Below are 115343 nucleotides of genomic sequence, written 5' to 3'. Positions count from 1 at the left end.
CATCCTCGCATTTTTATTTTCGGTGCCCTTGAGGCACGACTGCAAAGCGTCGACACTGTCGTGATCGGCGGTCTCAATGAAGGGCTTTGGCCGGGCCAGACGGCAAACAACCCGTTTCTGTCCCGCAACATGAAGACAGCCATCGGTCTGGAACCGCCGGAGCGGCGCATCGGCCAGCTGGCGCACGATTTCGAGATGGCGAACGGGACACGGCAGATTTTCTACAGCCGCGCGCTCAGACAGGGCTCGACACCCGCAGTCGCATCACGCTGGCTGCAACGGTTGCTGGCACTCGGCGGCGAGGATTTTGCCGACCAGCTGAAGAAGCGCGGCGAGACCTATCGCCACTGGGCAGCCCTGATGGATGCGAGCATCGACCAGGAAGCAGCAAAGCGCCCTGCCCCCAAACCGCCGGCCGACTTGCAGCCGAAGAGCTATTCCTTCAGCGAAGTGGGCAGGCTGCGCCGTGACCCCTATTCGATCTACGCGCGGCGTATCCTGAAGCTCAACCCGCTTGATGGCTTCAACCGCGATCCCAATGCCGCCGACCGTGGCACGCTCTATCATGCAATCATCGAGCGCTATTCCCGCGAGGGGCATATTCCCGGCACACCGGCATCGCTCGAGGCCATGCAGCGTATTCTGGATGAAAGTTTCGACGCGGAAGATCTTCCTGCACATGTCGATGTCATCTGGCGCCCGCGATTCGAGGCGGTGGCACGCGCCTTCATCGACTGGGAGAAAGAACGACATCCATCCATCCGCCGCAGCTTTTTCGAGGCGCGTGCCGGACAGGAAATCCCCGAGGCAGGAATAAGGCTGACCGGCATCGCCGACCGCATAGATATCAAGACCGGCGGTCAGGCGGATATTATCGACTACAAAACGGGGCTTGCGCCTTCAGTCAATCAGGCGCGCGCGCTGCTCGACCCCCAGCTCGCGCTGGAAGCGGCAGCACTGATGCGGGGCGCCTTCCGCGAGGCGGGTTCGCAGACACCTGAAAACCTTATCTATGTGCGCCTGCGGCCGGGTACCCGTTTTTTTGCCGACCAGGTTAACAACGAACACTCCAACCGGGGTGGCAAAAAAGCACCGAAATCGGCAATTGAGCTGGCAACCGAATCAATCGATCAGCTGGCCAAGTTCGTGCGTTCGCTGCGTGATGGCGAAAACGGCTTTGCCTCGCGGCTGGTGCCGGAGGAGCAACAATCCTACGGTGGGGAATATGACCACCTCGCCCGCGTTTCGGAATGGTCGACGGCAGAACCGGGAGACGGCGATGATGATTGACCCTATCGATCACGGGCCTGCCACGGACACCCCGCAAAGCTGGATAGACTGGACGAGCGACCGACAGCGGCTCGCCTCCGATCCGGCAAGTTCCGCCTGGGTTTCGGCCAATGCCGGCTCCGGCAAGACCCATGTGCTGACCCAGCGCGTCATCCGTCTACTTCTGGCCGGGTGCCGACCCTCCGCAATTCTGTGCCTCACCTATACCAAGGCAGCGGCGTCCGAAATGTCGAGCCGCGTTTTCGACCGTCTGGCGGAATGGGCTACGTTGCCGGATAACGATCTTGGGGATCGCGTCGCTGCCATCGAAGGAAAGATGCCGGATCGCATCAAGCTGGCCGAAGCGCGGCGGCTGTTCGCCAAGGCGCTGGAAACGCCCGGTGGGCTGAAGATCCAGACGATCCACGCCTTCTGCGAAGCCTTGTTGCATCAGTTCCCGCTGGAGGCCAATGTCGCCGGCCACTTCTCCGTGCTTGATGACCGCGCCGCAACAACCCTGCTGGCTGAGGCACGTCGGTCGCTTTTAACGGCGGTTTCGACGGAGGGAGACACCGATCTCGCGCAGTCTCTCGCTTATGTGCTTGATTTGGCGGACGAAAGCGGGCTCGAATCGCTACTCACCGCCATCATCGCCAATCGCAGCGCCCTTCGTGCCTTTTTGATCGATGCAAAACAGGCTGATGGCATCGATGCCCAATTGCGGCAGGCAATGCAGATAGACGCGGGTGAAACCGAAGAAACGGCAGCGGCGGCATTCTGGCCCTTGCCCGGTCTCTCGGGGCTTTCCCTCGATACCTATCTGACGCTTGCCGATGAAGTGGGCGGATCGCGCGTCATAGATGTCGCTTATGCCCTGCGGGAAGCGAAACGGCAGACGGATTCCGTGCGGCGCATGGAATTCATCGAAGCTGCGCTGTTGACAGCCAAGGGCGAGAAAAAATCCGATGCCTATGTCATCAACAAGGGCATGCAGAAATCCGCACCCGATCTCGTCGACGCGCTGACGCTTGCGCGGGACCATGTCGTGGCCTGTCGCAACCGCTATCGTCTGGTGCGAATGCTGGAGGCGACGAAATGCGCGCTTGTTCTGGCTGAGAGACTGATCGGCGATTTCGAGGATCTGAAAAAGCAGCGAAGCCAGCTCGATTTTGAGGATCTGATCGAGCGCGCCGCCAATCTCCTCAACCGCGATACGGCGGGCGCCTGGGTGCATTACAAGCTAGATCAGGGTATCGACCATATTCTCGTCGATGAGGCGCAGGATACCAGCCCTGTGCAATGGTCGATCATCCAGTCGCTGGCGGCGGACTTCTTCAGCGGCGAGAGCGCCCGCATGGGGCGGCGCACGCTTTTTGCCGTGGGTGATGAAAAGCAATCGATCTATTCGTTCCAGGGCGCACGACCGGAGCGGTTTTCGCAGGAGCGCGACGAGACCAAAAGGCGTGTCGATTCGGTGGAGCAGGCATTTCACCGCATCCGCCTGCCGCTGTCCTTCCGTTCCACGGAAGATGTGCTGGCCGCCGTCGATCAGGTCTTTTCGGACCCTAAAAATGCCAGCGGCCTCAGCGCCGATAACGAGCCAGTCGAACACCGCTCCAACCGCGCCGGCCACCCCGGCACCGTGGAAGTCTGGGATATGGTGGCGCCGGAAACCGCCGAGGACGAAGAAGACTGGACGGCACCTTTCGATGCACTTCGGGAAAGCGCGCCGGCCACCATCGTTGCCCGCCGGATCGCCGCGCGCATTGCCGGCATGATCGGCAACCAGACAATCATCGAAAAGGGCGTGGAACGCGCTATTGAGCCCGGCGATATTCTTGTGTTGGTCAGAAAACGCCATGCTTTCGTCAATGCGCTGACCCGTGAGCTGAAACGGCGCAAGAATATTCCAGTCGCCGGTGCCGACCGTCTTCGCCTGACCGATCACATCGCCGTGCAGGACCTTCTGGCGCTTGGCCGTTTTGTCGTGCTGCCTGAGGATGACCTTTCTCTGGCCGCGCTGTTGAAAAGCCCGCTTTTCAATCTCTCCGAAGACGATGTTTTCGATGTCGCTGCCACGCGATCCGATACGGAGAGCGTGTGGCAAAGATTGCAGACGCTTTCGCAAGACGAGAACAGCCGCTTCTTCGCAATCGCCAACAAGCTTAAGAACTTTATCGGGCTTTCGAAAACGGCAACGGTGCATGATTTCTTCGCTGCGGTTCTGACCCTGCATGACGGGCGCAAAAAATTCCTGGGTCGTCTCGGCAACGAGGCGAGCGATGTTCTGGACGAGTTCCTGTCCTTTGCGCTTGACCATGAAAGGACCGGCTTGCCCGGCCTGCAAGCCTTCCTATCCGTTCTGGAAACGGATTCGCCGGAGGTGAAACGCGAACAGGACAAGGATCGCGGTGAAGTGCGGATCATGACCGTGCACGCCTCCAAGGGTCTTGAAGCGCCGGTCGTTTTTGTGGTCGATGGCGGTTCGAAGGCCTTCAACCACAGCCATGTCCCTAAACTGCGCTTCGTCGAAGCAGACGGGGACGCCTTCCCCGTCTGGCTGCCTGGCAGCGGTTTTTCCAATCATCTCATTCGCGCCGATGAGGAACGCCTGAAGACGGCCGCGGAAGACGAATATCGCCGGCTGCTTTATGTGGCGATGACACGTGCCGCCGATCATCTGGTCGTTTGCGGTTATCGCGGCCAGAAGGAAAATCCCGAATGCTGGCACGCCATCGTCAAGGCAGCACTCGCCGACAATGAAAAGCACTGCCAACCGCAACAGTTTATGGCCGATGGTGAAGAGTGGCAGGGGCTTGTCTGGCGCAAGTCCGATGCTCGTTCGACCCCCGCTCCGCAAAGGCTGCCTGAACCACAGACGCAAGAAGAATATGCTCTTCCGGCGGGGCTTCTTACCCCCTTGCCCGCCCTGCCATCATTGCCGAGGCCACTCAGCCCTTCCGGCGCGGGCACCATCATTGATGACGGTGCGGACGATCTTGCTGTGCGTTCGCCGCTTTTCGGCGAAAAAGCCGATGTCTCCTCACTGGCATTGCAACGCGGTCGGTTGGTGCATCGCATGCTGCAGGCCCTGCCGGATTTTGCCGAGAGTGAGCGGGAAGAGGCAGCCCGCCGCTATGCCGAACGCGCCGCACGGTTCTGGCCGACTGCCGAGCGCGAACATCTGATACGGGCGGTTTTGCGGGTCATGTCCGAACCAGCGGTGCAGCCGGCATTTTCGCCCAATAGCCGCGCAGAAGTTTCCACTATGGGGACCATGACGATCGGCAGGCAGCATTATGCGGTTTCCGGCCGTATCGACCGGCTGGCAGTGGATGGCGACCGCGTCATTCTGGTCGATTACAAGACGAACCGAGTTCCGCCGCGCGACGCGCACGAGATACCCTTCTCCCACACGGCACAGCTTGCCATCTATCGCGAAATTCTGTCACCGCTTTATCCCGGCAAGGAATTTGTCTGCGCGCTGATTTATACGGAAAATGCCGCTTTTATGACGGTTGGTGACGATGCCATGATGCAAGCCCTTGCCGCAATAAAGACAAAGTGAGATACCGGGGCATTGAAATTTCGACGCGCCCGCATCACATCGATAGTGGAAAAGATTCACTGAAAGGAGAGCCAGATATGGCTACCGTAAAAGTCGACGCCGCCAACTTCCAGTCCGAAGTCCTCGAATCCTCCGAACCCGTCGTGGTGGATTTCTGGGCCGAATGGTGCGGTCCGTGCAAAATGATCGCGCCGAGCCTTGAAGAAATTTCGTCCGAGCTTGCCGGCAAGGTCAAGGTCGCAAAGCTCAACATCGACGAAAACCCGGAACTGGCTGCCCAGTTCGGCGTTCGCTCCATCCCGACTCTTGCCATCTTCAAGAGCGGCGAAGTGGCTGACATCAAGGTCGGCGCTGCGCCCAAGACAGCGCTTTCGGCCTGGATTTCCGGCGCCGCGTAAGCAATTTTCCATGGAATAAAGAAAAGCCCGGCAGCGATGCCGGGCTTTTTTATTCGGGAGCCGTACCGTTCAATGCAAGCGCGTTTCCGGCAAGATAAAGCGAGCCGCCAATCAGGATGCGCGGCGGCGGCCCTTCGGGATCGAAGCGACGCGATAGCTCGTCCAGCGCCTCGGTCAGCGAAGATGTAGGTGCCGCAACCAGACCGGCATCAAAGGCCGCATGGGCAAGCACGACGGGATCGATCGCGGCATCTGTACCGCCGATTGGAACCGTGAAGACATACTCCGCGATATCGGCGAAAGCCTTGAAATAACCCACCGGATCCTTGGTGTTGATCATGCCGGCAATGATGAAGAGCGGGCGCGGTGTCTTTTCTTCAAACCCCGCCATTGCCTCGGCAATGACTTCGCCCGCGCCTGGGTTGTGACCACCATCGATCCAGATTTCCGCATCCTTCGGAGCGATTTCAGCGATTTTTCCGGTTAGGACACGCTGAAGACGGCCGGGCCATTCCACTGTTGTCATGGCCTTTTCGATCATCCGCTCCGTCACCTCAAAACCGGCAGCCTTGACGGCCCGGATCGCGGCAGCGGCATTGGCAAGCTGGTGGCGACCGGGAAGACGTGGCAGCGGCGCATCGGTCAGGCCGAATTCATCCTGGTAGACCATACGGCCGAATTCTTCATGGGCGGAAAAATCCTGCCCATAGACTGATGCCGGGCAACCAAGACGCTCAGCCGTGGAAACGAGGGTATCCAGCGCCGCATCATACTGCTGATGACCAATGACGACAGGGGAACCCGACTTCATGATGCCGGCCTTTTCAGCGGCAATCAATTCCACCCGGTCGCCGAGATAGGCCTGATGATCGAGCGATATCGGCATGATAACGGAAACGGCCGGGTTGTTGATCACATTGGTCGCATCGAAGCGCCCACCGAGTCCAACCTCGACCACGGCAGCATCTGCCGGATGCTCCGCGAAGAGCAGAAACATCGCGGCGGTCAGAATTTCGAAAACCGTTATCATCTGGCCGCCGTTGGCAGCTTCGATGCGGCGCAGCGCATCCGCAAAGACGGCATCATCGACATAACGGCCTTTTTCGCCGGAAACGCCGATGCGATAACGTTCATGCCAGTTCACGAGATGCGGAGAGGTGTGAACGTGCACGGAAAGTCCTGCCGCCTCCAGTAATGCGCGGCAAAAGGCCGTAACCGAACCCTTGCCGTTGGTGCCTGCGACATGAATAACCGGCGGCAACCTTTTCTGAGGGCTGCCTAGTTTTTCCAGAAGACGGGAAATTCTGTCCAGTGAAAGATCAAAACCCTTGGGGTGAAGCTGCATCAGCTTTTCGATGATCTGTTCGGCCTCGCCGATTGCGGGCTTCGTCATATCTTCTGTTCGCCTTTCAGGCGTTGTATTGGCCATTTGTCCGCCGCACCCGAGATGAAATCATGCAACGTGTAACGTCATCCCGAAGGCGCTTCCCGCCTCCGGGCGACATATTTTTCCGTCAGGCCGAAGCCGCAAGCGGAATGACCGCGTTTGCTTCTGCCGGAGCCTTCGTCATGATCTTGAGAAGGCTTGCCAGCGTATCGGGAATTTCGCGGCGATCGATCACCATATCCACCATGCCGTGCTCCAGCAGGTATTCCGATGTCTGGAAGCCTTCAGGCAGCTTTTCGCGAATGGTCTGTTCGATCACGCGCTTGCCCGCAAAGCAGATTTCGGCGCCCGGCTCGGCAATATGCACGTCGCCCAGCATGGCGTAGGAAGCAGTGACACCACCCGTCGTCGGGTTCGTCAGAACCACGATGTAGGGCATGCCTGCTTCTTTCAGCATATTGACAGCAACCGTGGTGCGCGGCAGCTGCATCAGTGACAGAATGCCTTCCTGCATGCGGGCCCCACCGGAGGCCGGGAACATGACCAGCGGGCAACGCTCGGAAATGGCGCGCTCGAACGCCTTGACGATGGCTTCGCCGGCCGCGATGCCGAGAGAACCGCCCATGAACTGGAATTCATGCACAACGGCAACGATCTTCAGGCCTTTCAGGAGGCCAACGCCGGCAAGGATAGTATCTTCCTGCTCGGTCTTCGTGCGGCTGTCGCGCAGACGGTCGGTGTATTTCTTGGAATCGCGGAACTTCAGCGGATCCTGCGCTACCTTCGGCTGCGGCAAGGCCTCATAGACGCCACCATCGAAAAGATCGACGAGACGCGCCTTTGCCGGCATCTTCATGTGGTAACCGGAAGCGGGAATGACCCACTTGTTATCTTCCAGATCCTTGTGGAAGACCATCTCGCCCGTTTCCGGGCACTTGATCCACAGGTTCTCAGGAACCTCCGGGCGGCGGCCAAGCATGGAATTGATCCGGGGCCGTACGTAATTGGTGATCCAGTTCAACTGACTACTCCTGACTGGGCCGCGCGCTTATTCCGCAGCGGCAAGGCGCGACGCACGCACGCCCGTTGAAAGTCCTTTTACCAGCGTCGTGACGGATGGCACGGTATCGGCGGTTGCCTGCCCGTCCTTCGTCAGACTGCCGGCAATCTGGTTGACGATGGCCGAACCGACCACCACGCCATCCGCCACGGCACCGATCGCTTTGGCATGATCGGCCGTCTTGACACCAAAACCGACGCAAACCGGCAGTTCCGTATGCGCCTTGATACGACCGACCGCGCCTGAGATCAACGAGGGATCGGGCAGTGCGGAACCGGTAATACCGTTCATCGATACGTAATAGACGAAACCTGAGGTATTTTTAAGAACGGTCGGCAAGCGCTTGCCATCCGTCGTCGGCGTGGCGAGACGGATGAAATTCACGCCGCGCGCCAAGGCGGGCACGCAAAGCTCATCATCCATTTCAGGCGGCAGATCGACCACGATCAGACCATCGACGCCAGCCGCCAACGCATCGTCCAGAAATTTGTCGACGCCGTAGATGTAGATCGGATTGTAATATCCCATCATCACGATCGGGGTCGCGTCGTCTTCCTTGCGGAACTCGCGGGCGAGATCGAGCGTGGTTTTCAGCGTCTGGCCGCCTTTCAGCGCGCGCTGTCCTGCCAGCTGGATCGCCGGGCCATCCGCCATCGGGTCGGAAAACGGCATGCCGAGCTCGATAACGTCGGCGCCTGCTTCCGGCAGGGCCTTCATGATGCCGAGCGAGGTTTCGAAATCCGGGTCGCCGCCCATGAAATAGGTAATCAGAGCCGGGCGGTTTTCAGCGCGCAGATCGGCAAAGCGCTTGTCCATACGTGCAGTCATGGTCTTACATTTCCATTCCGAGGAACTTGCTGACGGTGTGGACATCCTTGTCCCCACGACCCGAGAGATTCATCAGGATGATCTCATCCTTGCCCATCTTCGGTGCGCGCTTGATGACTTCCGCCAGCGCGTGGCTTGGCTCCAGAGCGGGAATGATGCCTTCGAGGCGGGTGAGCATCTGGAAGGCGTCCAGCGCCTCGTGGTCCATGATCGGTACATATTCCACGCGGCCGATATCGTTCAGCCAGGAATGCTCAGGGCCGATGCCGGGATAATCGAGACCTGCGGAGATGGAATGGCCTTCCTTGATCTGGCCATCCGCATCCTGAAGAAGGTAGGTGCGGTTTCCGTGCAGAACCCCCGGCGAACCGGCCGTGATCGAAGCGCAATGCTCCTCACCCGAAAGACCCCTGCCGCCAGCCTCGACGCCGACGATACGGACACTCTTGTCATCAAGGAAAGGATGGAAGATGCCGATGGCATTCGAGCCACCGCCGACAGCCGCAATGACCATATCCGGAAGACGGCCCTCCGCCTCCAGCATCTGTGCCTTTGCTTCCTCACCGATGACGGCCTGGAAATCGCGAACCATTTCCGGATAGGGATGCGGGCCGGCAGCTGTGCCGATCAGGTAATAGGTGTCGTCGACATTGGTGACCCAGTCGCGCAGCGCCTCGTTCATGGCATCTTTCAGAGTGCCGTGGCCGGCCGTTACCGGCTTTACCTCAGCGCCCAGAAGCTTCATGCGGAAAACATTCGGCGCCTGACGGGCAACATCCGTCGCGCCCATATAAACGACGCAGGGCAGGCCGAAGCGTGCGGCGACGGTCGCCGAGGCAACGCCGTGCTGGCCGGCACCGGTTTCGGCAATGATACGGGTCTTGCCCATGCGCTTGGCAAGCAGGATCTGGCCAAGGCAATTATTGATCTTGTGCGAGCCGGTGTGATTCAGCTCTTCGCGCTTGAAATAGATCTTGGCGCCGCCCAGTTCGGCCGTCAGGCGTTCCGCGAAATAAAGCGGGCTCGGGCGGCCAGTGTAATGAGCGCCGAGATATTTGAGTTCTGCCTGAAATTCGGGATCGGTCTTTGCCTTGTCCCACTCCGCCTGCAAATCCAGAATGAGCGGCATCAGCGTTTCGGCAACGAAGCGGCCTCCGTAAATGCCAAAACGGCCGTCCTCATCGGGACCGGCGCGGAAAGAATTGGGTGTTGGCGCGTCGTTCACTTCAAGCTCCCTTTGGGCCTTTCGACCAATCATTCACCACATCGAAGAATGCATCAATCATCGCAAGATCCTTGACGCCCGGCGCGCTCTCCACACCGGACGACAAATCCAGTCCGCCAGCTCCGGTTTCGGCCAGAGCCTCCGCGACATTGTCCTTGTTCAATCCCCCGGAAAGCATGTAATCGATACTTCCGTCAAGAGAGCGCAGGATGGTCCAGTCGAAGGATACTCCGTTGCCGCCCGGCAAATCGGAACCCGCAGGCGCCTTGGCATCCAGCAGGAAACGGTCGGCTATGCCTATATAGGGATCAATCTTGGCAAGATCAGCGGCGTCGCGAACGGAAAGCGCCTTCATTACCGGAAGGCCGTAGAGTGCTTTGATGTTCAGCACCCTCTCCGGGCTTTCACTGCCGTGCAATTGCAGAATATCCGGTCTCAGCAGATCAACGATCTCGTCCAGATCATCATTGTCGGCATTGACGGTAACGGCGACAACCTTTGCGGCGCCACGGGCGGCTTCCGCCAGCCTGCCGGCGATATCGGGCTCGATGTTGCGGGGGCTCTTTTCAAAGAAAATAAAGCCGACATGGGAGGCGCCGCGCCTGACGGCACGCTCCAGCGCTTCCGGTGTCTTCAATCCGCAAATCTTGATATCCGGTTTCATACCCGCGACCTGACACGAAATGCGACAAGAGTCGAGCCAAATCGCACCCGTTTTCCATGGAATGTTTCACGTGAATCCAGATGGCGATGCACGCCTCCACTTTCAATCAAAATCGATGGCGTGGAGTTTAGAGCCGTGACGCTTCAGCCATTCCTTGGCTTCCTGCGTATGCGGGCAGAGTTTTTCGCACAGGGCCCAGAATTTCGGGCCGTGGTTCATTTCCCGCAGATGCGCAACCTCGTGGGCTGCGAGATAATCGATGACCTTTTCCGGAGCCATGACGATACGCCACGAGAAACTCAGATTTCCATCATGGGAACACGAACCCCAGCGGCTGCGGGTGTCCTTCATGCTGATGGATCGCACTGGCTTTCCGGCCGCGCTCGCGTGAACCGCAACAAGCCTCTCCAGATCAGCCTTCGCTTCCTTTTTCAAAAACATGGCCACCCGTCTGCGCAGGTGTTCGGGCGCTCCGCTGACTTTCAATACCGCCGTGCCGTCCTCGTCTTTGGAGATATGAGTCAGGCCACGCAGGCTGCCAGTGTGATGGATACGATGGGATACGCCGCGAATATCAACCGACGCACCATGACACAAACCGTCATCTGGGGTGATTTTCGAAAGCTTGCCTTCAATCCAACCCTGATGCCTTTCGAGAAAATCATCCACCTGGCCATGGTGAAGCCCCATCGGGATCGTCAGCTTCATGGCCCGGCCGCCGGGTTCGATGCGCAAGGTGATGCGCGTGGCGCGCGGATTTTCCTTCACCGTAATGGGCACATGACGGCCAGCCACCTCGACGGTGCGTTGGCTGGGCGCTACCTTTTTCGGCGCCGGCGACTTCACGGATTTTCTGAGGAACGAAAACATGGACTGTTCATAGCCGATTCGACACCGGCTTGGCCACGCAAATGCGCGGCATCGCCTGGCTTCCAGCGCTAGACAGTTTGGTTCTTGCGGATGAATTCCACCATGCGCGGCACAATCTCCTTGCGGAAACGCGACCCGTTGAAAACGCCGTAGTGCCCGACGTCGGGCTGCATGTAGTGCCCACGCTTTTCATCGGGGATGTTCCGGCAAAGATCGTGTGCGGCTTTGGTCTGGCCCACACCGGAAATATCGTCGTTTTCGCCTTCCACGGTGAACAGCGCGACGTTACGAATGGCAGCGGGATCGACCGCCCTGCCCCTATGCTGCATGTTTCCCTTGGGAAGCGCGTGTTCGATGAAGACGGTTTCAACTGTCTGCAGGTAGAACTCCGCCGTCAAATCCATCACGGCCAGATATTCATCGTAAAAATCGCGATGCTTCTCAGCGGAATCGCCGTCGTTCTTGACGAGGTTCAGGTAGAAATCCTTGTGTGCGGTCATGTGCTTGTCGAGGTTCATGGACATGAAGCCGGATAATTGCAGGAAGCCGGGATAGACATTCCGGCCAAAAGCCGGCTGCGGCCACGGTACCTGCATGACGACATTGTCGCGGAACCATTCGATTGGCTTGGCCGTGGCCAGACCGTTGACGGCTGTGGGATTGATGCGCGTATCGATCGGACCGCCCATCAGCGTCATGGATGCAGGCGCGAAACCGTCACCATCGGCTTCCATCAGGGACACTGCGGCCAGAACCGGAACCGAGGGCTGACAAACAGCGACCACATGGGCGCCGGGCCCGATCTCGCGCAGCATATCGATGACGTAGCTAATGTAATCGTCGAGATCGAATGTCCCTTCGGTGACTGGCACCATGCGGGCATCGATCCAATCGGTGATATAGATATCCGCGGATGGCAGCAGCGCCTCGACCGTTCCCCGCAGCAATGTGGCGTAGTGGCCAGACATAGGCGCCACCAGCAGCATCTTAGGATCTGGTTTGCGGGCCGCATCGAGTTCTTTTTTGAAATGAACGAGATTACAGAAGGGACGCGACCAGATGATCTCTTCAGTGACGGCAACGGTCCGGTCATCGACGGTGGTAGTCGCCAAACCGAACTCCGGCTTGATGTAACGGCGCGTCAGCCGCTCGAATACCTCAAAGCCTGCGTCGAGGCTTCGCCCGAAGGCGGTGCTGGAAAGCGGGTTCAAAGGATTGCTGCATGCCTGGCGCATCATATCGGCACCGGCGCGCAGTGGCGCCATCGCCGCATGGTTCATTTCATAGAGGTGGTAGAACACTGATTACGCCTCCTCGCGGATCAAGCTCTTTTTTTGACCATAGCAGCTTTTCGCAACTGCACAAAATCGAAGGCGCCGGTGGTTTCCCTCCGGCGCCTCAATTTCAGTTGAACGTTTGTTGATAATCAGATGTCGGCAACGAAGGTCTGTTTCTGGGAACCGAGGCCTTCAATGCCGAGTTCAACGACATCGCCGGTCTTGAGGTAACGCGGGGGCTTCTGGCCCATGCCGACGCCCGGAGGCGTGCCGGTGGAAATGACGTCGCCGGGATGCAGAGACATGAACTGGCTGAGATAGGAAACGACATGCGCGACGCCGTAAACCATGGTCTTGCTGGAGCCGTCCTGCATTGTCTGGCCGTTGACCTTCAGCCACATTCCGAGGTTCTGCGGATCGGTGATTTCGTCCTTCGTGACCAGCCAGGGGCCGATCGGACCGAAGGTGTCGCAGGATTTACCCTTGGTCCACTGTCCGGCACGCTCGGTCTGGAACGCGCGCTCAGAAACATCGTGCGAAACGCAATAACCGGCGACGTAGTCGAGAGCATCAGCCTCAGATACATATTTCGCGGTCTTGCCGATGACGACGCCGAGTTCGACTTCCCAGTCGGTCTTCTCAGAACCGCGCGGAATGACAACGTTATCGTTCGGACCGACGATTGCCGAGGTCGCCTTCATGAAAATGACCGGTTCCGGCGGTACGGTCGCACCGGTTTCAGCGGCGTGGTCAGAGAAATTAAGGCCGATGCAGATGAATTTTCCGGTTCCGGCAACACAAGCGCCAATGCGCTCTTCAGAGATTACGGGAAGAGTGCCGAGGTCGATGGCGGCAATCTTCTTCAGGCCTTCCGGAGAAATGGCTTCACCGCCGATGTCTTTGACATGAGCAGACAAATCGCGGACTTTTCCTTCCGCGTCGAGGATCGCAGGTTTTTCCTGGCCAGGCTGGCCAACGCGCATCAATTTCATGGAACTCTCTCCCGGTTGTCAGACAAGGTGATGCATATATGAACGATACATTCATACTTGTCACCCCTTGACTGCTTCGACTTTCGAAAAATACCTTTTCCCTCCCGACAATCAAAAGGACACGCCCGTGACGAACAGCAATTCCCGGCAATCCGAATATCCAGTCGATCCACTCTTCCTCGATCGGTGGTCTCCGCGCGCATTCGATGGAGATGCGATGCCAAACGAGCATCTGCTGACCATTCTCGATGCCGCGCATTGGGCGCCATCGGCATCCAACCAGCAACCGTGGCGGTTTGTCTACGCGCACAAGGATAGCGAGGATTGGCCGCTCTTCGTGGAACTGCTGATGGAAGGAAACCAGCGCTGGGCAAAAAATGCCTCGGTCCTACTCTTCATCCTTTCCCGCGACCACAATATTTCACGAGAGGGTGAGAAAAAGCCTTCAGCGACCCATTCCTTCGATGCCGGTGCGGCATGGTTTTCACTCGCCATGCAGGCACATCTGCTCGGTTACCACGCCCATGGCATGGCAGGCATATTTAAAGACCAGATCGTGGAAAAGCTTGATGTTCCGGATGGATATAAGGTGGAGGCCGCAGTTGCCATCGGCACATTGACCGACAAGGCTGTTCTTCCTGACGATCTGGCAGAACGGGAAGTGCCCAGCAAACGCCTCCCCCTTTCGGACGTAGCTTTCAAGGGGCGGTTCACCGGCAAGGCCGATTGATATCCGACAACACAGATGACAAAAGGCCCGGCGGAAATTGACCGCCGGGCCTTTCGTTAAAGTTTCGTTTCACGTGAATCGTCACGCGAGACGTCCCACAGGATTAAATGTCGAGATTGGCAACGCTGAGCGCATTTTCCTGAATGAAGTCGCGGCGCGGTTCCACCTCATCACCCATCAGGCGCGAAAACAGGCCGTCGGCATCCGTAGCATCGTTGACCTTGACCTGCAGCAGCGAACGTACATTGGCGTCGAGTGTGGTTTCCCACAGCTGCTCGGCGTTCATTTCACCGAGACCCTTGTAACGTTGCATGGAAAGACCCTTGCGGCCAGCGGCGAAAATAGCATCCAGAAGCGCACGCGGTCCGGCCAGTTCCATAGTGCCGTCCTTGCGTTGCAGAACCGGCGGAGTGACGTAAATATCGCGCGTGCGGGCCGCGAGCTGATCGATATGACGGGCATCGACCGAACCGATCAGGCCCATATCGAGCGTCGAGATTTCCTTGACACCGCGTACCATGCGCTCGAAGCGCAAGCCGCCATCTTCCAGCACCATGCCGGACCAGCCGCGTTCGGTTTCTTCCGCGATCATGTCCAGACGCCGGGCTACTTCGGCAACGGTTTCCTGGGCACGGGCAGCATCGGCCGAAAGCTCGGGGTTCAGGGCGCCGGCAATAGCGGCCTGTTCCACGATGGAGCGGCTGTAGCGGGAATGCAGACCGTCGATCAGCGTGCGCATGCGCACCGCATCGAGAATGACCTCACGAAGGTCAGCGCCGATGCGTACTTCGCCGGAGCCGAGCGTCAGCGACGTATCCTCGATGCCCATCGAGATCAGATATTCTTCCAGCGCCTTCTCGTCCTTGAGGTACTGCACGGATTTGCCGCGCGTCACCTTATAAAGCGGCGGCTGCGCGATATAGAGATGGCCACGCTCGATCAGTTCCGGCATCTGGCGGAAGAAGAAGGTCAACAGCAGGGTACGAATGTGGGCGCCGTCGACATCAGCATCCGTCATGATGATGATCTTGTGGTAGCGCAGCTTGTCTGCGTTGAATTCGTCCTTGCCGATCGACGTGCCGAGCGCGGTGATCAGCGTGCCGATTTCCTGGCTGGACAGCATCTTGTCGAAACGGGCGCGCTCAACGTTCAGGATCTTACCGCGTAGCGGCAGGATGGCCTGCGTTTCGCGCGAGCGGCCCTGCTTGGCCGAACCGCCTGCGGAGTCACCCTCGACGAGGAAGAGTTCGGATTTCGCCGGATCGCGTTCGGAACAATCGGCGAGCTTGCCGGGCAGAGAGGCGATATCGAGCGCACCCTTGCGGCGCGTCAGTTCGCGCGCCTTGCGGGCGGCTTCACGGGCAATGGCCGCTTCCACCACCTTGCCGACAAGGATCTTGGCGTCGGACGGATGTTCCTCGAGCCAGGTGGACAGGGCCTCGTTGACGAGACTTTCCACGACAGGGCGCACTTCAGACGAAACAAGCTTGTCCTTCGTCTGCGAAGAAAACTTGGGGTCGGGAACCTTGACGGAAAGAATTGCCGTCAGTCCTTCGCGGCAGTCCTCACCCTGCAAGCTGACCTTTTCCCTTTTCATGATGCCGGAAGTCTCGGCATAGGATGTCATCTGACGCGTGAGCGCCGCGCGGAAGCCGGCCATATGGGTGCCGCCGTCGCGCTGCGGAATGTTGTTGGTGAAGCAGAGCACATTTTCATGGTAGCTGTCGTTCCACCAGAGCGCGACCTCAACCGTGATGCCGTCCTTTTCGCCATGAATGGCCACCGGCTTGTCCACCAGCGGTTTCTTGGCCCGGTCGAGATAACGCACGAAGGCTTCAAGACCACCATCGTAGAGCAACTCTTCCTGTTTGATATCAGAATGACGCTTGTCGGTGAGCACGATACGAACACCGGAATTCAAAAACGCCAGTTCGCGCAGGCGATGCTCCAGCGTACCAAAATCATAATCCGTCATGGTGAAGGTGTCGGGGCTCGCCAGGAAGGTGACTTCCGTGCCAGAGCGGCCTTCATATTCGCCAATGACCGAGAGCGGAGCATCGGCAACCCCATGGGTGAAGCCGATTTCGTGCAGCTTGCCATTGCGGCGGATTCTGAGCTTCAGCCAAACCGAGAGCGCATTTACGACCGAAACGCCCACGCCATGCAGACCGCCGGAAACCTTGTAGGAGTTCTGGTCGAATTTTCCACCCGCATGAAGCTGGGTCATGATGACTTCCGCGGCGGAAACGCCTTCGGAAGAATGGATATCAGTCGGAATGCCGCGTCCGTTGTCCGTTACCGTCACCGAACCATCGGCGTTGAGCGTTACCGTCACCAGATCGGCATGACCCGCAAGAGCCTCGTCGATGGCGTTGTCGACCACCTCGTAGACCATGTGATGAAGACCGGAGCCGTCATCGGTATCGCCGATATACATGCCGGGCCGTTTGCGCACAGCATCAAGACCCTTCAGGACCTTGATCGAATCGGCTCCGTATTCAGTGTTGGCGCCGACTTCGCTTGACGATGTTTCGGTCATAAGTACTCTTTCCAAAATTTCCTGGCCAAGTTTTCAGTGAGAAGGCCTGAAGCCCGCGAATCACTCAAATCCGACATACGACTATAGAAATTCTACACTCAATCCCAAAGGCCACATGCCTCAGAACGCTGCATAAAGCAGGGGATAGAGGGGTTTCAATCGCAAGAACGGCTTTTTTGTAGCACCGCTGACAGTTCCTCTATCACACTCAGCGGCAGCTTGCGAATATCCCGCGCCAGCCGATTGGCAAAAGCCGTATATTGCGGCGGCAGACCGACCGTGTCGATCGCCACCTTGGGGTCGGAGGAGCCGGCGAGAAAGAACAATTCCTCCGCCTCATCCCAGATGATGTTGAAATATCCGGCGATGCGCTGGAGGAGATCGAAGCTCGGTTTGCCGCGTTTGCCGTGCTCCAGTGCCGAGAGATAAGCGGGGGAAACGCCGATTGCCGCTGCCATCTCCTTCTGAGTCACGCCCTTGCGCTCACGAAGCAGCCGCACGGCTTCTGCAAAGGGCGTCATGATTTTTCACCCTTGCGGCGCGCCAAACGGACATAGAGAGCGCCATCGCCGCCGTGATTGGCGGATGCATCCTCATAGGATGAAATCAAGTAACGATATTCCGGTTTGGCGAACCACATGGGCACGGCCCTTTTCAGCGCACCATCGCTGCCGATGGAGCGACCCTTACCGGTGATGACGAGCACGTGCCGGAGGCCCCGTTCGTGCGCCCGCAATAAAAAATCGAGCAGAACCGCATGGGCTTCGCTCTGAAACATGCCATGCAGATCGATACGGCCTTCCAGCGGCAACCGCCCGCGCGTCAACTTGCGCTTAACCGGCTTTTCCATCGGTTGATGAATTTTTGGCTTCTTGTCCGGCGTAAAGGTCGAAACGTCCACCGGCTCCGCGAGCATCCTAGGGAAGACGGCGTTTGCCGTTTGCGGGACGACAGGTTCCGCCGCGGCTTCCTCGATATCGTCGAAAGCCAGCAAATCTTCCAGCCTGCCGGAGATGGGTCTGGCTGTTCTTGCGACCTTACCCCACAGAATGCGTTCTTCCTTGCCAAGCTTTCGACTGCCCTTCATCGCCGATACCTTTTCGCAGCAACATGCGGCAGCAGCATATAGAAATCGGCGTCGTTGCGCACTGTGCCTGCAAGTTCCCCGGCTTCGAAACCCGAGCCGGTGAAAATGTCGCCGCGTGCCGGGCCAACGATGGCCGAGCCGGTATCGAGCGCCAGCATCAACCGCGCGAAGGGCTTGCCATTATCCAGGTGGGTCAATGACGGCGCATGGATAAAGACGGGAAAACCGAAGGTGTGGATGAGCCTGTCCACCGCAAGCGCCCGCCCCGCGACCAGCGGCACCTTGGCGGCGGCGATCGGTCCCATATCCAGACCGGCAACATCAGCCTCCCGGAAAAAAATATAGGAGCGATTATGCCATAGCACCCCATCCACCTCATCCGGATGGTCGGCGAGCCATTTGCGAATTGTCTGCATCGAGATCGTTTTCGGATCCAGTTCCCCACGATCCAGAAGCAACCGACCGATCGGCGAGAACGGATGCCCGGCCTTGGCGGCATAGGTGATGCGTTTCACCTCTCCATCAGGAAACAGAAGACGGGCAGCACCCTGAACGTGGACGAAAAACAGATCGACCTTCGATCTCGCCCAGGCAATCTCAAGCCCCCTGCCCTGCAGATATCCTTCGTCGATCGCGCGGCGATCGGGAAAATAGGAAATGCCGTCCTCGCCCTCTCTGCCAAAAGCATAGGACGGATCAAAACCGCTCGGGCGATTTTCGTCATCGATATCCACCAGCTCCGGTGGGCGGCGGTAGAGCGGATACTTCCAGACATCGTCGCGGACTGACGATACCTCAAGCTCCGGTTCATAAAAGGCAGTTACAAAACCGCGTTTTCCGCCGGGTGGTGAAATTTTGAAAGGTACACAATTCGTCTCGAAAAACCGGCGGGCCTGCTGGGGACTATCCGCTTGTTCCTCATCGGCCAGTTCCAGAAGCGAGGCCAGTTCGCCGGCGGTGAGACCCAGCGCGCCGGTCCTGTAGGGTTTTGAATTCCGAAGATGTGACAGGATCGTCCGCATCGCCGGAAACAGCTTACGCGGATCATCCTCCTGCCATCCCGGCAGATCACCGAAAGAAACTTCTTCGAACGAAAAGGGCGTATTCATTGCTCGGATTCAGTGGCGATCAGCTTCCAGTTGGGATCGCGCGAGCGGACATCACGCGAGAAGGTCCAGATGTCGTCCACTTCCGCAACCGCATCGGGATCGCCGTCCACCAGCTTGCCATCCTTGTCATAGGTGGCCGAAATCAGCTGGCTGACTATTCTGAGCGTGATCTGCTCTTCGGAATCGCGGATACCGGCCTGGGTGATATCGGCCTTCTCTATTCCCACGAAAGTGGACTTGACCACCTCGCCGCGACTTTCCCGCTCGGAAATGGCCGCCTCGAACCCGTCGAAAACTTCCTTCGACAGAAGGTTCTTCAACGTCTTGCGGTCACCATCGGCAAAACCCATGACGATCATCTCATAGGCCATGCGGGCGCCGTTCAGGAATTCCTTGGGGCGGAAGGTCGGGTCCTTGGTCATCAGCTCGCGCAGGGATGTATTCAAGGCAGTATCGACGGGTGCCAGAGCATCCGCCTCGGCAAAGCGGTTTTCGTCCTCCGCCTCAGAGCGTTTGGGCAGGGTCACGACCTTGTTATCGTCCGTGACGGGGCCTTTCGCGACATCGCGCGGCGTGTAAGGGTCGAATGGCGGCTTCTCATTGCCGGTTCGGCGACCAAGAACGCTGCGCAGCTGAAGAAAGATCAGCACCGCTGCAACGAGAAAAAACAATGTGATAAAGTCGCTAAAGCCCATCTTTTACCAAAACCGCCATTTAAATTCAAAAACCTGAACATCATATAGTCTGCATCTTATCATCATTCAAATGTGCAGATTCAATCATCGGTGTTCTCGGGAACCGGCAATCTGCCAGAGATGCACACGCAAGGCTAGAAGATGCGTTTTTCCTTTCTCCCCATCGTCATCCTGATGATGCCAATCCTGGAAATTGCCGGTTTCATCATCGTCGGCAAGACAATCGGTCTGTGGCTGACATTGGCGCTCGTCCTGTTCACGTCGTTTCTGGGGTTGCTGATCCTGCGGCTCGGCGGCATCGGCATGGTGAGAAATCTTCAGGCCGCAGGTCGTACCGGCGCCCAGCCTGCCGATGAGCTGGTCAATGGCGCCATGCGCGTCGTGGCGGGCATCCTGCTGTTCATCCCGGGTTTCATCACCGATATACTCGGTCTCCTGCTTCTGTCGAAAACGGTGAGACGTTTTTTCTGGAAGATCCTCGGACCCCGCGTCGTCGTGGCCGGTTCTTTTCGCCAGTCGGGTCAACCCGGCGGCCAGACCGGGCCGCAACCCGGTGACTTTTCCGGGTTCAGCAATGGTCAGGGAAATAAGGGTAGCTCCAAGGTCGTGGACCTCGACGAACAGGAGTTTCACCGCGAAGGGCCCAAGGATTCTCCCTGGTCCCAAAAGCCGGATGATCGCAACCTGCCCAAACCCTGAAGCACGGCAAAGGGTTAGGGAGCCGAGAGCACGAGGGTTGTAAGGCTCAAGTCGAAATGATAGACCGCCTTCCACGAAATCACGCCGCGAGGAAACGTAATGACCGCTGAAAATGGCGCACAGGGCGCAGTTAGTCCTTCCCTCAACATTCTTACCCAGTACATCAAGGATCTTTCTTTCGAAAATCCGGGTGCTCCTCGTTCGCTTCAGGCTCGTGACAATGCGCCGTCGATCAACATCAATGTCAATGTCAACGCAAACCCGATTTCGGGTTCGGATTTCGACGTTGTGCTGACGCTGAATGCCGAAGCCAAGGATGGCGACAAGGTTCTGTTTGCAGCCGAGCTGGTTTATGGCGGCGTGTTCCGCATTGCCGGTTTCCCGCAGGAACATATGCTGCCGGTGCTGTTCATTGAGTGCCCGCGCCTGCTGTTCCCCTTCGCACGCCAGATCATCGCCGATGTCACCCGCAATGGTGGCTTCCCGCCGCTGATGATCGATCCGATCGATTTCGCGCAGATGTTTTCGCAGCGCGTTGCCGAGGAACAGGCCAGAGCCAAGGTTCAGGCCGTACCGAACTGAATTGTACGTGACGCCGCTCTTTTTAGAGTTCACACAAAACAAAACCCGGGTTCATCGCCCGGGTTTTTTATTTGACGCTTCTCGTCATTTTTCAACGGCGCATCTAAGCGCCAGGCGCACTTAATTCTGGTAACGGTTCCAGATCGCCTTGTCGCCCATGCCGAGAACGAGCTTGCCGTGCGCCGCGATGGTCTCCGCATCCAGTCTTGATGGTAGAGGATGGGGCCTTTGCAACGGCTCATTCGGGACATCATCATCCTCGATAGTGACCGCTTGCTGTTTGGAGCCGGAACCGAAACCGAGCGCTGTCTGGCGCCCACCAATCATTTCTATGTAGACTTCGGCGAGCAGTTCGGAGTCGAGAAGCGCGCCGTGCTTGGTGCGGTGGGAGTTGTCGATCCCGTAACGTCGGCAAAGTGCATCGAGGGAATTCGGACCCATCGGGTGCTTGCGGCGTGCAAGCGAAAGCGTATCCGTCACCAATTCAGATGAGACCGGCGCAATGCCGAGGCGGGCAAATTCCGCATTGATGAAACCCATGTCGAATGTCGCATTATGCGCCACCCAGCGGGCACCTTCAAAAAATTCGCGGATTTCGTCGACGACTTCGGCGAATTTCGGCTTGTCTTTCAGGAAGTCGTCGGTGATGCCATGCACCGCAAGCGCGTCCGGGTGAACCTTGCGATCTTCCGGGTTGATATAAATATGCAATGTGCGGCCGGTCGGAAAATGGTTGTTGAGCTCGATGCCGCCGATTTCGATCACGCGGTCTAGTTTCGATTCAAGGCCTGTGGTTTCCGTATCGAAAATGATCTCACGCATTTTTCTCTCCGTTGCCCGAACCGGCACTTAGTCTCTGCAGAATTTCTCTTACCTGATCCCATGCCGCTTCGACACCATTTCCGCTATCGATGATAAAATCGGCGCGCCGGCGCTTTTCGGCATCGGGCATCTGCCGGGCCAATATCATTTCGAATTTCTCTTCCGTCATGCCGGGACGGGACAAAACCCGCTGGCGCTGTATTTCCGGCGCGCAACTAACAACGACTACTTTATCGACCCTCGTTTCCCCGCCGGTTTCAAACAGTAGCGGGATATCGAGAACGGCGAAATTTTGATTTTCCTCTCTCGCCTTACGGAGGAAAGCTTCCTGTCTTTCACGAACAAGCGGATGGACGATTGCTTCCAGCTTTCTAAAATTAGCCGGATTCTCCCTGAGGATGTTAGCGAGTTCAAGACGGTCGACCGTGCCGGAAATGGTCGTGCCCGGAAAGGCGGCTTCGATCATCGGCACGGCTTCTGCTGAATAGAGGTCGTGCACGACCGCATCAGAATCGAGAACCGGTATCCCTTCCGCGGCAAACAGTTTCGCCGTGGTCGTTTTTCCCATTCCGATCGAGCCGGTGAGACCGATGACGATCATCAATGTTTCTCCATATCCTCAATGATGAGGGAACGAAGAGTGTCATCAACTTCCGGCGTTTTGCCGAACCATTTTTTAAAGCCGGGTTTTGCCTGATGAAGGAGCATGCCAAGCCCATCGACCGTCGCAATACCCTGTGTCTGCGCCATCTGGAGGATGGGGGTTCTCAACGGCACATAGACGATATCGGTTACAACAGCACTTGCAGCGAGCGGCGAAAAATCAATCTCGGGCGCTTCCGTTCCGTCCATACCCAGCGATGTCGTGTTCACAAACAACCCGGCGTCCTGCATGACTTCATGAAGTGCGCCCTGAGGATGAGAAAAAACCCGTGCACCGAAACGGTCGGCCATTTCACGGGCACGTTCGACCGTGCGGTTCAGGACGTGGATTTCGGCAATGCCGCGGTCCCGCAGCGACTGAACGACGGCCCTGCTTGCACCGCCGGCTCCGAACACCACCGCCCGGTCGGTTTTCTCCCATCCGGGATGGCGCTCATCGAGATTGGAAACGAAGCCATAGCCATCCGTGTTGGTGGCATGCAGCCTGCCCTCTTCCATCCAGACGGTATTGGCTGCACCCAGTTCCTCCGCCAGCTCATCGGGACTGTCCGCCAACTTAAAGGCCGCTTCCTTGTGCGGAATGGTGACGTTGCCACCCACCGCTGCACCAGGTCCCTGTTCTTTTAGTGCCGAGATGAAATCGGGGAAGTCATCGGGGGCAACCTCAATGGCCTTATAGGAGCCGGGTATCCCGAATTTTTTCAGCCAGTAGGAATGGATGATCGGTGACCGGGAGTGCTTGATCGGATAACCGACAACGAAGGCGTTTATAGTTAATGTTTCACGTGAATCAGCCATCGATGACATCCATGTCGCGCAGTTTCATTAAGAGAGGCAGAAGCGGCAGGCCAAGAATGGTGAAATAATCCCCCTCTATCGAAGTAAATAGCTGGATTCCTTCGCCCTCGAGCTGATAGGCACCGACACTGGTCAAGGCCTTTTCACCCACGCGTTGCAGGTGGCGGGAGACGAATTCGGCGCTCAAAGTTCGCACCGAAAGCTCGGCACTGGAGATCGTCTGCCATACGACATCACCCCCGCGGGCAAGAACGGCTGCACTGTTCAATCGATGAACCTTGCCGGATAATGAGAGCAAATGTGCTTCGGCTTCGGCCATGGTTTTTGGCTTGTGGTACACCCGGGCACCGAGCGCCATCGTCTGGTCGCATCCAAGAACGAGTGCTTGCGGATGCAGGGCACTTACCGCGAGCGCCTTGGCCTTGGCCAGTTCCAGCGCAACCTCTTCCGGCTTTGCGCCATTTTTTTCCAGCTGCTCGTCGAGCGCGCGCTCGTCAATATCCGCCGGGATCGCCGAAAATGTCAGCCCCGCATTGCGCATCAACATCTGACGGGATGCGCTGGACGAGGCGAGGATCAACTCTTGTTTCATCGACTATCTGCTCCGAATGGTGCGATCCGGATTATCGTGTCCTCGGGCGAAGGGCAAGGATTGCCGCGGCCGTTTCCTCTATGGAGCGGCGTGTAACATCGATCAGCGGCCAATTGTTACGGGCACAGAGCGCACGCGCATATTTCAGCTCTTCCATGATGGTGGCGCGATCCGTGTAGCGTCCGCTGTCAAATCCGCCAGTCGCACCGAGTTCCCGGTTTTCACGAACCTGGGATATGCGGTCCGATGTCGCGACAAGACCAACGATCAGAGGACGGGTGGCGGCATAAAGGCTTTCCGGCAACGGCACGTTTGGAACGACCGGTATATTGGCGGTCTTTATGCCTCTGTTGGCGAGATAGATGCTTGTCGGTGTTTTCGACGTTCGACTGATCCCAATGATGACGATATCGGCTTCGTCATAGCTTTCCGGCATTTGCCCGTCATCATGGTCCATCGCAAAATTGAGCGCTTCGATCCGGGCGAAATAATCCGCGTTCAGCGCGTGCTGCGCCCCGACCCGCCGTCTCGAAGGTGCGCCTAGATAGGTCTGGAAAATGCCGATGATCGGCTCGAGGACGTTGACGCAGGGCACCCCGATCGCGTGGCAGCGCAAATCCAGGAACTCGGCCAGCTGCTGATCCACGATCGTATAAAGAACGATGCCCGGTTCCTTGTCGATCAGATCCACCACCTGGGCGAGCTGCTTCTGGTTCCTGATCATCGGATAAACATGTTCCACCGGCATCGAAGCGTGGAACTGCGCCGAGACGGCACGACCGGCCGACATGAGAGTCTCTCCTGTTGAGTCCGAAATCAGGTGCAAATGGAAGAAACTTTTTTTGTTCTCCACGCTGTTTTTCTCTCGCTGTTGATAAACCGGGACAAACTTCCGAATTGTTCCGCGGGCCGAGCCGCCTCGTGGATAAAGTGGGTTTTTTCCACAATCCGCAAGTGGCGTCCTTGCTATCAGGCATGCCTGTGAATTGTCTGGAAACTCTGAACTTGTTCAAAACTGTCCACAGATGATCCACAGGCAACGGCTTCAAAGGATATAACTTAAATATCTGAAAATATTATATAAATATCTATTATCCAATTTATTGCGATGAAGCGATGAAATGCCGTGTTCAGGTCTTGGCGCTTACACCCGACTGCGGCATATCGACTGGAAAGATTTTAATCCTTGCTACTCACCGACTCTAAGAAATAGAAAATCTTTTAAATCTCTTAGATTTTATTTTTTGGAAGTTGGGTGGCATGAGCGAGCGCAAGGTTTTAAAGGTGTTGAACGGGCAGACGGTCACACCTCCGCCCATATGGCTGATGCGGCAGGCAGGGCGTTACCTTCCGGAGTACAGGGAAACGCGAAAGAACGCCGGCAGTTTCCTCGATCTCTGTTATAATCCCGAACTGGCAACCGAAGTGACCCTTCAGCCCATTCGCCGGTTCGGTCTTGATGCAGCTATCCTCTTTTCCGATATTCTGGTGATACCGGATGGGTTTAATCGCAATGTTTCCTTCAGCGAGGGAAAGGGTCCGGCCATGGATCCGATCGATGTGGATGGCATCGACAGGCTGGATGCGAGCAATGTGATTGCGCATCTTTCACCCGTTTTCGAAACCGTCTCACGTTTGCGCCATACCTTGCCGGATGAGACGACGCTTCTCGGTTTTTGCGGTGCGCCCTGGACGGTCGCAACCTACATGATTGCCGGCCACGGAACGCCTGATCAGGCGCCGGCGCGGTTGTTCGGTTATCGGGAGCCGGCAGCTATGGAAAAGCTTCTTGCCTTGCTGGCTGAGGTTTCCGCCGACTACCTTGTGGCGCAGATTGATGCCGGCGCCGATGCGGTGCAGATTTTCGATTCCTGGGCCGGGGTGCTCGGCGAGAGGGAATTCGAGGAATATGCGGTAAAACCCGTCGCCCGTATCATCGCTTCGGTGCGCGCTCGCCGCCCCTCCGCGAAGATCATCGCCTTCGCCAAGGGGGCCGGTTATCTTTTGAAGGATTATCGCCGCAAAACAGGCGCAGACGCCATCGGCCTCGACTGGTCGGTGCCACTCGGTTTCGCAAGGGACTTGCAGAAGGAAGGCCCGGTACAGGGCAATCTGGACCCCATGCTGATGGTGGCGGGTGGCAAGGCTCTGGAGGACGGTATCGACGCTGTGCTGCAGGCTCTGGGACAGGGCCCGCTGATCTTCAATCTCGGCCATGGCATCACGCCGCAGGCCGATCCGGAAAACGTTGCAAGGCTGGTGCAGCGGGTGCGTGCCGGCGGAGCCGGGGCATGAGCGGCGAGAAGCAGACCTCCGCCCGCTCAGGAAACAGGGCTGCCCTTCGCGCAGGTATGGCGCTCGGTGTCTTTGCCGCTTTTGTCGCTTTGTTGTTTTACGCCGATCCGGCCGATCTCTATCTGTGGATCAAGGCGCTTCATATCATCGCGGTGATTTCCTGGATGGCGGCGATTTTTTACCTGCCGCGCCTGTTCATTTACCACACCGATGCACCCACCGGTTCGCAGCAATCCGAAACCTTCAAGGTGATGGAACAGCGGTTGATCAAGGTCATCATGAACCCGGCGATGATGATCAGCTGGATATTAGGGCTTTATCTCGCATGGTCGGTTTATGGTTTTTCCGGCGGCTGGCTACATGCGAAAATCGCACTGGTGGTGCTACTAACCATCGCCCACGTCTATTTCACCCGCAGTGCCAAACGGTTCGCCCGGGATGAAAATATCAGGCCTGCCCGTCACTGGCGGTTGATGAACGAGGTTCCGACGGTACTGATGATCCTCATAGTCATACTTGTGGTTGTGAAACCCTTCGGTTAAGAGGTCGCAACGATAAATTTCGCGGAATTCGTGCTTTCCTCTTGCAGTAGCCCTATTCAATCGCTATTTTCGGACCACTCATCTCGTGGCATGTGAATTATTCAGTCATCTGCGGCTTCTCCCTCAGCATCTGATTCGCGAACACGCCCTCCCCCGACATTACATTATCAAACGGTCTTTCCTTCATGGCTGAAATGAAGCTTCAGGAACTTAAGAGCAAATCGCCTACCGACTTGCTAACTTTTGCTGAATCCCTGGAAGTTGAAAATGCGAGCACCATGCGCAAGCAGGAGCTTATGTTCGCAATCCTCAAGGTTCTCGCGAGCCAGGACATCGAAATTATCGGCGAAGGCGTCGTTGAAGTCCTGCAGGACGGTTTCGGTTTTCTACGGTCCGCAAATGCAAATTATCTGCCGGGTCCGGACGATATCTACATTTCGCCCTCGCAAATTCGCCGTTTCTCTCTGAAGACCGGCGATACTGTCGAGGGGCCGATCCGTGGACCCAAGGAAGGCGAACGTTATTTCGCGCTTCTCAAGGTCAACACGATCAATTTTGACGATCCTGAAAAAATCCGTCACAAGGTTCACTTCGATAACCTGACGCCGCTTTATCCGAATGAGCGGTTCAAGATGGAGCTGGAGCTTCCGACATCGAAGGATCTGTCGTCGCGTGTGATCGATCTGGTCGCGCCACTTGGCAAGGGCCAGCGTGGATTGATCGTCGCGCCGCCGCGTACCGGTAAAACTGTTCTCTTGCAGAACATCGCGCATTCCATCACGGCTAACCATCCGGAATGTTACCTGATCGTTCTTCTGATCGACGAACGTCCTGAAGAAGTCACCGACATGCAGCGCTCGGTCAAGGGTGAGGTGGTGTCGTCAACCTTCGACGAACCGGCTGTACGCCACGTCCAGGTGGCCGAGATGGTCATCGAAAAGGCGAAGCGCCTTGTCGAACATGGCCGCGACGTCGTTATCCTGCTCGATTCCATCACCCGCCTCGGCCGAGCTTATAACACGGTCGTTCCGTCTTCCGGCAAGGTCCTGACCGGTGGTGTGGATGCCAACGCGCTGCAGCGGCCGAAGCGTTTCTTCGGTGCCGCACGTAACATCGAAGAAGGTGGTTCGCTGACGATTATCGCGACCGCGCTGATCGACACCGGCAGCCGCATGGACGAAGTCATCTTTGAAGAATTCAAGGGTACGGGTAACTCGGAAATCGTGCTTGACCGTAAGGTCGCTGACAAGCGTATCTTCCCGGCGCTCGATATTCTCAAGTCCGGTACACGTAAGGAAGACCTGCTCGTGCCGCGTCAGGATCTCCAGAAGATTTTCGTGCTTCGCCGAATTCTCGCGCCGATGGGAACGATGGATGCCATCGAGTTCCTGATCGACAAGTTGAAGCAGACCAAGACCAATTCGGATTTCTTCGAATCGATGAATACCTGATCCGGAGTTTTACCGGTCCCATCGACAAAGCTTTAAAGCCGCATCCGTTCATTCGGATGCGGCTTGACTGTTTTAACCGAGGTGAATGATGCCAGCTTCCGCCGATACCATTTATGCGCTCTCCAGTGGAGCATTGCCGGCCGGCGTCGCAATTATCAGGATCAGTGGGCCCGGCGCGTTCGAAGCCTTTGTCACTTTGACCGGTCGTGACCTTCCAGAACCGCGGCAGGCGGTTCTATGTTCGATTCGAAACCGAAACAATGAGATCATCGACCAGGCGCTGATGATCGTTTTCCCTGCACCAAATTCCTTTACGGGTGAGAACTGCATCGAAATCCACAGCCACGGAAGCCGCGCGGTTGTCGCATCAATTTTTGCCGAGCTCGAACTGCTCGAAGGATTTCGGCCGGCGGATGCCGGCGAGTTCTCCCGCCGAGCGTTTGAAAACGGAAAGATGGATCTTCTCGAGATCGAAGGTCTGGCGGATCTGCTGCAGGCTGAAACGGAGATGCAGCGGCGGCTAGCGGTTGAGCAGAGCACTGGTAAGCTGTCAGCGCTCTACGATGGCTGGGCAGGCCGGTTGACGCGTGCTCGCGCCCTGATCGAGGCAGAGCTGGATTTCGCCGACGAGGAAGATGTGCCGGATTCAGTTGCCGCGCAGGTGTGGGACGCGATGATGCAACTTCATAGTGAAATCACCAGCCATCTCCAGAACGGCGGAAGCAGCGAGATTATTCGTGACGGGTTCAAGGTGGCGCTGGTGGGAGAGCCTAACGCTGGCAAGTCCACGCTTCTTAACGCTCTGAGCGGCCGTGACGTTGCTATTGTCACTGACATTGCTGGCACGACCAGAGACGTGCTGAGCGTCGAGATTAATCTCGACGGTTACCTGGTCCGCATATTCGATACGGCCGGAATTCGGGAGACGCAGGATGTGGTCGAAAAGGAGGGTGTAAGGCGGGCCGTTCTGACAGCGGAAACCGCGGATCTTATTTTGATATTGCAAGATAACGATTCGACACCGAAACAATCCATCATTCCGCTGGAAAATGCTCGCCATTTGCATCTACGGACAAAAACCGCGATTTCCTCTTCTACAGTTGACGCTGTTTTTGATCTCGCCATCTCCGCCAGGGAAGGCGTTGGTCTCGACGAATTGCGTCTATTGATCAAGCGAGAGATTGAAAGCAGGGTTGGTGTTGCACAGACATTGGTCCCTGCCCGCGCCCGGCACAAAAAACGACTTGAAGAGACGCTGAACTATGTTAGTGATGCGCTCAATTCCGAGACCATGGACCTTGCGATAAGGTCGGAATACTTGAGACTCGCAGCAACATCGCTTGGACGCATTACTGGCCGCGTCGATGTGGAGGATTTGCTGGGCGTGATCTTCTCGGAATTCTGCATAGGAAAATGATTCACGTGAAACATTGGTGGCCAATACGGCAAAGCCGATGATTTGGGATAAGGCGCAGGGATATGCACCAGTCATTTGATGTCATTGTTATCGGTGGTGGACATGCCGGCAGCGAAGCTGCGGCGGCCGCTGCACGACATGGCGCTAAAACCGCTCTCGTTACCCATAAGCGAGAGACTATTGGGGTGATGTCCTGTAACCCGGCAATCGGTGGTCTCGGTAAAGGACACCTGGTCCGCGAAATTGATGCGCTGGACGGTTTGATGGGCCGGGTTGCTGATGCAGCGGGAATTCAATTCCGTATGCTCAATCGCAAAAAAGGCCCCGCCGTCCGCGGGCCGCGCACGCAGGCTGATCGGCGACTTTATCGCGGGGCCATGCAACGGGAAATCAATGCGATTGAAAACCTTAGCATTATTGAAGGTGATGCTTTCGATATTGAAATGGCGGATGATAAGGTCTGCGCCGTAATCATGGCAAACGGTAGCCGGATTCCTTGTGGTGCTGTTGTGTTGACGAGCGGCACTTTTCTACGCGGTCTTATTCATATCGGCTCCGAAAAGATTCCCGCAGGCCGGGTTGGTGAAAAACCGTCTCTTGGCCTTTCCGAAACGCTTGGCCGTCTGGGCCTCGCCATGGGCCGGCTGAAGACCGGCACCCCTGCCCGGCTTGATGGTCGCACGATCGATTGGAATGCTGTGGATCGGCAAGCGGCCGATGAAGATCCCGTTCCGTTCTCCTTTATGACGGATCGCATTGTCAATCCACAGATCGAATGCGGCGTAACCCGGACGACGCCGGCGGGACACAAGATCATTCAGGATAATATTCATCTGTCAGCGATGTATTCGGGACAGATCGAGGGTGTTGGTCCGCGCTATTGTCCGTCGATCGAAGACAAGATTACACGCTTCGGTGAACGGGACGGTCATCAGATATTTCTGGAACCAGAAGGCCTTGATGACCACACAATTTATCCAAATGGAATTTCGACGTCGCTTCCGGCCTCAGTTCAGGAGCAGTTTATCCGCACCATCCCCGGCCTTGAGCAAGTCAACATCATTCAGCCCGGCTACGCGATTGAATATGACTATGTCGATCCGCGTGAGCTCAAGCCTTCTCTGGAATGCCGGAAAATTCCGGGATTGTTCCTGGCAGGGCAGATCAATGGCACGACGGGTTATGAAGAGGCGGGCGCCCAGGGTCTGGTTGCCGGGTTGAATGCGTCGCTATATGCAGGCAATGCAGACCCCATTCATTTCAGTCGTACCGAATCCTATATCGGTGTGATGATCGACGATCTCACCTCCAAGGGTGTCAGCGAACCCTATCGCATGTTTACGTCGAGAGCGGAATATCGGCTTTCACTTCGCGTTGACAACGCTGATCTGCGACTTACACCTATTGGTCAGATGGCCGGCATTATCGGGCATGACCGCCAAAAACGCTTCGCAGATTTTATCTCCGATCTGGATCGGGGTCGCGAGCTGATGAAGAGCATTTCCATCAGTCCCTCCCAGGCTGCTAAACAGGGATTGAAACTCAACCAGGACGGTCAGCGTCGTTCGGTTTATGAAATGCTCGCCTACCCCGATATCACAATGGAAACTCTTGCCGCTCATTGGCCGGAGCTACGGGCGCTTAATACCAAGGTCGCTGAGGTTTTGGAAATCGAAGCGAGTTACGCTGTCTATATGCAGCGCCAAAGCGCGGATATTGTCGATATCAAGCGAGACGAAGACAGAAAAATTCCCAGTGATTTCGATTTTCAGTCTTTGTCCGGTCTCTCCAACGAACTGAAACAAAAGCTGGAAAAGGCACGTCCAGAGAACATTGCCCAGGCTGCGCGTGTTGACGGTATAACACCTGCTGCGATATCGCTGCTTCTCGCACTTCTGCGGAAAGGCTCCGCACCAGGAAGTGAAAAATTGCGCATGCACCAATAGCGAGTCGGACCATGAAGATAAACGGCCAGAGTGTTTCACGTGAAACACAGGAGAGGCTCGAGCATTTCGTCGAGCTTTTCAAGAAGTGGAACAAAACCACAAATCTGGTTGCGCCTTCGACTCTCACTGAGCTCTGGAGCCGGCATGTCGCGGACAGTGCACAGATATTTCAGCTCGCCCCTCAACCGCAGAAATGGATTGATCTGGGAAGCGGCGGCGGTTTTCCGGGCGTCATTACAGCGATTTTTCTCGCGGAACTGGGTGATGGTTGGGTCGATCTGGTAGAGAGCAACAATAAAAAGGCTGCGTTTTTGCGAATTGCGCTGAAGGAAACCGGCGCAAGAGGCGCGGTTCATCCAGTCAGAATTGAAAAAGCGCCTGAAACCGTTGAAAATTGCGATGCGGTTTCGGCAAGAGCCCTCGCCGAGATGAATTTACTTTTCGAATATATTCACCCGTGGGCGCAGAATAATCCAAATCTCAGGGCATATTTCAATAAAGGCAGGGATTATGAATCCGAACTGCAGAAAGCGCATGGCCGCTGGCAGTTTGATCTGATAAAACACCAGAGTGCCATTGAGGCAGATTCTGTTGTTCTTGAAATCAGTAACCTCACTAAGAGGCACTGACGAGCTTGTCAGGTGCGGTATGACTTCTGAAAAAAACCGGATTATCGCAGTCGCGAACCAGAAGGGTGGCGTTGGCAAAACAACGACGGCCATCAATCTGGCTACTGCATTGGCGGCTATTGGTGAGCGGGTGCTGATCATTGATCTCGATCCGCAGGGTAATGCTAGCACAGGTTTGGGAATTGACCGCAAAGAGCGCAAGCTGTCTTCCTATGATCTTCTGGTGGGTGATCATACCGTTTCCGAAGTTGCGGTTCCGACAGCAGTTCCGAACCTCGATATCGTGCCGTCGACGATGGATCTTCTGGGCTTTGAGATGCAGGTTGCGAATGTTGCTAACCGCGTTTTTCTTTTGCGTGCCGCCATGGAGACGCAGGAAGCCAGAGACTATTCCTATATTTTGGTAGATTGCCCGCCCTCTTTCAATCTTTTGACCATGAATGCCATGACCGCTGCTCATTCTGTGCTGGTACCGTTGCAGTGCGAGTTCTTTGCGCTGGAAGGTCTCAGCCAGTTGTTGGATACGGTCAGCCAGATACGTGGTTCGGTAAATCCGCAGCTTGATATTCAGGGTATCGTTCTCACGATGTTCGATGCGCGCAACAATCTTGCGCAGCAGGTGGTTTCCGATGTGCGGATGCATCTGGGAGAAAAGGTTTACCACACTCTCATTCCGCGCAATGTTCGGGTTTCCGAAGCGCCGTCTTATGGTAAACCGGCAATTCTTTATGATCTGAAATGCGCCGGCAGCCAGGCTTATTTGCAATTGGCTTCCGAAGTGATTCAGAGAGAGCGTCTGCGCAAGGCGGCCTGACGTTTTGCCGGACTATATGGAGTAATATCTTATGAGTGATGATCTTTCCAAGCGTCGACTCGGACGCGGTCTTGCGGCGTTGATCGGCGAAATGGATCAGCCTGTGCCGGTGGGTGAACCGCAGCGCGCCGTTAGTGCGGATCGCGCCATCCCGATCGAGTTCATCGCTCGCAGCCAGAGAAACCCACGTCGGCACTTTGACGAAAATGAGTTGCAGGATCTTGCCTCATCCATTCGTCAGCACGGGATTGTTCAGCCTGTGGTCGTGCGAACGATTGGCGTCAACCGTTACGAGATAATCGCTGGTGAACGGCGCTGGCGCGCGGCACAGCTGGCCGGTTTTACGGACGTTCCTGTCATCGTTCGGGATGTAGACGACCGCACGGCTCTGGAGCTGGCTATCGTCGAAAACGTCCAGCGTTCCGATCTCAATCCGCTTGAAGAAGCGATGGGCTATGAGCAGTTGATCGCCGAACATGGCTACACCCAGAACGACCTCGGTGAAATCATCGGCAAGAGCCGAAGCCATGTTGCAAACAGCCTTCGTCTTTTAAAACTTCCCGATCCGGTTCGGGACATGTTGGCGGATGGTTCGCTTTCCGCTGGCCATGCGCGCGCGCTTGTTTCCACTTCCGATCCGTCAGGTCTGGCTCGGACTATCGTTTCCAAGGGGCTTTCGGTGCGTGATGCCGAGCGCCTGGCGCAAAACGACATCAAGTCGCAGGGTGACGTCTTGGAGAAGCGGCCTTCGGCTGAGAAGGATTCCGATACGGTCGCGCTTGAACGCAGCCTCTCGGATGCTCTCGGTCTGGACGTGAAGATTAGCCACAAAGGCGGATCGGGACAAATCCGCATCGGATACCGCACGCTAGAGCAGCTGGAAGCCGTGTGCCGGCTTCTGGAGCAAAAATAAGCAAGTATCTGTTTTAATTGATAAAATACCCGCGTTTAGCGGGTATTTTTATGCCGTGGTGCTCAAAAGTCGATAGCGCGGCCGTTTATTTCGTAGTCACCGAAACGAACAGGTTCCGCGCCGCCGCGACCGCCGGTTTCCTGCGGCAATTGAAGATCCGCCTGTTGTTTGCGCCGTTCTTCCGCTTCCTTTAACGCACGTTCCGCCGCCGGCGAAAGCCGCTTGAGCATTTCTGCGCCGTTGTCATTATCCGCATCCTGCATGAGTAATCCTCCCTATGACGGGATATTGAAATATGTTTGCCGTTCACCAGATTATATAAACAGATGGGCTTTATAAACCCCGGAATATTTCCTGAGTGGTAACAAGGAGAATTTGACATATGAACATGATGCGCACGGCAATGCTTCTGGCCTTCATGACGGCATTGTTCATGGGTGTCGGTTTTCTGATCGGCGGTAAGGGCGGCATGATGATTGCCTTTCTTATTGCCGCTGGTATGAATCTTTTCTCCTACTGGAATTCGGACAAGATGGTCTTGTCGGCCTATCGTGCACGCGAGATCGATGAGGCGAATGCGCCTGAATTTTTCCACATGATCCGCGATCTCTCGCATAATGCCGATCTTCCGATGCCCAAGGTTTATATTTATGATAGCCCGCAGCCGAACGCCTTCGCGACGGGAAGAAACCCGCAGAATGCCGCTGTCGCCGCCTCGACGGGCCTGCTGGAGCGCCTCACCCCTGAAGAAGTGGCTGGTGTCATGGCGCATGAGCTGGCCCATGTGCAGAACCGCGATACGCTGACGATGACTGTGACCGCGACGCTGGCAGGCGCCATCTCCATGCTCGGCAACTTCGCATTTTTCTTTGGTGGCAATCGTGAAAACAACAATAATCCGCTGGGCTTTATCGGCGTACTGGTTGCGATGATCGTGGCGCCGCTTGCCGCGATGCTGGTGCAGATGGCGATCAGCCGTACCCGGGAATATTCTGCCGACCGGCGGGGAGCGGAAATTTGCGGCAATCCGCTCTGGCTTGCTTCCGCACTGCAGAAAATTTCGGGCATGGCGCAGAGCATTCATAATGAGGATGCGGAGCGTAACCCGGCGACGGCGCATATGTTCATCATCAATCCCCTGTCCGGTGAGCGCATGGACAACCTGTTTTCTACGCATCCGAATACGGAAAACCGGGTGGCGGCACTTCACGCTATGGCACAGGAGTTTTCCCCGCGAGGATCGACGCCAGCGCCATCGGGTGATAGACCTCAGCGCAAATCAGGCTCCGTTCCCAATACGGGCTGGGGACGAGGCAAAGAAAACGAGCGCAAGGGACCGTGGTCTTGACATCCGATACTCAAAATAAGCCGTCGCGGTCCAAAAAACCGGGACAGGACCATGCAAGGGGCCGCGAAGACGGCCCTTCGTCTTTCCAGGATAAACCCGGCCTTGCTGCACGCGTTGCCGCAACCCGCATTCTGGCGGCCGTTCTGGAAAAGAAAACCTCGCTGGACGGTATGCTGGACAGCGAAAACGGCAATCCCGTCTATCGCGCGCTATCCCTTGCGGACCGGGCGCTGGTGAGAGCGATCGTCAACAGCGCGCTTCGCCACCTTCCGCGTATCGAAGCCGCCTTGTCGATGCTGCTTGACGGACCGTTGCCGCAGGGCGCCCGGTCGCTTCATCACGTCCTTGTCGTTGGCGCAGCGCAAGTGCTTCACCTTGATGTCCCCGATCATTCTGCGGTCGATCTTGCCGTGGAACAGGCACACCGCGATCCGCGCAACAGGCGTTTTGCCAAGCTGGTGAATGCCGTCCTCAGGCGATTGGGCCGGGAAAAAGCAGAAATCGAAAAGGCGATCGCGGATGTGCCCGTGCTGCCGGACTGGTTCTACGCTCGGCTTGTTTCGGCTTACGGAGGTGAGGTTGCCAAACGGATTTCCGAAGCGCAGCTGACGCCCTCTTCCATCGATCTCACGGTGAAGACCGATCCGGCTGTCTGGGCGGAAAAGCTGGGCGGTACGGTTTTACCGAATGGCAGTGTCCGTCTCGGTGAATTTGAAGGCCAGATCCCCTCGCTTGAAGGCTTTGCCGAGGGTGCCTGGTGGGTTCAGGATCTCGCGGCCAGCATGCCTGTGAAGCTGATGGGCGATATTTCCGGAAAACGTGTTGCCGATCTCTGTGCAGCTCCTGGCGGCAAGACTGCCCAGCTCGCGCTTGCCGGCGCGAAGGTGATTGCCCTGGACCAGTCCGGCAATCGTCTTCGCCGCCTCAGGGAAAATCTCGACCGGCTTGGTCTTCACGCCGAAACCGTTGAAGCCAATATGCTGAAGTACCAGCCGGAACAGCTTTTCGACGCCGTTCTTCTGGATGCCCCCTGCTCGTCTACCGGCACGTTGCGTAAACATCCCGATGTCTGCTGGACGAAGGACGAGAATGATATTGCCAAGCTTGCCGCTCTTCAGGGCCAGATGTTGCGACACGCGCTCACGCTGGTGGGAGCCGGCGGCATTGTGGTGTTTTCCAATTGCTCGCTCGATCCCTCTGAAGGGGAAGCGATGATTGCACAGGTCCTGGCGGAAAACCCGGACTTCGAGCGTGTTGCCGTTCGCAAGGACGATTGGCCAGGAATGGAAGCCGCCGTCACTGCTGAAGGCGATCTTCGTACAACGCCGGATATGTTCGGCGGCATCGACGGGTTTTTTAGCAGTGTCTTGCGTAAGAAGTAGAAAAAAGCCAAGCTTCCGCGAATCATTGGATAATTGCCGATACGTTCCGATCATCACGGTTCACTCATAAAAACAAAACATGTGAAACGGGAAACACAGCTTGTCAGGGTCCTTTGCAGGCAGCATCAATGCCGCCGGTCTTCTCTCGCGGATGGCGTATCGTCATCTGTGTGTGGGCCTCGCTCCTTTGCGCCTTCGCATATCCCGGTTTGCCAATCGCGTTCCCGATGGTCTGGTGGCGGCGCCGACTGATCTGAGGGCAATCGATCCGTATTTTGCCGAGGAATTGCTGCGGGGCCGGATTGCGCTCGCCGGCCGCGTCGTCGAAACCGGCGGTCTATCGCCATTTCAGGTGGACTATCCCTCGGTGGTTTTTGAAGAGCGGCTGCATGCATTCGGCTGGCTGCGGCATATCCGTTCCGACAGATCGAGTGAGGCCAGCAAGCGGGCGCGCCGTATCGTTGCCGAATGGATGACTATTCACGGCAAGAGGGTTGCGGGGATCGCCTGGTCTCCGGAGATCGCGGCACAAAGGCTGATTGCCTGGCTGTCCCATTCTCCCGTCGTTTTACATGAGGCCGATGCGGGTTTTTATCGTCGTTTCCTGAAAAGTCTTGCGTTTCACGTGCGTTATCTCGACAGGATCGTCAAACATGCGCCGGATGGCGAAGCGAGGCTGCGGATCAGGATTGCGCTGGCCGTCGCGTCCATCGCCATGCCGACCCGCCTGTCCCATATTACTCGGCACGGAATGAAGCTGGCGCAGGAAATGGAACGCCAGATTCTTCCAGATGGCGGGCATGTTTCCCGCAATCCGAGGGTCATGCTGGATTTGCTGCTCGATCTTTTGCCGCTTAGGCAAAGCTACATCAATCTCGGTCACGATCTGCCCTCGGGGCTGGTGCCGGCGATTGACAGGATGTTTCCGGCCATCCGGTTTTTCCGCCACCAGGGCGGCGATCTGGCGCTGTTCAATGGCGCCACCGCCACGCTTGCCAATGAACTTGTGTCGGTACTTCGTTACGATGAGACAGCTGGCCGGCCGTCCAAAATGCTGCCGGATGTCAATTATCATCGTCTTGCAACCGATGAGACGGTCATCATCGTCGATACTGGTCATCCAGGCTCGGCGGAGCTTTCGCGTAACGCCCATTCGGGCTGCCTGTCCTTTGAGATGTCCTGTGGCAAGAGCCGGTTCATCGTCAATTCGGGCTTCCCGAAAAACGCAGCACCCGAATATCAGCGAGCGAGCCGCTCGACGGCGGCCCATTCAACGGTCACGCTCGCCGACACGTCTTCTTGCAGACTATCCCGCTCGAGACTGCTCGGGCCGATCATGGTTTCCGGTGTCAGTCAGGTGGAGAGCCGCCGCGGAACGGATGCAAATGGCAATGATGTCCTGTGGGCGTCGCATGACGGTTATTTGCAGAATTTCGGTTGCTATCACGATCGGGAAATTGAGCTGAATGTTGCCGGTACGAAGATAAAGGGCCGTGATCTGCTTCGGGCCGACGAGAATGTGGTGAAGGCGCAATTGCAATCGATATCGGCGGTATCGCGGTTCCATATCCACCCCCACATCCAGCTGTACCAACAGGACGAGGAGTCGGTTTATCTTGAGGCAGCGGATGGAACCACCTGGCTGTTTTCGGCGCCTGGACTGGAGCTTTTCGTGACCGAGGATGTTTTTATGGCGGATGCATCCGGCATGCGGCCTTCGCAGCAGATCGAGCTGCCATTCAATCTGGCGAATACTCGGGAAATCCGCTGGATCATCGAACGCAAGGCGTAGAGGGTTCCTGGCAAGTTTCAGGCAAAAACCGCCATAGTTTTCGCCGTTCCGCGTCCCCGCTGTTTATTAATATGGCAAGCTGTGTTAACGCGGCGGCAATTGCTGGATCAATCCCAGTCCAGCCTGTCCTCCCCGTTAAACGGAGTATGCCCGATGGCTGTCGTTTCCAAAAAAATCCCCGCTCCCGATAAAGTCAAAATCCGTACAGCCCTTCTTTCCGTTTCTGACAAGACGGACATTATCGAGCTGGCGACTGTCCTGTCCAAACTTGGCGTCAAGCTGCTGTCGACGGGTGGCACGGCAAAGGCCATCGCTGACGCGGGACTGCCGGTAACGGATGTTTCCGATGTGACCAATTTTCCGGAAATCATGGATGGTCGCGTCAAGACCCTGCATCCCAACGTGCATGGTGGACTTCTGGCTATCCGGGATGATGCTGATCACGTCGAGGCAATGAAGGCTCACGGTATCGAGGCGATCGATCTCTCCGTCATCAATCTCTATCCCTTCGAGGAAGTTCGCGCCAAGGGTGGCGACTACCCCACGACGGTCGAGAATATCGATATTGGCGGCCCGGCAATGATCCGCGCTTCGGCCAAGAACCACGCCTATGTCACTGTTGTCACCGATCCGTCCGACTATCCTGCGCTGGTGGAAGCCCTGCAGGCCGATGACGGTCAAACCTCCTACGCGCTGCGCCAGACCTTCGCCGCCAAGGCATATGCCCGCACTGCGGCTTATGATGCGGTGATTTCCAACTGGTTTGCTGAGGCGCTGGCTATCGAAACGCCGGATTACCGTGCCATCGGCGGTGCGCTGAAGGAAAAAATGCGTTACGGCGAGAACCCGCACCAGAGCGCCGGTTTTTACCTGACCGGCGAAAAGCGCCCCGGTGTTTCCACGGCGACGCTTCTTCAGGGCAAGCAGCTTTCCTATAACAACATCAATGATACGGATGCAGCCTACGAGCTGGTAGCGGAATTCCTGCCGGAAAATGCGCCGGCTGTAGCGATCATCAAACACGCCAACCCCTGTGGTGTTGCGACGGGTCCAACACTTGCAGAAGCCTACCGGCGCGCGCTGGCATGCGATTCCGTTTCGGCCTTCGGCGGCGTCATCGCCTTGAACCGCACGCTCGATGCGGAAACGGCAGAAGAGATCGTCAAGCTCTTTACCGAAGTCATCATTGCACCCGATGTGACGGAAGAGGCAAAATCCATTATCGCCCGCAAGCCCAATCTGCGACTGCTGGCAGCTGGTGGCCTGCCAGATCCGCGCGCTGCCGGCATTACGGCCAAGACGGTTTCCGGCGGTCTTCTGGTTCAGAGCCGTGACAACGGCATGGTGGAGGATCTGGAACTGAAGGTGGTCACCAAGCGTGTGCCGACACCTCAGGAACTTGAAGACATGAAGTTCGCCTTCAAGATTGCCAAGCACGTGAAGTCCAATGCGGTGATCTATGCCAAGGACGGCCAGACGGCAGGTATCGGCGCCGGACAGATGAGCCGGGTGGATTCCGCCCGTATCGCCGCCCAGAAGGCGGAAGATGCGGCCAAGGCACTCGGCCTTGCTGAGCCGCTGACGCGCGGCTCTGCTGTGGCTTCTGAAGCGTTTTATCCCTTCGCCGATGGTTTGCTTGCAGCTATTGCAGCAGGTGCCACCGCAGTCATTCAGCCTGGTGGTTCCATGCGCGACCAGGACGTGATCGATGCGGCCAATGAGCATAATGTGGCGATGGTCTTTACCGGCATGCGTCACTTCCGCCATTAAGCAGAAACGGCGCACAGAATTTAAAAGGCCCGGAAAGTGATTTCCGGGCCTTTTGTTTCACGTGGGACAGTCCGATGCACGTATTGGAAGCGGGTCAGGTAACCGCGCCCACCTGCCACGGCACAAATTCATTGTCGCCGTAGTCGTAAATCTCGCTGACGGTCTTGTCTCCCGAAGCGACTGCAAGAATGTGCTCGAAAATTCGTTTGCCGGATTCCTCGATGCTTTCCGCGCCGGTAACGATCTCGCCGCAGTTGAGGTCCATGTCTTCCTTCATGTGCTCGTACATTTCGGAATTGGTGGCGATCTTGATGCAGGGTGCCGGCTTGAATCCCGATACGGAGCCGCGGCCGGTGGTGAAACAGATGACGTTACAGCCGCCGGCGACCTGGCCGGTGACGGCAACAGGATCGTAACCGGGCGTATCCATGAAAACGAAGCCCTGTTCAGTAACGGTTTCCGCGAATTCGTAGACCGCCTTCAGTGGCATGGAGCCACCTTTGGCCACTGCGCCCAGCGATTTTTCAAGAATGGTGGTTAGTCCACCAAGCTTGTTGCCGTGGGATGGGTTGTTGTTCAGCTCATCGCCGTTGCGAGCGGTATAATCCCGCCACCAGTCGATGCGCTGCAACAGCTTTTCGGCAACAGCAGGCGTGACGGCACGCTTCGTCAGCAGGTGTTCAGCGCCGTAAATCTCCGGCGTTTCGGCAAGAACCGTTGTACCGCCGTTGCGGACGATGAGATCTGATGCATATCCCAGGGCCGGGTTTGCCGATATTCCGGAGTAACCATCCGAACCGCCGCATTCTAGCGCGACCTTCAGTTTTGAAAGCGGCTGTTCAGAGCGCTGGGCAGCATTGACCATTGGCAGCATCGCCTTGATCTCGGCAATGGCGGCATCGATCGTTTTGCGTGTGCCGCCGTGCTGCTGGATCGTCATGGTGCGCAGCCGTTCGCCCTCCTCCATCTTGTAATGTTCGAGGATAGGGGCGATCTGGTTGGTCTCACAGCCGAGGCCGATCAGCAGAATACCGCCGAAATTCGGGTGGCGGGCATAACCCTGAATGGTGCGGATCAGAAGACGATAACCTTCCGATTTCGTATTGAGCGCGCAGCCGCCGCCATGGGTCAGTGCCACAACGCCGTCGACATTGTCGAACCCTTCAAGGCCGCCCTGCTTGTTGAAATAATCGGCGATGTAACGCGACACGGTGGCGGAACAGTTCACGGATGCGATGACGCCGATGTAGTTGCGTGTGCCAACGCCACCGAGACCCCGGTCAAAACCCTTGAAGGTCCGGCGCTCGCCCTCGGGCAGCATGCCTTTTTCCTCGATATCGACACTGAACTGATGCGTGTGTTCGGAAGGCACCATGGCGAGATTGTGCAGATGCACATGCCGGCCAGGCTCGATATCCTGTGTCGCGATGCCGATCACCTGTCCGTATTTCAGGACCTCGTCTCCGGATCTGATAAACGTCAGGGCCACCTTGTGGCCGCGTCCGATCAGCTCCCGGGCTGTCAGATCGCCTCTGCCCGTCGCACCACCGGCCGGTATCGACCGGCGTGCCACCGCGACATTGTCGTTGGCGTTCAGCAAAATGGTTGCCTCGGAATTCTCACTCACGGGTTTTTCTCCTCCCCGGTACATTGCCTGCTATGTTTTGAATTCAGCCGTCTACCCAGCGTCTCTTGGAACCTTCCAGATGGGTATGCATGGCCGCCTGCGCCAGCAGCGGATCTTTCAACTCCAGGGCCGCCAAAATCGCCTCGTGCTCTTGAAGGGCGTGGGTCCAGGTATCGCGATCCTCAAATTTCACACGCAATTGTGCCGAAATCGGGCTGTGGCGCTCATCGAAGAGGTTTGCCACCAGCCGGGCCAGAACGCTGTTACCGGATTGTTCGGCAATGGTGACGTGGAAAAGCCGGTCCTGATCGAGAGGTTTGCGCGCGGCCTCGATTTCCTGCTGCATCGTGTTGAGAATCTGGCGAAGGTTTGCAATCGTTTCATCGGTCATGCGGCTCGCTGCCAGTACGATTGTCGCGCCTTCCAGCGCTGCGCGCGCCTGCATCAATTCGGAGGGGCTGTCGCCCAAGGATTTGGTGTTGTGGGTTGTCTGAAGGGCCTCGGTGGACACATAGACACCGGAACCCATGCGGATTTCGACTGTGTTGTCGATTTCAAGCGCAATCAGTGCCTCGCGCAGTGATGGTCTTGAAACCCCGAGCTTCTGTGCCAGTTCCCGTTCGGCGGGAAGTCGTGTTCCAGGCAGAAACTCTCCCAGATCGATCAGCTCGCGTATCTGGTCCGCAATCTGCTGATAAAGCCTGCGTGGTTCCGCTATTTTGGCCTGACCATTCATGTGTTTTCTGACGAACCTTGTCTGTTATCTGAATTTGGCCTTACCGTAGCGCCAAGCGCATCAATACGCAAGAAATTACTTAAATACGTGAATTTACGATATTATTTCAATAATTCTTTTGAGATGATTTTGCGTGTACCAGACGCGGGATTCAAATTTTGGGCTAATTGGCTTGACCATTTTAAAAAAGCGGCCTAACCATTTGGCTCATTATTTCCCCCGGTGGAGCGGGGAGCGCGGGTGGAGGTTTCTTGATGTCGCAGGGCGCATCGACAATTCGAGGCGATTTTTCGCCTGAGGAGACGGCGCACGGCCTTGGTTCAGGCCTCCTGCGTCTCGAAAACATCAGCAAGGAATTTCCGGGCGTCAAAGCGTTGTCGAATGTGCATTTCGACTTGCGCAGCGGCGAGGTTCACGCTGTCTGCGGCGAAAACGGTGCCGGAAAATCCACCCTGATGAAAATCATCAGCGGCGTTTACCAGCCAAGCGACGGAACCATCCTGCACAAGGGCGTCAAAGTGCAATATGCATCGCCGCTGGAATCCGAAGCCGCCGGCATCGCCATCATCCATCAGGAACTCAACCTCGTTCCGCATCTTTCCGTTGCCGAGAACATCTATCTCGCCCGCGAGCCGCGCCGTGGTTTCCTCGTTGACCGCAAGAAGCTGCGGCTTGATGCAAAGCGCTGTCTCGATCGGCTCGGCGTCGATATCGATCCTGACCAGATTGTCCGCGGCCTCTCGGTCGCTCAATGTCAGATGGTGGAAATTGCCAAGGCGCTTTCACTGGATGCTGAAGTCCTCATCATGGATGAGCCGACCTCCTCGCTGACCGAGCAGGAAACGCGGCTGTTGTTCAAGGTGATCCGCGATCTCAAGGCTTCTGGCGTCGGCATCGTCTATATTTCCCACCGGCTCGATGAAATGGCCGAAATCGTCGACCGCGTGACGGTTTTGCGGGACGGGCGTTATATTTCGACCGACGATTTTGCATCGATCACCGTTGACGATATCGTCACGCGCATGGTCGGGCGTTCGCTGGAGGAGAAGTTCCCGGAACGCACGTCGCGCCCTACGGATGATGTTATTTTCTCGGTGGAAGGGCTGACGCGCAAAGGTGTGTTCCACGATGTCGGTTTCTCGCTGCGGCGCGGTGAGATTCTCGGCTTTGCCGGACTGATGGGTGCTGGTCGCACGGAAGTCGCACGGGCGATTTTCGGTGCCGATCCTCTGGATGCTGGCAAGGTCGTTTTCAACGGGCGGGAGCTTTCCATCAGTTCCCCGCGAGATGCCATCGAAGAGGGTATCGCCTATCTGTCCGAAGACCGCAAAAGCGATGGTCTTGCGATCAAGATGTCGGTTGCGGCCAATACGACGCTTGCCAATATCGGCGAGGTCTCCAACCGCTTCGGGCTGATCGACTTCAAGAAGCACGACGATGTCGCCAGACGTTACGTCGATCTCCTGAACATCCGTACCCCTTCGATCGAACAGACGGTGCGGCTGCTTTCAGGTGGCAACCAACAGAAAATCATCATTGGCAAATGGCTGTTCCGGCAGTCGCGCGTGCTGTTTTTCGACGAGCCGACGCGCGGCATCGATGTCGGCGCAAAATTCGCGATCTACAAGATCATGGACGAGCTGGCTGCACAGGGCATCGGCGTCATTCTCATCAGTTCGGAACTGCCGGAAATTTTGGGGCTGACGGATCGTATCGCCGTTTTCCACCAGGGCCGGATCACGGGCGTGCTTGAGACCGCCAAGACCAATCAGGAAGAAATCATGCGGTACGCGTCCGGTTACGGCCGGGCCGCGCAGTGAGGAACGACATGGCTAATATTGCAGAACCCAAGAAGAGCTTCGCTTTCAGCGACCGCCAGAAGGACATCATCCAGAAGTTTGCGGCTCTTGGCAGTCTCGTTGTGCTGGTTATGGTGTTTTCCGCCACCAGCAGCGCCTTCTTCTCCGTCAACAATGCCATGACCATTGCGCTTCAGGTGACCTCCATCGCCCTTCTCGGCATTGGTGCGACCTGCGTCATCATCACCGGCGGCATCGATCTTTCCGTTGGTTCGGTGCTTGCTCTGGCCGGGGTCGTTGCCGCGCTTGCGGTGAAGGAGTTGGGTATGCCGGTGCCGGTCGGCATGCTGCTTGGCATTCTGACGGGGTCGCTTTGCGGTCTCATCAATGGCCTCATGGTCACGCGCTTCAAGCTGCCACCGTTTATCGCGACACTCGGCATGATGTTGATCGCCCGTGGCGTGGCACTGCAGATCACCGGTGCGCGAGCGGTTTCCGGCCTCGGCGAATCCTTCGGTGAACTCGGCAACGGCGCCCTCTTCCGCATCGTCAATATTGGTGATGACGGTTTTCCGAACGTAGTGTTTCCGGGCATTCCCTACCCCGTCATCCTCATGGTGGTTATTGCGCTGGCTGTTTCCTTCATGCTCAACCGCTCCATCCTTGGCCGTCACATCTATGCCGTCGGTTCGAATGCGGATGCTGCGCGTCTGTCCGGCGTAAACGTCGCACGCGTCACCAATTTCACCTACATCCTGTCCGGTACGCTCGCCGGGTTGACCGGTTGCGTGCTGATGTCGCGCCTCGTCACAGCCCAGCCGAATGAGGGCGTGATGTATGAGTTGGACGCCATTGCCAGCGCCGTTATCGGCGGCACATCGCTCATCGGCGGCGTGGGTACGATTTCCGGCACGGCAATCGGCGCCTTCGTCATCGGCATCCTGCGCAACGGTCTCAATATGAATGGCGTGTCCGCCTTCACGCAACAGATCATCATCGGTCTTGTCATTCTGGTCACCGTCTGGATCGACCAGCTGCGCAACCGTCGCTGATACAGGGCTGCGGACCCTATCCGCAAACAAGATCGGCACGGGAGGCCCGGTATGCCGACATCACGGAGGAAGAAATGAACAAGCTTACGACCGCCCTTCTGACATCCGCAATCGCGCTGTGGAGCGTCTCCACCGTGCAGGCCGGCGAAATCGCCGTCATCGTCAAGACCGTCAACTCCACCTTCTGGCAGAACGTTCAGAAGGGCGCCGATGCGGCGATGAAGGACTCTGCCGGCAACACCATGACCTTCCAGGGTCCGGCATCTGAATCGGCCATCGCCGATCAGGTCAACATGGTTGAAAACGCTGTAAACCGTAAGGTTTCGGGTATCGTTCTTGCTCCTTCCGATCCTGATGCGCTGGTTCCGGCTGTCAAGAAAGCCTGGGAAGCCCGCATTCCCGTGGTTCTGATCGACTCACAGCTCGCCAAGGGTTCCGAGCAATATTATCAGTCCTTCCTGGCGACCGATAACAAGAAAGCCGGCGAACTGGCTGCTCAGGCGCTGATCGACAAGGTTGGCAAGGAAGGCAAGATCGCCGTGATGTCCTACGTCGCCGGTGCCGGTTCGGAAATCGGACGCGTTGGCGGTTTCACCGACTATATCCAGATGCATTCCAACCTCAAGATCGTAGGTCCGTTCTATTCGCAGTCGCAGATGGCGACGGCGCTGAACCAGACAACCGACGTTCTGGCCGCCAATTCCGATCTCAAGGGCATCTTCGGCGCCAACGAACCCACCGCAATCGGTGTAGGCCGCGCGCTCGCCCAGGCCGGTAAGGCAGGCAAGGTTGTCGGCATCGGCTTTGACGGTAACCAGGACCTTCAGGGCTTCGTCAAGGACGGCACGCTGGCCGGCATCGTCGTTCAGGGTTCGTATCAGATGGGCGAAAAGGGCATCCAGACCGTTTCCAAGCTCATCAGCAAAGAAAAGGTCGAAAAGTTCGTCGACACCGGCGTTGTTGTTGTCACCAAGGACAATATCGAGAAGCCGGAAGCCAAGAACGTTCTTTATTAACGCATGACGCGCGCCGCTCTTTGAGCGGCGCGCCTCACAAATGTCAGAAGCGGGATTTCAGTCAATACCGCATACGGTTTTCAACATCCGCTCTACCGAAAAATTCAGGAAGCCCTTGCGATGAAAGTCTCCGATACACGTAAATTGCCGCGCCGTGCCGTTGAAGTCACGGTCATGGGCCTTGGTTGCGCGCAGATGGGTAATCTCTACCGCGTTACGCCCTACGAGGAATCCAAAGGTGCGTTCGACAAGGCATGGGAAAGCGGCATTCGTTATTTCGATACCGCACCTTTTTACGGTTACACGCGTTCGGAGCGTCGTCTTGGAACCATGGTGACGGAGCATGACCGAAGCGAATACACCCTCTCCACCAAGGTCGGTCGCGTCATGGTTCCCGATGAAACTGTGGGCCCGGAAGAGGACGCCTACATTGCGCCGCTGCCTTTCCGCCCGGTCTATGATTATTCCTATGACGGTATTCTGCGCTCCTTCGAAGCGAGCCAGCAGCGGCTCGGCGTTCTGAAGCCGGATATTCTCTATGTGCACGATATCGGCTCTTTCACGCATGGCGAAAAGCACCAGCACTACTGGGAGCAGCTGACCACCGGCGGCGGCTTCCGGGCACTCGGCAAGCTGCGCGAGGAAGGGTCGACGGGTGCTATCGGCCTCGGCGTCAACGAGTGGGAAATCGTCGGCGACGCCATGGATGTTTTCGACATCGACGTTACCATGCTTGCCGGCCGTTATACGCTTCTGGAGCAGCAGAGCCTTGCCTTCATGAACCGCTGCGCGGAAACCGGCGTTGCGATCGTGGTCGCCGGTGCTTTCAATTCAGGCATTCTGGCAGGCAACCGCAAATTCAACTATGCCGATGCGCCTGCCGACATCATCACGCGGGTGGATGCGCTTCAGGGCGTTTGTGACGACGTTGGTGTTTCGTTGCAGGCGGCTGCGCTGCAGTTTCCGCTCGGGCATCCGGCTTCGGTCACGGTCGTATCCGGCGCGCGCAATGCGCAGCAACTTGCCGCAAACATCGAATGGTTCGAACAGGTTGTTCCGGACGAATTCTGGTCGGAGCTGCAAAAGCGTGGCCTGATTTCCGAAGGCGCACCCGTGCCCGGCACAAAGGCCTGAAGCGATGATCATCGATGCCCACCAGCATTTCTGGCTGATGAAGGATCGTGCCGGGCAATGGCCGCCACCGTCTCTGGCTGCCATCTACCGGGATTTTCTTCCGCAGGATCTGTCTCCTCTGCTGGCAAAGGCCGGAGTTTCCGGAACGGTGCTGGTGCAAACGATGGAAAGTGCGGCCGATACGGATTTCATGCTCGATCTGGCTGGCAGCACCGATTTCATCAAGGGCGTTGTCGGCTGGGTGGACATGAAGTCCGTGGATGCTGTGGCGGAAATCTCCCGGCGGGCAAAACATCCGGCCTTCAAGGGCGTACGGCCGATGCTGCAAGGCATGGATGATGTGACCTGGATCGACGATCCCGCGCTCGATGCCGCTGTGGATGCGCTGGTGAAACATGCACTGGTGTTCGATGCGCTGGTCCTGCCGCCGCATCTGTCGCATCTTCTCGCCTTCGCGCGCCGCCATCCGCAATTGCCTGTTGTCATCGATCACGGCGCGAAGCCGCTTATCGCCACGGGCCAATATGGCGACTGGCGCAGGGACATGGCAGCTTTGGCGGCCCTTCCCAACCTCCATTGCAAGCTGTCCGGCCTGTTGACCGAGCGTGGCGAGCAGAGACCGGAAGCCGTCAGGCCCTATGCCGAAACCATTCTGGAACTGTTCGGCGGCGAACGCGTGATCTTCGGCAGCGACTGGCCGGTATTGCGGCTGGCTGGCGACTATCAGGAATGGCTGGACTTCTGCCGCGAAATCGTGCCTGAGCACGATCATGCGGCCGTCTTTGGCGGCAACGCCGTTCGTTTTTATTCCCTTCCCAACAGGTGATGCATGCTGGCGATTTTCTGCGAGACCCCCGGTCAACTTGTCCCCAAGGAACTACCAAAGCCCGCCCGTGGCGAAAGTGAAGTGCTGGTGCGTATTCGTCGCATTGGTGTCTGCGGCACGGACCTGCATATTTTCACCGGTAATCAGCCTTATCTTTCTTATCCGCGCATCATGGGCCACGAGCTTTCCGGCACGGTGGAAGAGGCGCCGGAAGGCAGCGATCTTTCGGCGGGCGATGTCGTTACCGTCATACCCTATATTTCCTGTGGTGAATGCAGCGCCTGCCGTAAAGGAAAGAGCAATTGCTGCCGCAACATCGGTGTGCTTGGCGTTCATCGCGATGGCGGCATGGTCGAATATCTGAGCGTTCCGCAGCAATTCGTGCTGAAGGCGGAGGGCTTGAGCCTCGATCAGGCGGCAATGACCGAATTTCTGGCGATTGGCGCGCATGCCGTGCGTCGTGGGTCGGTGGAAAAGGGTCAGAAGGTCCTGATCGTCGGCGCCGGTCCGATCGGCATGGCGGTTGCGGTTTTCGCCGTTCTCGATGGCGGTGAGGTGACGATGATTGACGGGCGCACCGACCGGCTGGATTTCTGCAAGGACCATCTCGGCGTTGCCCATACGGTGAAGCTTGGCGAGGGCGACAAGGATCGCCTGTCGGATATCACCGGCGGCGATTTCTTCGATGCCGTTTTTGATGCGACCGGTAATCCTAAAGCCATGGAGCGTGGCTTTTCCTTCGTCGGCCACGGTGGTTCCTATGTGCTGGTTTCCATCGTTGCCAGCGATATCTCCTTCAACGATCCGGAGTTTCACAAGCGTGAAACCACGCTGCTTGGCAGCCGCAACGCCACGCCGGAGGATTTCGAGCGGGTGTTGCAGGCGCTGCGGGAAGGCAAGGTACCGGAGGCACTCATCACTCACCGCATGACACTTGCCGATGTGCCTTCCAAATTCGCCGGGCTGACCGATCCAAAAGCCGGAGTCATCAAGGGCATGGTGGAGGTCGCATGACGACCGACACACCCATCCTGCAATTCGGTACCAGCCGCTTTCTTCTGGCGCATGCGGATTTGTTCATTTCGCAGGCGCTGGAAAAAGGCGAGGCTCTCGGGCGCATCGCAATCGTCCAGACGACCGGCAATGCGGAGAGCCTGAAGCGTGTGGCAGCATTGAACGATGGCACGCCCTATCCGGTGCGCATTCGCGGCATTCGCGATGGGCAAGAGGTGGATGAGGAAATTCCAGGTAAGGCTGTCGCGCGCGCGCTGACGGCGGCGGCCGACTGGGCCGAGGTGCGGCGCATCGCCTGCGGGGCAGGGGTCATTCTGTCCAATACGGGTGACCGCGGTTATGAGCTGGATTCGTTCGACGGGCCGGGTCTTGCCGACGACTTCACGCTTGTACCAAAGAGTTTTCCTGCAAAGCTCTGCCTGTTGCTGCTGGAACGTTTTCAGACCAATCCGGAAGCCCCTGTATCGATCTTTCCTTGCGAGCTTGTTCCGCGCAACGGCGACCGGTTGAAAGAGGTTGTTCGCCAGCTTGCCGACGAATGGCAGCTGCCAGCGGGTTTCGGCTTCTACCTGAATGAGAAATGCCGTTTTGCCAACAGCCTTGTAGACCGCATCGTTTCCGAGCCGATCGATCCGGTTGGCGCAGTTGCCGAGCCCTATGCGCTTTGGGCAATCGAGAAGCAGGAGGGCCTTGTTCTGCCCTGCACCCACCCTGCGGTGGTGCTGACTGATGATCTCGACCGCTATGAAAAGCTGAAGCTGTTCCTGCTCAATCTTGGCCATTCCTATCTGGCGGAGCGATGGTTGCGGGATGCCCGTGAGAAAGACGAGACGGTGCGGCAGGCAATGGCCGACGATGCGCTTTCGGGAGATCTGGAAACGCTCTGGCGGGACGAGGTTCTGCCGGTCTTTGCCGCAGAAGGCATGGGAGAAGAAGCGCAAGCCTATATCCGTGCGGTGCGGGAGCGTTTCCTGAACCCCTTTCTCGCCCACCGGCTCGCGGACATTTCAGGCAATCACGATGAAAAAAAACGCCGTCGTTTTGTCCCGGTCATCGCTGCGGCGGAACGTCTGGGGTTAAACGTGCCGCAGCGGAAACTGCGTGCGGCGCTCGCCACCATCAAGCAATAACGGAGTTTTGTATGCAGCGCATGGGAATGGTCATCGGCGTCAAACCGGACATGATTGCGGAATATAGAAGACTGCACGCCGCCGTCTGGCCCGAAATTCTGGCGCTCATCAGCGATTGCAACATCCGCAACTACACGATCTTCCTGCGCGAACCGGAAAATCTGCTGTTCGGATATTGGGAATATCACGGCACCGATTTCAGCGCCGATATGGCGAAGATGGCGGCAAGCCCAAAGAACCAGGAATGGTGGTCTTTCACCATTCCCTGCCAGCAACCACTCGAAAGCCGCAAGGAAGGCGAGTGGTGGGCAATGATGGAAGAAACCTTCCATCACGACTGAACGATTTCCTTTGACACTGACCGCGAGTGAACGGCCATGACCAAAATTACTGATCTGCGAGTTTTCGACCTGCGTTTTCCGACCTCCCAGAGCCTTGATGGTTCGGATGCGATGAACCCCGACCCGGATTATTCGGCGGCTTACGTCATTCTCGACACCGATGAACCGGAACTGAAAGGCCACGGGCTGACCTTCACCATTGGCCGCGGTAATGAGATTTGCTGCATGGCCATCAAGGCGATGCGCCATCTGGTGGTGGGAACCGATCTGGCGACGGTCACCGAGAACCCCGGCAAATACTGGCGCCACCTGACTGGTGATAGCCAGCTGCGCTGGATCGGCCCGGACAAGGGCGCGATGCATCTCGCCACCGGCGCTGTCGTCAATGCTGTCTGGGATTTGCTGGCCAAAAAGGCGGGAAAGCCGGTCTGGCAGCTTGTTGCCGATATGAGCCCGGAAGAAATCGCCGATATCGTCGATTACCGTTATCTGACTGACGTGCTGACGAAGGACGATGCACTTGCGATCCTCAAAAAAGCCGAAAGCGGCAAAAAGGAACGTATCGAGACGCTGAAGAACGAAGGCTACGCCTGCTACACCACATCAGCCGGCTGGCTCGGTTATGACGACGCCAAGCTGCGCCGTCTTTGCCAGGAAGCGATCGATGCCGGTTTCAACCATGTAAAGATGAAGGTTGGCCGTGATCTCGAAGACGATATCCGCCGCCTCACCATCGCCCGCGAGGTGATCGGCCCCGACCGTTATCTGATGATCGACGCCAACCAGGTGTGGGAAGTGGATCAGGCGATTGAATGGGTCAAGCAACTTGCCTTCGCCAAGCCCTTCTTCATTGAAGAGCCGACCAGCCCGGACGATGTCGCCGGCCATCGCAAGATCCGTGCAGCCATCGGCTCCGTGAAGGTGGCAACCGGCGAAATGTGCCAGAACCGTATCATGTTCAAGCAGTTCATCGCCGAAGGTGCAATCGACGTCGTGCAGATCGACAGCTGCCGCATGGGTGGTCTCAACGAGGTGCTGGCGGTTCTGTTGATTGCTGCCAAATACAATTTGCCGGTCTGGCCGCATGCCGGTGGCGTCGGCCTTTGCGAATATGTGCAGCATCTGTCGATGATCGACTATCTCGTGGTTTCCGGCACCAAGGAAGGCCGCGTGATCGAATATGTCGACCATCTGCACGAGCATTTCATCGAACCCTGCGATATTCGCAATGCCGCGTATATGCCGCCGAAGCTGCCCGGTTTCTCCATTGAAATGAAGCCGGATTCTATTGCGACCTACACGTTCAAGGGATGATTGAAGGATAACAGCGCTTCCGTGAGGCGCTGCCACTCCGCTTCGCTGCCGGGAAGGCCGAAACGCATGTCGTTCGGCCTTTCATCAAAAATGCGCACCAGAATGCCGTGCCGGCCAAGGTGATCGAACAGTTCTTTGGCCCGGTGGTCCCGCACCAGGGTAAACAGGGGCGTACCGCCGGCAATCTTCAGGCCCACTTTTTCCAGCAATTCACTCATACGCTGTGCTTCTGCCGCAAGCCGGAGGCGCATGGCTGATTGCCATTCCCTATCCGCCAAAGCCTGCGTCGCGATATTGAGCGCCGGCCCGGATACTGCCCAGGGGCCAAGCCTTGCCTCCAGTTCCGCAGCGATGTCGGGATGCGCAAGCGCAAAACCGAGCCGGACCCCTGCCATGCCATAGAACTTGCCGAAGGATCGCAGTACCACCAGCGCGTCGCGCCCTGCGACATTTGCAAGACTTTCCGTATGTCCTGTCTCGATAAAGGCCTCGTCTACGACGAGCAGGCCGCCTTTGCGGCGCATCGCCTCGGCCAGCGACAACAAAGCTTCTCGATCCGTGATGCGACCATCGGGGTTGTTGGGATTGACCACCACCGCATAGTCGTACGCTGACAGATCACTGATATGGTCTACCTCGGTCACGGTCAGTCGGGCCATGCGCGCGGTTCGGGCATGTTCGGCATAAGCGGGGGAGAGCACGGCTCCGCTTTTCGCTCCGCGTTCGAGTGCCAGCTGAGCCAGCAATGGCATCAGCATCTGGGTGCCGGGGGACAGAGCCACATGCCCGGCTGATGGTGCGCCGAAAGAGGCGACGGCCAGCCTTTTCAATTCTTCGGCCGCGTCAGGCTCCGGCAGGCGGGCAAATGCGCTGGCGGGAACGGGAGAATGCGGGTAGGAGTGCGGATTGATCCCGGTCGACAGGTCGATCCACGGTTCCGGCGCTTCAGGAAACATCAGGCGCGCCTTGCCGAGATTGCCGCCGTGACGGATCGCAGCCTGCGCTTTTTCCGGTACCTTATCGCCCATGTTCTTCGCTCTCGCTTTTCTGTCGCTCTTGATCGAACGCCTGACTGGATATCCGGACTGGCTGTTCAAACGCATCGGTCATCCCGTCACCTGGATCGGTTCGCTTATCGCGCTGCTGGACAAAAAATGGAACCGGGAGAGTGCTTCATTTTCACAGCGCAAGGCGGCAGGCATCGTGGCGCTTTCCGTTTTTCTGGCGCTGACGGTGCTTGTTGCATGGTTAGTGCAATCTATTCTGCTTTTATTGCCCCTTGGTCTGTTGCTTGTTGCGGTGCTTGGGGCGTCACTTCCGGCCCAAAAAAGTCTGGAACAGCATGTGGAGGCCGTCGCCATTGCGCTGGAACGCGAGGGGATTGACGGTGGGCGCAAAGCTGTCTCCATGATCGTCGGGCGCGATCCGCAGGCGCTGGATGAGGCGGCAATCTGCCGGGCGGCGATTGAAAGCCTGGCTGAAAATTTCTCTGACGGCATTGTCGCCCCTTCCCTCTGGCTTGGTCTTCTGGGGCTGCCAGGCGGTGCGGGTTATAAGGCAATCAACACGGCCGACAGCATGATCGGTCATCGCTCGCCACGCCATGAGGCCTTTGGTTGGGCGTCGGCCCGGCTGGACGATCTGGTCAATTTGCCGGCATCGAGACTGAGCGGCGGTCTTTTCGTGGTCGCCGCGTTTTTCGTGAAGGGTGCATCACCGAAAGGGGCAATTGCCGCGATACGCCGCGATGCGCGGCATCACCGCTCTCCCAATGCCGGCTGGCCGGAGGCGGCATTGGCCGGGGCACTGGGCTTTGCGCTGGCCGGGCCGCGCTCCTATGGCGGGCAGATGATCGAGGCTCGTTTCATGGGCGAAGGCGGAAGAGCGACACTGGTTGCTGGCGATATTCGCACAGCGCTAAGGCTGGCGAGGATCGCAGACTTCCTGCTGATAGCGCTGTTCGGATTGCTGGCAATCCTTATCGCGCTATAGAAAGCAGTCTGTCGAGATCGAGGTGGTTCTCCATATGGGCCGCCAGGCGATCAAGAACGGCATCTACCTGCGCATCATAGTTCAGTTGCGTGCCCTGCCCACCAAGGCGCTCAAGCCACGCCCCGCGTTGGCGGTCATCCGCAAACAGGCCGTGGATATAGGTGCCTAGGATGCGGCCATCGGGCGAAATTGCGCCATCGGCATGTCCGTCAATGGTCGAAAATGGCAGGTTGCCCGCGGCACCCGTTGTTTCGCCAACATGCATTTCATAGCCGGATAAGGGAATTCCGTCGAAACTCTGTCCCTGGACGGAAACGAGCCTCTTGTCACCGGTCAAAACCGTCGTCACATCCAGCAGGCCCAACCCATCGACCGTCATTGGTGGTCCTTCGATGCCGTCAGGGTCGGCAACGGTTTTTCCAAGCATCTGGTATCCGCCGCAGAGACCGAGAACATAACCGCCGCGGCGCACATGTGCCTTGATGTCGATTTCGAGGCCTGCATTTTTCAGCACGGCGAGATCAGCTATGGTGGATTTCGAACCGCAGAGCAGAACCAGCCGGCAATCGGCGGGAATGGTCTCGCCCTGCCGCACTCGGATCAGCTCCACATCCGGCTCCATGTCGAGCGGATCCAGATCGTCGAAATTGGAGATATGCGGCAGGATCGGCACCGCAATGCGGATTTTCGCGCCGGGCTTTTGTTGCGCCGGGCCGGTAAGCCCAAGGGCGTCCTCCGCCGGCAATTTCGCAGCATCGGAAAAATGCGGCAATAGCCCGATGGACGCCCAGCCGGTCTTTTCCGCGATCATCCGCATGCCGTCTGAAAACAGCGTAGGGTCACCGCGAAAGCGGTTCACGATGAAGCCCTCTATCATCGCGGCATCATCGCGTTCGAGAACGGTTTTTGTGCCCACGAGGCTGGCGATGACCCCGCCCCGGTCGATATCGCCGATCAGAATCACGGGAGCATCTGCGGCGCGGGCAAAACCCATATTGGCGATGTCGTTGGCGCGGAGGTTGATTTCGGAAGCACTTCCCGCCCCTTCCACCAGCACCAGATCGGCCTGTTGTTTCAGGTGCTCGAAGCTCTCCAGCACACGCGGCATCAGCCCGGCTTTCATGTGCTGATAATCGGCAGCTTTGGCATTGCCGACAATTTTACCCTGTACGACGACCTGTGCGCCGGTTTCGCTCTGCGGCTTTAAAAGCACCGGGTTCATGTGAACCGACAGCGGAACGCCTGCTGCCCGCGCCTGCAGCGCCTGCGCGCGACCGATCTCGCCGCCATCGGCGGTGACCGCCGCATTGTTCGACATGTTCTGCGGCTTGAACGGCATGACGGACAGGCCACGCCTGACGAAGGCGCGGGCAAGGCCAGCCACCATCAGCGATTTGCCGACATCCGAGCCGGTTCCCTGAAACATCAGCGCACGTGCAGTCATGTCAGTATTCTATCCCGGCCTGCGCCTTTACGCCTGCCTTGAAGTGATGTTTGACGAGGGTCATTTCCGTCACCATGTCGGCAGCGTCGATCAACGGCTGTTTGGCGTTGCGGCCGGTAACGATGACATGCAGATCGGATCTACGGTTGGAAAGCGTTTCGACGACCTCTTCCAGCGGCAGGTAATCATAGCGGAGCGCAATGTTCAGTTCGTCGAGAACCAGCAATCCGATCGTCTCGTCGGCCATCAGTGCTTTCGCTTCCTCCCAGGCCTTTGTAGCTGCTGCGACATCGCGCTTGAGGTCCTGCGTGTCCCAGGTAAACCCCTCGCCCATGGTGCGCCATTCCACCCTGTCGCCGAACAAAGTCAGGGCCTGCTGTTCACCCGTCGACCATGCGCCCTTGATGAATTGCACGACGCCGACCCGCCGCCCTGTGCCGAGCATGCGCAGGGCAAGGCCGAAAGCGGCCGTGGATTTGCCTTTGCCAGGGCCGGTATTGATCATCAGCAGACCTTTTTCGATGGTCTTTTCCGCGACTTCGGCATCCTGAACCGTCTTGCGGTTGACCATTTTCTGCCGGTGGCGTTCGGCTTCGCTGTCGCTGATATCGCGTGTCATCGCGTTTTCCTTCTCGTCCAGAGGCGCTGGACCGTATGCCCCCGCCATTCGGAGCGGCGACTATACTCAATTTGCCGCACCCGGCAATCGACAAGCCGGCAGCATTGACCGTCACGCCCGTTCAGCCTAAGGGTAAGGCACTGACGGTCTTTTCCCGGCAACGGGAAAAGCTAAGAGGGAACACGGTTCCACCCCATAACGGGTCATTCCGTGGCTGCCCCCGCAACTGTAAGCGGTAAGCCCGCACTATGAAGCCACTGGACCATAAAATTGGCCCGGGAAGGTGGTGCAGGGTGTTTTAAAGCCGCAAGCCAGGAGACCTGCCGTTTCAGGAAAAAACGTCTCCCGGGCGGGGTGCTCCGGTCAGCCGGTCGAATTGATTTGCAGCCGCGCTTTTCAGTGCGCTGTTTTCGACATCCGCACCCCGACGAGTTTAAAGGCGCGGAAAGCGGAACGGTTTGGATATTACCACAACATCTTCTTGTGCGGACGGGACAATGGAAGCCAACACAGCTTCTGGCGTGGTCGTTTTTGTCTGCCGAAGCTGTCGCGACGACACCGATCCCAATGCGGAGCCGCGCCCCGGCACCATCCTTGCGGAAGCTGCCATCGCAAAAGCGCGTGACTCCGGCATCGATGTTCGCTCTGTCAATTGCCTTGCCAATTGCAAACGCGGCCTCAGTGCCGTGCTGCGCGGTGCCGATGGCTGGTCCTATGTATTCGGCGGGCTGACGCCCAACGATGCGGAAGACCTGCTGACCGGCGCTCGCATGCTGGCCGCCTCCGCAGATGGCCTGATGCCCTGGCGCGGCCGCCCCGACACATTGAAGCGCGGCATGGTGGCGCGCATTCCCCCATTCGATTTTACCGAGGAGAGATCATGAGCACCCTTCTGGACCGCGTTCCCTGCACCATCGTCACTGGCTTTCTGGGGGCTGGAAAAACCACGCTGCTGCGCGGTCTTCTCGAAAAGCTTGATGGCAAGCGGCTTGCCATCATCGTCAACGAATTCGGTGATATCGGCATCGATGGGGATATCCTCAAGGGATGCGGCATTGAGAGCTGCCCGGAGGAAAACATCGTTGAGCTGGCCAATGGCTGCATCTGCTGCACGGTGGCGGATGATTTCCAGCCGGCCATCGAACAGATTCTAAGCCGGCAGCCGAAGGTGGAGCATATTCTCATCGAGACCTCCGGCCTTGCCCTGCCCAAGCCGCTGGTGCAGGCATTTCAATGGCCGGACATCAAGAGCCGCGTGACGGTTGACGCTGTGGTGGCTGTTGTGGATGGCGCTGCCCTTGCCGAGGGTCAGGTGGCGCATGACATGGAAGCCCTTGCCGCCCAGCGCGCAAATGACGAAGCCCTCGATCACGACGATCCGGTCGAAGAGGTTTTTGAGGACCAGATCGCCTGTGCCGATCTTATCGTGCTGACCAAGGCGGATCTGCTCGATAGCGCCGGTCTGGACAAGGCGAAGGCTCATATTCTCGAGCATTTGCCGCGGGCCGCAAAGATCGTCGTCGCCTCGAATGGCGTCATCGATCCGGCCGTACTGATCGGCCTCGGTCTTGCGGTTGAAGAGGATATCGAAAACCGCCGCACCCATCACGATGGTGAACTTGACCACGAACATGACGATTTCGACAGCTTCGTCATCGACCTGCCGGCCGTGACCGATCCGGAAGCGCTGGCGGCTCGTATCGCCAAGACGGCGGCTACGGAAAATGTTCTGCGCATCAAAGGTTTCGTCGAAGTATCCACCAAGCCGATGCGCTTGCAGGTGCAGGCAGTCGGTAGCCGCGTCAACCATTATTACGACCGTCCCTGGGCGGCCGGTGAAGAGCGCCGCAGCCGCCTCGTCGTCATAGGCGAAAAGGGCCTCAACCGCGAAAAGATCGAACAGATGCTGGCCGCCTGATAGAAATGCACATTCTCGCCACCACATCTTCGTCTCTGGACGACCTGATCGAGCCGGTTGATCTCAACCAGCCGCGATCGGATGTGGTGATGCTGTCTTTTTCGGCAAGCGATCTTGCCGGGCTGGAACAGGCATGGCGGCAGGCAGAGGGCGCGCTTCCGTCCTTGTCTGCCGCCAACCTCTCCGAGCTTCGGCATCCGATGTCGGTCGATCTGTGGATTGAAAAGACGGCCGAACATGCCCGTGTCATCCTTATCCGGATTCTCGGCGGCGCGGAACGCTGGCGCTATGGCGTCGATCAGCTCAGCACGATGGCGCGGCGACGTGGCATAAAACTTATGCTCCTGCCGGGTGAATGCAGTGAGAGAGACGAAAAGCTCGAAGCAGCCTCGACTGTTGATCGCCGGACGTTGGCGTCCGTCCTCGCCTTCTTCCGCGAGGGTGGGCGGGAAAATATGGACCGGCTTGCCATTGGTCTTGCTGCCCTTGTAAGTGGTGGCGCATGGCCAGATATCGAGGCTCAACCGCTGCCGAAAGCCGGCTTTTATCGGCCGGGTAAAGGCGTCGTGGATCAGGCGGAAGCCTGCGCCGGTTTTCCCGCCGGCGCAGCTGTGCTTCCCATTCTCTTTTACCGCTCCATGCTTCTTGCGGCCGATGCGGCGCCCGTGGATGCGCTTTTTAACGCGCTCTCTCAGCGCGGTTTTGCGCCATTGCCGATTTTCGTCAGCGGCCTCAAGGATGGGGAGGCGATCCGCTTTCTCGAAACCGTACTGCCCGAACTCCAGCCCGCCGCCATCGTTGCCGCCACGGCTTTTGCCAGTCAGATGGACGACAGCGGTAAAACCCTGTTTGATCGCCTCGGCGTGCCGGTGTTTCAGGTGGTTATGGCGACGACGCGACGGGACGGCTGGGCGGAAAATGCGCGCGGTCTCAACCCTTCCGATCTTGCCATGCATGTGGTTCTGCCGGAACTCGATGGCCGGATTCTTGCTGGCGCAATCTCATTCAAGCAGGTGCGGACTGATGGCGGTATCAGCCTCATCAATGTACCGGAGGCTGATCGCGTCGAACAGGTGGCAAACCGAATCGCTGCCTTTCTGCAATTAAAACAGTCCACGCCACAGGAACGGCGGATCGTCATTCTGATGCCGGATTATCCCGGTGCTGCGCCGGGGCGCACGGGTTATGCCGTTGGTCTCGATGTGCCGCAAAGCGTGCTTGAAATGCTGCGCGATCTGGCCGCGGCAGGATATGTGGTTTCGGATATTCCCGAAACGGCGCGGGCTTTGCTGGATTGTGTCGAGCAGCAGGAAGCGGCTGTTGGACTTTCAGACTATCGTGATTTTCTTTTGGGTTTGCCTGAAGGGGTTGCCGCCTCCGTGGATGGCACGTGGGGTTCGGCCGAACAGGACGACGCACTAGCCGACGGCGCATTCCGTTTTCGCGTCGCCCGTTTCGGCCAGATATTCGTGGCCCTGGCACCGGATCGTGGGCGAAATGAGGATCGGCGGGTGGATTACCATGATCCTGCCCTGCCGCCACGTCATGCGTTGGTCGCTTTCGGCGCCTGGATGCAGCGTGTCGCAGGGGCGCATGCCATTGTGCATGTCGGTGCGCATGGCACACTGGAATGGCTGCCCGGCAAGACAGTTGCGCTTTCCCGCGATTGTTTTCCTGAAATCGTCACCGGGTCTTTGCCGGTGGTCTATCCGTTCATCGTTTCCAATCCGGGCGAAGCGGCGGTTGCCAAACGGCGGATCGCTGCCGTCACGATCGGCCATGTTCCGCCTGTGCTGGTAGATGCCGGGCTTTCGCCGGAACAATTGGCTCTGGAACAGCTCGTCGACGAATATGCGCAGGCGGACGGGCTTGACCGCCGCCGCCGTGACCGGCTGGCGAAACTGATCGTAGAGAAGGCACTGGAAACCGGTCTTGCGGCGGATGCCGGTGTCGGTGCAAAGGACGATGCCGATGCGGCGCTGTCGCGCATCGACGCCTTCCTCTGCGACCTGAAGGACTTCGCCATCAAGGATGGCCAGCATGTTTTTGGCTGCAGCCCCGAAGGCGAGACCGATCTTCTGAGGCTTGAAAGTGCTGCGGCGGAAAAAACGGCGCTGCTTGCCGCGCTCGATGGCCGCCATATTGTCCCCGGTCCTTCCGGCGCACCCGCGCGCGGGCGTCTCGATGTCCTGCCGACGGGCCGCAATCTTTATGCTGCCGATCCGCGCACCATGCCGACGCCGACGGCTTTCGAGCTGGGCCGCATGGCGGGCGAAGAAGTGCTTCGGCACCATCTGCAATCCCATGGCGACTGGCCGAAACATCTGGTTTTTGATCTCTGGGGCAGCGCCAGCCTGCGCAATGGCGGCGAGGATGTGGCGCAGGCGCTGCATCTGATGGGGGCGAGACCGATCCATGACCTGGCGACGGGTCGCGTCACAGGCATCGAGGTTCTGCCGCCGGCCAGTATCGGGCGGCCGCGTGTCGACGTCACATTCCGGATTTCCGGCCTGTTCCGCGACATGTTTCCGGCGTTGATCGCTCTTCTAGACGCCGCCGCCAAGGCCGTCGCGCGGCGGGATGAAGCGCCGGGCGACAATCCGCTGGCGGAAGAGGCGGTGGCACTCGGGCATATACCGGCACGCATCTTCGGCTCCGCACCCGGCACCTATGGTGCGGGCACTGAGGAGAAACTCGCCAGCGGAAAATGGGAAGAACGTGAGGAACTAGGGCAAGCCTATCTGGATGCGGCAAGCCATGCCTTTGGCGGTGCGGATGGGCTTGAGATTTTCGAGGATGCCGGTTTTGTCGAGCTGGTGCGCCGTGCCGACCTTCTCGTTCACACCGGTGACGATCCGGGCCGGGATCTTCTCGACGGCTCGTCAGATGTCGCCTTCATCGGTGGCTTTACCGCCGCAAAAGCACTCCTTGGCGGCGTTGCCGATATCGTGGCGCTGGATACGACCGATCCCGCGCGTCCGCGCGCGCGATCCATTTCGCAGGCGCTGACGCGCGTTGTTCGGGCCCGCGCCGTCAATCCGCGCTTTATCGCCGGCCAGATGCGGCACGGCCCGCGCGGGGTGGCGGAATTTGCCGAGACGGTTGACCGGCTGATCGGTTTTGCGGAAACCACCCATGCGGTATCTTCCTCGCTGATCGAGGCGCTTTACGACGCCTATTTCGGCAATGAGGATGTTCGCGATTTCATCCTGCGGGAAAATCCGAAAGCGGCGGAGGTCATGGCGACGCGCTTTTTATCTGCCCGTCGTCGCGGGTTGTGGCACAGCCGCCGCAATGCGGTGGATGCGGAACTTGAAATGCTGATCCTGCCCCGTTCTGAAAGGGTCGGCGCATGAGGACGGCCCCTTCCGATCCGGTCCAGCCGTTTGGCCGCCGTGGCACGTGTCCGGCCTTATCGACCCCGATGCTGACCGGTGACGGCTACCTGTCGCGCATCGCATTCGAGGCGGATATTGCGCCCCATGATATGATCGCACTTTGCGAACTTGCCGAGCAGCACGGCAACGGGCTGATAGACATCACGGCACGCGGCAGCCTGCAATTTCGCGGCCTGACGCGGGAAAGCGCCTGCGACCTGGAGAATGATGTTCTGGCGCTCGGTTTGCCGCTTCGCGACGGACTGGCAGTCGAGACCTCACCTCTTTCCGGCCGGGACGATCGGGAAATCGCCGATGGCAGCGCCATTGCGGATGAGATTCGCAGAGAGGCTGCCGCGCTGGCGTTGCATGACAACCTCGCCGCAAAAATGTCCGTCATCATCGATGGGGGCGGCCGTCTCCGAATGGGAGATTTGCTTGCCGATATCCGTCTGAAGGCGGTGCGGCTCGATCATCGAGTTTTCTGGCAATTGCTTGTCGGAGGTCCGGAGAGCAAGGCGCTACGGGCGGGATTTGTTGAAGCCGACAAGGCAGCCGATGTGGTCCTGTTGCTGCTCGTCCATCTGGCGGGCAAAGGACCGCTTGCCCGTGGCCGCGATCTGGATTTGCGGACGATAAAGGCGATTTGCGGAGACCGCCTGGTAGATAGCGAGAGCCAAGGCGAGACGCCTGCGCCTTCTTCGTCCCTGGGGCTGATGGCGGCCGGTAATGGTACCTTTGCTGCCGGTATCACTCCTGCTTTCGCGCAAGTTCGTGCTTCCGATCTGTCGCGGCTCTGTGGACTGGCGCGCGCATTTGATATCGAAACATTGCGGCCGTCGCTCAATCATAGCCTGCTATTTTTCGGGTCGCGGGATGCTTGCGATGCGCTGATGCAAACTGCGGACAGTGCCGGTTTCATCACAAGGGCAGGTGATGCGCGATCTTCCATCGCTGTCTGTCCCGGCACGCCGGGGTGCGCTTCGGCTTTCTTTCCCACACATGATCTGGCGGCCTTTGCATCGCGGGAATTAGCTTCCATGCTCGATGGCTCCTTCACACTGCATCTCTCCGGCTGCGGAAAGGGTTGCGCGCATCCCGCCCCCTCGTTTTTGACCTTTTCCGGCACCGCCGATGGTCTGGCCTTTTCGTTTTCGAGCCGCGCCTGCGACCCGCAGGACGGTATTTTACCTTTCGAGCAACAGAGGACGGCGCTTTCGCGACTTGCCCGTCTTTACGAAAAAGAACATAAGCCCGGGGAAAACGCTGCCGACCTGCTTGCCCGTCTGGGTAAGGAGGCAATCGTTGCCGCGCTTCGACAGGATGACCGATGACCGACCATGACTATATTCGCGACGGCAATGCGATTTACGAGCGCTCCTTCGCCATCATTCGCGAGGAAGCGGATTTGTCCGCTTTTACCGAAGATCAGGCGGATATCGCCATTCGCATGATCCATGCCTGCGGGCTGGTGGAAGCGGCCAGCCATTTCCGTTTTTCTCCGGATTTCGTTGTCGCTGCACGTGGTGCTTTGCTGGCGGGCAAGCCCGTTCTGTGCGATGCGGAAATGGTCGCCCACGGCGTGACCCGCGCCCGCCTTCCGGCCAATAATGACGTGATCTGCACCCTTCGCGATCCGCGCACCCCTGAGCTTGCGAAAACGATTGGCAATACCCGTTCCGCCGCCGCACTCGATCTCTGGGCGGAAAAGCTGGACGGTGCTCTCGTTGCTATCGGCAACGCGCCGACAGCGCTGTTCTATCTTCTGGAGATGCTTGAAAAGGGCGCTCCACGTCCAGCTGCCATTATCGGCATGCCGGTCGGTTTTGTCGGTGCGGCGGAATCGAAGGATGCGCTGGAGGCTAGTTCGCTAGGCATTCCCTATGCCATCGTCAAGGGACGTATGGGTGGATCGGCCATGACGGCCGCTGCCGTCAACGCCGTTGCGAGGGCAGGTCTGTGAGCGCGGCTCTTTTCGAAAATTCCAGGGGTAAACTCGTGGGCGTCGGCACCGGCCCCGGCGATCCAGAGCTTCTGACGCTGAAAGCCGTGCGCGCCATCGAAAATGCCGATGTCCTCGCCTTCTTCTGCAAGAAAGGCAGCAGCGGCAATGGTCGCGGTATCGTTGAGGCCTTCATTCGTCCGGGCACACTGGAAATGCCGCTGGCCTATCCGGTAACCGTCGAGAGCGACAAAAACGGCGAGGATTATCGCGGTGCGATCGCCGCATTTTTCGATCAGTCGGCCATGGATATTGCTGCCCATCTCGATGCCGGGCGCAATGTCGCCGTGCTGTCGGAAGGCGATCCGCTGTTTTACGGTTCCTATATGCATCTTCATCTGCGGCTTGCGCCTTCCTATGAGGCGGAGGTCGTTGCCGGCATTACCGCCATGTCCGGCTGCTGGTCGATGGCCGGTCTACCGCTGGTGCAGGGTGACGATATCTTGAGCGTGCTTCCCGGCACGCTGGCCGAAGATGTTCTGACAGAGCGTCTGTCCGGCACGGATGGCGCCGTGATCATGAAGGTCGGGCGCAACCTGCCGAAAATCCGCCGGGCGCTGGAAAAGGCCGGCAAGCTTAATGAAGCGCTGTATGTCGAGCGCGGCACCATGGCGAACAGCCATGCGGTGCCGCTGATTGAGCGGGACGCATCACCCGCCCCCTATTTTTCTCTGGTTCTGGTACCTGGCTGGAAAACCAGACCCGCTGGCGGTGAAGCGCCATGACCGGCAGGCTGGTCGTTGTCGGCCTTGGCCCTGGCAGTTCTGCGCAGGTGACACCGGAGGCGCTCGCCGCCGTTGAGGCGTCGGAGGATTTCTTCGGTTACATTCCCTATCTCGATCGGCTGTCGCTCAGACCCGACCAACGTCGCCATGCCTCTGACAATCGCGAGGAAATCTCCCGTGCCGAACAGGCTCTGCGGCTTGCAGCCGGGGGCGGCAAGGTCTGCGTGGTTTCGGGCGGCGATCCCGGCGTTTTTGCCATGGCGGCGGCTGTTTGCGAGGCGATTGAACATGGCCCGCGCGAGTGGCGCGAAATAGACTTCTCGGTCGTGCCGGGCGTGACGGCCATGCTTGCGGTTGCTGCACGAGCCGGCGCGCCGCTCGGGCATGATTTCTGCGCCATCTCGCTGTCGGACAATTTGAAGCCCTGGGGCATTATTGAAAAGCGGCTGATCGCGGCTGCGGAAGCCGGATTCGTGATGGCTTTCTATAATCCCGTCAGCAAGGCGCGCCCGCACCAGCTTGGCACCGCCTTCGATCTTTTGCGCGGACATTTGCCCGGCTCGGTGCCGGTGATCTTCGGCCGTGCGGCAGGCCGTGCGGATGAGCGCATCCGGGTCGTGCCTTTGTCGGAAGCATCGAGCGACATGGCGGATATGGCCACTTGCATCATCGTCGGTTCGGTGGAAACGCGTTTGATTGAACGTTCCGATAAAGACCCGCTGGTCTATTCGCCACGTTTTTCGAAAAGAGAAAGCTGATGGCGGATGGCGGTGAGCGCAGTCGTTATATCCGGCACGTTCGCGCCATTGAGGATTGCGGCGTTCAGCTGTGGCGGCCGCTCGATCATGATAACCGGCAGGCCAAGCCGCCTCGCCGCTTCGATCTTGCCGTAACTGGCGTTGCCGCCGGAGTTCTTGGAAACCACAGTGCCGATACGGTTTTCCTCCAGCATGCGGATCTCTTCATCCAGCGCAAAGGGGCCGCGCGCTGTAATATAGCGAGCATCCGGCACCTTCAGCGGCGGCTCTACCGGATCAACGCTGCGAATGAGATAGCTGTGTTGGGGTGCGGCCTCGAAAGGAAGAAGTTCCTGCCGGCCGAGCCCCAGAAACACTCGCTTGCCTTCAACGCCGAGCGCGATAACAGCCTGTTCGATGGTATCGACCCTCTGCCATTTGTCATCCGGTTGGCGGTCCCAGGCGGGGCGAGAAAGTGCTACAAGCGGAACTTTGGCAAGTCTTGCCGCCTCCACGGCATTTGCGGAAATCCTCGCCGCATAGGGATGGGTGGCGTCGACCAGAATATCGAAATTCCCGGTGCGGATGAAATCCGCCAAACCCGCAGCACCGCCAAACCCGCCACTGCGCATCGGCACAGGCTGTTCCACTGGCGAAAGCGTACGCCCGGCCATGGAGAGCAGGATTCGGTAGCCGGAGTCCACCGCCAGCTTGCCGGCCAGAATGCGGGCATCCGCCGTGCCGCCAAGGATGAGTATGGAGCGTGTCATGACGTCTGAATATTCCGGAACGGGCAACGCTTCCACTGAAAAGAAAGGCAAGCCATGGCTTTTCATCGTCGGCATAGGCGAAGATGGGCTGGATGGGCTCGGTCGCAATGCCGTGGCGGCAATAGAGGCGGCCGAGATTGTTTTCGGTGGCAAACGCCATCTGGAACTGGCGGCTGCAGCCATTCGTGGTGAGGCGCGCCCTTGGCCGGTGCCGTTCGATGCGGAGATGAGCGATGTCGTGGCGTTGCGCGGTAGACGGGTCTGCGTGCTCGCCTCCGGCGATCCGTTCTTTTATGGCGCCGGCGTCACACTTCTGCGGCGGATACCGTCGGAGGAGACAGTCTGCTATCCCTCACCTTCAGCCTTCTCCCAGGCCGCGGCGCGGCTTGGCTGGGCTTTGCAGTCGACCGAATGCGTGTCGTTGCACGGGCGTTCCATCGATCTTTTGCGACCGCATCTGCATCCCGGAGCGAGGATCATCGCGCTTACTTCTGATGAGCGCGCGCCCGCTCTCATCGCGGAATTGCTGTCTCAATCCGGTTTCGGCCAGTCGGAATTTGTCCTGCTCGAAGCTTTGGGCGGAAAGCGGGAGAGGCGGCGGCAAATCAGGGCGGTCGATTTTACCTTTGACGACATCGATCCTTTGAACGTCGTGGCTATCGATGTCGTTGCTGCTGAGGGCGCACGCGTCCTGCCTTTTGTGCAGGGGCTGGATGACAGCCTGTTCGAACATGACGGGCAGATCACCAAGCGTGAAATCCGTGCCGTGACTCTTTCATCGCTGGCTCCGCGCCGGGGCGAGCTGCTGTGGGATATCGGTGCCGGTTCGGGTTCGATTGGTATTGAATGGATGCTGTCGCACCCCTCGCTCCGTGCCATCGCCATAGAGCAGCATCCGGAAAGAGCTGAACGTATCGCCCGCAATGCCGAGGCATTTGGCGTTCCGGGGCTTGAAGTCATGATCGGTGCAGCACCTGCGGCTTTTGAAGGCCTGCCTCAACCGGATGCGATCTTCATTGGTGGTGGCGGCAGCGAAACGGGCGTGTTTGAGGCTGCTCTGGAGGCCTTGAAGCCAGGCGGGCGGCTGGTTGCCAATGCGGTGACGCTTGAAATGGAAGCGGTGCTGCTTGCGGCCCACGCCAGGTTCGGTGGTTCGATGATCCGTCTCGATGTGTCGCGCGTTGTTGCTGTCGGCTCCATGTCGGGCTGGCGTCCGGCCATGCCGGTGACGCAATGGAGCTGGGTCAAGCCATGGTGACTGTCGCTGGCCTAGGCTGCCGCAAGGGCACGGGTTCAGATGCAATTATTGCAGCCGTGCACGCTGCCGAGCTTGCTTTTGGCATGACCGTTGAATGCTTGGCGACTGCGCCGCTCAAGGCAAAAGAAGCTGGTCTTGCGGAAGCGGCGAAACGTCTGGCGCTGCCGCTTGAAATCGTATCGAAGGAACAGCTCGAGGCGGCTGCTTCGAAAACAATGACATTTTCACAGGCAAGCCTTGATCATGCCGGGACGCCCAGCGTCAGTGAAGCGGCGGCACTTGCTGCCGCCGGAGAAAATGCGCGGCTGGTCGCGGCGCGTCTCGTGGTTGGCGATGTGACGGTAGCCATCGCCACGACGAGCGACGCGCGAAATGGCCGCGCCATCGAACATGGAGAACAACAATGACGGTTCATTTCATCGGCGCCGGTCCGGGCGCCGCCGATCTCATCACGGTGCGCGGGCGCGATCTTATCGCTGCCTGCCCGGTCTGCCTTTATGCCGGCTCGCTGGTGCCGAAGGCGCTGATCGAGTATTGCCCGACGGATGCACGCATTGTCGATACGGCAGCACTGTCGCTTGATGAGATCGAGGCGGAGTTCGTTGCGGCGGCAAAGGCCGGCAAGGATGTGGCACGGCTGCATTCCGGTGATCTATCCGTTTGGAGTGCCATGGGTGAACAGATCCGCCGGCTGGAACGGCTGGGTCTCGATTATACCGTGACTCCAGGTGTGCCCTCTTTCGCTGCTGCCGCTGCCACCCTGCAGCGGGAATTGACGGTGCCGGAAGTGGCGCAAAGTCTTGTTCTGACCCGTATTTCGGGCCGCGCTTCGAAAATGCCCGAGGGCGAGACGCTGAAAGCCTTCGGTGCGACGGGGGCGACACTTGCCATCCATCTCGCCATCCATGCCATCGGCAAGGTGGTGGAAGAACTGACGCCGCTTTATGGTTCCGATTGCCCAGTCGCCATCGTTGTCCGCGCCTCCTGGCCGGATGAGCGGGTCATTCGCGGCACGTTGTTCGACATCGAAGGAAAACTGGCGGCCGAACCGGTGGAGCGGACGGCGCTGATCTTCGTCGGGCATGGGCTTGCCTCTACGGATTTTCGCGAGAGCGCACTTTATAGTACCGATTATGTCCGGCGGTTCCGCTCCCCGAAGGAAGATGCGAAGGGCTGATGCGACGGCGTGGAGGCGGTGCGTCCCTTGAGCGTGCCCTGACGATCGAACACCAGAATATCAAGCTCGATGCCGGGCACCTTCAAAGCGGCAGCCGCTGTTACCCAGGCTTTTTCCGCAACGATCGCGCCGAGGTCTATCCCCGCGCGTTCGGCCAGCTCAAAGGCGTGAGCAACCATGTTGGCCTGACGAATGGCGAGGGCAAGATTTTCATCTCCGCCAGCCTCGGTTGCGAGTACCGCCAGCGCATCAAGATCGGCCAGGCCTTTCTTGGAATGCACGTCCAGCATGCCCTGGGCGAGCTTGGTCATCTTGGCGACGCCGCCGGCAATGGTTACCCGTTCGACGGGGTGGCTGCGCAGATATTTCAGCATGCCACCGATAAAATCACCCATGTCGATCAGTGCGGTCTCTGGCAGGCCGTACACTGCCTGCCCCGCCTTTTCCGAGGTGTTGCCGGTCGCGCCGAGCAGATGGGTGCAGCCGGTGGCGCGCGCCACATCGATGCCGCGCCAGATGGAGTGGATCCATGCCGAGCAGGAAAACGGGATAACGATGCCGGTGGTGCCAAGGATGGAAATGCCGCCGACAATACCGAGCCTGCCATTCAGGGTCTTTTCCGCGATTTTCTCGCCGTCCCGAACGGAAATCTCGACTTCGAAATCGGCATCGTCACCGGCTACTTCGCGAATGGCGGTTTCGATCATCTTGCGCGGTACGGGGTTGATCGCGGGTTCGCCAGGCGGCAGGGGCAATCCAGGCCGGGTGATGGTGCCGACGCCTTTTCCGGCCTTGAAGGTGATGCCGCTGCCGGGCTTTCCCCGTCGCACGGTGCTTTCGATAAGCGCACCATGGGTCACGTCGGGATCGTCGCCTGCATCCTTGACGACGCCGGCTCTTGCGAAGTTTTCACCTTTTTCCTCGGTGGCGAGAGAAAATGCCGGCCTCGCGCCGCTTGGAAGTTCGACTTCGACAGGGTAAGGAAACTCGCCGGTCAGAAGGGCAGCGCAGGCCGCCTTCGTGGCGGCTGCCGCGCAAGTGCCCGTGGTCCAGCCGCGGCGAAGGGTCTTTCCATCCGTTTCCATATGAATTCCTATAGCCGGGACGGCTATTTCCGTCATCGTTAAAAAAGCAGCCGAGAAGAATGTCGATAGCGCAGGTTTTGAACAGCATCGCCGCAAAAGGTCCGGTCTTTGAGGCCGGGCATGTCTGGCTCGCAGGCGCGGGTCCGGGCGATGTGCGTTATCTGACGCTCGAAGTGGCGCTCGCCCTTTCGCAGGCCGATGTGATCGTGCGCGACGCGCTGGTGAGCGACGATGTCGTTTCCCTCGGGCCCCAGGCTGAAATCGTGTTTGCCGGCAAGCGCGGCGGCAAGCCGTCGGCAACACAGGACGACATCACCGCCTCCCTGATTGATCTCGCCCGACAGGGTAAGAAGGTGTTGCGGCTTAAGGGTGGCGATCCGTTTATTTTCGGGCGTGGCGGCGAAGAGGCGGAGGCGCTTGTCCGCGCCGGCATCTCATTTCGTATCTTGCCGGGCATGACCTCGTCGCTTGCAGCCCTTGCTTCAGCGCGCATTCCCGCCACCATGCGCGGTATCAGCCGCGCTGTCACGCTTGCCACCGGCCATGCCGCCGGGACCGAAGAGGATCTGGATTGGCTGGAATTGGCGAAGACACAGGAACCCATCGTCGTTTATATGGGGCTTAAGAACATAGGCTCGATCGCCGGTCTTCTGATGCAGGGCGGTCGTTCGGGCAAGACGCCGGTCGCCGTCATCATGTCGGCAACGACCGCGCAAGAACGGATTTTCATCGGCACACTGGAAAGCATAGCTGACGATGCAAAACGGGAAAAATTCGAGGCGCCGGCGCTGATCGTTATTGGCGAGATCGTTTCGATGCGCGACCGACTTGGGGTGCCGACCTTATGACCACACGGGCGATCATCATCGGCGCACCGCGCTCTGGATCCGGCAAGACCAGCGTAACAATCGGCTTGCTCAGGGCCTTTGCCCGGCGCGGCATAAAGGTGCGCGGCATCAAGACGGGGCCGGATTATATCGACCCCGGCTTCCATGCCTTCGCCACCGGCACATCCGGCCTCAATCTCGACAGCTGGGCCATGCAGCCGGAATTGCTTCGACACCTGCTGTTGCAGCAGGCTGATGGTGCTGACCTCGTTTTGATCGAAAGCGCCATGGGCCTGTTCGACGGTATCCCCGTGGCGGAAAACCGCACCGGTTCTGCGGCGGATCTGGCCCGGCTGTTCGGCATTCCCGTGCTGCTGGTGTTGGATGTGTCGGGTCAATCGCAGACAGCCGCTGCTGTTGCCTATGGTTTTGCCCACTATGATCCTGTTGTCACCATGGCGGCGGTGGTGCTGAACCGCGCCGGCAGCGAAAGACACCGGACGCTGTGCACGGAGGCCATCGAAAAAATCGGTCTGCCTGTCGCAGGATGCGTCATGCGTGATCCGTCACTCATCCTGCCGGAACGGCATCTGGGGCTGGTGCAGGCCAGCGAACATCCGGAAATCGACGCGCATATAGAACGGCTGGCGGATGCGATGGAAAGGTCCATTGATCTCGATGCCTTGCTTTCGCTCGCTGCGCCTGTAGATGTGCCCTCCGGCTCGGTGGAGGCAGCGATTGCGCCGCCCGGCCAGCGCATCGCGCTTGCAGACGACGCGGCTTTCACCTTTCTTTATCCGCACCTCAAGAACCACTGGCATGCAGCGGGGGCGGAGATCGTGCCCTTCTCACCGCTGGCCGACGAGGCGCCCGATGAGACCTGCGACATTTGCTGGCTGCCAGGTGGTTATCCCGAACTTTACGCTGAAAGGCTTACCGATGCTGCCGGGTTTAAAGCGGGGATTGTCCGTTTTGCCGAGACGAAGCCGGTGCATGGCGAGTGCGGCGGCTATATGGTTTTGGGAGCGGCGCTGGAAGATGCCGATGGTGTCACCCATGCCATGACCGGGCTTCTGTCACATGCCACCAGTTTCGCCACGCGCAAGATGAACCTCGGTTACCGGCAGGCTGCAATCGTGGCAGATGGGCCGCTGGGCAAAGCGGGCGAAGTTCTGCGCGGCCACGAGTTTCACTATGCGCGTGTTATCGATCCGGGTCACGATGAGCCTTTCGCTCAGATCGCTGACGGACAGGGTCGTCCGCTCGGCCCCTCCGGTGGCAGGCGGGGTCTTGTTTCAGGCACTTTCTTCCACGCGATAGCCAAAGCCGGGTAAGCAATTTGGCGTCCGGATGCGGGGTTGCGTCAAAGTGGAGCGGGCTGAGAAAGTTTGTAGTCTGGTGCGATAGGTAAGTGCTATATAGCCACTGTCGTCCCGAGTTTCCGAAACGCTATTTCAATGAAAAGACTGCGCCTATTCATTTCTGCCGCCCTTGCCGTGGCCATGATACCGGTTCCGCTCGAGATCGGTGCTGGTCAAATGCGGGCTCATGGCGGCGAAGATTATGCAACGCTTGAAAAACTCGGCGCGGCGCTGTTCGATGATGCCAATCTCTCCATGAACCGGACGATGGCGTGTTCCACCTGCCATATGCAGGCGGCGGGTTTTTCCGATGCGCGCGAAAGCGACAAGGTCGGGCGGGACGTCTCTCTCGGCGATGACGGGATTTCGCTGGGCGACCGCAATGCGCCGACTGCAGCCTATGCCCGGTTCACGCCGCCATTCGGCAGGAACGCTGCGGGAGAGTATGTCGGCGGGCAATTCTGGGATGGTCGTGCCTCCCTGCTGGAAGACCAGGCGGGTGGACCACCGCTCAACCCGATCGAAATGGGCATGCCGGATAAAGCCTCTGTCGTCAAACGGCTGAAGGAAAACCCTGATTATGTTGCGGCGTTCGGCACACAGTTCGGCAGCGATGTTTTCCAGAGTGACGAAGGCGCCTTTGCTGCGATGACCAAGGCGCTGGCGAGCTTCGAGCGTTCCGATGAATTCTCCACCTTCGATTCCAGGTATGACCGTTTCCTGCGCGGCGAAGAAAAGCTGACCGATCAGGAGGAGCTGGGCCGGGTTCTGATCTCCTCGACACAGTTCACCAATTGCAATACCTGCCATGAAATCCGTGGCGCCAAGGGTTTGGAAGACGGCCTCTTCACCAACCACAAATATTTCAACATCGGTGTTCCGGCCAACACGTCGGTCAGGGCAGCCAACGGCTCCAAGCCGGATGCGGTCGATCTCGGATTGGCGCAAAATCCCGCCGTGGCCGGCGATCCGGCTCAGCGCGGCAAGTTCAAGGTGCCTACTCTTCGCAACGTCGCCGTCACTGGTCCCTACATGCACAATGGCGTGTTTAAGGATCTGCGCACGGTGGTGCTGTTTTACGTGAAATACAAAAGCAAGAAACCCAGCCGGCAGATCAACCCTGAAACGGGTAAAACCTGGGATGCGCCGGAAGTGCCTGATAATATCGCTATGACAGAGCTGACTTCCGCACCGGCGCTGGACGACAAGCGTGTGGACGCCATCGTCGCCTTTTTGAAGACGCTGACTGACAAAAGATATGAACATCTTTTGCCAAAGGAAGATGGGCAAGCGACCGTGCCGCCTGCCCAACCGGTTGCCGTCAGCGTCACGCCGAAAGCGCCTTGAATTCTGCGAGAACCGCGTCACCCATTTCGGAGGTGCTGACCTGACGGGAACCGTCGGACATGATGTCGGCGGTGCGGATGCCCTTGTCGAGCACGTTCGCAATTGCAGTTTCGAGCTTCGTTGCCTCATCAACCATATTGAACGAATAGCGCAGGCACATGGCGAATGACGCGATCATGGCAATGGGGTTGGCGATGCCCTTGCCGGCAATGTCAGGTGCCGAACCGTGCACCGGCTCGTACATGGCCTTGCGCTTGCCGGTCTTGGCATCTGGTGCACCAAGCGATGCCGACGGCAGCATGCCGAGCGAGCCCGTCAGCATGGCAGCGACGTCGGAAAGCATGTCGCCGAAGAGGTTGTCGGTCACGATCACGTCGAACTGTTTGGGCTTGCGCACCAGCTGCATGCCGCCGGCATCGGCCAGCATATGCTCCAGCTGAACGTCCTTGTATTTCGCAGCGTGGGTTTCGGTGACGACCTGGTTCCACAAAACGCCAGACTTCATGACGTTGCGCTTCTCCATGGAGCAGACGCGGTTGTCGCGTGTGCGTGCCAGTTCGAAAGCGACGCTGGCGATGCGCTCGATCTCGAAGGTGTCGTAGATCTGCGTGTCGATACCGCGCTTCTGGCCGTTGCCGAGGTCGATGATCTGCTTGGGCTCGCCGAAATAGACACCGCCCGTCAATTCGCGGACGATGAGGATATCGAGACCCTCTACCAGCTCCGGCTTCAGTGAGGAGGCTTCGGCAAGTGCCGGGTAGCAGATGGCGGGGCGCAGGTTGGCGAAAAGTTCGAGATCCTTGCGCAGGCGAAGCAGGCCGGCTTCCGGGCGGTGTTCGTAGGGAACGCCATCCCACTTCGGGCCGCCCACGGCGCCAAACAGGATCGCATCGGCGGCAAGGGCCTTTTCCATATCTGCGTCGGAAATCGCGACGCCATGGGCATCATAAGCGGAGCCGCCGACCAGACCTTCCTGCGTGGTGAAGCCGGCATTTTTCGCGCTGTTCATATAGTCGATCAGTTTGCGGACTTCGGCCATGGCCTCGGGGCCGATACCGTCACCGGGCAGAAGGAAAAGCGTGCGGACTGTCATGAGAACCCTCCTTGGGCGGCGCGCCGGAAACCATCATGAAGGGTTTTCGATTGCGGCGAGCGCGGCGTCAAACTCGTTTCCGTCCTGCCGCCTCACAAGTCACATCGCCAGCCGAACGGGATCGGGGGCTTCTTATCCCCGCCTCAACGGCATTTCAAGCAAAGCAAAAGCCGATCCGGTACGGTTTTGTACGGGATCGGCTTTTAAAAGAGGATAGAAGTGCGGTCAGGCCCAGGGGCGGACCGAGGCAGTTGCCTTTTCGAACGTGTCGATGGCGCCGGAATGCTCCAGTGTCAGGCCGATGTCGTCGAGGCCGTTCAGCATGCAATGGCGCTTGAATTCATCGATCTCGAAGGTGATCGTGCCGCCATCAGGGCCGCTGATTTCCTGACGTTCCAGATCGATGGACAGAACGGCGTTCGAGCCGCGCGAGGCGTCGTCCAACAGCTTTTCGAGATTCTCGGGGCTGACGACGACAGGCAGAATGCCGTTCTTGAAACAGTTGTTATAAAAGATATCGGCGAAGCTGGTGGAGATCACGCAGCGGATGCCGAAATCGAGAAGCGCCCATGGTGCATGTTCGCGCGAAGAGCCGCAGCCAAAATTATCGCCCGCGACGAGGATCTGGGCGTTCTGGTAAGCGGGCTTGTTCAGCACAAAATCTGGATTGGGCGAGCCATCTTCGAGATAACGCGACTCGGCAAAAAGGCCGGTGCCAAGACCCGTGCGCTTGATGGTCTTAAGATAGTCTTTGGGAATGATCATATCGGTGTCGATATTGACGACCGGCATGGGCGCAGCAACGCCCGTCAGCTTGGTGAATTTTTCCATCTGTCGCTTCCCGTGTTTCCCTGGTCACAAAATCCGGCGAGGACTGACGCCCGCCGGATATTTTCTGTCGGGAAATACTGCAAAACGGATCGCTTTAGAAGCGCAAACCCGCATTCTTCGGTACGCCGCGTGCAGCGTTCTCGCATTTTGGCAGGATTAACGATCTCAGAGATCGATGATCGTGCCTTTGCCGTCGTTCCAGACGCGCATGTCGCGCTGGTTGCGGGGCTTGACCGGAATGGGTGCCGGCTTCATACGCGCCGAAAGCAGACGGGCAGCGCTGAGAACGGCGAGCACGCCGATAAAAGCGACCGTAAGCGAGGCGGTAAAAAGAGCCACCAAAGCCAGAAGTGCGATGCCGGATGCGGCAATGAAAAATGAACGGATGCCTTGCATGATTCAACCTTTCTTTCCAGACGAATGTGGGCCTTCTTCTTCCGGCTTGCAAGAGGATTCAGTGGATTGTGGTGTTGCAGATGTCACAAAAGCTTGACACAAGTGCGGCATGACTAATTTTTTCGAAAATATTCCTGTGAGACCGCGCCGTTCGCTGCTGTCGGTTCCGGCAATCAATGTCAGGGCGCTCGAAAAAATCCGCGATCTCGATTGCGATGGGGTTATTCTCGATCTGGAGGATTCCGTTGCACCCGATGTGAAGGGCGAAGCGCGAGAGAATCTGGGCAGGCTGTTTTCGGATGCGCACTTTGCGGGACGCGAGATCATTATCCGTATCAATCCGCTGTCAACGCCGGATGGTATGGAGGATTTAAAGCTCGTGCTTTCCTGCCGGCCGGATGCGGTATTATTACCGAAGGTAGAGCAGCCCGCCGATATTAACGATGTGGCCGATCTTCTGGCGGAGGCCGATGCGCCCCAGGGCTTGAAAATCTGGGCGATGATCGAGACGCCGCTCGGTGTGTTGAACGCAGCGTCCATTGCTGACGCTGCCCATACGCCGGATGGACGGCTTGCCGCTTTCGTCCTCGGACTCAACGATCTGCGCAAGGAGACACGGGTTCCTTCCGTGCCCGGGCGAACCTACCTCGTGCCATGGATGATGCAGGTGGTGCTTGCCGCCCGCGCCTATGGGCTTGATGTCATCGATAGCGTGTCGAATGATTTTCGCGATATCGCGGCTTTTGGCACCGAGTGCGAGCAGGGCCACGCCATGGGCTTCGATGGCAAGATGCTGATCCACCCGGCCCAGATCGAGCCCGCCAATCGTCACTTCGGCCCCGATGAGGCCGCTGTCGCTGAAGCCAGGGTGATTATTGACGCTTTCGCAAAACCCGAATCTGTGGAATTGAACGTCATCAACATGAACGGGCGGATGATCGAACGGCTGCATGTTAGCCAAGCCGAAAGGCTGGTCGCCATGGCCGATATCATCGCACAACGAAAGGCGCAAAAGACGTGAAGGTCTATCGTTTCATTACAGGTCCCGATGACGCGAAGTTCTGTCACCGGGTCACCGAAGCTCTGAACAAGGGGTGGGAACTTGCCGGTTCACCCAGCTACGCCTTCAACGCCGCAAGCGGCGTCATGCATTGCGGCCAGGCCGTGACCAAGGTGGTCGAGGGCAAGGAATACCACCCGGATATGAAGCTCGGCGAGCAATAAGAGGAGTGGCTGCCGGCGGGCTCAGCGCTCCGCCGCGGCCTCGTCGGCGCTTTCTTCGATCCGCTCCATGTCGTCATCCGACAGGCCGAAGTGATGGCCGATCTCGTGGATGAGGACATGGGTGATGATGTCGCCTAGCGTTTCCTCATTCTCGGCCCAGTAGTCGAGAATGGGGCGGCGATAAAGCGTGATGCGGTTCACCATCTCGCCGGTTTCCATGGTGAAACGTTCGGAGATACCGCGCCCCTCGAACAATCCCAGCAAGTCGAACGGTGTTTCGAGCGCCATGTCCTCGAACACTTCGTCTGTTGGGAAATCAGAGATCTCGATGACGAGATCCTTGGTCAATGCACGGAATTCTTCTGGCAGGTGGCCATATGCCTCGATCGCAAGCGACTCGAAGGCGGAAAGTGTCGGCGCATGGCGGTCCCGCCAATCGTCGGTCTGGTCTATGCGGGCCATTTCTGCTCCTTGTTGAAGGCCCATATAAACACTTGCTGCGCAAATTTCGAGACCTGACTGCTTCGCTTGCCAAAAAAGCATGAAATTCTTGGCGTTAGAGTTACTTTTCAAACATCCGTCATCTTGACATAAACTGATGTCTCGCGTAATTCGCACCCAAATTGATGGCGTATTGCGCCTTCTGTTTATTCCGCCCCTCAAAGGCGGCTTCACCGGCAGACTTTCAAAAGGGCATTCAGTCCTGACGGATTTCCGCTACTCCGACTGATAAAAAGACGGCCAGCTTGCTTTGGCGGGCAGAGCCGGAACGAACATGAAAGGATAACAAATGTTCGCAGTCATCAAGACCGGCGGTAAGCAGTACCGCGTAGCGGCCGATGCCGTGCTGACCATCGAAAAGCTGGAAGCAGAGGCAGGCGCAACCGTAGAATTCACCGAAGTTCTCGTGATCGGCGAAGGCGCCGACGCTCAGTTCGGTGCTCCCTTTGTCAAGGGTGCCATCGTCAAGGCTGAAGTTGTCGAGCACAATCGCGGCAAGAAGGTCATCGCCTTCAAGAAGCGTCGTCGTCAGAACTCCAAGCGTTCGCGCGGCCATCGTCAGCATCACACTGTCGTCCGCATCACGGACATCGTTGCTGCCTGATAGGCGCGACACGGGAAACAAGGTTTAAAGGAGAACTCCAATGGCACACAAAAAAGCTGGCGGTTCATCGCGTAACGGTCGCGATTCCGAATCCAAGCGCCTTGGCGTAAAGAAGTTCGGCGGCGAAGCTGTCATTCCAGGCAACATTATTCTGCGTCAGCGCGGAACCCAGTGGCATCCGGGCGCCAACGTTGGCATCGGCAAGGACCACACGATTTTCGCACTGACCGCAGGTAACGTGAACTTCCGTACGAAGGCCAACGGCCGCGTATTCGTATCCGTGGCCCCGAAAGCGGAAGCCGCAGAATAAGCCGGTAAGCGTCATATGCAGCCGGTGTCCCATCGACCCGGCTGAGACGTATCAGGTTCAGTCAAGAAAACAGGGGAGATGGGGTACCACCCAACTCCCCTTTTTCTTTAACCCCCAGGAGGGACTGAACCATGCAAGCTGAATTGTTGAGGGTTGACCAATCACGGTCACCCGAAGAGCGGCCGAGGCCCGATCGGTCGAGGAGCGATTGCCCCGTTTTACTGTCGCAGAGGCTGGTTTTACGCAAGCCTCACGAAGAAGACATCGACGCCCTTGCCCATCTTGCCAACAATGCCAATATCGCGACCATGGTGTCGCGTATGCCGCACCCGTACACGGCCAAAGACGCCGCGGACTTCGTGCGACGCACCAATGCTGGCGAGATCGGCAAGTGCGTCTATGCGATTACCCGCATGGACAATGGCGAGTTTCTGGGTTGCTGCGCGCTTGAACCGCAGGAAGACGAAAAGACGCTGGAAATCGGTTACTGGCTGGGGGAACCCTACTGGAACCGGGGCTACATGACCGAAGCCACGCATGCGCTGATCGACATGGCCTTCCGCACGCGTGAAATCGACCAGATCGATGCCCGCTGCCGGGTCACCAACATCCCCTCGCGCCGGGTCATCCAGAAGTGCGGTTTCCAGTTCCAGGGCTCCGGCATGGTCGGTTCGCTGGCATTGGGTGGTATGGTACCGGTAGAATGGTACAGGCTGGACCGCAAGACCTGGGTTTCGCTGAAGAGCTGGGGGGACATGGGATGAGCACGATCGAGCTTACCCGTCACCGTGCAACTGCGACGGTCGCGCCGCCCGGCCCCTGCCCGGTCATCGAGACGTCGCGTCTGGTGCTGCGTCCGCAGCGGCTTTCCGATGCCGGCAGCATTGCGGAATCGCTTGGCGATTTTGCCGTGACCAGGATGCTGGCCCGTGTTCCCGCGCCGTATCATCGACAGGATGCGCTGGAATGGCTGGTCCTGCGTACTTCAGGCACCCTGCCCGATTGGGATTTCGCCATCACAAGCGGTGACGATACACTCATCGGCGTCGTCTCGGTCGAATTGCGGCACGGCGAGTGGCATCTCGGCTACTGGCTGAACCGGTTCTACTGGGGCAAGGGTTATATGACCGAGGCGGTGGCCGCCGTGGTCGAGCGGTTCTTCCGCCGCATGCCCGGTGTGGTTCTCCATTCCGGTGTGTTTGCGGATAATCCGGCTTCGCTGCGCGTGCAGGAAAAACTGGGCTTCCGGGTGACCGGCTGCCACCAGATTTACGCCACGGCGCGTGCTGCGATGGTGGCGCATATCGATACGGCGATCACGGCTGAGGATTTCGTTCAGCAGCACCGCTGACAATCAAAACAAGGCCGGTTGCCGCAAACCGGCCTTGTCTCACGCAGGCGCTTCCCGCACGATAGTCTTTGACCTTGTGGAGAAGCGCTTGTATTCGAAACGACGATATTTTTGTTTGGCACAACGCCTTGAGCTGATGTGCCCGCAAACCGACAGAACGGCAGTCCGATGAAATTTCTCGATGAAGCAAAAATCTATATCAAGTCCGGTGATGGCGGCGCGGGCGCCGTTTCCTTCCGACGCGAAAAATTCATCGAGTTCGGCGGCCCTGATGGCGGCGATGGCGGACGCGGCGGCGACGTCTGGATCGAGGTGGTCAACGGTCTGAACACGCTGATCGACTTCCGCTTTCAGCAGCATTTCAAGGCCTCGATCGGACAGCACGGCATGGGTAAGACCCGCACCGGCGCCAAGGGTTCCGACGTGGTTCTGAAAGTGCCTGTCGGCACGCAGATTTTCGAGGAAGACAACGAGACGCTGATCGTCGACCTGACAAAGGAAGGCCAGCGTTTTCGTCTTGCCGCTGGCGGTAACGGCGGTTTCGGCAACGCCTATTTCAAGTCTTCGACCAATCAGGCGCCGACCCATGCCAATCCGGGCCTTGCGGGCGAAGAAAAGACGCTCTGGCTTCGCCTGAAGCTGATCGCTGACGCCGGTCTCGTTGGTCTGCCGAATGCAGGTAAGTCGACATTCCTCGCGACCGTGACGCGCGCGCGGCCGAAGATCGCCAATTATCCATTCACGACCCTGCATCCGAATCTCGGCGTCGCGACCATCGACGGCCGTGAATTCGTGCTGGCCGACATTCCCGGCCTGATCGAAGGCGCGCATGAGGGTGTGGGCATCGGCGACCGTTTCCTCGGCCACGTGGAGCGCACCCGTGTGCTTCTGCATCTCGTCTCCGCGCAGGAAGAAAAGGTCGGGCAGGCCTATAAGACTGTTAAGGCCGAACTGGATGCCTATGGTGGCGGGCTGACCGACAAGCCAGAAATCGTGGCGCTTTCGCAGATCGACGTGCTGGACGAAAAAGAACTGAAAAAGAAGGCAAAGGAACTGGAAAAGGCCTGCGGCCGTCCTCCGCTCCTTCTGTCTGCCGCTGCCCACATTGGTATGACGGAGGCGCTGCGCGCCCTTCGCGATATCATCGTCTCGGCAAGCAATGGCGGCGAGACCGCCCTTCCCGACCGCTCAATGCCTGTGGATAGCGAGGCCGAGGAAGAGGACGATCGCCTATGAGCCTCACCCGCAAACCGCTGGGTAGCCACCACCGGATCGTCATCAAGATCGGTTCGGCACTTCTGGTGGACCGGAAAAGCGGGCTCAAGAAAGATTGGCTCGACGCCATTTGCGAGGACATCGCTGCGCTGAAGAAAAACGGCGCAGATGTTCAGGTGGTGTCTTCTGGCGCCATCGCGCTCGGCCGCACGGTGCTCGGTCTGCCCTCCGGCGCATTGAAGCTGGAGGAAAGCCAGGCAGCGGCGGCCGTCGGCCAGATCGCTCTGGCGCGGGCATGGTCGGAAAGCCTGTCGCGGCATGAGATCGTCGCTGGCCAGATTCTGCTGACGCTGTCCGACACCGAGGAGCGCCGCCGTTACCTCAATGCGCGCGCCACCATCAACCAGCTGCTGAAGATCGGTGCCATTCCGATCATCAATGAAAACGACACGGTGGCAACCACCGAAATCCGCTACGGCGACAATGACCGTCTGGCCGCCCGCGTGGCCACCATGACCGGTGCCGATCTTCTGGTATTGCTGTCTGATATCGACGGGCTTTACACGGCTCCGCCGCATCTTGATCCGGATGCGAAGTTCCTTGAGACGATTGCAGATATTACGCCCGAGATTGAGGCCATGGCAGGCGGTGCGGCTTCCGAGCTTTCACGCGGCGGCATGCGCACCAAGATCGATGCCGGCAAGATCGCGACCGCTGCCGGCTGCGGCATGATCATCGCTTCCGGCAAGACGCTCAATCCGTTGAAGGCCATCGAAAACGGCGCCCGCTCCTCGTGGTTTGCGCCATCAGGCACACCGGTGACGGCGCGAAAGACCTGGATTGCCGGTCAGTTGCAGCCGGCAGGTGAGATTCATGTGGATGCGGGTGCGGAAAAAGCGCTCTATGCCGGTAAAAGCCTGCTTCCCGCGGGCGTGCGGGTGGTGAAGGGCAATTTTGGACGCGGCGATGCGATTGCCATTATCGGCGTTGAAGGCCGAGAGGTCGCGCGCGGCCTTGCAGGCTACGATGCGGAAGAGGCGCGTCTTATCATCGGTCACAAGTCCAACGAGATCGAGGCGATACTTGGCTATGTCGGGCGTGCGGCGATGATCCATCGTGACGATCTGGTGATGGCGGGTGCCGCCGTGAAAGTTAAAAATACTGAAAAGGATGAGGTCCATGCCTGAACAGGCCGTGAAGCAGAGCCATGATATTGATGCACTGATGATGACCATCGGTGCACAGGCAAAAGCTGCTTCGCGACCGTTGTCCATCGCAGGTACGGATCAGAAAAAACGTGCGCTTCTCGCCATGGCGTCCGCCATCGAGGCGTCGAGGGAAACGATCCTTGCCGCCAACAGGAAAGATCTGGCGGCGGCGGATAATAGCGGCCTTGCCGCTTCCTTCATCGACAGGCTTACGCTTGACGATGCGCGGATCGCCGGTATCGCCGAAGGCATCCGCTCGGTTGCCGCGCTGCCTGATCCGGTTGGCGAAGTTATTGCCGTCTGGGATCGCCCGAACGGTCTGAAGATCGAGCGCGTGCGCACGCCGCTTGGCGTCATCGGCGTGATTTACGAGAGCCGCCCGAATGTGACTGCAGATGCCGGCGCGCTCTGCCTCAAGGCGGGCAATTCGGTCATCCTGCGCGGCGGCTCGGATTCGCAACATTCATCGCGTGCTATCCATGCCTGCCTCGTCGAGGGCCTGAAGATCGCCGGTCTTCCCGAGCATGCCATTCAGCTGGTGCCGGTCACCGACCGCGCTGCCGTGGGCGCGCTTCTTGGTGGATTGAATGGCACGGTTGATGTGATTGTGCCGCGCGGCGGCAAAAGCCTGGTTGCGCGGGTGCAGTCTGAGGCGCGGGTTCCGGTCTTTGCGCATCTGGAAGGTATTTGCCATATCTATGTCGACGGATCGGCCGATCTCGACATGGCGAAACGCATCGTCGTGAATGCCAAGATGCGCCGCACCGGCATTTGCGGCGCGGCGGAAACGCTGCTGGTGGATGCCGCTGTTGTTGCCACGCATCTTGAACCGCTCGTCAAGGGCCTGATCGAGGCCGGTTGTGAAGTACGCGGTTCGCAGGCCGTGCGTAATGTTGTCGAGGGCTTGAAAGCCGCAACGGAAGATGACTGGCGCACCGAATATCTCGATGCGATCATTTCGGTTGCTGTCGTGGACGGTATTTCAGGCGCGATCGACCATATCAGCACCTATTCGTCCAACCACACGGAGGCGGTGATCGCCGAGGACCCAGCGGTGGTCGAGCGTTTCTTCAACGAACTCGATTCGGCCATTCTGCTGCATAACGCTTCCACGCAATTTGCCGATGGCGGTGAATTCGGAATGGGTGCGGAAATCGGCATCGCCACGGGCAAGATGCATGCACGCGGCCCTGTTGGTGTCGAGCAGCTCACGTCGTTCAAATACCGCGTGCATGGCACCGGTCAGACGCGGACCTGATAGTTGCTGGTCGAAACACGCCTCGACAGACGTTATCTCACCATGCCGCATGCGGAGCGCGGCATGGTCGTCGGGCTGTTTGGCGGCTCCTTCAATCCGCCGCATGCCGGCCATGCCCTTGTTGCCGAAATAGCGCTTCGCAGGCTGGGTCTAGACCAGCTCTGGTGGATGGTGACGCCAGGCAATCCGCTGAAAAGCCGCTCGGAACTGGCGTCTCTGGAGGATCGTATCGCTGCCTGCGAAAGGCTGGTCAGCGATCCCCGCATCAAGGTGACGGCTTTTGAAAAATCGCTGGGGATCAGCTACACGGCCAATACGCTTGCCAAGGTGAAAGCAAAAAATCCGCATGTCCGCTTCATCTGGATCATGGGAGCCGACAATCTGAAAAGCTTCCATCGCTGGCAACAATGGCGAAGGATCGCCGAGACCTTTCCGATTGCGGTGATCGACCGGCCGGGTTCCACCCTCTCCTACCTCTCCTCCACCATGGCGCAGGCCTATAGCCAGGCGCGGATCGATGAGGATGATGCGGGTGTTTTGTGGAAAAAAAAGGCGCCTGCCTGGGTCTTTATCCATGGTCCGCGTTCCACGCTCAGTTCGACGGCGCTCCGCAATAATCACAAATGATGTATGCGACAGCCGTTGAAGGCTCCATATCTTGAAAAGTTAATGCTTTGGTGCCACCTTAATCTGGTGACGCACAGATTCGCGTCGCCAGTGCCTGTTTTGTCATTCTTGGAAAGGGAAAACCTCTGACAACAGTACACGCCAAGGGAAGAGCATTTGTTGCTATCCCGAAGGGTCAGGACAGTGGCGCCGATGCCGCCGACCACGCCCTCGAAACCGTCCTCGCGAGCCTCGAGGACTCCAAGGCTGAAGATATCGTATCTCTCGACATTGCCGGAAAATCGGCGCTTGCGGACTACATGGTGGTGGTCTCCGGGCGATCGAACAGGCATGTCTCGGCGATCTGCGAGCATCTTCTCAAGGATATGAAGGATGAAGGGTTTGGAAGCGCCCGCGTCGAAGGTCTGGAGACCGGAGATTGGGTGCTGATCGATACCGGCGATATCATCGTTCATGTGTTCCGTCCGGAAATCCGTGTCTTCTACAACATTGAAAAAATGTGGGCGACGCCGGAAATGCCGGAAGACACGCTGCATTGATGCGGTGAGCCTTTGACGTCGCACATCGGGCCTCCCGAATATCATTTTTGATTTCGGATCGATGTGCGTGGTCGGAAAGCAAGCCGGCCGCATAGGAATCCGTAGGCTATGCTGTTAAGAGCGTGACCCTGTTGGGTCACGATGGATGCAGGTTTGCGATGCGGATTTCGATTTTTGCGGTGGGACGGCTGAAATCCGGCCCGGAAAAGGATCTTGCGACCCGTTATATCGAACGCCTTGCCAAGACCGGCCCGGCGATCGGGTTGGAGTTTTTGCGCGTGATCGAGGTCGCGGAAAGCCGGGCATCGAACGCGGAGACGCGCAAGCGCGAAGAAGCGGCGATGCTGGAAAAACATCTGGCTGATGGTACCGTGCTCGTGCTGCTGGACGAGCGCGGCAAGGCGCTGGATAGCCCGGCCTTTGCCTCATTTTTTGGCGATCTGCGTGATAGCGGCAAGCGCGACCTCGTGATTGCGATTGGTGGCGCCGACGGCCTAGATCCTGCACTTTACGACAGAGCGGCGGCCGTTCTTAATCTCGGCAAGCTCACATGGCCGCACCAGATCGTTCGTATTCTGATCGCCGAACAGCTTTACCGCGCCGTCACCATTCTCTCCGGTCATCCCTATCATCGCGTTTGAGCGTGATCTTCATGTGGAAAATTGTCTCAATTTCAACATGAAGCTTCGCGAGACGGAAAGGCGTGAAGGCTTTGAAGCCAGCCTGTTTCTGGCCTCTTGGAAGATTGGGGCAAAATCCCTAATATCGGCGCTCCTGCTTCGGCATCAAAGAAAGTTCAAATGGACAAGAGGTCTCAACGAAAACGCCACGCTGCCCTCGCGGGCGCGGTTTTCGCTGTCCTTGTCCTGGGGATTTCCCCCGTTGAACGCGCCTTTTCGCGTGATGATGCGGGTGCTGCGCCTGCTGGTGAGGGTGATTCGTCGCCGGAGGCGCTTCAGACGCTGGAAAAGCGCCGTGATCAGAACCGCCAGGATCTGGAAGAGCTGGTCGACAGCATCGGACTTTCGGAAGACAAGACCCGAAATCTCGAGGAAAGCATTGCTTCCCTTAATCAGGATAGCGCCCGTATCCGCGACGAGCTGATAGCGTCGGCTGCGCGCCGCAAGGCACTGGAAACCAAGATCAGCGATGGCGAGGATCGTCTGGCCAAGCTTTCGGTCCGCGAAGATGGCGTCAAGGCATCCCTGCGCGAGAGGCGTGGCGTGCTGGCGGAGGTTCTGGCGGCGCTGCAGCGTATGGGCAGAAACCCTCCCCCCGCCCTTCTCGTTTCGCCTGATGATGCGCTGGCTTCGGTGCGCAGCGCCATCCTTCTCGGCGCCGTCGTGCCCGGCATTCGCGGTGAGACCGACAAGCTGGTTTCTGCTCTCAAAGAATTGACCGACGTCAGGCAGGCAATCGCTCGCGAAAAGGACGATCTTACGGGTATGATGACGGCAAGTCTGGAAGAGGAAAAACGCCTCGACCTGCTGCTTGCTGAAAACGACCGCAGAAATTCGCAGACGGCCGCGGCGCTGGAGGTGGAACGCAAGCGATCCGAGGAGCTTGCAAGCAAGGCGACCAGCCTCGAGGGTCTGGTCGGTTCGCTTGAAAGTGAGATCAGTTCGGTGCGGGAAGCTATGGAAAGGGCGCGTGCGGAAGAGCAGCGCGTGGCCCGTCTTTCCGAAGCGGAACGTGAGAAGGAGCGTGCCGCAGCCGAGGCAGGAATGCCCGATAAAAACCGTATTGCGCCCGCATATCCCTTCGCGAGTTTGAAGGCAAAGCTGGACCTGCCGGTGGCTGGAGATGTGTTGCGCCGGTTCGGCGATGCGGATGGTACGGGCCACTTTTCCAAGGGAATTGTCGTCGCGACCGGACCTGAGGCCATCGTGACGGCACCGGCAGACGGCTTTGTTGTATTTGCCGGAGATTTTCGCAGTTACGGCCGAATGATCATCCTCAATACGGGTGACGGATACCATGTGGTCATGACGGGAATGGACAATGTGAGGACACGGCAGGGAATGTTTGTGTTCTCCGGAGAGCCAATCGCCTCCATGGGTGCAAAAAGAGTAGCGAGTGCAGCAGCATTGGCGCTGGAAACCGACCGGCCAACGCTCTACATTGAGTTCAGGAAAGATGGTGTGCCGGTTGATTCCCAACCTTGGTGGACCGCAAAAAATACCGGAAGGGCGCACAATGATTCGTAAGGTTTCGCTTCTCCTTATCGGTGGGCTTATGGGCGCCACGGCGATGAGTGTGATTTATTCGGCGAGCATGCCGGCACAGGCGGCCGGGCCTTCGACCTATAAGGAACTGTCAATATTTGGCGACGTGTTCGAACGGGTGCGTGCGCAATATGTGACGCCGCCGGATGACGAGAAGCTGGTCGAAAATGCCATCAACGGCATGCTCAGCTCGCTTGATCCGCATTCGAGCTTCATGAATGCCAAGGACGCCAACGACATGCGCACCCAGACCAAGGGTGAGTTCGGCGGTCTCGGCATCGAAGTGACCATGGAAAATGAACTGGTCAAAGTCATCTCGCCGATGGACGACACGCCTGCTTCGCGCGCAGGCATTCTTGCCGGCGACTATATTTCGGAAATCGACGGTACGCCGGTTCGCGGTCTGAAGCTGGAGCAGGCGGTCGAGAAGATGCGCGGCGCGGTCAAGACGCCGATCAAGCTGACGATCATCCGCCAGGGCGCCGACAAACCGCTCGAATTCACCGTCATGCGTGATGTGATTGCCGTACGCGCGGTCAAGTCCCGTGTCGAGGGCGATGTCGGTTATCTCCGCGTCATCTCATTTACCGAGAAGACCTATGACGATCTCGAAAAGGCGATCAAGAAGATTAAGACGGATGTGCCGGCTGACAAGCTGAAGGGCTACGTGCTCGATCTGCGTCTCAACCCCGGTGGTCTGCTCGATCAGGCGATCAATGTTTCCGACGCCTTCCTCCAGCGTGGCGAAGTCGTTTCGACCCGTGGCCGTAACCCGGACGAGACCCGTCGCTTCAATGCGACAGCTGGCGATCTGACCGATGGCAAGCCGGTTATCGTGCTCATCAACGGTGGCTCTGCTTCGGCGTCTGAAATCGTCGCCGGTGCGCTGCAGGATCTGCGTCGCGCGACTGTGGTCGGCACCCGCTCCTTCGGCAAGGGTTCGGTCCAGACGATCATCCCGCTCGGCGAGGCCGGCGCGCTGCGTCTGACCACGGCGCTTTATTACACGCCGTCTGGCAAATCGATCCAGGGCACGGGCATTACGCCTGATATCAAGGTCGAACAGCCGCTGCCGCCGGAATTGCAGGGCCGTGTCACGACCGAAGGTGAATCCAGCCTGACCGGCCATATCAAGGGCCAGAGCGAAACGGACGAAGGTTCGGGTTCTTCCGCTTACGTTCCGCCGGAAGCCAAGGACGATATCCAGCTGAATTATGCGCTGGACCTGTTGCGCGGTGCCAAGACCGATCCGTCGTTCCCGCCGAACCCGGACAAGGCTGTGGTCAACAAGCAGTAAGATGGATGCGCCGGCCAGCCGGCGCATTTTCTCGATTGCCTAACCGTTTGGACGGATCGTTCATTGCCTTCTGACCTGCGAAAACCGCTTCTGGGTCGACAGAAAAAAAGCGCCGGTATCAACCGGCGCTTTTCCGTCATTATGGTTCTGTCCGCGCTTGCAGTTCTGACGATCGGCGGGCTTTCCGTCTATACGGCCCTGTCGCCCGGTAATCTCCAGAAGACGGCTTCCGGGCCGGACACCCAGCCCCAGCTCCCCGAAGATGCTCCGAAAACAGCAGCAGCCGATGTGGCGGATCCTGACGACACGGCTGGTCTGAAGCCGGAAAGCGGCCGCTCCGGCGCGAATATAAATCGGGCGACGATGCCGGATGGCAATGTGGTATCGGTCTATTCTCCTCGCCCCCGTGACAGCGACGGACCGGTGCTGATGAGCGGCCAGACCTACGGTCAGGATCCGCGCATGGCCACGCGGCCCAATGATGCATTGCTGGAAGAAACCGCATTCGGCAGATTGCCCGTCGTCGGTGCCGATGGTTTGCGGCCGATGGAGCAATATGCCCGGCCGTGGTCCGGCGCACGCGGCACCCGGGTGGCGATCGTGGTCGGTGGTCTTGGCCTCAGCCAGACGGGTTCGCAAAAGGCGATCCGGGAACTGCCGCCGGAGGTGACGCTCGGTTTTGCTGCAAGCGGTAACAGCCTGCAGCGCTGGATGCAGGAAGCACGCCGTGAGGGGCATGAAATCCTTCTCCAGATACCGCTGGAGCCCTTCGGGTATCCCGGCACCAATCCCGGCCCGGACACGCTGCTGGCGAGCGATCCCGCTAAGGTCAATATCGACCGGTTGCATCGCTCCATGGCGAAGATTACCAATTATACTGGCATCATGAATTATCTCGGCGGGCGTTTCCTTTCCGAGCAGGCGGCGCTGGAGCCGGTCATGCGCGATATCGGCAAGCGCGGGTTGCTTTTTCTGGACGATGCCTCTTCGGCGCAATCGCTGAGCGGCGGGATTGCCAAAGCCATTTCCGCGCCGCAGGGCTTTGCCGATGTTCTGCTTGACGGTGAGGTCACCGAAGCCACTATCCTGCGCAAGCTGGACGAATTGGAGCGGATCGCGCGACGTAACGGTCAGGCGATCGGCGTTGCCTCGGCTTTTGACGAAAGCATCGCTGCAATCTCGAAGTGGTCGCGGGAGGCGGGCGGTCGTGGTATTGAGATCGTTGGTGTTTCTGCGCTTGTTTCGCAGCAGGCGGGGCAGTAAACCTTCTGCGCGGCCATTCCTTAGCGCCTTTTCGGCGCGCAGACAGTGCGGGTTTCCAATGACAATCAAAGCAGAAGATTTGCCTTACCGTCCCTGTGCGGGGATTATGGTTCTGAACGCCGAAGGCCTTGTCTGGGCCGGCCGGCGCATCAGGGAAGGCAATTCGGAATATGACGGTTCACCGCAATTGTGGCAGATGCCGCAGGGCGGCATCGATGACGGTGAACGGCCTTTGACGGCCGCCATTCGCGAACTTTACGAAGAGACGGGGATGAAAACGGTGACTTTGCTGGCGGAAGCGAGCGACTGGATCCATTATGATCTGCCGCCCGAACTGATCGGCATCGGCCTGAGAGGCAAGTATCGCGGGCAGGCGCAACGCTGGTTTGCCTTCCGTTTCGATGGCGACGAAAGCGAAATCCAGATCGACCCACCTCCAACAGGGCATACGGCTGAATTCGACGCCTGGGACTGGAAGCCGATGGAAAGCCTGCCAGAGCTCATCGTGCCCTTCAAGCGCGCGGTCTACGAGAAAGTGGTTGCGGAATTCCGGCACCTTGCCGGCAAGTAATAAAAAAGGCGGCCACTGGCCGCCTTTTCTTTGGTCGATTGCGAAAGCTTATTCTGCCTCGTTGGCGGAATCGGCGTTGAGTTGGCCGTATTTTTCCGCACCGATCTTGCCGAGCAGTTCGAGCTGGGTCTCAAGGAAGTCGATGTGACCTTCCTCGTCGATCAGCAGTGCTTCGAACAGCTTCATCGAGACATAGTCTCCGGCCTCGGAACAGATGTCGCGCGATTTCTTATAGGACGTCCGTGCGTCATATTCGCCCGCCAGATCGGCTTCGAGCACTTCCTTGACGTTCTGACCGATGCGCAGGGGAGCCAGGGTCTGGAGGTTGGGATGACCTTCCAGGAAAATGATACGATCGATGATCTTGTCGGCGTGCTGCATCTCTTCGATGGATTCCGCACGCTCCTTCTTTGCAAGCTTGGTGTAGCCCCAGTCATTCAGAAGTCGGTAGTGAAGCCAATACTGGTTTACCGCACCGAGTTCTAGAAAAAGGGCTTCGTTAAGCCGCTCGATGACTCTTGTGTCGCCTTTCAATGTCCGCTCTCCTGTTCTCTTCATGGAATCGCTTCAAGCGGGACATAAAATCAAAAACATCTGCTTCCGTCGAGTGGCGACGGGCGTGATATTCTTCGGTTGTCTGTATGATCAGGTCGACGACAGTCGGGAAACAGCCGCAGCAGCGGCCACGTTTTTCCATGGCATGATACACTTTTGCCGGAACGATAAGCTGCCAACAGTCCTCATCGAGGAGCTCGTTAATGACGTCCCGGATATCGTGGTCGGTGATGTAATTGCAGCTGCAAACCAGCATGATCGACTGCCTGTATGACGCAACACGTTGTTTTCGTTCTTAAACCAAAACAGGACACCCACTGTCAAGAAAAACCTCCAAGGATATCCGAAAGTGAACTCTGGATTCATTCTAAACTATACGAAAACTGTCGTATTTTCATTAGTTTAGCAGTTCCTATATTGCGGTATTTTTCGATCAAGTTTTTGTGCGTGGCGATATTATCAGGGCGGATATCACGAAAAGTTTACCTGCTTCCTTCCCGTTAGAAAGGGTGCCGATCTCAGGCGAAATATTGCCCGCCATTTGCGGTCATCGTGGAGCCGGTTATGAAACCGGCCTCGTCCGACACGAGAAAAAGGACGCAGCGCGCGATTTCTTCCGGTTCGCCCAGGCGCCCGATCGGGATTTGCGGCACGATCCGCTCGGCCAGCACTTTCTCCGGTATAGCCCTCACCATCTCCGTGCCGATGTAACCGGGGCAGATGGCGTTGACGGTAATGTTGCGGCTTGCGCCTTCCTGGGCGAGCGCCTTGGTGAAGCCGATATCGCCAGCCTTTGAGGCTGAATAGTTGACCTGGCCTGCCTGGCCCTTCTGGCCATTGATGGAGGAAATATTGACGATGCGACCGAAGCCGCGGTCGCGCATACCCAACCAGACTGGATGCGTCATGTTGAAGACGCCGGTGAGGTTGGTGTCGATCACCTCGCGCCATTGCTGCGGTGTCATCTTGTGAAACATCGCATCGCGGGTGATGCCGGCATTGTTGACGAGAACCTCGACGGGGCCGAAGGCCTCTTCAACCTGGGCTATGCCTTTTACGCAGGCATCATAGTCTCGCACGTCCCATTGAAACGCGGGGATGCCGGTTTCTTTCTGGAAGGCCTCTGCCCTATCGGTCGTGAAGGCGTAGTTGACGGCCACCTGGTAGCCGGCTGCCTGCAAGGCGCGGGCTATTGCTGCGCCTATGCCGCTTGTCCCGCCCGAAATCAACGCAACCCGGCTCATATGGCCTCCATTTCCTGAACTATTTTAGCCGTGCTCAACGGCCACAGAAATGCGGCCAATGGGAGACCGCTTCTACCCTATTGGCCGCTGAACCGGAATTGCTTTTTGGAAGGCCGCAAGGCGGTTTTCAGAGCGCCTCGATGCACATGGCAACACCCATGCCGCCGCCGATGCAGAGCGTCGCGAGCCCCTTCGATACGTTGCGGCGGCGCATCTCGAAAATCAGCGTGTTCAGGACACGGGCGCCGGATGCGCCAATCGGATGGCCGATGGCGATCGCACCGCCATTGACGTTGACGATATCAGGATCAAGACCAAGCTCACGCACGACAGCGCAGGACTGGGCGGCAAAGGCTTCGTTGGCCTCAACGAGGCCGATATCGCCGATCGACCAGCCTGCCTTGGCCAGCGCCTTGCGTGAGGCGGGGATGGGGCCGGTTCCCATGATCTGCGGATCGACACCCGCCGTCGCCCAGGAGGCGATGCGCGCCAGCGGTTTGATACCGCGCTTTGCCGCTTCCTGCTCCGACATCAAAAGTGTGGCAGCAGCGCCATCATTGAGGCCGGAGGCGTTGCCGGCCGTTACCGTGCCCTCCTTGTCGAAGGCGGGGCGCAGCTTTGCCATGGTTTCCAGCGAAACACCGGTACGGATGTGTTCGTCAGCATCGATGATGATATCTGCCTTGCGGCCCGTGACCGAGAAAGCCACGATCTCATCTGCAAAACGGCCGGCGCTCTGTGCGGCTTCGGCCTTGTTTTGCGATGCGACAGCGAACTGGTCCTGTTCATCACGGGAAAGCTGCCATTGCCGGGCGATGTTCTCGGCGGTTATGCCCATGTGGTAGCCGTAAAAGGCATCCGTCAGGCCGTCTTTCAGCATGGTGTCAATCATCTTGAAATCGCCCATCTTCACGCCGCCACGCAAATGGGCACAATGGGGCGCCATGGACATGGATTCCTGCCCGCCGGCAATGATGATGGCCGCGTCGCCGGTAACGATCTGCTGCATGCCGAGTGCGACAGCGCGCAGGCCGGAACCGCATAGCTGATTGATGCCGAAGGCGGTTGCTTCCTGCGGAATGCCGGCTTTCATTGCCGCCTGCCGCGCCGGGTTCTGCCCTTCGCCTGCCGTCAACACCTGACCGAGGATGACCTCATCGATTTCACGGGCTGCGACACCGGCGCGCTCCAGGACGGCGTTGATGACGGTTGCCCCAAGCTCGTGGGCGGGCGTATTGGCAAAGCCACCATTGAAAGAACCGACGGCAGTGCGCGCAGCGCTGGCAATCACGATTGAAGGCGTCATCTGTTTCTCCTCACTTGCGGGCGGAGACTGGCAAAGCTTTGAATACAAGTCAAATGCCGAAAGTTGCTTTAAAAGATGTTGCTAAATCAAGCCGGAATCTTGCGGAAAATTGCTGCGCAAAAAACAAACTGTTGCGATGCACAAAACATTTGTCACGGGGCTTGTTTTGCGCATACACTTCGCGCGGGAAGAGCAATAACACCAAAAAACAAGAAAATACCATCATCGCGAGGAGGCGGGCATGGCAAAACACGACGGCGAAACAATCATTAAAAAATATGCCAACCGGCGGCTCTACAACACCGGAACCAGCACCTATGTGACGCTGGATGATCTGGCGCAGATGGTTAAACGGGGCGAGGACTTCAAGGTTCAGGACGCTAAATCATCCGAAGACATCACCCATGCGGTTCTGACGCAGATCATTGTTGAACAGGAAGCCAAAACCGGCAATACGCTTTTGCCAACGGCGTTTCTGCGGCAGTTGATCTCCTATTACGGTGACCAGATGCAGATGGTCGTTCCGACATTTCTCGAACATTCGATGAAAACCTTCTCCGATCAGCAGAGCCAGATGCAGGAGCATATGGCCAAGGCGTTCGGTGACGGGTCGCTTGCGCGGAATTTCCAGGCTCCATTGCAAATGATGGAAGAGCAGATCCGCCGCAATACGGAACTGTTCCGGCAGGCAATGCAGGGGTTCACGCCTTTTGCAATGCCGCAGGCGCCCAAGGAAACGCGCAAGCCGAATGCATCCGAAATCGATGAGCTGAAGTCGCAGCTGCGCGCATTGCAGCAAAAACTCGATCAGCTCTGAAGGAGGCTGGAGCATTTCGGGTGAGACCCCTCAAATGCTCTCTCCGGTTCTTTAGCTTGCCGCCCGTTCCGGGACGCGCAGCAACAGAACAAAGCCCAACCCCAGAAACACGATGAGGGTGGCCATGCCAATATGTGCGGAGCCACTGAGGTAGGTTGCTATTGAAAAGGACAGCGTCGCCATGAAGCTGGTGGCGCGGCCCGATAGCGCATAGATGCCGAAATAGCGTCCCGCCTCGGCAATGGTGATGTTGCGCGCCAGATAGGAACGCGACGAGGCCTGAACGGGACCGAAGGCGAGGCCAATCAATATGCCATAGAGCAGATAGGCCTTTTCCGCGCCGGTTGCGAAGATGCCGCCATTGTCCGCTGTGGGCAATTGGATCCAGCCAAACAGTGTCGAGCCCTTTCCTGTCGAGACGATGCCGACCGTCGCGATGAGCAGAAGAACCAGGCTGATGAGTATGGTGATCCGCGAGCCAAGTTTCTGATCGACGCGCCCGGCCGCAAAGCAACCCACGATGGCGACGACGTTGAGCAGGATGCCGAAGAGGCCGATTTCCATCGTCGCCCAGCCGAACATTCCCGCCGCAAATACCCCACCCAGAATGAGCACGCCGTTGACGCCGTCCTGATAAAGCATACGTGCAATCAGGAACCGCAACAGGACGGGTCTGTCTCGAAGTTCGCGCAGGGTTGTCTTGAGCTCCGCAAGGCCAGAGCGGATCGCCGCTCCGAAGGGTAGGCCCCTGTCCGCATCCGGGGTCAGCAGAAACATCGGCAGAATGAAGAGCAAATACCAGATTGCGGCTATCGGGCCGGTTATTCTGGCGTCCTCGCCGGTTGCGGGATCGAGACCGAAAAGCGGCTTGATACCGGCGATAGTCAGTCCTGTCTGTGGATTTGCGGCCAGAAGCGTCACCACGGCAATCAGCACCACCATGCCGCCGAGATAACCGAGCCCCCAGGCGAGATTGGAAATGCGTCCGACATTCTGCGGATTGGTCAGTCGCGGCATCATGGAATCGTTGAAGACGATCGAAAACTCCGCCGCGATGGATGCGAATATCATGCAGACGATGGGCAGGATGATCGGCGAACCCGGTGCTGCAAACCAGAGGAATAAAAGGCTGACGATCTTGATGGCGGCAAAAAAGGCGATCCACGGCTTTCTTGCGCCGGATTGGTCAGCGATGGAGCCGAGAATGGGGGAGAATAGGGCGATGATGATCGAGGAGACCGTCGCCATGTTGCTCCATGTCGCCTGCGCCGAAATAGGATCATCGGTGAGGCGGGCGACAAAGTAGGGTCCGAAAACGAAGGTCGTAACGACCGTGAAAAAGGGCTGTGCCGCCCAATCGAACATGACCCAGCCCCAGATGCCGCGTTTGGCAACCACTGTTTCCGCATTTGGGGAGGGGACAGTCATTCATCGTCCTATCGGATATGGGGGGATAAAATGCGTGATGCCGGCGCAACCGCTTCATTTATGGCCATCCGGGCCAGTCACCCGGATGGCGTTTGTCGAATGGTCGATCAGCGCGTCTGAACGATATCGCCAAGCAGCCCCGCCGCCACTGTCAGGCGGGCGAGGTTGGTATCGCCGCTTTCGCTCAGTGCACCGAGTTCCGAGACGATGCGATTGACGCGCACGCGGTCGGCGGCATACCAGGCCTGAACCGGGTCCTTTTCCTTCGCATACTCGGTTAGGGCCGAGATGACGATCCGGCGTCTCGACAAGGCGATCTGGTCCTGGCTGCGCAGAAGAGCCAGGCTCTCGTAGTGATCGGCCGGCGTGATGCGCTGGCTGGCATCCAGCAGCCGCGCGACACGGAAGGTCGAGGAGACCGTGGCGTAGCTTTCGGCGGCGCGGGCAAGCGTCGTGCCCGCATTTTCGGCGATACGCATGATCTCTGGCACATAGACCAGCAGGGAAAGCGTATCCAGCTCTTCCAGAAGGCCAGAGGGAACACCGTCGATTTCGGTGACGCCAAGCTCGCGGCGATATTTCGCCGCTGCCGGCGATAGCGTCTTGATGGCAGTTTTCAGGCGCTCGATTTCGGTTGCCATGTCGCTCGTTCCAGCGCCCACGCTCCCGGTTTGCAAATAAAGCCTGCTTGCATCGGAGTAGATGCGGGTGATCGTGGCATAAAGTCCGTTCTGGACTTCTCCGCCGATCTTTCCGTCGAGCGCGTCAACCTCGCTCCAAAGACGTTTGAGGCCGAAACCATCCTCCACGATCACCGCTGCCTTGACGACATCGGCCGACAGGAGGCCGCTCGCATCGGCGAGTTTCTGCACGAAGCCAGGGCCGCCGCGGTTCACCACGGCATTGGCGAGCGCCGTCGCAACGATTTCGCGGTGCAGGCGATGCGCCTTGATATCGTCTGCATAGTTCTTCTGCATCTTGGCCGGGAAATAGTCTGCGAGCAGATGCTGGAGATAGGGTTCGTCGGGCAGCGGGCTTGCCACCAGAGCGTCGAACAGCGTCAGCTTGGCATAGGAAAGCAGCACCCCGATTTCCGGCCGGGTCAGCGGCTTGCCGGTGGCATATCTTTCGCTGAGCTCGGCATTGCTCGGCAAGGTTTCGACCTTCCGGTTCAGTTGCCCGGTTGCCTCCAGCGCGCTCATCAGGCGGCCGAGTTCTTCCCGGTTTGCAAGCCCAAGCCGCTCCGTCAGCGAGATTGCCAGCGATTGCAGGTAGTTGTTGCGCAGCACCAGCTGCGCCACTTCCGGCGTCATGGAGGCAAGAAGCTGGTTGCGCTTCGGCATCGTTAGGCGGCCGCTATTGACCGCGGAGGCGAGGGCGATTTTGATATTGACCTCGACGTCGGAGGAATTCACGCCGGCCGAGTTGTCGATGGCGTCGGAATTGCAACGCCCACCCGCCAGCGCATAGGCGATACGGCCCTTCTGGGTAATGCCGAGATTGGCGCCTTCGCCGATGACCTTGGCGCGCAGCTCGGTGGCGTTGACGCGGATGGGGTCGTTCGCCCTGTCACCCACCTCGGCGTTGGTTTCCACCGCCGCCTTGATATAGGTGCCGATGCCGCCGAACCACAGAAGATCGGTTGGCGCCTTCAGAATGGCGGTCATGATCTCGAAGGGTGTAGCGACGGATTTGTCGATGCCGATGGCAGCGACGGCTTCCGGCGTCAGCGTCACCGATTTTTCGGAACGCGAGATGATCATTGCGCCTTTAGAGAGCGTTGAACGGTCGTAATCCTGCCAGCTTGAGCGTGGCAATTCGAAAAGCCGCTTGCGCTCAGCGAAGGATTTGTCGGTATCGGGATCCGGATCGATGAAGATGTCGCGATGATCGAATGCTGCGATCAGCCTGATCTTTTCCGACAGCAACATGCCGTTACCGAAAACGTCGCCGGACATGTCGCCGACACCTGCCACTGTGAAGGGCGTGGTCTGGATGTCGGTGTCCATTTCGCGGAAATGACGCTTTACCGTTTCCCAGGCACCGCGTGCGGTGATTCCCATCTTCTTGTGGTCGTAACCGGCGGAACCACCCGATGCGAAGGCATCGTCCAGCCAGAAGCCGGCGTCGTGGGCGAGGCCGTTTGCCGTATCGGAGAATGTCGCTGTCCCCTTATCGGCGGCGACGACGAAGTAGGGATCGTCCCCATCAAGCCGCAACGTATCGGCCGGCGGTACGACGGCGTCGTCGACGATATTGTCGGTGATGGACAGAAGAGTGCGGATATAGGTCTTGTAGGCTTCACGGCCTGCATTGAAGACCTCGTCGCGGGAGCCGCCAACAGGCAGGTTCTTCGGGAAAAAGCCGCCCTTGGCGCCAACGGGAACGATCACCGCATTCTTGACCTGCTGCGCCTTGACGAGACCGAGCACTTCCGTGCGGTAATCCTGGCCGCGATCCGACCAGCGCAGACCGCCGCGCGCCACTTTGCCAAAGCGCAGATGCACGCCTTCTACTTCGGTTCCGTAGACGAAGATTTCGCGGAAAGGACGTGGATCGGGCAGGCCGTCCAGATGTTTGGGATCGAACTTGAACGCCAACAGGTCACGCGGCGTGCCATCGGTGTTTTTCTGGAAGTAGTTGGTACGAAGCGTGGCGTCGATGGCGTTGACATAACGCCGCAAGGTGCGGTCTTCATCGAGATTGGGAACACCGCTCAATGCCGCTTCGATCGTCTTGTGCATCTCTGCCAGTTTCTTCAGCCGCTTCTTCTCGTCGATGGACGGATCGAAGCCAGCCTTGAACAACGCGAAAATATTCCGTGAAATGGCCGGATATTTAAAGAGCGTTTCGGAAATATGCTCCTGGGAATAAACGATTCCGGTCTGGCGCAGATAACGGGCATAGGCGCGCAGGACGGACACTTCGCGCACGGTAAGGCCGCAGGCGAGGATCAGCCGGTTGAAGTTGTCATTATCGACCTTGCCCGAGAAGGCAGCAAGGAATGCTTCTTCGAGTTTCTGTCCGTATTGCGGCAGATCGAGCGTCACGCCCTTGGCGACGGCGAGTTCCATATCATGCAGCACGATGTCGCGCTTTTCGCCATCCGAGATGACACCGATGTCGAAGGTGCGCTCACTGATGACGTTGAAACCTAGGTTTTCCAGCAGCGGCACACGGCGCGACAGTGGCAGATGGCCATCCCGATGGAAGATCTTCAGCGACAGCGTCTCAGCTGACTGGCCTTCCTGCTGGTAAAATTCGATGCGGACCGGCTCACCCTTCACGGTGGCCAGAATATCCGCCATGTCGCCAATCGCCTCTTCCGGCGTGAAGGCCTCCTGATAGGCCTGATCCACCTCCAGCACCGGCGCACCCGGTTCGGAAAGGGCAACGAAATGGTCTATCCAGCGTGCTGCGATATCGCTGACGGCATCCTCCAGCTTGTCCTGCGCGATACGCGGCGTCTTGCCTTCCGTGCGGCCGACGATGAAATGGACGCGGGCGACAGCGCCTTCGGGGAAGGCAGGGTAATAGGCGGAAATATGCCCGTCATATACCTTGCTCAGGTAGTCGCCGATCTTCTCGCGCACATAGGAATTGTATTCCTCGCGCGGCACGAAGATGATGGCCGAGACGAAGCGGTCGAAACGGTCGATACGTGCGAGGACGCGCACGCGTGGGCGGTCGCTCAGTTCCATGATTTGCTCGATGAAGCGGATCAGAAGATCCGTTTCGATCTGGAAGAGATCGTCGCGCGGATAGGCTTCCAGCGTGTTCTGCAGAATGCGGCCGGAGTGGCTGTTCGGATCAAAACCGAAATGCCGCTCGACATCCGCAATTTTGGCACGTAGCAGCGGGATGTGCTTTACCGAACGCGTATAGGCGGTGGCGGTGAAAAGGCCGACGATGCGCAATTCACCGATGACATTGCCATCCTCGTCGAAGCGCTTGATGCCGATATAATCCATATAAGCGCGGCGATGCACGATGGACTTCACATTTGCCTTGGTGACGATGAGGAAATCCGGACCGTCGAGGAAGGCGAGGATTTCAGGCGTCGTCGTCACGGCGTCCTTGCCAAGGCGCAGCACGCGCACATCCGGATCGCTCAGACTGCCGAGGCCGACGCCGTCACCGCGCTCGATTTTCGCGTTCTTTCCCCTTCCGGAATAGGTGTAGTCGCGCATGCCGAGGAAGGTGAAATTGTCGTTGCGAAGCCAGTTGAGAAACTCGACGGCTTCCGCGCGCTCGGTCTTGCGCCGCGAGGAGCCGCGTTTGGACAATTCGTCTAGGGCTTCGTCGAGTTTCGACAGCATGGGCCGCCAGTCTCTGTAGGCGGACTGAACCTGCGCCAGCACGAAACGCAATCTTTCTTCCAGCGCCGTTGCGGCCTGCTGGGTCAGTGGGGCGATGTGCAGCTGGATGAGGCTGATATTCCCGGCGGGATCGTCATCAGGCTCCGCAAGGCGATAACCCGCCTGCGCCGTTGCATCCGGCACCAGAATGGGGTGGACCGCGAGATAGAGGCCGCGATAGCTGCTTGTGACCTCACCCATGACGGAATCGTAGAGGAAGGGCATATTGCGGCCGATAATCGTCAGAACCGTTACCGGAATATCCCGCGGGGTGACGCCCTCCACCTGGGCGATGCTGATATGGGGCGCGTCTCCAGTCCAGCGCGAAAGAGCCTCGAAACTGTGCGCCGCGCTTGCGGCCAGCATTTCGGCGGAATAATATTCTATGTCGTCGGCGCTTGCTCTTCCATAGACTATACCCGGATCAAGAAATGGCGCGTTTTCGGCGATTGCCTGCTGTCGTGCTTTTTCGATCTGTTTTTCGCGTTTTGGATTATTTCTGTAGCCCATTTGATGTGGATTCCTCCAAAAATCACACTTTAACGTAAAAAAGCACCGTCAATTTGCGGATTTTGCCTTTTCATTCGAATCGGATATTGGCGTGTAATTACGAAGAGTTTAAGAGGCTTTCGTGTTTCTTCAGTTGGGAAGTGAAATTTTTTTGCTTCTTATACGGTAGGGACCGGTTACGAAGCATTTGACAGTATTCCGGTAGCCCATTTATAGGTGGTTCTTTGGCCGCCATGTGATGTTGCGGCCACGGTCGAAGCAAATTATTGATTTGTGCCTATTTTTGTGGTACACCAACGATACTGATCCACAGCGTGGCATTTGTGTGCCCAAAAACACCACGAAAGCAACACCTCTTTTGCACGCGGTTTCCGTGACATATCGAGCGTTTACGTTATCGAAGCCCGCAATGCGGGAAGGTGTGTTTTTGCGTGCACGGCTGGACCAGTGCGGAGTCACCTGACGGTTCCCCCGTCTCATCAGGGCCTGACCGACCCAACCCCGGCGTTGCCGGGTATGTAACAGGGAGTTTTTAGAACGAATGACGACCCAGCAGAAGAAATCTCCAGCACATCACGGTTTCAAAACCGGTGAAGCGATTGTGTATCCCGCTCATGGTGTCGGTACCATTTCTGCCATCGAGGAACAAGAAGTTGCCGGCATGAAGCTTGAGCTTTTTGTCATCGATTTCGAAAAAGACAAGATGCGTCTTAAAGTTCCCGTCGCTAAAGCCGTGAGCATCGGCATGCGCAAGCTTTCCGAAGGCGATTTTGTCGAGCGGGCGCTGAAAGTGGTGCAGGGCAAGGCGCGTGTGAAGCGTACCATGTGGTCGCGCCGCGCCCAGGAATATGATGCGAAAATCAATTCCGGCGATCTTATCGCGATTGCTGAAGTTGTGCGCGATCTTTACCGTGCGGAAAACCAGCCGGAGCAGTCCTATTCCGAGCGTCAGCTTTACGAAGCTGCTCTTGATCGCATGGCGCGCGAAATTGCTGCTGTCAACAAGATGTCTGAAACCGAGGCTGTTCGCCTGGTGGAAGTCAACCTTGCAAAGGGTCCGAAGCGCGGCAAGGCCGTCGAAGAGGACGATTCTCAGGAAGAAGCCGCGTAATCACCGGCTTTCTCCTTTTTTAAAAAAACCCGCCAAGAACGGCGGGTTTTTTTGTGCCTGATCTACAGGATGCGAATTTTCGTACCCTTGCGCATATGAGGCAGAATGCGCCTCATGTCGCGGGGATGGAGAGCGACGCAGCCGGCGGTCGGCTCATATCCCGGGCGGATCATATGCATGAAGATTGCCGAACCGCGGTTCCGACTTCTCGACGTGATGTTCCAATCGAGGACGAGGCAAACGTCATAAAGGCCGTCCTTTCGCATCATCTCCTCGTGGCTCAGTGCGAAAGGGGACTTGACCAACCTGTTGTAACTGGCGCTGCGTGGCTCGTCGCACCAAAGCATGGATTGCTGCGTCCGTTGCATCGGCAATGTCGTGGCGATGGCGGGGGTTCGGTCGCCGCGATAAAATCCGTGCAGCAGGCGCGTGACGGAAATCGGTGACTTTCCATCTCCCTCGCGTTTGAGCACGGTACGGCCGTTGCGCCCGATCGCTGCGGGAAAGGTGAGATGCCCGAGCTGAACGATGGCCCGGCTTATTTTCAAAGGCGCCGGCCGAACCATGAGCGTCGATGCGCGTTTATGTTGCTTTACGGGCTGTCTGCTCATGTTTTTCACGAGATTTTGCTTTGCAGGTTATCTAACGTGAAGTCATAGCACTTCGTAATATCATGGCAATGGGTTGACCTTTTATCGGCAAACCGCTGAATTGGCTGACAATTAGAGCGCCGTGCCTTATTTCGGAGGCACAATGGATGCTCTAACTCTTTTAAACTACGCATTGCGATTTCCGAAAATCAACGGCGATTTTTGGGCCGATGCGCTAAAGTAAGAAAGGCTTAGAATCCGAATGACGGCTCGCACTATCCTTTTGGTGGACGACGACGACGATCTTCGGGAGACGCTGACTGAGCAACTATCTCCCTATGAGGAATTCTCGCTTCTGAGCGGCGCAAACGCTGCGCAGGCGATGCAGACCGCAAAGACTGCCCAGGTCGATCTTCTGATCATGGATGTCGGTCTTCCTGACATGGATGGCCGCGAGGCGGTGAAGCTGCTGCGCAAGGGGGGCTTCAAGGCACCGATCATCATGCTGACCGGGCACGATACCGATTCTGACACTATTCTCGGTCTCGAAGCGGGCGCCAATGATTATGTGACGAAGCCATTCCGCTTCGCCGTCCTTCTGGCCCGCATCCGGGCGCAGCTGCGTCAATACGAGCAGAGCGAGGATGCGGTTTTCACCGTCGGTCCCTATCAGTTCAAACCCAGCCAGAAGCTGCTGACGACTGAAGACGGCAAAAAAATCCGGCTGACGGAAAAGGAAGCGGCGATCATCCGTTATCTGTACCGCGCCGGGAGCGCCGTCGTTACCCGCGACGTCTTGCTGGAAGAGGTCTGGGGTTATAATTCCGGAGTGACGACGCATACGCTCGAAACGCATGTGTATCGTCTGCGCCAGAAGATCGAGCGAGACCCCTCCAATGCCGAAATTCTGGTGACCGAGAACGGCGGATACAAGATCGTTCCCTGAACGAACGCCCTTTCTGCGTCCGAGAGGACGCAGAATATTCTAACATCTTGTATTTTGAAGGCCGATATCCGAAAACCGCTATAGTGGTGCAGGCGGTTTTTTGGAGTAGCAATCGACATGGCCTTGACGGATGACATCATGCTTCTGGGGCAAGTGCCGTTGTTTGCGGGCTTCAGCGACGATCAGTTGCGGCTGATCGCCTTCGGCGCGGAACGCCGCCGCGTGGCGGCGGGTCAGACTTTGTTCCGGGAACATTCCCCGGCCGAGTGCGCCTTTGCGGTGACGTCAGGCCATTTCGAGCTATTTACGGCCGGGCGGGATGGAAAACCCGCGTTGCAGGCGACACCGGGCAAGGGGGCGCTTCTTTCGGAGCTGGCGCTTTTCACGCTCTGTGAGAGGAAATTCACCGCCATTGCCGCGGAGGATTCCGAGGTCATCCGGATAACGCGCATTCTCTTTCACCGGCTGGTGGAGGAGTTTCCCGAGGTTGCCGATATCGTGACGGCACGCATTCGCGATAATATCGCCGCACTCGCTGCGGGCGCGGCACGTTTGCAGAACCGCTTCTCCTGATTTTAAAGAGCCAGCGCTTCAGAAACGGAAATGGGCCGTAACCGGAACGTGGTCGGATGGCCGGTTCCAGCCGCGTGCTTCGCGCAAGATATCGATCTTTTCAAGCGAAGGGCCGAGATCCTGCGACGACCAGATATGGTCGAGACGGCGGCCACGGTCTGCGGCTTCCCAATCCTTGGCGCGGTAGCTCCACCAGGTATAAATCTTTTCACTATCAGGCACGTTCAGCCGCATCAGGTCGAGCCAGTTGCCCTTCTTCATGATATCGAGCATGCCGTCAGTTTCCACCGGTGTATGGCTAACGATCTTCAGCAGTTGCTTGTGCGACCAGACGTCATTTTCAAGCGGCGCGATGTTGAGGTCGCCCACGAGAATGGACGAGGTGCCGGGCACGCCGTCGGCGCGAAGCGCCTTCATCTCTTCGATGAAATCCAGCTTGTGGCCGAATTTCGGGTTTATCGACCGGTCGGGTTCGTCACCGCCAGCCGGAACATAAAAATTATGCAGCCGTATGCGGCGCGATCCAACCTGAAAAATCGCGGAAATGTGTCGTGCATCGCCTATACCGCAATAGTCCTGACGGTGATCTTCTGTCAGCGGAATTTTCGAAGCGATTGCCACACCGTGATAGCCCTTCTGGCCATGGATGATGACGTGCTCGTAACCGAGCGCCTTCAGCGGCTTCATCGGAAACTCGCCATTCGGGCATTTCGTTTCCTGCAGGCAGAGAATGTCGGGTTTGTAACGCACCAGAAACTGCTCCACGATCGGCATTCTGAGCCTGACCGAGTTGATGTTCCAGGTGGTTATCGAAAACGACATGCATGTGCTCCGCTTCTGTAGCCTCGAAGCCGATTGTTCCGAGACATGTTTCCGGGGCGCAGGCTTATAACATCGCGATGAAAACGGGAATGCATTTTAGCGGCAAAATGAAAAAGGCGACCGCAGGGCCGCCTTTTGAACTGTCGCCGTGGACCGCCCGGCCTTTAGCCGCGTTTGCGGACTTCTTCGTAGTTGATGTTGAAAACGCGTTCGTCGAGGTTAACGCCCGTCTGCACGTTGAAGATCATGACAGTCGTGTCCTTGTTCTGGGCATCGGTCGTCGTCCATTGCCTCAGATCGAAGGTTTTCGGGTCAAACATCAGGGTAATGGTGGAATCGCCGAACACGCTCTTGTCACCCAGTACGATGGTGGTCAGGTCCGACTCTTCCTTCACGTTCCGGACCTTCTGGTTGCTCAGATCGATCTTGTCGGACAAAAGCAGGCTGAGCGGGGTCTTTGACAGTGGATACAAATCCCATGTCTTCAGCTTCATGTTGCCGATGACGACATTCTTGCCGTCGGAGATGACCCGCATGGGCGAGGGGTCTTCATAATTGAAGCGAAGCTTGCCGGGCCGTTCGATGTAAAATTTGCCGCCGGTCTGTTCACCGCGCGGGCCAAACTGGACAAACTCTCCCATCATGGTTTTGACCGACGAGAAGTGATTGGCAATTTTCTGCGCGGTCGCGCTGTTACCGGCAGCCTGGGCAAATGCGTTGAGCGGCGACAGGCCGGCCATGACCGCAGCCATGGAAAACGCCGTCAGCACGCCACGTCGCGTCACGCCGTTCTCTGGTGTGTTTGCGGTGGCAATCTCGCCGGTGGTGAGGTCGTTCATTCTGTTCTCCTTCATCGCAGCGATTTTCCGCATAAAGGCGGCGGCTTCATGACGTTGAAAGCGTGTATTAACGCTTCTTCGCCCCGCTTGGTTGCCGTCTTCGCCTCACGCATGTCGTTATCCCGAAACCACGACAGCCTTTTGGGCGACGGGCATTACCGCTCGATGATGTCTGCTTCCGTTGGTACGAGTATTTCGCGTTTTCCGGCATGATTGGCGGGGCCGATAATGCCTTCCTGCTCCATGCGTTCGATCAGCGAGGCGGCGCGGTTGTAGCCGATGCCGAGACGCCGCTGGACGTAGGAAGTGGAGGCCTTGCCGTCCCTCAGCACAACAGCCACGGCCTGATCATAGGGGTCTTCCGAATCGGAGAAATTGCCGGCGCCGGCCGGGCCGCCGCCATTGCCTTCCTCATCGTCTTCCTCTGTGATCGCTTCCAGATATTCCGGCGTGCCTTGCGTCTTGAGATAGGCGACGATCTCTTCCACTTCATTGTCGGAGACGAAGGGACCGTGCACGCGCTGGATGCGGCCGCCACCGGCCATATAGAGCATGTCGCCCATGCCGAGCAGCTGTTCGGCGCCCTGTTCGCCCAGAATGGTGCGGCTGTCGATCTTCGACGTTACCTGGAAGGAGATGCGGGTCGGGAAGTTCGCCTTGATGGTGCCGGTGATGACGTCGACGGACGGACGCTGGGTTGCCATGATGACATGGATACCAGCGGCACGCGCCATCTGAGCGAGGCGCTGTACGGCACCTTCGATGTCTTTGCCTGCCACCATCATAAGATCCGCCATTTCGTCGATAATGACGACGATATAGGGCAGGGGCTTCAGGTCGAATTCTTCCGTCTCGTACATTGCCTCGCCGGTCTGGCGGTCGAAGCCGGTCTGCACCGTGCGGGTGAGGATTTCGCCCTTGTCGATCGCCTGCTGCACACGGCTGTTGAAGCCATCGATGTTGCGCACACCGATCTTCGACATCTTCTTGTAGCGCTCCTCCATCTCGCGCACCGTCCACTTCAGCGCCACGACGGCTTTTTTCGGATCGGTAACGACGGGGGAGAGCAGATGCGGAATACCGTCATAGATCGATAGTTCGAGCATTTTCGGGTCGATCATGATCAGGCGGCATTGCTCCGGCGACATGCGGTAAAGCAGCGACAGGATCATGGTGTTGATGGCGACCGACTTGCCCGAACCCGTGGTACCGGCAACGAGAAGATGCGGCATCTTGGCAAGATCGGCGATGACGGGTTCGCCGCCGATGGTCTTGCCGAGCGCCATGGCGAGCTTGGCCTTGCTGTTTTCAAAGTCGCGGCTGCCGACCAGTTCACGCAGGAACACGGTTTCACGCGTCTGGTTCGGAAGCTCGATGCCAATGGCGTTGCGGCCAGGCACGACCGCAACGCGCGCGGCGATCGCGCTCATGGAGCGGGCGATGTCATCGGCAAGGCCAATGACGCGCGAGGATTTGATGCCGGGTGCTGGTTCCAGTTCGTAGAGCGTGACGACCGGGCCGGGGCGGACGTGAATGATTTCACCCTTGACGCCGAAATCCTCGAGAACCCCTTCCAGAAGGCGGGCATTCTGCTCCAGCACTTCCTCGTTCAGCGTATGGTCGCGAACGACGTTCTTGGGTTCCGCCAGAAGATGCACGGTGGGCAGCTGGAAACCGTCTGCGGCAATAAAGGAGGTCTGCGCTTCCCTTGCCACGCGCTCGCTGGGCTTCGGGCGTGCGGAAGGGGCGGTTATTCTGGGCTGGCCGCGCCCAGGTGCCTGTCTTGCCACGAACTTCGGGTCGTTCTCGTCCAGGCTGTGGTCGTCCGAGAGAATGCCGTTGGGCAATCGCCGACCGTCTGCGTCCAACGACGGTTCGTCGTCCCCGTCCGCATCATGATCGGGCGCGATGGAGGGAGGCGACATCTGGCGACGGGATGCGGCGCGTTCTTCGAAAGACGGTTCCGCTCGCTGGTCGAGGCGGTTGATCGCCGTCTTGAGGCGGGAGGGTTCGTTCAGCGTGCCGAATTCATATTCGTTGAAATCGTAAGGGTGTTCGAATTCGCCGTGCAGTGATTTCGACTTCAGGCCGAACAGGCGGCGAAGGCGGGCCTGCGAGATGTACCAGTAATGTGCGATTGCGCCGAAGGCGAGAATATTGGCGAAGAAGCCTTCGCCCTCGTCATCGTCTTCTTCCTCGACCTGACGGGTGGCACGGGCCTTGTTTGCGACCGGCGCGCGTTCTTCCTGTTCCAGGTCATCTTCCGGGCGTCCCACGAGACCGGCGGCAAACAGCATCATCAAGGCGGCGGGAGCAGCGAATATAGCGCCCAGCACCGTCGCAATCGTGCCGGTGGGGTAAGCGCCGATGAAGAGAGCAGGGAAGCGCAGGATCATATCGCCTATGACGCCACCGATGCCGTTCGGCAGCGGCCATGTCACGGGCGCGGGAAAACAGCCGAGCGAGGCGGCGCAGACTATGGCGCCGGCGATCCAGGCGACGAGGCGGGCGGGTATCCGGTTGAACTTGCGACCGGCGATCAGGGCGATCGCCCAGGCAATCACCGGCAAAAGCGCGATGATTGCGGAAAGGCCGAGGAACTGCATCACGATATCGGCGAAGATTGCGCCGCCGTAACCGAGAAGATTGGTGGGTTGGTTGCCTGTTGCATAGGACAGGCTCGGGTCCGCCACGTTCCATGTGGCAAGTGCGGTAATCCCCAGCGCAATCGTGGCAAGCAAGGCAAAACCGGCAAGAGCCATGACCTGCCGCACGAAAAACGCCGTCAGCACGAAACGCGTGTGACGACCGTCGAATGTCGGAGAATTCATTCTGCCCATGTCCCTGAACCCGTAGTTTTTGTGGTTTCGGCAAGATCCGGCAGTTGACCAGATCCCGGATTGACAGGGAAAACTAACAGCTTGCTGGTTAATGTCGTGTTAACCATGCGGTTTTTTAAAAGCTGCTTCCGGATTTGCGGCAAAGAAAAGGCCCGCCGAAGCGGGCCTTCTTTTGGGAGAGGGGATGGAGAACCCCTTTTCCCGGATATCAGGAGTGGTAGGCGGCTTCGCCGTGGGTCGCAAGGTCGAGACCTTCGCGTTCCGCTTCGACCGGAACCCGCAGACCAACGATCACGTCGACGATCTTGTAGAGGATTGCCGAGACGACTGCGCACCATACGATGGTGATGGCGACGGCAACGAACTGCGTCCAGAGCTGCGAGGAGATGGAGAAGTCCGCCTTGCCCGTGCCGCCAAGCAGCGGAGACGTGAAGATGCCGGTGCCGAGGGCGCCGATGATGCCGCCGATGCCGTGGACACCGAAGACGTCAGCTGTGTCATCGTAGCCAAACTTGTTCTTCACAACCGAGACGAAGAAGTAGCAGATCGGCGAGACGATGAGGCCGAGAACGATAGCGCCCATGGGTCCGACGGAACCGGCCGCAGGCGTTACGGCGACGAGGCCGGCGATCATGCCCGAAGCTGCGCCCAGCATGGAAGCCTTGCCGCGGGTGAAGCTTTCAACCAGCGACCAGGAAACGATGGCTGCTGCAGTGGCGAGGAAGGTGTTCATGGTTGCAAGAACCGCACCGCCAGATGCTTCGAGGTTGGAGCCGGCGTTGAAGCCGAACCAGCCGAACCACAGCATGGCTGCGCCAACCAGCGTCAGCGTCATGGAGTGCGGGGCCATCATGTCCTTGCCGAAGCCGGTACGCTTGCCGACCATGATCGCGCCGATCAGACCGGCGATACCGGCATTGATGTGGACGACGGTGCCGCCGGCGAAGTCGAGAGCGCCCATGCCGAAGATCAGGCCGTTCGCGTCCCAGACCATGTGAGCGATCGGGAAGTAGACGAAGGTGGCCCACAGGATGGTGAACAGGATGACTGCCGAGAACTTCACGCGTTCCGCGAATGCACCGATGATCAGCGCGGGCGTGATGGCCGCAAAGGTCATCTGGAAGGCGATGAAGGTGTATTCGTAGATCACGACGCCCTGGGAGAAGGTTGCCGAGGTGCTGTCAAGCGAAACGCCGGACAGGAACAGCTTGCCGAAACCGCCGAAATACGGGCCGGTGCCGCCGCCGAAGGCGAAGGAGTAACCGTAGATTACCCAGACGAGCATCATGACCGCGCCGATGACCGTGCACTGCATGAGAACGGAGAGCATGTTCTTTGTGCGCACGAGGCCGCCATAAAACAGGGCGAGACCCGGAATGATCATGAAAAGCACGAGGATCGTCGCGACATACATGAATGCGGTATCGGCTTTTTCCGGAACGGGGGCCGCCGCTGCTACTGCCGGCGCGGCATCCTGCGCAAAGGCGATTGCCGGGGCCATCAGGGCTGCCACACCGGCACCCAGTTTGCCGAGCGTTGAAAACTTGTTGAGTTGCATAGCTAGAAAACTCCCTGTCAGCCGTGCTTCAAAGCGCTTCTGTGTTGGTTTCGCCGGTACGGATGCGCACGGCCTGTTCGATAGAGTAGACGAAGATCTTGCCGTCACCGATCTGCCCGGTTTTTGCAGCCGACGCGATTGCCTCGACAGCCTTGTCGACGACGTCTGATGCAACCGCGATCTCGATCTTCAGTTTGGGAAGAAAGCTCACCGCATATTCCGTGCCGCGATAAATCTCGGTATGTCCCTTCTGGCGTCCGTAACCCTTTACCTCGGTCACGGTCAGGCCTTGGATGCCGACGCCGGTGAGCGCTTCGCGCACTTCATCCAGCTTGAACGGCTTGATAATGGCCATCACAATTTTCATCTGGTTTCCCATCCTTTGTTTGTCCTCGGCACGGAGCCGACTCTCCTCGCGCTGGCAGATCAGTAACAGCGACTACGGACATACATTCAAGGGGCGTGCCAGTTTTGATGCGGCATCTAAGTTATTGAAATATAAAAATTATATGACAGACGTCTGAAAAACGGGCATTGGGTGGCGCAATTTTCGTCTATTAAATGTGCGATTTTTTAAAAAAGCGCATTATTTAAGCATTTGCCCTTTTGCGGATCAAACCTTCCTGTGCGACGGAGGCGATCAGTTCACCCTGTCTGGTGAAAATATTGCCACGGGTCAAACCGCGTGCTCCCGAGGCGCTGGGGCTGTCCTGCGTGTAGAGCACCCAGTCGTCCAGCCGGCAGGGACGGTGGAACCACATGGCGTGATCGAGGCTCGCCACCTGAATGGCCGGATCGAAGATTGTCGTCCCATGGGCATAGAGCGACGTGTCGAGCAACGTCATATCCGAGAGATAAGCGAGAATGGCCGACTGGAAACGTGGATCGTCCGGCACATTGCCGACAGCTCGAACCCAGATATCCTGCTGCGGTTCCAGCTTTTCCTTCGAAATATAATGGGTCAGCGAAACCGGCCGGATCTCTATCGGGCGCTTGTTGCTCCAGTATTTGCGGATCGAAGCGGGTGCGTTGGCGAGGAAGGCCGCCTGCATCTCATCTTCACTCATCAGCCTTTCGGGCGGCGTCACATCCGGCATTTTTATCTGATGATCGAATCCGTCCTCGACGATCTGGAACGACGCCGACATGGAAAAGATCGCCTTGCCATGCTGGATGGCGACCACGCGCCGGGTGCAGAAGCTCGCACCGTCGCGAATGCGCTCCACCTGGTAGAGGATGGGCACCAGCGGGTCGCCGGGGCGCATGAAATAGGAATGCAGTGAATGAACGAAACGGTCGTCATCCACGGTTCGTTGAGCTGCGATCAATGCCTGCGCGATGACCTGACCGCCGAAAACGCGCTGCCAGCCGATTTGCGGGCTTTCACCCCGAAACAGGTTTTCTTCCAGCTTCTCGAGATCGAGTGTGGAGATCAGATTGGCCATCGGATCTGACGTTTGCGAGGGATGCGACATTTTTTCGGCCTGCTCCGGCTGTAGGAAGACGTCACATGGTCTATAGTGCGCCGATGATGCGTGCACAAGATTTGGGGAGAAGCGCGATGCTGGACGTGGTGGTGGCAGGCGGCGGTTATGTCGGCCTTTCCGTTGCTGTCGCAATTAAGCAGGCAGCCGGACATCTTAATGTGCAGGTGGTTGAAGCCGCTCCCGAGGATGTCTGGAAGAAGGACGTCCGCGCCTCCGCCATTATCGCGGCGGCCACGCGCATGCTTGACGTTTTCGGCGTATGGAACGAGATCGAGCCGGAGGCCCAGCCGATCCACAAGATGATCGTCACCGATTCGAAGACCGCCGATCCGGTTCGCCCGGTGTTTTTGACATTCGACGGCGCGGTGGAGGAGGGCAGGCCCTTCGCTCATATGGTCCCGAATGTCGCGATGGTGGGTGCGCTGCGAGGCCTGTGTGAGCGCCTCGGCGTCGAAATCCGCCATGGTCTCAGTGTTTCCGGCTTTTCCGCCGGCCCCCAATCGACGGCTATTTCACTTTCCGACGGCTCGTCGCTTGAAGCGCGACTGCTCATAGCCTGCGATGGGGTCCGCTCGGCTTTGCGGGATATGGCAGGAATAAAAACCGTGCACTGGAATTACGATCAGTCCGGGATCGTCACCACCGTTGAACACGAGCGGCCGCATGAGGGCTGCGCGGAGGAACATTTTCTGCCGTCGGGGCCTTTCGCCGTGCTTCCCTTGAAAGGGAACCGCTCCTCGCTTGTCTGGACCGAACGTACGGCCGATGCCGACAGGCTGGTTGCTGCCGACGATCTGGTGTTCGAGGAGGAACTTGAACGCCGGTTCGGCCACAAGCTCGGTCCGGTCCGTCCCGTCGGTCCCCGTCGCGCCTTTCCGCTGGGCTTGACGCTGGCGCGTTCCTTCGTCGCGCCACGTTTTGCACTTGCCGGCGATGCGGCGCATGGAATTCACCCTATTTCCGGTCAGGGCCTCAATCTCGGCTTCAAGGATGTTGCGGCACTGGCCGAAACCGTGGTCGAGGCCGACCGTCTCGGCCTTGATATCGGCTCTCTCAACGTTCTCGATCGTTACCAGTCCTGGCGGCGTTTCGACACGTTGCGGATGGGTGTGACGACGGATGTGCTGAACCGGCTTTTCTCCAATGATGTCGGTCCCATTCGCGTCATGCGTGATTTCGGTCTGGGTGTAGTCGATCGTTTGCCGGGTCTGAAATCCTATTTCATCGGTCAGGCTGCCGGTACGACAGATGCGGGCGCGCCGCGCCTGCTTGCCGGCGAGGCGCTCTGATACTGCCATTCCTGCCTGTGCCGGAGCGGCTTTCCAGCGATTGCCGCTTGACAGTCGATTCCGGTATTTTCCGCCGGAAGCCGGTGCCGCAAAGCTGAATCCGGGCAAGGACTTACCCGGATTCACAATCTGGTATAGGGCAGGCATCTGCCAACCAGATGTTGCGGAGAACAAAAGCTGAATCCGTTGGAGTCAGCGATTCGTATTCGATTCGTTCGCAGACTGTTCCGTATCCGAATCGATTCCGGTTTCGCCGGATTCTTTTTAATATTTCAAGTATCTGAATCAAAAAGGAAAATTCCGGCGGGGAAGGACCTGTTACCACTTTGCGGACAAGGCCTATTGCCTTTGTCGGCGGGCGTTGCCATGTGTGTTGCGTGTGCGGCCCGTATCAGTGAATGGCGGGCGGTACAGCAAGCAGATGAAGTCGATTCACGGATAGTACGTTGAATTTTCGCCCCATGATCCTGAGCGGCCGCGGTGTCACGGCCGTTCTCGGCCCCACCAATACCGGCAAGACCCATTACGCCATCGAGCGCATGGTGGCACATGGCAACGGTGTCATCGGCCTTCCGCTGCGCCTTCTGGCGCGTGAGGTCTATACCCGTCTTGTCGAAAAGGTGGGCGCGCCGAATGTGGCGCTGATAACCGGCGAAGAAAAGATCGCCCCTCCTAAAGCCAAATATTCCGTCTGCACGGTGGAAGCCATGCCGCGCGAGACAACGGCCGCATTCGTCGCCATCGATGAAGTGCAACTGGCGGGTGATCTGGAGCGCGGGCATATCTTTACCGACCGCGTGCTGCATCTGCGCGGGCGGGAGGAAACGCTGCTTCTGGGTGCGGGCACGATGCGCCCGATCCTCGAAAAGCTGCTGCCGGGAATTACCGTGGTCGAACGTCCGCGCCTGTCGCAGCTTTTTTATGCGGGCCAGAAGAAGATAACCCGCCTGCCGCAACGCACGGCAATCGTCGCCTTTTCGGCTGAAGAGGTCTATGCCATTGCCGAGCTGGTGCGCCGCCAGCGTGGTGGCGCAGCCGTTGTGATGGGCGCGCTTTCGCCGCGTACGCGCAACGCCCAGGTGGGGCTCTACCAGTCCGGCGACGTCGAATATCTCGTGGCGACGGATGCCATCGGCATGGGCCTCAACCTTGACGTCGATCATGTCGCCTTTGCGCAGGACCGCAAGTTCGACGGCTATCAGTTCCGCAATCTCAATCCGGGCGAGATCGGCCAGATCGCCGGCCGCGCCGGCCGCCATCTTCGCGATGGCACCTTTGGCGTGACGGGGCGCGTCGATCCATTTGACGACGAGTTGGTGGAGCGTATCGAAACCCATCAGTTCGACTCAGTGAAGGTGCTGCAATGGCGGACGAAAAATTTCGATTTTTCCTCCATCACCAATCTGCGTCTGAGCCTCGAAGCCGCCCCGGCGATCCAGGGACTGTCACGGGCCTTGCCGGCGATCGACCAGCAGGCGCTCGAATATCTGTCGCGCTACCCTGAAATCATCGACGTGGCGACGACGGAGGCGCGGGTGGAAAAACTCTGGGAGGCCTGCGCGCTTCCGGATTATCGCCGCATTGCGCCCGCTCAACATGCTGATCTGATCTCAACGCTCTATTTCGATCTGGTAAAACGTGGCACGGTGAACGAAGATTTCATGGGCGAACAGGTGCGCCGCGCCGATCGTACCGATGGAGAGATCGATACCTTGTCTGCAAGGATTGCGCAGATCAGAACATGGACTTATGTATCGAACCGCCCAGGATGGCTTGCCGATCCGACACACTGGCAAGAAAAGACGCGGGAAATCGAAGATCGATTGTCCGATGCTCTACATGAAAGGTTGACGAAACGCTTTGTTGATCGCAGGACATCTGTGCTCATGAGGCGCCTGAGAGAGAATGCGATGCTTGAAGCTGAAATCAGTGTAAATGGTGATGTCTTCGTAGAAGGACATCACGTCGGCCAGTTGGCCGGGTTCCGGTTCACGCCGGTGCCGGGAATGGAAGGGCCGGATCAGAAGGCCGTGCAGGCTGCTGCGCAGAAGGCGCTCGCGCTCGAATACGAGGCGCGTGCCGCGCGTCTGCACGCCAGCGGAAACGGTGATCTTGCTTTGAGCTCCGATGGTCTGGTTCGCTGGTTGGGCGAACCGGTGGCCCGCCTTTCGGCAGGCGACAATATCATGAAGCCGCGCGTGATCCTCTTTGCCGACGAGCAGTTGAGCGGCAATGCCCGCGATCATGCGCTGGCGCGCGTCGAACGTTTCGTCAATCATCAGATTGCGACCGTGCTGAAGCCACTGGACGATATTTCGCGCGCCGAAGACCTTCAGGGTCTGGCGAAGGGGCTGGCGTTCCAGCTGGTCGAAAATCTCGGTGTCCTGTTCCGCCGTGACGTCACCGAAGACGTGAAGTCGCTGGATCAGGATGCGCGTGCCTCCATGCGCCGCTACGGCGTGCGTTTCGGCGCCTATCACGTCTTCCTGCCCGCGCTTCTCAAGCCCGCTCCGGCGGAGCTTGTCACGCTGCTCTGGGCGCTGAAGAACGATGGTCTCGGCAAGCCGGGTTACGGCGATCTCATTCCGGTGCTGGCCGCCGGTCGCACCTCTGTCGTAACGGATCCGACTTTCGAGCGGATGTTCTACAAGCTCGCCGGTTTCCGTTTCCTCGGAAAGCGCGCCGTGCGTATCGACATTCTCGAGCGTCTGGCCGATCTCATCCGTCCGCTGTTGCAGTGGAAGCCCGGTCAGCAGCCGCGTCCGGAAGGCGCTTATGACGGCCGCCGTTTCACGACGACGACCGCAATGCTTTCCATTCTCGGCGCAACGCTCGACGACATGGAAGAAATCCTCAAGGGTCTCGGTTATCGTGCCGATCAGGTAACGGCGGAAGAGGCGCAGGCCTTCCTCGCCAACCAGACTGGTGCTGCCGCTCCGGCCGCTTCTGAAGCGGTGACGGAAGACGAGAGCGCAGAGACCGAACACGAGGAACCGGCTTCGGAAGAGCAGGTTTCCGAGACGACGACTGTCGAAACTGCTGAAGAAGCGCCGGTTGCGGAAGCTGTGGGCCAAGAGGCTGCTGTTAGCGAGGCTGCGCCGACGGAAAGCGCCGAGGCTGCCGAGCCGAAGCCTGTTCTTCTTTGGCGTCCGGGTGGTCGCAACGAAAACCAGCGTGGTGAAAACCGTCGTCCCGGCAACCGCGGTCAAGGCCGTGGCGAGGGTCGCGATCAGGCGCCACGCGAACAGGGTGAACGTCGTGGCGAAGGCCGTCGCGATAATCGTGACGGAGCAAATCGCGAGGCTGCCAATCGTGGCGGTGACGGCGAGCGCAAGCGTGATGGCGGACGTCCCGACCGTGGCAACAACCGCAATAATGATCGTCAGGATCGCGGGGAGCGCAAGGACAGGCCGGACCGCAACGACCGTGGCGGGAAACCGCAGGGTCAGCAGCGTTTCGAAGCCAAGCCGCCGCGTAAGGAAAAGCCGATCGATCCGGATTCGCCCTTCGCCAAGCTTGCTGCTCTCAAGGAGCAGCTGAAGAAGTAAGCTATGGGGAGCAACGAACAGCCACTCGAAAGCACGCGTCAGCGTCTGGACAAGTGGCTGTTCTTTGCCCGCATGGCCAAATCCCGTTCACTTGCCCAGAGCTACATTCAGTCGGGCAAGGTCAAGATCAACGGTGTCTCCATTCGCCAGCCCAGCCATCTGGTAAAGGCCGGTGACAGGCTCGATATCGGTTTCGAGCGCATGGACAAGGTGCTTGTCGTCAAATCC

106 protein-coding genes, 1 pseudogene and 1 riboswitch (2 of these 108 cut by a window edge) are annotated in these 115343 nt (G+C 58.2%); of the genes and pseudogenes, 64 read left to right on the top strand and 43 right to left on the bottom strand.

What is annotated here, in order from left to right:
- The 3 genes from addB to trxA all read left to right on the top strand — a co-directional run.
- A protein-coding gene (gene addB / locus G6L97_RS12245) for a double-strand break repair protein AddB (RefSeq protein ID WP_174002934.1) crosses the window boundary here: on the top strand, positions 1-1290 show its final stretch. The gene continues 1896 nt to the left of window position 1, outside the view; the window shows 1290 of its 3186 coding nt (coding positions 1897-3186); the start codon falls outside the window, past its left edge; the stop codon is at positions 1288-1290.
- On the top strand, positions 1280-4837 hold the full coding sequence (addA, locus tag G6L97_RS12240; RefSeq protein WP_174002932.1) for a double-strand break repair helicase AddA: 3558 nt from the start codon (positions 1280-1282) through the stop codon (positions 4835-4837). The genes addB and addA overlap by 11 nt, the downstream gene beginning before the upstream one ends.
- Before the next feature lie 77 nt (positions 4838-4914).
- Positions 4915-5235 carry a thioredoxin gene (gene trxA, locus G6L97_RS12235; protein ID WP_003516334.1) on the top strand — a complete coding sequence of 107 codons (321 nt, stop codon included), beginning with the start codon at positions 4915-4917 and terminating at the stop codon, positions 5233-5235.
- 49 nt (positions 5236-5284) lie between these two features.
- Here trxA and G6L97_RS12230 read toward each other — a convergent pair whose 3' ends face one another.
- From G6L97_RS12230 to G6L97_RS12195, 8 genes are all read right to left on the bottom strand, one after another.
- Positions 5285-6664 (bottom strand): bifunctional folylpolyglutamate synthase/dihydrofolate synthase, encoded by a 1380-nt coding sequence (locus G6L97_RS12230; protein WP_174002930.1) that lies wholly within the window; start codon positions 6662-6664, stop codon positions 5285-5287.
- 85 nt (positions 6665-6749) lie between these two features.
- Positions 6750-7643 (bottom strand): acetyl-CoA carboxylase, carboxyltransferase subunit beta, encoded by an 894-nt coding sequence (gene accD, locus G6L97_RS12225; protein WP_013635186.1) that lies wholly within the window; start codon positions 7641-7643, stop codon positions 6750-6752.
- 27 nt (positions 7644-7670) lie between these two features.
- Positions 7671-8510 (bottom strand): tryptophan synthase subunit alpha, encoded by an 840-nt coding sequence (gene trpA, locus G6L97_RS12220; RefSeq protein WP_003516338.1) that lies wholly within the window; start codon positions 8508-8510, stop codon positions 7671-7673.
- A gap of 4 nt (positions 8511-8514) precedes the next feature.
- Positions 8515-9735: a tryptophan synthase subunit beta gene (gene trpB, locus G6L97_RS12215; RefSeq protein WP_038489230.1), complete on the bottom strand. Its 1221-nt coding sequence runs from the start codon at positions 9733-9735 to the stop codon at positions 8515-8517.
- A 1-nt stretch (position 9736) separates the two neighbouring features.
- Entirely contained in the window at positions 9737-10399 is a 663-nt protein-coding gene (locus tag G6L97_RS12210) for a phosphoribosylanthranilate isomerase (RefSeq protein WP_038489227.1), read from the bottom strand.
- A 102-nt stretch (positions 10400-10501) separates the two neighbouring features.
- Positions 10502-11269: a M48 family metallopeptidase gene (locus G6L97_RS12205; RefSeq protein ID WP_038489224.1), complete on the bottom strand. Its 768-nt coding sequence runs from the start codon at positions 11267-11269 to the stop codon at positions 10502-10504.
- Positions 11270-11337: 68 nt separating this feature from the next.
- On the bottom strand, positions 11338-12570 hold the full coding sequence (locus tag G6L97_RS12200) for a polyhydroxyalkanoate depolymerase (protein WP_111782510.1): 1233 nt from the start codon (positions 12568-12570) through the stop codon (positions 11338-11340).
- Positions 12571-12695: 125 nt separating this feature from the next.
- Positions 12696-13538, bottom strand: coding sequence for a fumarylacetoacetate hydrolase family protein (locus G6L97_RS12195; protein WP_019565943.1), 843 nt, complete (start codon positions 13536-13538; stop codon positions 12696-12698).
- A gap of 127 nt (positions 13539-13665) precedes the next feature.
- Here G6L97_RS12195 and G6L97_RS12190 point away from each other — a divergent pair, with 127 nt between their 5' ends.
- Complete coding sequence (locus G6L97_RS12190; RefSeq protein WP_025594729.1) at positions 13666-14268, top strand: nitroreductase family protein; 603 nt, start codon at positions 13666-13668, stop codon at positions 14266-14268.
- A gap of 103 nt (positions 14269-14371) precedes the next feature.
- On the opposite strand, the gene gyrB is transcribed toward G6L97_RS12190, so the two are convergent.
- From gyrB to G6L97_RS12165, 5 genes are all read right to left on the bottom strand, one after another.
- The gene (gene gyrB / locus G6L97_RS12185; protein ID WP_003516345.1) at positions 14372-16807 is read right to left on the bottom strand and encodes a DNA topoisomerase (ATP-hydrolyzing) subunit B; all 2436 of its coding nucleotides are present in this window, start codon (positions 16805-16807) and stop codon (positions 14372-14374) included.
- Between the two features lie 155 nt (positions 16808-16962).
- Positions 16963-17328: a helix-turn-helix domain-containing protein gene (locus G6L97_RS12180; protein WP_003516346.1), complete on the bottom strand. Its 366-nt coding sequence runs from the start codon at positions 17326-17328 to the stop codon at positions 16963-16965.
- On the bottom strand, positions 17325-17894 hold the full coding sequence (locus tag G6L97_RS12175; protein WP_003516347.1) for a Smr/MutS family protein: 570 nt from the start codon (positions 17892-17894) through the stop codon (positions 17325-17327). Before G6L97_RS12175 ends, G6L97_RS12180 begins: the two co-directional genes overlap by 4 nt.
- Positions 17891-19003 carry a murein transglycosylase A gene (gene mltA / locus G6L97_RS12170; RefSeq protein ID WP_111782511.1) on the bottom strand — a complete coding sequence of 371 codons (1113 nt, stop codon included), beginning with the start codon at positions 19001-19003 and terminating at the stop codon, positions 17891-17893. Before mltA ends, G6L97_RS12175 begins: the two co-directional genes overlap by 4 nt.
- On the bottom strand, positions 19000-19698 hold the full coding sequence (locus tag G6L97_RS12165) for a Tim44/TimA family putative adaptor protein (RefSeq protein ID WP_003516349.1): 699 nt from the start codon (positions 19696-19698) through the stop codon (positions 19000-19002). The genes mltA and G6L97_RS12165 overlap by 4 nt, the downstream gene beginning before the upstream one ends.
- A 141-nt stretch (positions 19699-19839) precedes the next feature.
- On the opposite strand from G6L97_RS12165, the gene G6L97_RS12160 reads away from it, so the two are divergent.
- Entirely contained in the window at positions 19840-20397 is a 558-nt protein-coding gene (locus tag G6L97_RS12160; RefSeq protein WP_065705053.1) for an FxsA family protein, read from the top strand.
- A gap of 99 nt (positions 20398-20496) precedes the next feature.
- A complete protein-coding gene (gene secB, locus G6L97_RS12155; protein ID WP_003516359.1) occupies positions 20497-20979 on the top strand; it encodes a protein-export chaperone SecB in 483 nt (160 codons plus the stop codon).
- Between the two features lie 120 nt (positions 20980-21099).
- Here secB and dnaQ read toward each other — a convergent pair whose 3' ends face one another.
- Genes dnaQ through G6L97_RS12130 form a run of 5 tightly spaced genes read right to left on the bottom strand, consistent with a single transcriptional unit; the run spans position 21100 to position 24707 of the window.
- A complete protein-coding gene (gene dnaQ, locus G6L97_RS12150; protein WP_003516361.1) occupies positions 21100-21801 on the bottom strand; it encodes a DNA polymerase III subunit epsilon in 702 nt (233 codons plus the stop codon).
- Positions 21794-22402 (bottom strand): dephospho-CoA kinase, encoded by a 609-nt coding sequence (coaE, locus tag G6L97_RS12145; protein ID WP_111782512.1) that lies wholly within the window; start codon positions 22400-22402, stop codon positions 21794-21796. Before coaE ends, dnaQ begins: the two co-directional genes overlap by 8 nt.
- Positions 22402-23262 carry a shikimate dehydrogenase gene (locus G6L97_RS12140; RefSeq protein WP_111782513.1) on the bottom strand — a complete coding sequence of 287 codons (861 nt, stop codon included), beginning with the start codon at positions 23260-23262 and terminating at the stop codon, positions 22402-22404. Before G6L97_RS12140 ends, coaE begins: the two co-directional genes overlap by 1 nt.
- Positions 23255-23854 carry a Maf-like protein gene (locus G6L97_RS12135; RefSeq protein ID WP_111782514.1) on the bottom strand — a complete coding sequence of 200 codons (600 nt, stop codon included), beginning with the start codon at positions 23852-23854 and terminating at the stop codon, positions 23255-23257. Before G6L97_RS12135 ends, G6L97_RS12140 begins: the two co-directional genes overlap by 8 nt.
- 31 nt (positions 23855-23885) lie before the next feature.
- Positions 23886-24707: a pyruvate, water dikinase regulatory protein gene (locus G6L97_RS12130; protein ID WP_111782515.1), complete on the bottom strand. Its 822-nt coding sequence runs from the start codon at positions 24705-24707 to the stop codon at positions 23886-23888.
- A gap of 407 nt (positions 24708-25114) precedes the next feature.
- Here G6L97_RS12130 and hemE point away from each other — a divergent pair, with 407 nt between their 5' ends.
- The 8 genes from hemE (at position 25115) to G6L97_RS12090 (ending at position 33861) form a co-directional block, all read left to right on the top strand.
- Positions 25115-26149, top strand: coding sequence for a uroporphyrinogen decarboxylase (gene hemE / locus G6L97_RS12125; protein WP_111782516.1), 1035 nt, complete (start codon positions 25115-25117; stop codon positions 26147-26149).
- Positions 26146-26691: a protoporphyrinogen oxidase HemJ gene (hemJ, locus tag G6L97_RS12120; RefSeq protein ID WP_026330887.1), complete on the top strand. Its 546-nt coding sequence runs from the start codon at positions 26146-26148 to the stop codon at positions 26689-26691. Before hemE ends, hemJ begins: the two co-directional genes overlap by 4 nt.
- A 185-nt stretch (positions 26692-26876) precedes the next feature.
- The gene (gene rho / locus G6L97_RS12115) at positions 26877-28142 is read left to right on the top strand and encodes a transcription termination factor Rho (protein ID WP_013637014.1); all 1266 of its coding nucleotides are present in this window, start codon (positions 26877-26879) and stop codon (positions 28140-28142) included.
- Between the two features lie 85 nt (positions 28143-28227).
- A complete protein-coding gene (gene mnmE, locus G6L97_RS12110; RefSeq protein ID WP_174002929.1) occupies positions 28228-29559 on the top strand; it encodes a tRNA uridine-5-carboxymethylaminomethyl(34) synthesis GTPase MnmE in 1332 nt (443 codons plus the stop codon).
- A 62-nt stretch (positions 29560-29621) separates the two neighbouring features.
- Positions 29622-31505, top strand: a complete 1884-nt coding sequence (mnmG, locus tag G6L97_RS12105; RefSeq protein ID WP_174002928.1) for a tRNA uridine-5-carboxymethylaminomethyl(34) synthesis enzyme MnmG — start codon at positions 29622-29624, stop codon at positions 31503-31505.
- Between the two features lie 11 nt (positions 31506-31516).
- Entirely contained in the window at positions 31517-32134 is a 618-nt protein-coding gene (rsmG, locus tag G6L97_RS12100; protein ID WP_038492606.1) for a 16S rRNA (guanine(527)-N(7))-methyltransferase RsmG, read from the top strand.
- Between the two features lie 19 nt (positions 32135-32153).
- The gene (locus G6L97_RS12095; RefSeq protein WP_111782518.1) at positions 32154-32948 is read left to right on the top strand and encodes a ParA family protein; all 795 of its coding nucleotides are present in this window, start codon (positions 32154-32156) and stop codon (positions 32946-32948) included.
- 31 nt (positions 32949-32979) lie between these two features.
- Positions 32980-33861 carry a ParB/RepB/Spo0J family partition protein gene (locus G6L97_RS12090; protein ID WP_013637009.1) on the top strand — a complete coding sequence of 294 codons (882 nt, stop codon included), beginning with the start codon at positions 32980-32982 and terminating at the stop codon, positions 33859-33861.
- A gap of 62 nt (positions 33862-33923) precedes the next feature.
- On the opposite strand, the gene G6L97_RS12085 is transcribed toward G6L97_RS12090, so the two are convergent.
- Complete coding sequence (locus tag G6L97_RS12085) at positions 33924-34124, bottom strand: DUF1674 domain-containing protein (protein WP_003516384.1); 201 nt, start codon at positions 34122-34124, stop codon at positions 33924-33926.
- Positions 34125-34243: 119 nt separating this feature from the next.
- Between G6L97_RS12085 and htpX the strand changes: the two genes are divergently transcribed.
- The 4 genes from htpX (at position 34244) to purH (ending at position 40153) form a co-directional block, all read left to right on the top strand.
- Positions 34244-35209, top strand: a complete 966-nt coding sequence (htpX, locus tag G6L97_RS12080) for a zinc metalloprotease HtpX (protein WP_111782519.1) — start codon at positions 34244-34246, stop codon at positions 35207-35209.
- The gene (locus tag G6L97_RS12075; RefSeq protein ID WP_111782520.1) at positions 35206-36591 is read left to right on the top strand and encodes an RsmB/NOP family class I SAM-dependent RNA methyltransferase; all 1386 of its coding nucleotides are present in this window, start codon (positions 35206-35208) and stop codon (positions 36589-36591) included. Before htpX ends, G6L97_RS12075 begins: the two co-directional genes overlap by 4 nt.
- 151 nt (positions 36592-36742) lie before the next feature.
- Positions 36743-38383, top strand: coding sequence for a heparinase II/III family protein (locus tag G6L97_RS12070; RefSeq protein WP_111782621.1), 1641 nt, complete (start codon positions 36743-36745; stop codon positions 38381-38383).
- Between the two features lie 153 nt (positions 38384-38536).
- Positions 38537-40153, top strand: a complete 1617-nt coding sequence (purH, locus tag G6L97_RS12065; protein ID WP_013637005.1) for a bifunctional phosphoribosylaminoimidazolecarboxamide formyltransferase/IMP cyclohydrolase — start codon at positions 38537-38539, stop codon at positions 40151-40153.
- A 94-nt stretch (positions 40154-40247) separates the two neighbouring features.
- Here purH and G6L97_RS12060 read toward each other — a convergent pair whose 3' ends face one another.
- Entirely contained in the window at positions 40248-41780 is a 1533-nt protein-coding gene (locus tag G6L97_RS12060) for a UxaA family hydrolase (RefSeq protein ID WP_111782521.1), read from the bottom strand.
- A 43-nt stretch (positions 41781-41823) separates the two neighbouring features.
- Complete coding sequence (locus G6L97_RS12055) at positions 41824-42516, bottom strand: FadR/GntR family transcriptional regulator (protein ID WP_013637003.1); 693 nt, start codon at positions 42514-42516, stop codon at positions 41824-41826.
- A gap of 254 nt (positions 42517-42770) precedes the next feature.
- On the opposite strand from G6L97_RS12055, the gene G6L97_RS12050 reads away from it, so the two are divergent.
- From G6L97_RS12050 to G6L97_RS12010, 9 genes are all read left to right on the top strand, one after another.
- Complete coding sequence (locus G6L97_RS12050; RefSeq protein WP_162686663.1) at positions 42771-44336, top strand: sugar ABC transporter ATP-binding protein; 1566 nt, start codon at positions 42771-42773, stop codon at positions 44334-44336.
- An 8-nt stretch (positions 44337-44344) separates the two neighbouring features.
- Positions 44345-45367 carry an ABC transporter permease gene (locus G6L97_RS12045; protein WP_003516396.1) on the top strand — a complete coding sequence of 341 codons (1023 nt, stop codon included), beginning with the start codon at positions 44345-44347 and terminating at the stop codon, positions 45365-45367.
- A gap of 74 nt (positions 45368-45441) precedes the next feature.
- Positions 45442-46383: an ABC transporter substrate-binding protein gene (locus G6L97_RS12040; RefSeq protein ID WP_003516397.1), complete on the top strand. Its 942-nt coding sequence runs from the start codon at positions 45442-45444 to the stop codon at positions 46381-46383.
- A 120-nt stretch (positions 46384-46503) separates the two neighbouring features.
- Complete coding sequence (locus G6L97_RS12035; RefSeq protein WP_111782522.1) at positions 46504-47517, top strand: aldo/keto reductase; 1014 nt, start codon at positions 46504-46506, stop codon at positions 47515-47517.
- A gap of 4 nt (positions 47518-47521) precedes the next feature.
- The gene (locus G6L97_RS12030; protein ID WP_111782523.1) at positions 47522-48343 is read left to right on the top strand and encodes an amidohydrolase family protein; all 822 of its coding nucleotides are present in this window, start codon (positions 47522-47524) and stop codon (positions 48341-48343) included.
- 3 nt (positions 48344-48346) lie between these two features.
- Positions 48347-49357, top strand: coding sequence for a zinc-binding alcohol dehydrogenase family protein (locus G6L97_RS12025; RefSeq protein WP_111782524.1), 1011 nt, complete (start codon positions 48347-48349; stop codon positions 49355-49357).
- Positions 49354-50487, top strand: coding sequence for a mannitol dehydrogenase family protein (locus G6L97_RS12020; RefSeq protein ID WP_111782525.1), 1134 nt, complete (start codon positions 49354-49356; stop codon positions 50485-50487). Before G6L97_RS12025 ends, G6L97_RS12020 begins: the two co-directional genes overlap by 4 nt.
- Before the next feature lie 11 nt (positions 50488-50498).
- Positions 50499-50828, top strand: a complete 330-nt coding sequence (locus tag G6L97_RS12015; RefSeq protein ID WP_003516404.1) for an L-rhamnose mutarotase — start codon at positions 50499-50501, stop codon at positions 50826-50828.
- A 36-nt stretch (positions 50829-50864) separates the two neighbouring features.
- Complete coding sequence (locus G6L97_RS12010) at positions 50865-52142, top strand: L-fuconate dehydratase (protein WP_003516405.1); 1278 nt, start codon at positions 50865-50867, stop codon at positions 52140-52142.
- Here the strand turns inward: G6L97_RS12010 and cobD are convergent.
- A complete protein-coding gene (gene cobD, locus G6L97_RS12005) occupies positions 52124-53170 on the bottom strand; it encodes a threonine-phosphate decarboxylase CobD (RefSeq protein WP_174002927.1) in 1047 nt (348 codons plus the stop codon). The two genes, G6L97_RS12010 and cobD, sit on opposite strands and share 19 nt — an antisense overlap.
- On the opposite strand from cobD, the gene cbiB reads away from it, so the two are divergent.
- Entirely contained in the window at positions 53169-54134 is a 966-nt protein-coding gene (gene cbiB / locus G6L97_RS12000; RefSeq protein ID WP_111782527.1) for an adenosylcobinamide-phosphate synthase CbiB, read from the top strand. The two genes, cobD and cbiB, sit on opposite strands and share 2 nt — an antisense overlap.
- Here cbiB and G6L97_RS11995 read toward each other — a convergent pair.
- The gene (locus tag G6L97_RS11995) at positions 54121-55578 is read right to left on the bottom strand and encodes a cobyric acid synthase (RefSeq protein ID WP_111782528.1); all 1458 of its coding nucleotides are present in this window, start codon (positions 55576-55578) and stop codon (positions 54121-54123) included. The genes cbiB and G6L97_RS11995 overlap by 14 nt on opposite strands.
- 1 nt (position 55579) lies before the next feature.
- Positions 55580-56197 carry a cob(I)yrinic acid a,c-diamide adenosyltransferase gene (gene cobO / locus G6L97_RS11990; RefSeq protein WP_035252400.1) on the bottom strand — a complete coding sequence of 206 codons (618 nt, stop codon included), beginning with the start codon at positions 56195-56197 and terminating at the stop codon, positions 55580-55582.
- Positions 56198-56324: 127 nt separating this feature from the next.
- Positions 56325-56539: riboswitch (cobalamin riboswitch) on the top strand.
- 155 nt (positions 56540-56694) lie between these two features.
- Here cobO and G6L97_RS11985 point away from each other — a divergent pair.
- The 7 genes from G6L97_RS11985 to G6L97_RS11955 are packed head-to-tail and all read left to right on the top strand — an operon-like array spanning position 56695 to position 64977.
- Positions 56695-57081 carry a DUF1636 family protein gene (locus tag G6L97_RS11985; protein ID WP_162633732.1) on the top strand — a complete coding sequence of 129 codons (387 nt, stop codon included), beginning with the start codon at positions 56695-56697 and terminating at the stop codon, positions 57079-57081.
- A complete protein-coding gene (gene cobW / locus G6L97_RS11980; RefSeq protein ID WP_111782530.1) occupies positions 57078-58115 on the top strand; it encodes a cobalamin biosynthesis protein CobW in 1038 nt (345 codons plus the stop codon). Before G6L97_RS11985 ends, cobW begins: the two co-directional genes overlap by 4 nt.
- 5 nt (positions 58116-58120) lie before the next feature.
- Positions 58121-61471 (top strand): cobaltochelatase subunit CobN, encoded by a 3351-nt coding sequence (gene cobN / locus G6L97_RS11975; protein WP_111782531.1) that lies wholly within the window; start codon positions 58121-58123, stop codon positions 61469-61471.
- Positions 61468-62826 carry a precorrin-3B synthase gene (cobG, locus tag G6L97_RS11970; protein ID WP_111782532.1) on the top strand — a complete coding sequence of 453 codons (1359 nt, stop codon included), beginning with the start codon at positions 61468-61470 and terminating at the stop codon, positions 62824-62826. The genes cobN and cobG overlap by 4 nt, the downstream gene beginning before the upstream one ends.
- A complete protein-coding gene (locus tag G6L97_RS11965; RefSeq protein ID WP_111782533.1) occupies positions 62823-63455 on the top strand; it encodes a precorrin-8X methylmutase in 633 nt (210 codons plus the stop codon). The genes cobG and G6L97_RS11965 overlap by 4 nt, the downstream gene beginning before the upstream one ends.
- Positions 63452-64219, top strand: coding sequence for a precorrin-2 C(20)-methyltransferase (locus tag G6L97_RS11960; RefSeq protein ID WP_111782534.1), 768 nt, complete (start codon positions 63452-63454; stop codon positions 64217-64219). The genes G6L97_RS11965 and G6L97_RS11960 overlap by 4 nt, the downstream gene beginning before the upstream one ends.
- The gene (locus tag G6L97_RS11955; protein ID WP_111782535.1) at positions 64216-64977 is read left to right on the top strand and encodes a precorrin-3B C(17)-methyltransferase; all 762 of its coding nucleotides are present in this window, start codon (positions 64216-64218) and stop codon (positions 64975-64977) included. The genes G6L97_RS11960 and G6L97_RS11955 overlap by 4 nt, the downstream gene beginning before the upstream one ends.
- Here G6L97_RS11955 and G6L97_RS11950 read toward each other — a convergent pair.
- The gene (locus G6L97_RS11950) at positions 64944-65726 is read right to left on the bottom strand and encodes a cobalt-precorrin-6A reductase (protein WP_111782536.1); all 783 of its coding nucleotides are present in this window, start codon (positions 65724-65726) and stop codon (positions 64944-64946) included. The two genes, G6L97_RS11955 and G6L97_RS11950, sit on opposite strands and share 34 nt — an antisense overlap.
- Between G6L97_RS11950 and cbiE the strand changes: the two genes are divergently transcribed.
- The 3 genes from cbiE to cobM are packed head-to-tail and all read left to right on the top strand — an operon-like array spanning position 65725 to position 68161.
- Positions 65725-66984 carry a precorrin-6y C5,15-methyltransferase (decarboxylating) subunit CbiE gene (gene cbiE / locus G6L97_RS11945; RefSeq protein ID WP_111782537.1) on the top strand — a complete coding sequence of 420 codons (1260 nt, stop codon included), beginning with the start codon at positions 65725-65727 and terminating at the stop codon, positions 66982-66984. The genes G6L97_RS11950 and cbiE overlap by 2 nt on opposite strands.
- The gene (locus tag G6L97_RS11940; protein WP_162686668.1) at positions 66978-67391 is read left to right on the top strand and encodes a cobalamin biosynthesis protein; all 414 of its coding nucleotides are present in this window, start codon (positions 66978-66980) and stop codon (positions 67389-67391) included. Before cbiE ends, G6L97_RS11940 begins: the two co-directional genes overlap by 7 nt.
- Positions 67388-68161, top strand: a complete 774-nt coding sequence (gene cobM, locus G6L97_RS11935; protein ID WP_111782539.1) for a precorrin-4 C(11)-methyltransferase — start codon at positions 67388-67390, stop codon at positions 68159-68161. Before G6L97_RS11940 ends, cobM begins: the two co-directional genes overlap by 4 nt.
- On the opposite strand, the gene G6L97_RS11930 is transcribed toward cobM, so the two are convergent.
- Positions 68116-69246, bottom strand: coding sequence for a cobalt-precorrin-5B (C(1))-methyltransferase (locus G6L97_RS11930; RefSeq protein ID WP_013636983.1), 1131 nt, complete (start codon positions 69244-69246; stop codon positions 68116-68118). The genes cobM and G6L97_RS11930 overlap by 46 nt on opposite strands.
- Positions 69247-69305: 59 nt before the next feature.
- Here G6L97_RS11930 and cobA point away from each other — a divergent pair, with 59 nt between their 5' ends.
- The 3 genes from cobA to G6L97_RS11915 all read left to right on the top strand — a co-directional run bounded on the left by cobA (position 69306) and on the right by G6L97_RS11915 (position 72781).
- Positions 69306-70094: a uroporphyrinogen-III C-methyltransferase gene (gene cobA / locus G6L97_RS11925; RefSeq protein ID WP_065705098.1), complete on the top strand. Its 789-nt coding sequence runs from the start codon at positions 69306-69308 to the stop codon at positions 70092-70094.
- The gene (locus tag G6L97_RS11920; RefSeq protein WP_065705101.1) at positions 70091-71407 is read left to right on the top strand and encodes a cobyrinate a,c-diamide synthase; all 1317 of its coding nucleotides are present in this window, start codon (positions 70091-70093) and stop codon (positions 71405-71407) included. The genes cobA and G6L97_RS11920 overlap by 4 nt, the downstream gene beginning before the upstream one ends.
- A gap of 123 nt (positions 71408-71530) precedes the next feature.
- Positions 71531-72781, top strand: coding sequence for a cytochrome-c peroxidase (locus G6L97_RS11915; protein WP_065705103.1), 1251 nt, complete (start codon positions 71531-71533; stop codon positions 72779-72781).
- Here the strand turns inward: G6L97_RS11915 and leuB are convergent.
- The 3 genes from leuB to G6L97_RS11900 all read right to left on the bottom strand — a co-directional run bounded on the left by leuB (position 72762) and on the right by G6L97_RS11900 (position 75101).
- On the bottom strand, positions 72762-73874 hold the full coding sequence (gene leuB, locus G6L97_RS11910; RefSeq protein WP_003516442.1) for a 3-isopropylmalate dehydrogenase: 1113 nt from the start codon (positions 73872-73874) through the stop codon (positions 72762-72764). The genes G6L97_RS11915 and leuB overlap by 20 nt on opposite strands.
- A gap of 225 nt (positions 73875-74099) precedes the next feature.
- The gene (gene leuD, locus G6L97_RS11905; protein WP_065705105.1) at positions 74100-74705 is read right to left on the bottom strand and encodes a 3-isopropylmalate dehydratase small subunit; all 606 of its coding nucleotides are present in this window, start codon (positions 74703-74705) and stop codon (positions 74100-74102) included.
- A 165-nt stretch (positions 74706-74870) separates the two neighbouring features.
- Complete coding sequence (locus tag G6L97_RS11900; protein ID WP_003516445.1) at positions 74871-75101, bottom strand: hypothetical protein; 231 nt, start codon at positions 75099-75101, stop codon at positions 74871-74873.
- A gap of 109 nt (positions 75102-75210) precedes the next feature.
- Between G6L97_RS11900 and G6L97_RS11895 the strand changes: the two genes are divergently transcribed.
- Both G6L97_RS11895 and G6L97_RS11890 read left to right on the top strand, forming a co-directional pair.
- Positions 75211-76122, top strand: a complete 912-nt coding sequence (locus G6L97_RS11895) for an HpcH/HpaI aldolase/citrate lyase family protein (protein ID WP_065705106.1) — start codon at positions 75211-75213, stop codon at positions 76120-76122.
- Entirely contained in the window at positions 76119-76325 is a 207-nt protein-coding gene (locus G6L97_RS11890) for a DUF1737 domain-containing protein (protein ID WP_003505258.1), read from the top strand. Before G6L97_RS11895 ends, G6L97_RS11890 begins: the two co-directional genes overlap by 4 nt.
- A gap of 21 nt (positions 76326-76346) precedes the next feature.
- Here G6L97_RS11890 and G6L97_RS11885 read toward each other — a convergent pair whose 3' ends face one another.
- The gene (locus G6L97_RS11885) at positions 76347-76787 is read right to left on the bottom strand and encodes a metallopeptidase family protein (RefSeq protein ID WP_003516449.1); all 441 of its coding nucleotides are present in this window, start codon (positions 76785-76787) and stop codon (positions 76347-76349) included.
- Positions 76788-77115: 328 nt separating this feature from the next.
- Between G6L97_RS11885 and rplU the strand changes: the two genes are divergently transcribed.
- The 14 genes and pseudogenes from rplU (at position 77116) to G6L97_RS11815 (ending at position 89294) form a co-directional block, all read left to right on the top strand.
- Entirely contained in the window at positions 77116-77430 is a 315-nt protein-coding gene (gene rplU / locus G6L97_RS11880; protein WP_003516451.1) for a 50S ribosomal protein L21, read from the top strand.
- A gap of 40 nt (positions 77431-77470) precedes the next feature.
- A complete protein-coding gene (gene rpmA / locus G6L97_RS11875; protein ID WP_003492686.1) occupies positions 77471-77740 on the top strand; it encodes a 50S ribosomal protein L27 in 270 nt (89 codons plus the stop codon).
- 131 nt (positions 77741-77871) lie between these two features.
- Positions 77872-78504: a GNAT family N-acetyltransferase gene (locus G6L97_RS11870; RefSeq protein WP_003516453.1), complete on the top strand. Its 633-nt coding sequence runs from the start codon at positions 77872-77874 to the stop codon at positions 78502-78504.
- Positions 78501-79091 (top strand): GNAT family N-acetyltransferase, encoded by a 591-nt coding sequence (locus tag G6L97_RS11865; RefSeq protein WP_065662945.1) that lies wholly within the window; start codon positions 78501-78503, stop codon positions 79089-79091. Before G6L97_RS11870 ends, G6L97_RS11865 begins: the two co-directional genes overlap by 4 nt.
- 168 nt (positions 79092-79259) lie before the next feature.
- Positions 79260-80327 carry a GTPase ObgE gene (obgE, locus tag G6L97_RS11860; RefSeq protein WP_003516456.1) on the top strand — a complete coding sequence of 356 codons (1068 nt, stop codon included), beginning with the start codon at positions 79260-79262 and terminating at the stop codon, positions 80325-80327.
- A complete protein-coding gene (gene proB / locus G6L97_RS11855) occupies positions 80324-81493 on the top strand; it encodes a glutamate 5-kinase (protein WP_111782540.1) in 1170 nt (389 codons plus the stop codon). The genes obgE and proB overlap by 4 nt, the downstream gene beginning before the upstream one ends.
- A complete protein-coding gene (locus G6L97_RS11850) occupies positions 81486-82772 on the top strand; it encodes a glutamate-5-semialdehyde dehydrogenase (protein ID WP_162632946.1) in 1287 nt (428 codons plus the stop codon). The genes proB and G6L97_RS11850 overlap by 8 nt, the downstream gene beginning before the upstream one ends.
- Before the next feature lie 42 nt (positions 82773-82814).
- A complete protein-coding gene (locus G6L97_RS11845) occupies positions 82815-83399 on the top strand; it encodes a nicotinate-nucleotide adenylyltransferase (protein ID WP_075807713.1) in 585 nt (194 codons plus the stop codon).
- 94 nt (positions 83400-83493) lie between these two features.
- A pseudogene (gene rsfS, locus G6L97_RS28145) lies at positions 83494-83938 on the top strand (ribosome silencing factor).
- 158 nt (positions 83939-84096) lie between these two features.
- The gene (gene rlmH / locus G6L97_RS11835) at positions 84097-84579 is read left to right on the top strand and encodes a 23S rRNA (pseudouridine(1915)-N(3))-methyltransferase RlmH (RefSeq protein WP_111782541.1); all 483 of its coding nucleotides are present in this window, start codon (positions 84097-84099) and stop codon (positions 84577-84579) included.
- Between the two features lie 159 nt (positions 84580-84738).
- Positions 84739-86145 (top strand): murein hydrolase activator EnvC family protein, encoded by a 1407-nt coding sequence (locus G6L97_RS11830; RefSeq protein WP_003516466.1) that lies wholly within the window; start codon positions 84739-84741, stop codon positions 86143-86145.
- A complete protein-coding gene (locus tag G6L97_RS11825) occupies positions 86135-87460 on the top strand; it encodes a S41 family peptidase (protein ID WP_003516467.1) in 1326 nt (441 codons plus the stop codon). The genes G6L97_RS11830 and G6L97_RS11825 overlap by 11 nt, the downstream gene beginning before the upstream one ends.
- A 63-nt stretch (positions 87461-87523) precedes the next feature.
- Positions 87524-88723, top strand: a complete 1200-nt coding sequence (locus G6L97_RS11820) for a divergent polysaccharide deacetylase family protein (protein ID WP_080800022.1) — start codon at positions 87524-87526, stop codon at positions 88721-88723.
- A gap of 58 nt (positions 88724-88781) precedes the next feature.
- Positions 88782-89294 (top strand): RNA pyrophosphohydrolase, encoded by a 513-nt coding sequence (locus tag G6L97_RS11815; RefSeq protein WP_013636972.1) that lies wholly within the window; start codon positions 88782-88784, stop codon positions 89292-89294.
- A 48-nt stretch (positions 89295-89342) separates the two neighbouring features.
- On the opposite strand, the gene bfr is transcribed toward G6L97_RS11815, so the two are convergent.
- The 4 genes from bfr to G6L97_RS11795 all read right to left on the bottom strand — a co-directional run bounded on the left by bfr (position 89343) and on the right by G6L97_RS11795 (position 92399).
- Complete coding sequence (gene bfr / locus G6L97_RS11810; RefSeq protein ID WP_003516472.1) at positions 89343-89828, bottom strand: bacterioferritin; 486 nt, start codon at positions 89826-89828, stop codon at positions 89343-89345.
- Positions 89794-90105 carry a (2Fe-2S)-binding protein gene (locus G6L97_RS11805; RefSeq protein ID WP_013636971.1) on the bottom strand — a complete coding sequence of 104 codons (312 nt, stop codon included), beginning with the start codon at positions 90103-90105 and terminating at the stop codon, positions 89794-89796. Before G6L97_RS11805 ends, bfr begins: the two co-directional genes overlap by 35 nt.
- A gap of 262 nt (positions 90106-90367) precedes the next feature.
- Positions 90368-91093 carry an acetoacetyl-CoA reductase gene (gene phbB / locus G6L97_RS11800; protein ID WP_111782542.1) on the bottom strand — a complete coding sequence of 242 codons (726 nt, stop codon included), beginning with the start codon at positions 91091-91093 and terminating at the stop codon, positions 90368-90370.
- A 127-nt stretch (positions 91094-91220) separates the two neighbouring features.
- Positions 91221-92399, bottom strand: a complete 1179-nt coding sequence (locus tag G6L97_RS11795) for an acetyl-CoA C-acetyltransferase (protein ID WP_111782543.1) — start codon at positions 92397-92399, stop codon at positions 91221-91223.
- Between the two features lie 241 nt (positions 92400-92640).
- Here G6L97_RS11795 and phaR point away from each other — a divergent pair, with 241 nt between their 5' ends.
- Positions 92641-93216, top strand: coding sequence for a polyhydroxyalkanoate synthesis repressor PhaR (gene phaR / locus G6L97_RS11790; protein ID WP_003516476.1), 576 nt, complete (start codon positions 92641-92643; stop codon positions 93214-93216).
- 51 nt (positions 93217-93267) lie between these two features.
- Here phaR and G6L97_RS11785 read toward each other — a convergent pair whose 3' ends face one another.
- Complete coding sequence (locus G6L97_RS11785) at positions 93268-94644, bottom strand: MFS transporter (RefSeq protein WP_111782544.1); 1377 nt, start codon at positions 94642-94644, stop codon at positions 93268-93270.
- 107 nt (positions 94645-94751) lie between these two features.
- Positions 94752-99512 carry an NAD-glutamate dehydrogenase gene (locus G6L97_RS11780; protein ID WP_111782545.1) on the bottom strand — a complete coding sequence of 1587 codons (4761 nt, stop codon included), beginning with the start codon at positions 99510-99512 and terminating at the stop codon, positions 94752-94754.
- Between the two features lie 541 nt (positions 99513-100053).
- Here G6L97_RS11780 and G6L97_RS11775 point away from each other — a divergent pair.
- Positions 100054-100623, top strand: coding sequence for a CarD family transcriptional regulator (locus tag G6L97_RS11775; RefSeq protein WP_003492641.1), 570 nt, complete (start codon positions 100054-100056; stop codon positions 100621-100623).
- Positions 100624-100685: 62 nt separating this feature from the next.
- Here the strand turns inward: G6L97_RS11775 and G6L97_RS11770 are convergent, their stop codons facing one another.
- Complete coding sequence (locus G6L97_RS11770) at positions 100686-101189, bottom strand: L,D-transpeptidase family protein (RefSeq protein WP_111782624.1); 504 nt, start codon at positions 101187-101189, stop codon at positions 100686-100688.
- Between the two features lie 286 nt (positions 101190-101475).
- On the opposite strand from G6L97_RS11770, the gene G6L97_RS11765 reads away from it, so the two are divergent.
- Together G6L97_RS11765 and G6L97_RS11760 are read left to right on the top strand one after the other, a co-directional pair.
- Positions 101476-102159, top strand: coding sequence for a response regulator transcription factor (locus G6L97_RS11765; protein WP_003492637.1), 684 nt, complete (start codon positions 101476-101478; stop codon positions 102157-102159).
- A gap of 117 nt (positions 102160-102276) precedes the next feature.
- Entirely contained in the window at positions 102277-102732 is a 456-nt protein-coding gene (locus tag G6L97_RS11760; protein WP_013636965.1) for a cyclic nucleotide-binding domain-containing protein, read from the top strand.
- Between the two features lie 18 nt (positions 102733-102750).
- Here the strand turns inward: G6L97_RS11760 and G6L97_RS11755 are convergent, their stop codons facing one another.
- From G6L97_RS11755 to tesB, 6 genes are all read right to left on the bottom strand, one after another.
- Positions 102751-103554, bottom strand: a complete 804-nt coding sequence (locus tag G6L97_RS11755) for an exodeoxyribonuclease III (RefSeq protein ID WP_013636964.1) — start codon at positions 103552-103554, stop codon at positions 102751-102753.
- 164 nt (positions 103555-103718) lie between these two features.
- Complete coding sequence (locus tag G6L97_RS11750) at positions 103719-104393, bottom strand: outer membrane lipoprotein carrier protein LolA (RefSeq protein ID WP_013636963.1); 675 nt, start codon at positions 104391-104393, stop codon at positions 103719-103721.
- A gap of 155 nt (positions 104394-104548) precedes the next feature.
- A complete protein-coding gene (locus G6L97_RS11745) occupies positions 104549-107224 on the bottom strand; it encodes a DNA translocase FtsK (RefSeq protein WP_162686662.1) in 2676 nt (891 codons plus the stop codon).
- A gap of 217 nt (positions 107225-107441) precedes the next feature.
- Positions 107442-108791 carry an ammonium transporter gene (locus G6L97_RS11740; protein WP_003516494.1) on the bottom strand — a complete coding sequence of 450 codons (1350 nt, stop codon included), beginning with the start codon at positions 108789-108791 and terminating at the stop codon, positions 107442-107444.
- Positions 108792-108819: 28 nt separating this feature from the next.
- Positions 108820-109170, bottom strand: coding sequence for a P-II family nitrogen regulator (locus tag G6L97_RS11735; protein ID WP_019565993.1), 351 nt, complete (start codon positions 109168-109170; stop codon positions 108820-108822).
- 211 nt (positions 109171-109381) lie between these two features.
- Complete coding sequence (tesB, locus tag G6L97_RS11730; protein WP_174002926.1) at positions 109382-110266, bottom strand: acyl-CoA thioesterase II; 885 nt, start codon at positions 110264-110266, stop codon at positions 109382-109384.
- Positions 110267-110352: 86 nt separating this feature from the next.
- Here tesB and G6L97_RS11725 point away from each other — a divergent pair, with 86 nt between their 5' ends.
- The 3 genes from G6L97_RS11725 to G6L97_RS11715 form a co-directional block, all read left to right on the top strand.
- Positions 110353-111567 carry a ubiquinone biosynthesis hydroxylase gene (locus G6L97_RS11725; RefSeq protein WP_065659979.1) on the top strand — a complete coding sequence of 405 codons (1215 nt, stop codon included), beginning with the start codon at positions 110353-110355 and terminating at the stop codon, positions 111565-111567.
- A gap of 461 nt (positions 111568-112028) precedes the next feature.
- Positions 112029-115115: a helicase-related protein gene (locus tag G6L97_RS11720; protein ID WP_111782547.1), complete on the top strand. Its 3087-nt coding sequence runs from the start codon at positions 112029-112031 to the stop codon at positions 115113-115115.
- 3 nt (positions 115116-115118) lie between these two features.
- Positions 115119-115343: the 5' portion of an RNA-binding S4 domain-containing protein gene (locus G6L97_RS11715; RefSeq protein WP_111782548.1), read on the top strand. 192 nt of this gene lie beyond the right edge of the window; only the first 225 of its 417 coding nucleotides appear in the window; it begins with the start codon at positions 115119-115121; its stop codon lies beyond the right edge, outside the window.

Origin of the sequence: Agrobacterium tumefaciens (assembly GCF_013318015.2) — a bacterium.
Lineage (GTDB): Bacteria > Pseudomonadota > Alphaproteobacteria > Rhizobiales > Rhizobiaceae > Agrobacterium > Agrobacterium tumefaciens.
Note: the sequence above shows the minus strand (reverse complement) of the source record. Positions and strands in the feature narration are given on the sequence as shown.

Excerpts from the sequence above, each read along its gene's own strand:
- G6L97_RS12160 (WP_065705053.1), top strand. The coding sequence starts at position 19,840 with ATGCGTTTTTCCTTTCTCCCCATCGTCATCCTGATGATGCCAATCCTG.
- rsmG (WP_038492606.1), top strand. The coding sequence starts at position 31,517 with ATGAAGATAAACGGCCAGAGTGTTTCACGTGAAACACAGGAGAGGCTC.
- G6L97_RS12010 (WP_003516405.1), top strand. The coding sequence starts at position 50,865 with ATGACCAAAATTACTGATCTGCGAGTTTTCGACCTGCGTTTTCCGACC.
- cobD (WP_174002927.1), bottom strand. The coding sequence starts at position 53,170 with ATGGGCGATAAGGTACCGGAAAAAGCGCAGGCTGCGATCCGTCACGGC.
- G6L97_RS12050 (WP_162686663.1), top strand. The coding sequence starts at position 42,771 with ATGTCGCAGGGCGCATCGACAATTCGAGGCGATTTTTCGCCTGAGGAG.
- mnmE (WP_174002929.1), top strand. The coding sequence starts at position 28,228 with ATGATGCCAGCTTCCGCCGATACCATTTATGCGCTCTCCAGTGGAGCA.
- dnaQ (WP_003516361.1), bottom strand. The coding sequence starts at position 21,801 with ATGCGTGAGATCATTTTCGATACGGAAACCACAGGCCTTGAATCGAAA.
- G6L97_RS12035 (WP_111782522.1), top strand. The coding sequence starts at position 46,504 with ATGAAAGTCTCCGATACACGTAAATTGCCGCGCCGTGCCGTTGAAGTC.
- G6L97_RS12165 (WP_003516349.1), bottom strand. The coding sequence starts at position 19,698 with ATGGGCTTTAGCGACTTTATCACATTGTTTTTTCTCGTTGCAGCGGTG.
- G6L97_RS11930 (WP_013636983.1), bottom strand. The coding sequence starts at position 69,246 with ATGGAAACGGATGGAAAGACCCTTCGCCGCGGCTGGACCACGGGCACT.
- G6L97_RS11785 (WP_111782544.1), bottom strand. The coding sequence starts at position 94,644 with ATGACTGTCCCCTCCCCAAATGCGGAAACAGTGGTTGCCAAACGCGGC.
- addA (WP_174002932.1), top strand. The coding sequence starts at position 1,280 with ATGATGATTGACCCTATCGATCACGGGCCTGCCACGGACACCCCGCAA.
- G6L97_RS11870 (WP_003516453.1), top strand. The coding sequence starts at position 77,872 with ATGCAAGCTGAATTGTTGAGGGTTGACCAATCACGGTCACCCGAAGAG.
- obgE (WP_003516456.1), top strand. The coding sequence starts at position 79,260 with ATGAAATTTCTCGATGAAGCAAAAATCTATATCAAGTCCGGTGATGGC.
- trpA (WP_003516338.1), bottom strand. The coding sequence starts at position 8,510 with ATGACTGCACGTATGGACAAGCGCTTTGCCGATCTGCGCGCTGAAAAC.
- G6L97_RS12090 (WP_013637009.1), top strand. The coding sequence starts at position 32,980 with ATGAGTGATGATCTTTCCAAGCGTCGACTCGGACGCGGTCTTGCGGCG.
- G6L97_RS12070 (WP_111782621.1), top strand. The coding sequence starts at position 36,743 with ATGGCGTATCGTCATCTGTGTGTGGGCCTCGCTCCTTTGCGCCTTCGC.
- G6L97_RS11940 (WP_162686668.1), top strand. The coding sequence starts at position 66,978 with ATGGTGACTGTCGCTGGCCTAGGCTGCCGCAAGGGCACGGGTTCAGAT.
- htpX (WP_111782519.1), top strand. The coding sequence starts at position 34,244 with ATGAACATGATGCGCACGGCAATGCTTCTGGCCTTCATGACGGCATTG.
- trxA (WP_003516334.1), top strand. The coding sequence starts at position 4,915 with ATGGCTACCGTAAAAGTCGACGCCGCCAACTTCCAGTCCGAAGTCCTC.
- rplU (WP_003516451.1), top strand. The coding sequence starts at position 77,116 with ATGTTCGCAGTCATCAAGACCGGCGGTAAGCAGTACCGCGTAGCGGCC.
- phaR (WP_003516476.1), top strand. The coding sequence starts at position 92,641 with ATGGCAAAACACGACGGCGAAACAATCATTAAAAAATATGCCAACCGG.
- G6L97_RS12015 (WP_003516404.1), top strand. The coding sequence starts at position 50,499 with ATGCAGCGCATGGGAATGGTCATCGGCGTCAAACCGGACATGATTGCG.
- G6L97_RS11735 (WP_019565993.1), bottom strand. The coding sequence starts at position 109,170 with ATGGGAAACCAGATGAAAATTGTGATGGCCATTATCAAGCCGTTCAAG.
- G6L97_RS12030 (WP_111782523.1), top strand. The coding sequence starts at position 47,522 with ATGATCATCGATGCCCACCAGCATTTCTGGCTGATGAAGGATCGTGCC.
- G6L97_RS11815 (WP_013636972.1), top strand. The coding sequence starts at position 88,782 with ATGACAATCAAAGCAGAAGATTTGCCTTACCGTCCCTGTGCGGGGATT.
- G6L97_RS11720 (WP_111782547.1), top strand. The coding sequence starts at position 112,029 with ATGATCCTGAGCGGCCGCGGTGTCACGGCCGTTCTCGGCCCCACCAAT.
- tesB (WP_174002926.1), bottom strand. The coding sequence starts at position 110,266 with ATGTCGCATCCCTCGCAAACGTCAGATCCGATGGCCAATCTGATCTCC.
- G6L97_RS12180 (WP_003516346.1), bottom strand. The coding sequence starts at position 17,328 with ATGACGCCCTTTGCAGAAGCCGTGCGGCTGCTTCGTGAGCGCAAGGGC.
- G6L97_RS11745 (WP_162686662.1), bottom strand. The coding sequence starts at position 107,224 with ATGAATTCTCCGACATTCGACGGTCGTCACACGCGTTTCGTGCTGACG.
- G6L97_RS12040 (WP_003516397.1), top strand. The coding sequence starts at position 45,442 with ATGAACAAGCTTACGACCGCCCTTCTGACATCCGCAATCGCGCTGTGG.
- G6L97_RS12140 (WP_111782513.1), bottom strand. The coding sequence starts at position 23,262 with ATGGCTGATTCACGTGAAACATTAACTATAAACGCCTTCGTTGTCGGT.
- hemJ (WP_026330887.1), top strand. The coding sequence starts at position 26,146 with ATGAGCGGCGAGAAGCAGACCTCCGCCCGCTCAGGAAACAGGGCTGCC.
- G6L97_RS11995 (WP_111782528.1), bottom strand. The coding sequence starts at position 55,578 with ATGACTGCACGTGCGCTGATGTTTCAGGGAACCGGCTCGGATGTCGGC.
- cobA (WP_065705098.1), top strand. The coding sequence starts at position 69,306 with ATGTCGATAGCGCAGGTTTTGAACAGCATCGCCGCAAAAGGTCCGGTC.
- cobG (WP_111782532.1), top strand. The coding sequence starts at position 61,468 with ATGAGGACGGCCCCTTCCGATCCGGTCCAGCCGTTTGGCCGCCGTGGC.
- rho (WP_013637014.1), top strand. The coding sequence starts at position 26,877 with ATGGCTGAAATGAAGCTTCAGGAACTTAAGAGCAAATCGCCTACCGAC.
- G6L97_RS12205 (WP_038489224.1), bottom strand. The coding sequence starts at position 11,269 with ATGTTTTCGTTCCTCAGAAAATCCGTGAAGTCGCCGGCGCCGAAAAAG.
- phbB (WP_111782542.1), bottom strand. The coding sequence starts at position 91,093 with ATGAGCCGGGTTGCGTTGATTTCGGGCGGGACAAGCGGCATAGGCGCA.
- cobN (WP_111782531.1), top strand. The coding sequence starts at position 58,121 with ATGCACATTCTCGCCACCACATCTTCGTCTCTGGACGACCTGATCGAG.
- G6L97_RS11775 (WP_003492641.1), top strand. The coding sequence starts at position 100,054 with ATGACGACCCAGCAGAAGAAATCTCCAGCACATCACGGTTTCAAAACC.
- G6L97_RS11900 (WP_003516445.1), bottom strand. The coding sequence starts at position 75,101 with ATGCAAGGCATCCGTTCATTTTTCATTGCCGCATCCGGCATCGCACTT.
- G6L97_RS11765 (WP_003492637.1), top strand. The coding sequence starts at position 101,476 with ATGACGGCTCGCACTATCCTTTTGGTGGACGACGACGACGATCTTCGG.
- G6L97_RS12055 (WP_013637003.1), bottom strand. The coding sequence starts at position 42,516 with ATGAATGGTCAGGCCAAAATAGCGGAACCACGCAGGCTTTATCAGCAG.
- cbiE (WP_111782537.1), top strand. The coding sequence starts at position 65,725 with ATGACGTCTGAATATTCCGGAACGGGCAACGCTTCCACTGAAAAGAAA.
- leuB (WP_003516442.1), bottom strand. The coding sequence starts at position 73,874 with ATGACAGTCCGCACGCTTTTCCTTCTGCCCGGTGACGGTATCGGCCCC.
- G6L97_RS11755 (WP_013636964.1), bottom strand. The coding sequence starts at position 103,554 with ATGTCGTTTTCGATAACCACCTGGAACATCAACTCGGTCAGGCTCAGA.
- mnmG (WP_174002928.1), top strand. The coding sequence starts at position 29,622 with ATGCACCAGTCATTTGATGTCATTGTTATCGGTGGTGGACATGCCGGC.
- cbiB (WP_111782527.1), top strand. The coding sequence starts at position 53,169 with ATGTTCTTCGCTCTCGCTTTTCTGTCGCTCTTGATCGAACGCCTGACT.
- G6L97_RS11850 (WP_162632946.1), top strand. The coding sequence starts at position 81,486 with ATGCCTGAACAGGCCGTGAAGCAGAGCCATGATATTGATGCACTGATG.
- G6L97_RS11780 (WP_111782545.1), bottom strand. The coding sequence starts at position 99,512 with ATGGGCTACAGAAATAATCCAAAACGCGAAAAACAGATCGAAAAAGCA.
- G6L97_RS12085 (WP_003516384.1), bottom strand. The coding sequence starts at position 34,124 with ATGCAGGATGCGGATAATGACAACGGCGCAGAAATGCTCAAGCGGCTT.
- G6L97_RS12175 (WP_003516347.1), bottom strand. The coding sequence starts at position 17,894 with ATGAAGGGCAGTCGAAAGCTTGGCAAGGAAGAACGCATTCTGTGGGGT.
- G6L97_RS12095 (WP_111782518.1), top strand. The coding sequence starts at position 32,154 with ATGACTTCTGAAAAAAACCGGATTATCGCAGTCGCGAACCAGAAGGGT.
- cobM (WP_111782539.1), top strand. The coding sequence starts at position 67,388 with ATGACGGTTCATTTCATCGGCGCCGGTCCGGGCGCCGCCGATCTCATC.
- hemE (WP_111782516.1), top strand. The coding sequence starts at position 25,115 with ATGAGCGAGCGCAAGGTTTTAAAGGTGTTGAACGGGCAGACGGTCACA.
- cobW (WP_111782530.1), top strand. The coding sequence starts at position 57,078 with ATGAGCACCCTTCTGGACCGCGTTCCCTGCACCATCGTCACTGGCTTT.
- G6L97_RS12135 (WP_111782514.1), bottom strand. The coding sequence starts at position 23,854 with ATGAAACAAGAGTTGATCCTCGCCTCGTCCAGCGCATCCCGTCAGATG.
- G6L97_RS11825 (WP_003516467.1), top strand. The coding sequence starts at position 86,135 with ATGATTCGTAAGGTTTCGCTTCTCCTTATCGGTGGGCTTATGGGCGCC.
- G6L97_RS12020 (WP_111782525.1), top strand. The coding sequence starts at position 49,354 with ATGACGACCGACACACCCATCCTGCAATTCGGTACCAGCCGCTTTCTT.
- G6L97_RS11915 (WP_065705103.1), top strand. The coding sequence starts at position 71,531 with ATGAAAAGACTGCGCCTATTCATTTCTGCCGCCCTTGCCGTGGCCATG.
- G6L97_RS11985 (WP_162633732.1), top strand. The coding sequence starts at position 56,695 with ATGGAAGCCAACACAGCTTCTGGCGTGGTCGTTTTTGTCTGCCGAAGC.
- secB (WP_003516359.1), top strand. The coding sequence starts at position 20,497 with ATGACCGCTGAAAATGGCGCACAGGGCGCAGTTAGTCCTTCCCTCAAC.
- G6L97_RS11885 (WP_003516449.1), bottom strand. The coding sequence starts at position 76,787 with ATGGCCCGCATAGACCAGACCGACGATTGGCGGGACCGCCATGCGCCG.
- G6L97_RS12195 (WP_019565943.1), bottom strand. The coding sequence starts at position 13,538 with ATGAAATTGATGCGCGTTGGCCAGCCTGGCCAGGAAAAACCTGCGATC.
- G6L97_RS12045 (WP_003516396.1), top strand. The coding sequence starts at position 44,345 with ATGGCTAATATTGCAGAACCCAAGAAGAGCTTCGCTTTCAGCGACCGC.
- G6L97_RS11955 (WP_111782535.1), top strand. The coding sequence starts at position 64,216 with ATGACCGGCAGGCTGGTCGTTGTCGGCCTTGGCCCTGGCAGTTCTGCG.
- G6L97_RS11760 (WP_013636965.1), top strand. The coding sequence starts at position 102,277 with ATGGCCTTGACGGATGACATCATGCTTCTGGGGCAAGTGCCGTTGTTT.
- G6L97_RS11895 (WP_065705106.1), top strand. The coding sequence starts at position 75,211 with ATGACTAATTTTTTCGAAAATATTCCTGTGAGACCGCGCCGTTCGCTG.
- G6L97_RS11920 (WP_065705101.1), top strand. The coding sequence starts at position 70,091 with ATGACCACACGGGCGATCATCATCGGCGCACCGCGCTCTGGATCCGGC.
- G6L97_RS11725 (WP_065659979.1), top strand. The coding sequence starts at position 110,353 with ATGCTGGACGTGGTGGTGGCAGGCGGCGGTTATGTCGGCCTTTCCGTT.
- purH (WP_013637005.1), top strand. The coding sequence starts at position 38,537 with ATGGCTGTCGTTTCCAAAAAAATCCCCGCTCCCGATAAAGTCAAAATC.
- G6L97_RS11795 (WP_111782543.1), bottom strand. The coding sequence starts at position 92,399 with ATGACGCCTTCAATCGTGATTGCCAGCGCTGCGCGCACTGCCGTCGGT.
- G6L97_RS12230 (WP_174002930.1), bottom strand. The coding sequence starts at position 6,664 with ATGGCCAATACAACGCCTGAAAGGCGAACAGAAGATATGACGAAGCCC.
- G6L97_RS11830 (WP_003516466.1), top strand. The coding sequence starts at position 84,739 with ATGGACAAGAGGTCTCAACGAAAACGCCACGCTGCCCTCGCGGGCGCG.
- proB (WP_111782540.1), top strand. The coding sequence starts at position 80,324 with ATGAGCCTCACCCGCAAACCGCTGGGTAGCCACCACCGGATCGTCATC.
- G6L97_RS11740 (WP_003516494.1), bottom strand. The coding sequence starts at position 108,791 with ATGCAACTCAACAAGTTTTCAACGCTCGGCAAACTGGGTGCCGGTGTG.
- G6L97_RS12025 (WP_111782524.1), top strand. The coding sequence starts at position 48,347 with ATGCTGGCGATTTTCTGCGAGACCCCCGGTCAACTTGTCCCCAAGGAA.
- G6L97_RS11845 (WP_075807713.1), top strand. The coding sequence starts at position 82,815 with ATGCCGCATGCGGAGCGCGGCATGGTCGTCGGGCTGTTTGGCGGCTCC.
- rlmH (WP_111782541.1), top strand. The coding sequence starts at position 84,097 with ATGCGGATTTCGATTTTTGCGGTGGGACGGCTGAAATCCGGCCCGGAA.
- G6L97_RS11770 (WP_111782624.1), bottom strand. The coding sequence starts at position 101,189 with ATGGTTCGGCCGGCGCCTTTGAAAATAAGCCGGGCCATCGTTCAGCTC.
- G6L97_RS11950 (WP_111782536.1), bottom strand. The coding sequence starts at position 65,726 with ATGACACGCTCCATACTCATCCTTGGCGGCACGGCGGATGCCCGCATT.
- mltA (WP_111782511.1), bottom strand. The coding sequence starts at position 19,003 with ATGAATACGCCCTTTTCGTTCGAAGAAGTTTCTTTCGGTGATCTGCCG.
- rpmA (WP_003492686.1), top strand. The coding sequence starts at position 77,471 with ATGGCACACAAAAAAGCTGGCGGTTCATCGCGTAACGGTCGCGATTCC.
- G6L97_RS11750 (WP_013636963.1), bottom strand. The coding sequence starts at position 104,393 with ATGAACGACCTCACCACCGGCGAGATTGCCACCGCAAACACACCAGAG.
- G6L97_RS11805 (WP_013636971.1), bottom strand. The coding sequence starts at position 90,105 with ATGCTGGTTTGCAGCTGCAATTACATCACCGACCACGATATCCGGGAC.
- cobO (WP_035252400.1), bottom strand. The coding sequence starts at position 56,197 with ATGACACGCGATATCAGCGACAGCGAAGCCGAACGCCACCGGCAGAAA.
- G6L97_RS12210 (WP_038489227.1), bottom strand. The coding sequence starts at position 10,399 with ATGAAACCGGATATCAAGATTTGCGGATTGAAGACACCGGAAGCGCTG.
- G6L97_RS11965 (WP_111782533.1), top strand. The coding sequence starts at position 62,823 with ATGACCGACCATGACTATATTCGCGACGGCAATGCGATTTACGAGCGC.
- gyrB (WP_003516345.1), bottom strand. The coding sequence starts at position 16,807 with ATGACCGAAACATCGTCAAGCGAAGTCGGCGCCAACACTGAATACGGA.
- coaE (WP_111782512.1), bottom strand. The coding sequence starts at position 22,402 with ATGATCGTCATCGGTCTCACCGGCTCGATCGGAATGGGAAAAACGACC.
- G6L97_RS11865 (WP_065662945.1), top strand. The coding sequence starts at position 78,501 with ATGAGCACGATCGAGCTTACCCGTCACCGTGCAACTGCGACGGTCGCG.
- leuD (WP_065705105.1), bottom strand. The coding sequence starts at position 74,705 with ATGGAAAAATTCACCAAGCTGACGGGCGTTGCTGCGCCCATGCCGGTC.